The sequence below is a fragment of the Chryseobacterium panacisoli genome, assembly GCF_008274625.1.
Lineage (GTDB): Bacteria > Bacteroidota > Bacteroidia > Flavobacteriales > Weeksellaceae > Chryseobacterium > Chryseobacterium panacisoli.
In genome coordinates this window covers 921,364-1,036,706 of the sequence record NZ_VTRU01000001.1, presented here as the reverse complement: position 1 = coordinate 1,036,706, position 115,343 = coordinate 921,364, and the positions used below count along the sequence as shown (strand labels likewise).

Sequence of the window (115,343 nt, the reverse complement as noted above, 5' to 3'; positions counted from 1 at the left end):
TCTGGTTCTTAAGCGTGGGTTAATCGTAAGTTCCGGATTGATAAGCTGGTGTAGAAATGCGATGGAAAACTTCCAGTTTGAACCCAGAGACCTGATCATTACCCTTTCAGGCGGGATTCAATCTACAGCACCCCTTATGGTTTGGAATGTAGTTGGAGCATATCCCGTAAGATGGGAAGTATCCGAATTCAACGCAGAAGAAAGCAAACTTGCTATTGAAACCATAGAACTGAAATATAGATATTTCACAATACCCTCATCGTTAGCAAGCTTAGGCTTGTAATTTCTAAATCAAATCTAAGCACCTGAACGTGTGTTAGTTTAAAGATAAATTTTACCCAAATCTTTTTTCATCAAAAAACAACAGATTGGTCTATAACAGAGACTGAACACACCCTTCATGTGCTTGGATTTTTAAAAATAAACATGTTAAATCATTGGTTATTAGTGTTTTGAATATTAGTGATCAATTAAAAAACAAACGAAATGCCAATAGAAATAAAAGAGCTTCACATTAAAATAAATGTGGATGAAAAAGCAGCAGCAACTACCACTGCCGCATCGTTAGATGAAGCACAGCTCATGCGCGCGATCAGCGAAAGTGTAGAGCAGGCAGCAAAGATAGAAAACCGTAAAAAAGAAAGATAATGAGAGGAGCAATTCAAAAACTGACAATCGGAACATATAAAGATTCTGATTATGAAAAAAGAATTCAGAATGGTGCTTTTAAAGCTTTTATCAATCCTACAGGGTATTCTGTAACATATAAAACGGAACTTGAACCAGGTCAGGCACCAGGAACAGCTAAAACCGATTTAAAATATGTAGCATCACCTTCAACCGATTTACAATTAGAATTTCTATTTGATGGTACAGGAGTTACGGAAGCGAATTCCGGTATTAAACTTATCAATCAAATTAAAGGGAAAGCTTTTAAAAAGACATCTGTAAAAGATCAGGTTGATGCTTTTTATAAGGCTACAGGCCAGGTTTCAGGCCCTATACATAAACCTTATAACGTTATTCTTAATTGGGGAGATTTTGAATTTAAAGGAGTATTGGCCGAATTTACTGTAGAATATAAGTTGTTTGACAATGAGGGACAGCCTTTGAGAGCTATCGGAAAAGCAAAATTTAGTGAATCAATAAGTCCCAAGTTAGAAGCAGCAGAAAAAAAACGGAGTTCCCCGGATCTTACCCACAAAAGAACAGTACAAGCCGGAGATACACTGCCGTTAATGACCGAAAGAATTTACGGAGATTCCAAATACTATCTGGAAGTAGCTAAAGTAAATAATCTTGTCAATTTCAGACAGCTAAAACCAGGGCAGGAATTATTCTTTCCGCCATTAGAAAAAGTTTCATAATATGAATAATAGCGGATACATACAAACAGCAAAAAATCCGGATTTAGTCACCTATAAGGTCATGTCCGGAGGAACAGAACTGCCAGGGAAGTACGGTGTGAAAAGCATTGTCGTGGAAAAAGAATTCAACAGAATTCCTTATGCCCGCATTGTTATTGTAGACGGAAGTGTACCGGAGCAGGATTTCAAGCTCAGTAACGAAGATCTGTTAATTCCCGGAAAAGAAATTGAGATTACCGCTGGATACCATTCTGAAGAAGAAACCATTTTTAAAGGAGTTGTTGTAAAACACAATATAAAAATCAGAAATGGCTCTTCTTACCTGATTATAGAATGCAGGGATAAGGCTGTAAAAATGACCTTAGGAAGAAAAAGCAAGTACTTCTATGAAAGCACAGACAGTGATGTCATGGAAGAACTCATTAGTAATAACGGGCTTACTGCCGATGTTGAAGCTACTTCAAATTCTCATAAGGAATTGGTTCAGTACCAGGCTTCTGATTGGGATTTTATGCTTACCAGAGCGCAGGCAAACGGTAAACTTTGTTTCGTTGAAGATGGAACCATCAAAATTGCTAAACCTGATTTTAGCGCTGAAACTGTAGAAACAGTGGTTTACGGATCATCCATACATGAATTTGACGGAGAAATTGATGCCAGAGACCAATTCAGCAAAATTACAGCCAAAACATGGAGCTATACCGATCAGGAACTGACAGAAGTGGAAGCTCAGGATCCTGCCATTAATCTCAACGGAAATCTTTCGTCAGGTGATTTAGCCAATGTTTTCGGAATTGAAGACCTGCAGCTTAAGCATGGTGGAAATCTTACCCAAGGGGAACTGCAGGAATGGGGTGATGCCAAAGCCACTTTCCAGCAATTAGCCAAAACAAGAGGAAGAGTAAAACTTCAGGGAATCCCATTTGTGATACCAGGAGCTTCATTAACACTGCAAGGAGTAGGAAACCGATTCAACGGGAAAATATACATAACCGGTGTCCGTCATGAAATCGCCGAAGGAAACTGGCTGGTGGACGCTCAATTCGGACTTTCTCCAACCTGGTTTTCGGAAACTTATGATGTAAATGAAATGCCGGGTTCAGGAATTATGCCTGCCATAAGCGGATTACATGTAGGAGTAGTATCACAATTGGAATCAGATCCGGACGGAGAAGACAGAATTTTGGTACAGATACCCATCATCAATAATGAAGAAGAAGGGATTTGGGCACGTATTGCCACTCTTGATGCCGGAGAAAACAGAGGATCATTCTTCAGACCGGAAATCGGAGATGAGGTCATCATCGGATTTATTAATGATGATCCCAATGATGCCGTGGTGCTTGGAATGCTAAACAGCAGTGCAAAACCAGCTCCCATTGTAGCCTCTGATGATAACCATGAAAAAGGATTTGTTACCCGTAGCGAAATGAAAATGATCTTTAATGACGACAAAATTTCGTACACACTGGAAACCCCAAAAGGTAAAAAAGTGATTGTAGACGAAGATGCAGACGTCATTATAATAAAAGACGAGCATTCTAATACTCTTACGCTTAATAAAGACGGTATCAGTATGGAAAGCGGGAAAGATATCAAAATCAAAGCAAAAGGCGACATTAATATGGAAGGAACCAATATCAATGTAAAAGCAAGTGCTCAGTTCAAAGCAGAGGGAAGTTCCGGTTCAGAGCTTAAATCAGGAGCAGTAACAGTAGTAAAAGGATCTCAAGTTAAAATTAATTAATAATCATGAAACCGGCAGCAAGAATTACAGATATGCATACCTGCCCTATGGTAACGGGAACGGTTCCCCATGTAGGAGGTCCTATAATTCCGGAAGGAGAGCCCACCGTGCTTATTGGCGGAATGCCTGCAGCAAGACAAGGAGACAAAGCAGTATGTACGGGGCCACCGGACACCATCGCATCAGGATCTTCAAGCGTTTTAATAGGCGGGAAGCCTGCTGCAAGAATGGGAGACTCTACCGCTCATGGAGGGGTGATAACCGCGGGTGATGCTACTGTTTTAATAGGCGGATAATAAGGAAGGCAGCTTTTAATACAATCATAAGCTTCCTTATCAATAAGATCTGACTAAAAATAAAAATGTAAAACATCAATAACAAAACGGTTGGAATAACCAAAACTCTATGCTACAGATGCAGGATGTGAACATTAAATATAACAAATAACGTATGAAAATAAATACAGATTTTTTAGGAACAGGCTGGAGTTTTCCGCCTGAGTTTAACGAGACTGAAGGAAAACTGGCCATGACCACAGATGTTGAAGACATCAATAACAGCCTTAAGATTTTATTGTCAACACGCCCAGGTGAACGTGTAATGTTCCCCAACTACGGGTGTGACCTGCAGGAAATGCTCTTTAAACCGCTGGACTTAACGCTGATTACCCAGATGAAAGGAATCGTTGAGCGTGCTATTTTATATCATGAGCCCAGAATCAACATTCTGAGTATTGAAATTGACACTCAGGAAGAGCTTCAGGGAGAAGTTTTGATACAGGTTGACTACGAAGTAAGAAATACTAATACAAGAAGCAATATGGTTTTCCCTTTTTACAAAGGAGAAGCTACCGAAATATAATGAATTACGGGATGTCTGTAGCCATTTTGAATACTACCAAACACTACAATAAGTATTGCATCTGACCATAGAAAGATAAATATAAACAAATGAAAAAAACAGATACATTTTCACATTATCGTGAAGGAAAATCACAAATGCAGCGCTTTTTAGCAGAATTAGATCCTGGGAATCTTGAGTTACACGATTTCGATTTGTTTGACTGGCTATTATTCGCAAACAATTTTGCTCAACGTGTAAACTATTTTGACAAAGGTGATAATACAACACCAAAAGGAAACTGGGGAAACTTCTTCCTGGGTGATGATGCCAATGCGATCCCACGTAGAGAAAGCGTTGAGTATAAAAGTATGAAAAAACAGGTTACAGATTTGATGTCCCAGTTTGAACAGGATAGCAGCCTGACCCCTCACCTGACATTATTTGTCTGCTTTTTAAAATTATTAGATTTCTCAAAAAAAGCCTTCAATAATCTGACTAAAAGGCACCTGGATTTCTACTACAACGAAATTCTTCAGATTGAGAAAAATGACGCCAAATCAGACAAGGTCTATGTGATTTTTGAACTCGCCAAAAAAGCGATTCAGGAAAAAATTCCTGCCGGTACATTGCTGGATGGAGGTAAAGACGCTGACGGAAAAAAACGAATCTACACAACAGGTGATGAACTTATTGCCAATCAGGCCAAAGTAGTGGAAATCAAAAGTTTCTTAAATGATGCGGAAAAGAGAGAACTAAAAATGGCTTCGGTTGCCAACTCTGCCGATGGGATGGGAGACAAACTGCCGGAAGACGGTAACTACTGGTGGCCGTTCGGATATAATTCTGATGAAACTGTTTCAAATAAATCTATTTATAAAGAACTTCCAAAAGCTAAGCTAGGCTTTTCAATAGCCTCTTCATTATTTGATTTAAAAGAAGGAGAACGTACAGTCACTCTTAAGATCGATTTTAATAAAAATTCAACCCAGAAATTACAAAATCTTTCAAAAACAGAGATTGAGAATAATATCCAAGTGCTTTGCAGCGGAGAAAAAGAATGGTTATCGGGTATTGCTTTAAAATGTATTAAAAACGAAGAAACTAGATTAGAACTTTCTTTTACATTAGCTAAAGATTTTCCGGCCGTTGTAAAATATAACAAAGAAGTGCTGGCAGAAACATTTCAAACCAGCTTTCCGGTTGTAAGGCTAATGATTGAGGGAGAAAAATACTACGATATATATGAAGCTCTTTCAGAGAAATTAATAAAAAACATAGAAATAGCAGTTGATGTAAAAGGAGTAAAATCAATTCAGATAGAAAATGATAATGGGGCATTAAATTCAGAAAAGCCTTATTATCCTTTCACGGCACAACCTGTTAAAGGATCTAATTTTTATATTAAATGTCCTGAATTGTTTTCCAAAAAATGGCAGAACGCAGACATTACGATCAACTGGAAGAATGCACCGGATTCTATAAAAGATTTATATAGCGGATATGTCATTCAGCCTAATCAAAACATCAGTTTAAATGATTTTGAATCCTTAAAAAACTCCTCAATCGTAGGTTCTGATGGTTACTTTAAGGCCGATGTAGCCCTACTGGATAAGGAAATCTGGTATGAAAAAGCGAATGATATTAATGTATTCAGTAAAGTAAGAGATGCTTATAAAGTCCAATTCTCTGTAAATAATACAAGTAATGAGGCAGGGACAAGTGAGACCATCAGGTTGACCCTTAATCAGTCATTATTACAGGATGTATATCCTAAACTATATACATTGGCCTTATCAAGTAATCCCACTTTAAAAAAGCTTATTCCCAACGAACCTTATATTCCTTTTGCCGAAGATATAGAGCTGAATTATAGCGCAAAAGAAAATGCATATTCATACCTGGAAAGAAAATCAGCCGGAGAAGCTTCAAAAAATAAAGAAGTACAGCTGTACCATGAAGATGTATTCGGACAATATGAAAAAGAAGTTGAAACCAACAGCATTGTACCTGTACACCAAAATGGAGGTGAATTATACATCGGTTTGGAAGCAATGCCTCAGACAACAGTTTCACTATTGATTCAAATGCTGGAGGGAAGTGAAAATCCTTTGGTGGAGACCTTCCTGGAAAAAGAATTTATAGAATGGCATATCCTTTCAAACAATACATGGATGAGTTTGTCGGATTATATGCTGCAGAACGAGACCAGAAAGTTCCTTGAATCAGGCATTGTCAAGTTTAAAGTGCCTAAAGATGTTGACAAAAGCCACACAAGATTTACCGACGGATTAGTCTGGATCAGAGCCAAATCGCAAAGAAGTTATGATGCAGTATGTAAAATTCAGGGAATCTATACTCAGGCTGTTTTAGCGACATTCCAGAATCAGGACAATGACCTGTCTCACCTTAATAACGGACTGGAAGCAAAAACTATTGCTAAACTTATCACAAGAGTTCCCCAGGTAAAATCGGTGAGCCAGCCTTACAACTCGTTTGACGGTAAATACAAAGAAACTGACACGGAGTTTTACAGACGGGTGAGTGAACGATTGAGACACAAGCACAGAGCTATTACACAATGGGATTATGAACATTTGGTATTACAGGAGTTCCCGGAAGTCTTTAAAGTAAAATGTTTAAATCATACTTCCGAAACATCCTATATGGCCCCGGGCCATGTAACTCTGATGGTAGTTCCGAATATTAAAAATAAAAATGCTTTTGACGTGTATCAGCCGAGAGTAAGCAGAGCTTCTTTGAATAAGATTCAGAATTATGTAAATGAATTAAATACAATGCATGTGAAAGCTCAGGTAATTAATCCTAATTACAAAGAAGCGAAAGTGGAAACAAAAGTCAAGTTCTTTGAACAGTATGACGAAACATTTTACACCAAACAGCTGGACGAAGATATTAAAAAATACATATCGCCCTGGGCTTTTACAGACTCCGAAAATATTGATTTTAATGTAGAGCTGAATGTGAATCAGTTGGTTAACTATCTGGAGCAGCTGTATTATGTAGACTACATTGATGATATTAAAATATTGGTGAATAATGTCCCGCAAAGGCAGTCTTTAATCGAAGTGGATCCAAAATCAATTCTGGTATCTGCCAAACAGCACATTGTCACTATTACAGAGCAGGTATGTATTTAATAATAAATAAGAAGAAACATAATCATGTCAGAAAATAAACATATTAGTATATCAAAAAATATAGAAACCGGGGATCAGACAGATTTTCATTTTCTACGCAAAACAGGAATTGAATACATTGAAAAGTTAGGAGGAAAACTCTGGACCGATTATAACTCTCATGATCCTGGTATCACCACGTTGGAAGTTTTAAGCTATGCCATAACGGATCTTGGGATGAGAATGAATCTGAACATGGAAGATATCTTGGCATCTGATGATGTAAAAAATGACATTCATACCCAGTTTTTAAAGGCTGCAGAAATTTTGCCTTCAAGACCTTTAAACGAACTGGACTACAGAAAGTTGTTTATAGATATTAACATGGCAGGAAGTCTTAAAAGACCGATCCGTAACTGCTGGTTAATCCCTAAAAATGAAAAATTATACGTTGATTGCAAAACCGGGGATTTAGACTTTAAACCTATCGGAGAAAAAACACAAAGCTTTGACGTAAAAGGACTGTATGACCTGTATGTAGACTATGCTGAAGATATTGATACGGATGGTATCGGATGTGAAAAATCTAATGTCAATATCAAAATTTTAGACAGTTACCATGCCAATAGAGGACTTTGCGAAGATCTGGCGGAAATTAAAGAAGTTGAAATCCAGAAAGTTGCAGTATGTGCCCGTATCGGACTTGTGAGCAAAGCAGATGAAGAACTGGTGCATGCTAAAGTAATCAGAACGATCAATAATTATCTTTCTCCTGAGGTTCATTTTTATTCACTGAAGCAAATGCTGGACAAAGGCCTGACTACAGATCAGATCTTTGAAGGACCTCTTTTGGATAACGGTTTTATCGATACTGAAGAGCTTAGAAACAGCCAGTTAAGAACAGAAGTTCGTCTTTCCGATATCATCAGTGAAATCATGAAGATTGAAGGGGTAAAAGAAATTCACGACGTTTCTATTGCAGGTTGTGACAGTGTGATCAAGCAAAATAACGACTGGCTGATCTGCATTGAAAAAGGCAGAAAACCGGAACTGTGTGAGCTGAGTTCATTCAGTTACAGTAAAGGATCTCTTCCGTTAAATATCAATGACAAAAAAGTTCAGGATTACTTAGAAACTCTTAAAAGGGAAGAAGAAGTACTCAGAGAGGATGCAAGACAGAATAAAGAATTGGCTTTACCGCAAGGAACTTCATATGATATTGCGAACTATGCTACTATTCTGAATGAATTTCCGGATACTTATGGCGTAGGAGAATCAGGAATTATAGGAAATCAATCCCCGGAGAGAGAAGCTTTGGCTAAACAGATGAAAGGGTATTTGTTATTTTTTGATCAGATCCTTGCCGGCTATTTCAAACATCTTGAAAAAGTTAAAGAAGTATTAAGCATCAATGGTAAGTTAAAAAGAACCTTTTTTACCCAGGCTCTTAAGAATATTAAAGGGTTTGATAAACTGGTTTCTCGCTATGATACTGAGAATGACGATCAGCTTACAGATTCGTTGTATAAAGAGCTGGATAACAGCGTGGAACGTAGAAATGAAGTCTTGGACCACCTGATTTCCCGTTTTGCTGAAACATTCAGTGATTATACTTTCTTAATGAAATCCCTGTATGGTAAATCTACCGATGAAATTGTCTTATGGAACAAAGAAAATTTCTTAAAAGAATATTCATCATTAAGTAAAGACAGAGGATTAGGGTATAATTACACACTGATCGGAGATTCAGATTTGTGGAATACCAGTAATATTTCCGGTGTTCAGAAAAGAATTGCCCGTTTGTTGGGAATTAAAGATTATACCCAGAGAAACTTATCTCAGTCGCCGGTATCAATCATTGAAACGATAGACAATGCCGGTAAAAAAACGTATACCTGGAAGATAAAAGATACTGATAACAATATTATCTTATCGTCTGTAAACAGCTACACGACTGAGCACATTGCAATCAAAAATCTGAATGAAGCCATTTATCAGACCATTCAGATCGATCAGGAAGATCTTGAAAATGCATTAGCTACACTGGATGAGAATAATCCTGCAGAGACATTAGAAAAACTGAAAAACTGTGAAAAGGATTTCTGTTTAATTGGAAATATAAAAATCCGTGTTTCATTAGGAGGGAACTATTATTTTGAAATTCTGGATGATCAACAAAATGTCATTGCTGTTCACAAAAAGACCAATCCTTATTCAGAATTGAAAGACCTGAAAAAAGGAATTGAAGAGACGATTAATTATTTCAAATATGAATTTACAGAAGAGGGTATTTTCCTTGTTGAGCATTTATTATTAAAGCCAACCACTAAAGATTATAAACTCATGGGAGGTATTGGCTGCATGTCTGTCGGAGGTACTTTCAGAATCATGTATGATCTGGAAGAAGAAAGTCCTGCAACAGATCCGATAGAATATTCGGAAGCCTTTATGTCTTCGTGTGAAGAAGGCTGCGAAACAGATGTTTTTGACCCTTACTCTTACAGGGTGAGTGTTGTTCTTCCCGGCTTTGCGTACCGATTCCAGGATCCTGATTTCAGGCGTTATGCAGAAACAGTGATCAGACAGGAAATTCCGGCTCATGTTTTAGCAAAAATTTGCTGGGTAGGCGATCGTTTGAGTGAAAAACAAACCGCTCAGAATGATTTGGCTGAATTTGAAGCAGCCTTTAAAAAATACCTTTCAGATAAGTCAAGAAACAATATTGTGAATCTCGGAAACAGCATTACGGATTTATTGACGGCTCTTAGCCATTTGAACAATATTTACAGACCGGGAAGGCTTTTGGACTGCGATGCCAGCGATAGTGACATTCTGGATGGAAAAATCATATTAGGACAATCGAACTTATCAAAAAAAATTGAAAAATAATGAATACCAAATTAGACAATGTAACGACCCAATATAGAAAGTTCAACGATAACCAGGCGTTAACAGAAGGGCAATTAAACGAATTTATAGATTATTTTGAAGATCAGGACAGACTATCAAGAACCCGTCTGAGCGGTGTAGGGGTAGTATGTGGTTTTCAATCGGAATATGTAGAGCTTGAAATCTCACCTGCTTTAGCAGAAAAAACAGCCAGACCCGGAGATAAAGATCTTGAGATTTCTTTTGATACAATTGCTATTACACAAGGAGCAGGGGTGACTACTGATGGAGACTTAATAACACTGCGCCAGGCAGGAAGTAAAAACTCAGAGGTTACCATTGATTTCCAGGTTAAAAATTACAGATATTATAGAAATTATATTGATGTCGTAGGATATGAACATTTTCGTATCGGAGGGCAGCAAATTCCTCTTTTGGAATTGTTTACAACACAAGAGTATACAAAGTTAGTGAACGAAGGAGCTAATGCAGGAGATTTTAAACAGGTAATGGATATTCGTAGTTCATTAAATGATAAAATTGTAATTCTGTATTTAGAAAGTTATTCCAATGATGAGAATCCTTGCCAGGATGCAGATTGTGACAATAACGGAGCGGAGCAGGTTTCTAATCTTAAAGTACTTCTGGCAGATTCAGCATCTGTTTCAGAGCTTATTGCGAAAGGTGATGCAAAAGATGCTATTTATAAACAGCACAATACCTATGAAAAGCTTTTTGACAGTTTACCGAACATCCAGGCCAAAAGAGTTATTTTGGATACCGAAGTTAAAACAGCTTTACAATTAAAAACAAAATTCAAAGAATCAATCACTGCTGTTGCAGATTTAAGCCAGGGCTTTGACTCTATTGCAGATACTTTTAACGTGAGTGTCAACCTGGGAGGGCAAACGCTTATCGATAAATTGAATTCCTTATTGTCTATGACGACAACAGGTTTGGAGGATTATCAATACCGATATGATTTACTGAAGGATTTGATTGATACCTACAATGAAATAAAAGATCTGATCCTGCATCTGAACGCTGAATGTTGCCCGGATATTACTTCATTCCCGAAACACCTGATGTTAGGTCCTGTAGGAGCAAAACAGGAATTAGGGCAGTACATCCCTTTACGTCATGGATTTTACAATTCACCTGTAACAACCAATGATGATGAGAATTATGAAAGAGTTGTAATGCTTGCCAACCGTTTTGTTCAGAAAATCAATGGATTTCAAACCTATATCGGACGCATTAAAATTACACCTTCCAATCTCAATGTAAGGCTGGGTAATAAGGCAATACCTTATTACTATAATGTGGATCAGCCTTTATTGGCTCAGTGGAACTTTGAAAAAGCAAAAACCGATAGAGCCGCTTACAATCTAAGTTATCATACAACCAATCTGGCAGGAGAAGATTTTATTCAGAATCCGCTGAATTATAACATTGACAATAATGATTTCTATAGAATTGAAGGTCACCTAGGAATGCCTTATAAAACAGCATTGCAAAACATCAATGATCTTAAAACACAATACGGATTAGCTTTTGATGTCATTGCATTGGTCCTGGATAAAGGCGAAAAACCTGGCAGCGAGCCGCCAGTCAGAGAAAAAACAGTATCGATAGACGAGCTCAGAAAGCAGCTGGTGTCCATTTCCAGTGATGTTAGCAACAGGACATTCAATTCACAAAATACTTTACTGAACATCTCTAAACTGGATGAGCAGTTAAGACTGCTGAACCAGGCCGAATTCTCAAAAGAAGGATCACCTGAAGGAATTACCGTTGTAAAACAAGATCCTAAAAAAGATGATGTTGTAAGTGAACTTTTAAGTGAGTTTCTGGAGCGAAAATCAGGACTGGAGCACAGGGGCGGAGTAGAACCGGGCGGAACTATTGCTTTGGTTTATTATTCTGAAGCTGATAATCAGGTTCTTGCAGACTTTTCGTTACCTTACTTATGTTGTTCTAAAAAAGATCCTGCATTCCTGTCATTACCGAGCAGCAAGCTATGTCAGAAAGATGCTCCGATTGCTATGACAATTGTTCCGACAGACGGACAGGTAAAAGCATTTGTAAATGGTACTCAGATTCCAGCGGTTACACAATCCGGAGGTCAGAGCTTCTTCGATCCAGGGTTGGTGAATGCAACTTATTTTGGACAAACCATTACGTTTACCGTGGATGATGATCCGGTGGAAGCACAGATGGTTGTATATGCACAACCCAATGTATCTGTTACTACAGGTACTGTGAGCTATGATGCTCCTACTATGGATGAGAATGCAAACAATCCTGATGCTACGGTTGAATTTAATGTTGCCGGGGATTTTACAGGTCTTACATTTACCTGGAATTTTGATGATGGTACTCCAATACAGCATAACGAGGCGCCTGCTAACAAAAAAATCCATGTGTATAAGCTGGTTGCCGGACAAGAAAAAACTTTCAATCCAATACTTACAGTAACCAATGCTAATGGTTGTAGTACGGTGTACAAATTAGCTCCGCTTAAATTAAAAGGTCAATCCACTATTGCATGTTTAAGTGGTATGAGAGTAGTTATTCAGTACAGAGATGATGTAGACCAGGGCCACGTTTGTAATGATGCTACTTTCAACTTAAAAGGAAACGGGCTTGTGATAGGAGGAATCAATCCATACCCTGGTTTTGTTGGAAATATACATTTAAGTAATACAGGAGGTAATCAGGATAGAGGTAATCATAAACCTGGTACTCCTGCGTTGAGCAGATATAATGAAATTACGATCACTCAGGCTGAAGCTAAGCAAATGGCATCACAATCATTGGATGGCTTTGTAGAGTTTTCACTGGAATGTGCATTACCTCCTAGTAACAGACCACCAACAGGTTGTCATCAGGATGTTGCTTATACAGAAATCTTCTTAGCAAACGCTATAGTTCCTATTTATAAAGGCTATCCAAATGGGAATTTCCTAAAAATAAACCCTTGTACAGGAGTGACAAAATAATAGTCAGATAATAACTTCATAGACAATTCAGATTGTCTGTGAAGTTTATTAAAAGACCTTAATAAATCATTAAAAATGAACAATAATGAATAATCAATTAAGTAATATAACCGTTCAATATCGAAAGTTCAGTAAAGGACAGTATCTGGAAGATCCCGATCAGTTCAATGAGTTTCTGGACTCTTTCGAAGATCAGGACCGTTTGTCCAGAGTGCTGCTGCAGGGGGTAGGTGTTGTATGTGGTCTCAAACCCAAACTTATTTATAAAAACAGACTTTTAGACAAGATACAGCTCTCTCAGGGGGCGGCTGTAACAACTGATGGGGATTTGCTTACCTTAAGTAATACAAGTGAGGTAAGTAAGGATTTGTATGTGAGTGATTTAAAAACCATCAACTTAGACAATAAAGAATATACGCATTGTAAAGCATACGATAATTTTAAAGTAAAATATCCGGCATTCTATGAAGGAACCGAGCAGATTGAACTCTGGGAACTGGCAACAGCTCAGGAAGCAAGATCGGATTTTCAGCCCATTAATACCCTGTCAAATTTAGAAGACAAATACCTGCTGCTGTATCTGGAGGATTATGAAAAAGAGGTTAAACCCTGTAGAGGAGTTGACTGTGATAATCATGGTATACAGCAGATTAGAAACCTCAAAGTATTAGTTACTACAGCAAGTGGTATCACTCATATTCTTGGAGAGGATGGTTTTACTCTTCCTGATCCCATAACCGGTGAGGTTAAGCCCAAAAGAAAAGATAATCTTCAGCCTCATCCTTTGTTTATAGAAGGAATTATGGAGCCTGTAAAACAAAACAGGATTATTTTAGAGAAGTTTGTTGCAGACGAAATTGTAAGTGCTTCCGATTTAAAAAGACAGTATATTAAGGCTTTGGACAAGGATGATTACGGTAAAATCGTCTTTGAAAGAATTGCAGCAATTGGTAAAATATTAGGTATTTCAACAGCTGGTCATGAAATGTTTAAAACATCATTTACAAAGATTTTTAACCAGGATTTTGGTTTTCAGTATGCTTATGATGTAGTAAAGGATTTGATGGATACCTATGCTGAAATTATAGAATTACTTCCTAAAGCATTTACCAAATGTCTTCCGGATTTTGTTTCTTTTCCCAAACACATCATGCTTGGAAAATTAATCTCGGATACCCAATTGGATTCTTCAAGACATCAGTTTTATAATTCGCCTGTCTTAGACAGTGAAAAAGCAACCCAAAAAGTTAAAACCTTAATCAATCGTTTTAATCAGCAAGTGGGACGTTTTGATCCTGATAGTATTATTAAAGGTAAGGAACGCGTTAAAATTACTCCATCACAAATATTAAATCCTTTGGGCAATAAGGCGGTTCCTTTTTACTACCGGGCTACAGAAGAATTTTTAAAAACATGGAATTTTGATAAGACAAGCAACCGGTCATCTGGCAGTAATTTTACCTTTGATACCGAGTGGGTATTAATAGGGGAATCCGAACAGGTAAGTCCTTTACATCTCAATATAGATAACAATTCGTTTTATAATATAGAAGGTCATCAGGGGATGGATCACCGAATCGCTTTTGAACAGATAAAGGAAATCAAGGATAAGCAGCAACTGGGATTTGATATTATGCTTTTATCTTTAGAAGAATTAAAAGGAAATAAAGATCTGTCGAAAGCATATTTCAATGAATATATAGAAAAAAATTCCGGATTGGAACATAAGCGGGGAGTTAAAACGGGAGGAACTTTTATCATGGTATATGGTTCCATAAAAGACCCGAAAGTTATTGCAGACTTTTCACTTCCATACATATGCTGTACTCCGAAATCGATCATTAAATTAAGCTTGCCAACTTCTGTTATCTGTGCTGAGGCCAGTCCTATACCTTTTACAGTATCCCCTATGAGTGGAGTGGTAAAAGCAAGTGTTGGTGACGGTGTGAAATTTATCAAAGGACAATATTTCTTCGATCCGAAGTCTGTGGAAGATCAGTTCCATGGCCAGGTAATTACCTTTACTGTAAATGAGAAACCTACTGACTGCAGCATTAAGGTGATTTCAGAACCGGATATAAAAGTAGAAGTCGTTCAACCTATCATTTATCCTGGAGGAGATTCAAAGGCAACAATAGTAAACTTTAAAGTTTCCGGAGCAAACTTTGCCGACTATACTTACAGCTGGGATTTCCTGGGTACTGATGTTTGGCTTCCTATGAATCCTGATGAAAATGGATATCTGAGTTATAAATATTACAATCTGGATCCATCAATGATTCCGGTAGTAAAAGTAAAAGTGATCGGCAATGGCTGTACTGATATGGTGACTGTAAATTTACCTCTGGACAAAGAGTGTCCGGTGATTTCAAATGTTAAATATACAGTTGTTGATAATGGTGATGATACCCAGACATTCACATTTGACTGGGATTTGCCTTCAGATCTTTCCGGAATAACAGGCTTGAATATTTATGATTCAAATGACCCTGGAAATGGATGGCATTATGAAGCAGGATCATTCCGCCCGCGAAGAACAATCACCTTGCCTTTAGGTAAATACTCCATTAGATTCGGTTTAGTAGGTTCATGTAGAGAAGCAGAAAATACTCAGGGTCTTCCGGGATTTGATGATATTGGAATTATAAAAGATCAGAATAATCATCCACCTACAGCATTGATCAGATGGAAAGATAATTCAGGAACTGAGGACAGGTTATGCAGACAGGCGGTTTGTAATTTTACAATTGACGTTTATGCAACTGATCCGGATGGAGATATTGCAACTATTCAGATTTTTAAAAGTACGGATAATGGAGCTACATGGAGTCTGTTTATTGGCAATCTTGTTGGGACAACATTTACAGATGCTATAAATAGAGCTGGTACACAGTTGTATAGAGCGATTGTTACTGATCAGAAAAACAATAAAACAACTTCAAATACTCTGTCTTATAAAAAAGAAAATCATCCACCAGCAGTATCAATCAGATGGAATGATACTTCAGGAACTGAAGATAGGGTATGTACACAGCCTGCTTGTAGTTATGTGGTTGATGTTTTAGCAAGCGATACTGATGGTGATATTACCGACATTCAGATTCATAAAAGTACTGATAATGGGGCTGTATGGAATTTATTTATTGGCAATTTTACAGGGACGACATTTACAGACTCTATAAATGCGGTGGGTACAAACTTATATAAAGCGGTTGTAGTAGATGGAGAAAATAATACAGTAACTTCAAATATTCTTTCCTATAAAAATGAATATCGCCCAACGGTTGTGATAGACAGCATTAGCTTCCCTGATAAAAATTGCTGTCCTGTTGAGTTACAAAAGATTACAGCTGGTGCCGGTGGAGATCAAAACATTCGTTTATCTAATTTACCTATTAGGCAATTGGGATTAAAAGGATGGGGGAGCGGAGCGAATGAGCTTCTGTATTTTTGGAGCAAACTAGAAGGTCCGGATGTAATACTTGAGAATGTTAATGAAGCAACTTTGACAATCAAAGAGTTAGTCGTTGGGAGATATAAATTCCAGATTTTGGTTAAGGATGCTAATAGTGATGCCTTTGAAATTGATGTAGCAGAGATAATAGTGGAGTAAGGAAGATATTTCCTGATGCTATATCTAATATAAAGGGGTGTTTGTCTTTAGAATAATGATAACACCCCTTAATTACCAGAAAAAATAAATAATAACAATAAAAACATAATACAATGGCAGCAGCAAAATGTGATGCTTCATTCAGAATAGAATATGAATCTTCTTCACCAATAACGGAAGCGACTGTGACTTATCTAAATCCGCCAGGCCCCACCCATGATATAAAGCAATTGCTTGCAATTGATAATACAATAAAGCTTAATGATATTCAGAATGATATTCAAGCTCCAGGTACATACGATCTGGAAGTTAAACTGGCGGTAGATGGGGTTGTTACTAAGAGAGGGTTTTCTTTGAACGTTGGGAGATGTACTTCATCTTCTTGTTATGTACCGAAGATTTATGAAATAAAAGTGCAGGAGGATGGCCAGATTGTAATGAATTACTGGGTGGATACTACCACCAATCTTGCAGCATTGGAATATCAGATCGCAAAAGATCCTGGCTTTAAAGATGAAGATATTATTTATTCAAAGGTGGGTTTTAGTGATACTAATTATACCCAATTTGAAAATATTGACATGAAAAATGGAAATATTCCTGATAAAACTACTTTATACATAAGAATAAGGAAATATTGCAGACCGGAAGGAGTTTCGGAGTGGTCAGATTCTGTTGAATTTGACTCTGGAATATGGGGAGTAGAAGCTTACTGCTTGTCTGGTGTAGATGATCGGAACAAAGATGCTCTTTGTTATGGAACAGATCCTGCCTGGAAGATGAAAGTAACTTTACAGCCTTTTCGGCCAGATGTAGGGAGCTTGATTTGTCTTACTAATGGTAAGCCTGCAATACCGGACAATATAAGAGACTTTGAGCAAAATGCACCTGAAAACCTCAAAAAAAGTGGAATAAGATGGATAAGATTCCTAAGATCCAATTCGGACTTTAATCCAAGCTTAATCTATCGGGTAAAGCCAGAAACGGGTGAAATAGAGGTTCTTGAAGGCGACGTGAAGTGTTATTAGAATATCTCACACGATAATTATCCAAAATGCCCCGATAAAATCCTCAAGAAATTGAGGATTTTATTCACTCAGGCAATTATCTTCTGTTGTTTTTACGTCTTGTACTTATAATATTGAAAAGCTTTGCAACGTCTTTCAGGTGGATCTCGAAATCCTCATAATATTCATTCAGAGAATGAAGAGTAATAAGACCTTTCTCAACATCGTGGTTAACGATTCGCTTTACTAAAATTCCTTTCTCTTTATGTACGATTACAAAATCCCACTTGTCATAATGCAGCTTGCTCATCCAGTAATCCTGTCTGATATTTCTGCATAAGATAATGTCTCCTTCCAGGTAGCTTTCATACGATCCGTTATCCATGCTGTCTCCTTTCACTTCAAAGCACATATATTCACCCCGGTGCTCTACATCGTCCGTAAAAGGAATAGTGGGTAAGCTTTCTATATACTCCTCATCAGCAAAATTACTAAGATAGCCGGCTTGTGCGTATTGATTCGCCAGTGGAACGTGCATAATCTTTAAATCCGAAAAAACAACCGGAGAGGCGCTGTCATCATTGAGTTCCTGTTGCTTTAATAATAAGTTAGTGACAAAATAAGCCGTTGTTTCCGGTATTTTTCGTTCGCCTTTTTCCCAATATTGCACGGCTCTGGTGCCCACTCCTATAGATTTTGCGATATCAGCCTGCTTCATGTTTAGTTTCTTTCTGATTTCTTTGAATTCTAAATAGTTCATTTTGATATGTTTATAGTTATTTGTAAAAAAAAATGAACAAAATGTTCGTTTTTATTTTGAAAAACGAACAATGTTCGTATATTTGTTTCGTCATTAAAATGGAACAGTACAAATGTACAAAATTATATTTAAAATTTAATATTTTTTTAATATTTTAAAATGTTGCTTTTTGTTTGTAATTATCTGTAATTAAAAAAGTTAAAAATTATTTTTTCATGTGGTATGTTTAAAATACAGATGTTTTCCTTTTTTGGTTTATCCGGTGCTAATTGAAATAGAAAACATTATGAATAACTTTAAAAATGTAAAAAGTGCGCTTTAAATATGGGTTTATTTGATTTTTGTTCGTTTGATTTTTACTTGATTAATGATAAAAATGCGTTTATTTTTTTGATTGACATCTGAATAAAAGCAGTCATTCTGCTCTTTGTTTTTCCTGAAAATAAAAAACAAGTCCAAAATGTAGAATAAGATTACTGTTCGGCATATAAAATATCGATTAATTATAGTTGTCAGTAAAGCTGCTAATACATCCTGAAGGGCAAATGAAATTTAGAATAAAGAAGTCAGGGTAAGATTTTTATTGGGAAATACCTGGTACCGGCTTCTAAAAAAACAAAATTAAATAATTGAATTAGACATCTTTTAAAAGGCGGAATATTCGTCTTTAGGGTTTCTTATGACTTAATGAAACGGTCAATAGTAAGAAAAGGAAGACCTGTCTGACTCAAAAAAAAACTTTTTAACCAAAAAACTTTTAACCATAGAATATGAAACGTAGTAAAGAATTAGTCGAAAAAAGAAAAGATTTTGTCATTGATTATGTAAGACGTAATCAGGATAAACAGATGAAAGTCATTGTGAATGAGCTGATGGAAATGTTGTTCCTGTCCGAAAGAACAATATATAATATCATTCTTCAGCCATAATGATGGTTTGTGAAAGAAAGCTCAGTTATTAGCATTTAATATAGTGTAATTTGAATATCAGTAAGATAGTGTTTGTAGATAATGTGTACCTACGATTCATATCCTAAAAATTATTCATTCTAAAAAGATAAAAAAGATTCGCTGTACCCTCAGTAGACCTGTGCATCAGATTGAAGGGCTGTCCTGACATCTTTCTCAAATTTAAATTATAAGTATAAAATAGTAAGGTGAAAAACGGTTTTGCTTTTTAGTTCTATTGTTTTTACATGAAACACGAGTTTTAAAAAGAAACCGTTTGGTCTTACTGTATTGGAAGGGAAATTAACTTAAAAAACTAAAAAGAAATTATTCATTTAATAAATTCTGGAAACCATGAAAAAAAAAGAAAATAAAAAAAAGAAAAAAGGAAAAGAAAAACTAAAGAAACAAGGTAGAGATATCAGCGATCTTATTGATGAACTGGCGTATGCAGATGAGAGTGATAATATCCGGAAAATCCGAAAATTTTTAGATGATATGTACATCCTGTCTCAGGAATAAGTAAGCATCTGAAAGTTGTTGGAAAATCAAAAATTTTAATAAATAATATAATAGGAAACGAATGAATTTGGATAGTATAAAAGCCCTTTTGATCGGAACTGCAATAGCATTTTCAGGAGGATTATTAAGGGTACTGGTCTCCATACAAAATAAAGAGAAAAAACAGCCATGGGAACACTTTATCACATTGGTAATCGTGGTGATTGTGGGTTTTACAATGAGCTATTTAATGAACAGAGCTGAATTGCATGACAAATGGTATTCAACAGGAGTATTGTTTGTACTGGGATACGGTTATGATAAATTTCTGAAAATGATCACTAATAATCTGCCTAACTGGATTGATAAAGCAGTGAATCTTCTTATTGAAAACCGATATGGTTCCAATACAGATCGATCTTCTGATGAGAAGGAAGAAAAAAATGAGGGTATGAACTAATAACCAATAACGTAATGAAAACGAAAGTGACCATTTTTCTGGAAATCACATAAAGAAGCAGCTAAAGGAAACAGAGTGGATAAATGAATATAAAAATGTCAACTTATCCTGGTACTCTGATATTTACTGCAACATAAAGAATCAGTCACTAAACAGATAATTTACCTGAAAAAGAGTGAATTACCAAACTTAAAAAAAACTGAAAATTCAAAACAAGAGAACAAACTAGGAAATGGTTCAGTGTTGCCTGTTTCTCAAAGTCAAATACCATTTCTATTTACTTACATTCTTAAAGAATCTACCTCACCCGGTATGATTTTTCTAACCCGGCAGGCACCCTATAAGGCACAATATTTTGGTTGTGCCTATAGGTCTTTTAAACAATATGAAACTAAAAAACTAAGTCAATGAAAGCAGCAAAACCTGTAGAAAAAGACAACAAAGCCCACCAAAATCAAAGACAGAATAAGCCTGTGGTTGTTCATCAATCAGAGGCAAAGGTGAGTGGTGTACAAATACCAAAATCTGGCAATCTGAATATTATAAAGGGATCAGGAAATTCTAATAATAATACAGTTGGTGCCAATGGTACTACCCCGATGGTTCATGGTTCACAAACCATTTACGATCAGGGCTCGGAAATAATGTATAAAAAGCAGCAGGAAAGTTTAGCAAAAACTGGAGATCCCAACCATCCGGAAACCAGAGATGCGGAAAAAGGCTATCTATTTGCCTTGAATATCAATCAGGTACAAGATTATCATGATGTTAAACCTGAAACATATCAGCCGAAGGAACAAACAGCTGAAAGTCAAATTCTTGCACCTGAACTTGTATTTCAGGCAGGTGGTAAGGAAAGAGTAACGCACAAAGGTGATGTGTATACCTTGCATTTCGATACATACAAAACGGATGAATTTCGCCGTAGTATAGATACTAACTATAAGCTGGATCGATACGCAGAAAGAATGATTTTTGGAGAAGAAGTCAATCATTCCTGGACGCCTGAATTTGAAAATGCATATGTACAAAAGCTTGTAAGTTCAGGAGGAACTGCAGATTACCGGAAATCTGACTATAAAGGGGTCGTGGGAGGTAAAGGTACAGGAAATGGAGAAAAATCGGGTAAAGAATCTGGTGAAGAAAATACCACTAAACCCAACCAGGAAAAAACCCTTGAAGAATTGAAAAGCGAACTGGCTAAATTACCTAATGAAATAAAAAAGCTTATCAAGTTAGAAAAAGGTAATCTTAAACCATCAGATTATCAACGTTTATTGGTAATTGCTCAAAAATTGAAACAACTGTCACAAGAAGATATAGCATTATTCCAACTTCTTACACTGAAAGCTACAGACAATATAGAATTATTTGAAAAAGCCGTTGATTTATTTTTGGCAAAAAAAGAGGAACTGAAAGCATTAAGCGAGCAAGCACAAGCTGCCAATGTTCCCCAGTCTATGCAGGAAGCAATAGAGGGTTCATGGAATGGGTTTGATGAAAACCAAATAGGCAAAATATCTGAAAGCGACCAGTATGATTTAGCCAGAGAACAGACTACAAAAGCGACTGGAGCGCAATTGCAGTATATGAAAGACCATCCGGGCGAAGTTATCAAAGATTTTGCTAAAGCGGCTACGTTGATGAATACACCTGAAGCAGCAGAAGCCATAGAAAAAGATATTCAAGAAGCTGCTAATGGAGATGTCAATGCATGGCAACGATTAGCAGCAGGTTTGGGAGCAGGTGCTAAAATCTCGGGTTGGTTGCTGGCAGCAGTGTGTATAGTTGCTGTCATTGCTTTGCTTACCGGGGTAGGTGAGGTGGCAGCAGTTATAGCTACAATTGTAGAAGTATTGTTATATACTACCATCACTTTGTCGGCATTAGAATCTGAAGCACGTATTAAGGCTGCATCACAAGCTAAAGATGCCAATACCTTTAAGGAAAATGTAAATCAGGCAGCTTCTGCACGCGCTAATTTTATAGTAGCTTTGGCTATGCTGGGTCTGGCAAAAGCAGCAGGCTTTATTGCAAAAACCTATTTCCCAAAAACACTGGCTAAAATAGGAGAAAGTGTAAAAAACTTTAGAGCTAAACTAAGAGAGATGATAGGTCTCGATAATTTTGCTGCAGTGAAGAACGGATTTTTGACAGAGCTGGAAAATAATAAACAAAGTTTAATACAAAGCGGAGAGCAGGCTAAACAAAATGCAGTACAAACAGCCAATGAGTTGGCCCAAATGGATATTCAAACTTTTATAGAAAGATTGGATAAAGCAGGTGATGATTTTTACGTGCAAGCAACTACTCAAAACGGGCAAGCTACCACCTGGAAAGCTATAAGTCAGACACCTGAAGGGTTAAAAGGAATAGAAACCTATAAAGAAGGTCTACTACAAGAGTTGCGTACAGAAGTGCCACAACATATAGATGCTTTAATACAAGAACAGGTACAGGCAGTAAACAAAATGCAAGAAGGAGTGAAATTGGCGAAGGATACTGAGGCTTGTGATGCTGTGCTACAAGAATATGAAAAGTTTATCAGCAAAGAAGAAGTGGGTAAAAGAGCCAATGAGAAGCAAATAGAGATCACCAAAAATTTATCTGAAAAAGCTCTGCGGGAGATTGATGATAATTTAAAGAAAAGTGATATATTTGAAGAAAAGCCTAAACAGGTTGATGAAAGATTAAAATATTCTGAAGATATTGAGGGAGAGACTCCAAAATATATTATAGCAAACGAAAAAGCAAAACAATTAATTGCTAATGCAGAGTTAGAAAAAGAATTAGTACAGGCTGATTTACTAAATTTAGCGAAAGAGACCGGAGGCAAAATGGAAGGGTTGGATTTTGCAATAAAAGGAGAGGAATCTTTAACTAGAAAGATTTATGATAGAACTCAGGATCGACATATAGAAAAGATTGGGATTGAAAAAGCTATAAATAAAGTTGCTTCAAAAATGAATGATGTCCTTAGATTTACTATTACATTTGAGCCAAAAGTATATGTAGAAAATTATTTTAAAATAGTCAAAGAGCTTGAAGCAAAAGGATATAAAAAAACAAAGGCATTTAATGCCTGGTTTCAAGGAGATGGCTCATATAGAGGGTTAAATGTAACTTTTGAAACACCAAATGGGCAACAATTTGAGTTGCAATTTCATACAAATGAAACATTCCGGGTAAAATCTGAAACACACGATTTATACGAAGCTTCAAGAGCTGCTGATGCAACAGCAGAATTAAAAGCTACAAATAATGCCAAACAAGCAGAAGCATATAAAAATATAGAAACACCTAAAAATATAGATTTACTTAAAAATGAATAAAGAAAAAGAAATAATCAAAATAATTGATTTCATTTATGTTCATGATGATGAAGCTGGATTCAAAGAACTACACAGAAGAGTAGTATATGATAAAATAGGAGAAATAGGAGAAACATATTACGATAAACAATGGCATGAATTTCCTCAAATAAATAGCTATTACCCAGACCCAACTCCAGGTGAGTTTATAGATGAGGAAAAGGCAAAAGAGATCATGAAAATAATAGACAAAGAAGAAGTTTAAATTTTCATAAATGATTGAACCGCTTTAGAAATAAAGCGGTTTTTAATATCTAAAAATTAGTTTACAAAAAGCGAAATTTCTAGCTTATAGAAATTTCGCTTTTTCCTCCAATAAAACTCGATATTCCAAAAAAATAAGCTTGGATTTAATTGTATCACATCCAACATAAAAGAATAATCAATACTTTTGAATACATCAAATAAACCAAAGTTAATAACTCATTAAAATATTGATTATGAAAAAAATACTATTCCTTTGTTCCTTGCTCTTCGGTCTTTCCGTAGGTGCTCAAACTATAGAATCCGGAAGTCACAGCACCACAGGGTATATTAAAAGTGATGGAACCATAGAAAACAGCAGTCATTCCACCGTGGGATACATTAAAAATGATGGAACTATCGAAGATAAAAGCCACGGCACGATTGGTTATATCAAAAGTGACGGAACTATCGAAAACAAAAGCCATTCTACAGTAGGTTATGTAAAAAAAGACGGGACTGTAGAAAGCAGCAGTCATTCCACCATTGGTTACATTAAAGATGATGGAACGGTAGAAAACAGCAGCCACAGTACGATCGGGTATGCCAGGGGAGTCAAAAAAGAATGGGCAGCGGTAGTATATTTCTTCTTTAAATTAGATTAATTATTAACTCTGCGAAACAGAAACTAGCGTTAAATATATAAGTTAAAAAGGCTTGGATTTTATAATCCGAGCCTTTTTTATTATAGATATGGACCAGGTTTTATGATATAAAAGTGCTCATTCTGATGAAGCATGGCTATTTTAATTATTCTGAAAAAAAGAGGTACTGCAGCTACAGAATAGAGAGGCCAAAAAACTTTCCCGGGAATAAAAAAAAGCTGAATTTTGAACTTTGAAATCGAGTCACCCATCATCCAATTCTTATCACTAAAGGGTACTGCAACTACAGCGTAGGACGAAAATTTTTCACAGGAATTAAAAAAGGATGAGCTCCCAACTTTAAAACATAACATAAAATAATCATTGAGACTAAAAAATAATTGTGCTGACAAGCATACATTGTAAATAAGAGTAAAGTATTATGGAAGAAAATAAATTAACAACAAGAGACCAATTAAAAACCTATTTTGAAACGGGTAAAGCTCCCACACAAAACCAATTTTCTGATCTGATAGATTCTTTGAGACATAAAGAAGATGGTCTTACCAATAAGGAAATAATAACTCTTGCCAATAGGCTGGAAGCTATTGATAACGGATTCATTGGTTACGTAAATAATAGTACTGAAGATGAAGAATTTCCAATTGTCATAAGCTCACAGGATGAAGAAGACCAGATAATTGATGCGGGTAAAGGCAGTAATTTTGAAGGAGTAAAGCAATATTTCTTTGGTAGTGCACCTTACACCATTAAGGCAAAAAAATTCTCAGCAGAAAATTTAGGTGAAAACGAATATTATGCTTTGCGCTACGAAACAGATCCAGCTTATATGTTTTATAATATGATGTCTCGATTGTTTGGAAATACGCTGCCTTCAATTCCTGATGGGTTCGACTTCGGTCCTCTTAAAGGTAAAAGGTTTTATTTTGAAATAAGCAAGCGTAATTATGGACAAAAAATAAATATTGTTAACACAAATATTAAGTTTATCAATAAAACTGATGTATTTATTGAGTATATGACATATGGGGGAGGAAATCTCTGGGGACATGAATATACAAGTGGAGACATTGTTACTGACCATTATGATATAGGAGATTATTTGAATTTCTTTTATAGAGCAGACCTTCGGAAAATTGGCAGGTCTATAGAATGCAGGGTCTATGATGAAGATACTGATCTGCTTTTAGCGACAGGTTACCTGGCTTCAAACCAAAACAATATAAACATTCCATGTAATGGAGGAACTGATAAAACCAGAAATGTAAGAATAGAATGTGATTATCAGAATATTATCACAGAAGCAGAATAAAAGAATATCACATCTGTTTTTCTTTCAAAAGCAATAGATAAATTCTGTGAATTGAAAATAAAGATTGACAAAAAGAGATAGGTATCCATAGATGTTGATACACAGTAAAAAAGCGATCTGATTCTTAAAAAATAAGACTTACTGCAACTACAGAATAGAGAGCTCAAAAAACTTTCCCGGGAACACAAAAAGGCTGAATTTTGAGCTTTGAAAACAATTCACTACTCTCCTGTTATTGAAAAGCTGAAGGGAACCACAACTACAAAATAGAGGGCGGAAATCTTTCACAGGAATTAAAAAAGGATGAGTTCGAAACATTAAAACATAACATAAAATAATCATTGAAACCAAAGTGTAATTATGCTAAGAAGCATAAGTTATAAAAAAGTATTATGGAGGAAAATAAACTAACAACCAGAGACCAGTTAAAAATCTATTTTGAAACAGGGAAATATCCTACAGAAAGCCAGTTTGCAGATTTAATAGATTCTTTAAGGCTTAGAGAAGATGTCTTTACCAAAAAAGAATTGGCAGTCTTTGCCAATAGTTTAGCATCTATTGATAACCTATTTGTTAATTATTTAGCAAATGGTGTCGGAAATTTAAAATTTTCAATAGTGGTAAGTACAAATGATGCGCCGGATCAGGTGATTTCATCAAGTGATTTCAAAAGCCTTTTTGATAAACAGTATGTGATAGGCAGTGCACCTTATACTATAAAAGTAAAAGAAATCTTGGAAGGTGATTTAGGAGAAACGGAATATTACATTCTGGCTTACCAATTGAATCAGACCTATACTATTAATAGATTATTCGGAAATAATCTGAAGGCCGTTTCTGCTGGTTTTGACTTTGGAGAGGTGGACAGTATCGGCTTACCCATACAAATCACAAGAGGAGCTTATGGACAAAAAATAAACATTTTAAACACCAATATTAAATTCATTAATAAAACGGAAGTACCTATCTGGTATAGAACAGAAGCCGTTGGATGGAGTGATCGGTATAGAGCTGAAGATACCATTACGGATCATTATGATCTGGGAGATTATTTGACCTTCTTTTATAAGGCGGACCTTACAAACATCAATCAACACATAAAGTGTGACGTTTATAATGCCGAAAATGATACCCTTTTGACGACAAGTTATTTATCAGCAGGACAAAACCAGAATTCTGTGAATGGCGGTAGGATCAATGACGTCAGAAATGTAAGAATCGAATGCAGCTATTATGAGAATGTAAAATAAGAAAGCCTAAAAAATAAGGAACTGCAACTACAGACAAGCGGGGGCAAAAAACTTTTATAAGAACAAAAAAGTGACTAATTTTGAACTGTACACTGCGTAAATACAAAACAAGCCGTATCCTGTCAATATAAAAAATATTGAGACCTACAAGCCGGCTGAGAAGTAATCCGTTACATTCTCATTACTAAAAATACAACCTCAATCGGTAAGATATTCTGCAGCGGAAAGCTTTTTCCACTGGAATTTCATCCGGAAAGCGGAATGAAGGGTTGTCACATCTATTTTTTTGAAAGCAAATAATAAATTCTGTGAAAAACAGAAGATGGAAATGTATTGCCTAAGTAGAAAAAATGTGAGTCGTTGATTTTAGGGGTAATTATTTGTTTATGAGTAAGATGTGAGTTGCTGCAACTACAGGATAGGGAAGCCGAAAAACTTTTATGGCAACAAAAAAAGAATCAATTTTCAACTGTACATCACAACGGGTAATCAGCTCCTGAAAAAAGGTATACTAAGAACATAAGCAAATAAAGAAAACTAAAATATCATGGAAGCAAACAATACATTAATCCCAAGACAGGAGCTGAAAACCTACTTTGAAACCGGGAAATATCCTACAGAAAGCCAGTTTGGCCGATTCATAGATAATTATCTTCATTTGAATGAGCTTAATTTCGGCCTGGATGTAAAGGCATCTGCAGACTGGACCTCCAAATACTATCATTTTTATCGGGCCGCAAATATTGAAAAATCAGGACGTGGGCATATCAACCTTGAAGCGGAATATGGAAGCGAACCACAGCCAATAGATAATTATATACACGCTTTCAGCAGAAATGTAAGTTATAAATTTTTAAAGGTAAAATTGTCAAACGAATTAGATATTGATAAATACAAGCCTAAGATTATCATAAAACGTTACAAACAGAAAAAAAAGATCAAGGATGTAGTGAAAGATGGAGGCTTTTACAAAGAACAGTTATTAGATGCAATATTCTGGGGCAGAATGTCCGAATACCCGGTAACTTCTAAAGAAATGATTCTGGACATTAATCCTATTCATTATTTCAGACCTGGATCAGAGGTTAATGAATTTTATCCATCGGGGACACTTACCAGACCAGGTTCATTCAGACATACAGTTCATCATAGAAAACCATTTTCTCTTATTCAGATGTTTTTGGAAATTGAGATAAACGGAACAAAATATACTTCGTATCCTGTTAATATAAAAATTATTTTAGGACGGGACTTTAACGATTTGGTTAATTACATTATTGATTAATCACAAACCTACCTCAATCGGAGAGATTCTCATTAGCAGGACACCTCTTAGCGCCTGGAATCCCGGAATTTTCTGATGTGAAAACATTAGAATCTCCTCTTGGAAGCAGAGTGACGGGTCTTCGGACTTGCTGCTCTTTTTCAGGCGTAGATTGACTCTTTAAAAAAGTAGGACTCCAATGATGGAGCAACTTTCCAATGGCAGCTGTGGAGAGATACTCGAATGTGAGCTACTTTCCGGTTGAGGTTTTTTAAACAAACTACAGAATACAACGTAACCATCCTTGAGATGTGTTGCACGATATTTAAAATCATATACAATACAAAACCTACCTCAATCGGAGAGATTCTCATTAACAGGACACCTTTTAGCACCTGGAATCCCGGAATTTTCTGATGCAAAGCATTAGAATCTCTTCCCGGAAGCAGAGTAACAGACCTTCGGATCTGCTGTTCTCTTTCAGGCGTAGATTGATTCTTTAAAAAAGCAGGACTCCAATGACGGAGCGGCTTTCCAAAAGCAGCAGCTTCGGCAGTTGTGGAGAGACACTCGAATGTGAGCTACTTTCCGGTTGAGGTTTTTTGAAATCAATCACAGGACAGGTGAAAGCATCTTAAAGTAAAAAAGAGGCAATACATCAGATCTTTAAAAGCATAAAAAGCAATGGAGTCAGAACAATTACAAAAATTATTTACTCATTTAGAAAAGGTTATTACATGGCGTATAAACAATCCATCAGAGGATTTTAGTGTAGGAGCCCCTGAATTTAATACCAATAACCATGAAAACTTTCAATTAGGAGATTATATTTCAGGGAAAGGGCTTGCCCATCAGGAAGTTGTGATTCTTTTAATGGCTTTATTACCACGATTAGATCCCGCATTACTGAAACGTATTTATTTGGAGTTTCCAGGGAGTGCGATGTTTGACTTCTGTTCAACCAACGATAGCGGCAGGCTCTTTTATCCTACAATTCAGACCGTTCAATATATTTTAGGAGGCGATAGTATTTCAGAACGATTGAAAGCACTGGATTATTTCAGTCCGGATTCGGTCTTAAGTAAAGAAGAACTCATTGCTTTTTCAGGTTCAGCTCATGAGAACAGTCAGATAAGAGTTCATGAAGAAGCTTTTAATAAGATCCTTTTTGGCTTGGAATTATTGCCTAAAATGAGCAATGATTTTCCGGCAGAAGAAATACACACCCGCCGATCATGGACAGATTTAATACTTCCTCAAACGACGATGCAGGAGCTTAAAAGTATTGAATCCTGGTACCATAGCAGCCGGATTCTTATGGAAGATTGGAACATGCAGACAAAACTTAAACCAGGGTTCAGAGTATTGTTTCATGGAGAACCGGGAACAGGAAAAACTCTTGCCGCCAGTCTTCTGGGAAAATACACCCAACGCCCTGTCTTCAGAGTAGATGTTTCTATGCTGGTCTCAAAATATATCGGAGAAACAGAAAAACAATTAGCTAAACTGTTCGACAAAGCAGAAAATAAAAACTGGATTTTATTTTTTGATGAAGCAGATGCTATTTTCGGAAAAAGAACCTCTGTAAAAGATGCCCATGACAAATATGCCAATCAGGAAGTTTCTTATTTGCTGCAACGCATAGAAACATTTTCAGGGCTTATTATTCTGGCATCGAACTTTAAAAATAATATGGATAAAGCCTTTACGCGACGCTTTCATAGCTGCATACAATTCAATAACCCAAAGCATGAAGAGCGTCTGCGTATCTGGCAGCAAAATGTACCGGAACAATTACAGCTTGAAGATATTGATCTGGAACAAATTGCCAAACGATATGAATTAACCGGTTCTAATATTATGAATATCATACAAGATGTGAGTTTAAAAGCAATTGCCTTAAAAGAACCTGGTTACAAAGTAAGTGTAGACATGTTATTGGATAGCATCAAAAAAGAGTATGTAAAGGAAGATAAAATATTTATGTAAGAATTTGAATTTCAATTAGATTTTCTGGAATTGAAAAAATCAAAGTTATACATCTGTTCAATTTTTAAAACTAAAACTAATGAAAACAAAGATTCTGCTATTGATCCTATTGAGCAGCTTCATGTTGGGCTGCCGAAGTAAGCACAAAATTACAACCACTTATAAAGAAAATACACAAGAAACAGAAAAAGTAAAAGCTGATTCTTTAAGCGTACAAAACTCACAATCAACTCAAAGCATGTCACGTGATGTATTGCTGAAGGAAGAGAGACATGAAATATCCGGAGATCTGTTGATCAAAGGAAAATCTGATGCATCTAATCCCTTGGTTTTCCATAACGTCGTAGGGAGAGATACCATTCAACGTATTTCCATCGTGGGAAATGCAGAATATTCTATCATCAACCATTATGCAAAGGCCCGCCATGAAAAATCAGAGGTTAAAAAAGAAGAATCTACTCATGTTATTCAGGATTTAACCCAGAAAACCAGTTCAAAAGAAACCATCAGAGAAGTAGCTTCAAAAGTCTCTGAAGAAACCAAAAAAATTCAATCAAATGGATTTGAAATTGTAGCCTGGATCATCATTACGGTTCTTGGAATCACTTTAATACTCATCTTTTTCACCTACAAATATTTTAAGCAATGAAGACATCACAAAAAGGAATAAACCTGATTGTATCATTTGAAGGTTTCAGTTCAAAGCCTTATCTGGATTCTGCAGGAATTCCGACAATTGGGTATGGTAACACATACTATCCTGGAGGAAAGAAAGTAACCATGAAAGATACTGCAATCAGCAAAGAGAAAGGAATAGAGCTGTTTTCAGCTGTTTTACCAACCTATGAAAAAATAGTCAACAGTAAAATTAAAGTCATTCTTACTCAAAATCAATTTGATGCTCTCGTATCTCACACTTACAATACCGGAGGATCAGATGGACTATTTTCTTTGATTAATAAAAAAGCAGAAGAGCAGGCAATCAGAAATTGGTTTACCACAAAATATATTACCGCTGCCGGAAAAACGTTAAACGGGCTCATCCGCAGAAGAAAGGCTGAAGCTGATTTGTTCTTTTCTAAATAAACAATTCCCACCTAATAATGGGGACTTTAAACCCTATTATCATTGGAAATAAATCTCCAAAGTCAGGTAATTTCAGAAAGTGGTCTGCCTTGTTCCGGTTTCACTTCATCTGCAACGATATGGTTTTCTTCATTCCCTTGAAAATGCCACGTAATAGAAATAATCTTTAAGCCTTTCTCCAATTATCAATTTTATCAAAACTAATTATCAATTATCAAATGAGTACACCATTACATACAATTTTCAGTTGGTTTGAAACTGGAGATTTTCCAACAGAAACCCAGTTTAAAGACACATTTTTATCTTTTTATCACAAAGATGACCTAATCCCTATGGAAGGTATTGAAGGGTTTGAAGAAATTTTTCAATTATTTGCCAGTGCGGAAGCCTTTCAGGCACATTTAAAAGACCCAAATGCTCATTCTGAATATTTGGCTTTACTGAATGCGGGCAACCTGACTTCAGCTCATGTTAATAGCTGGAAAAGTAAACTTGGAATTAGCAATGTTGCTACCATTGACGGTTCTGATCAATTGGGTAATGCATATACTAAAATACAGGTAGATAGCTTTGTTGATGCATTGAAAGATGCTGATAAAGACTTAGCCCTGAAGATAGAAAATATTAGAAATATATTATTATCCAATGATTTGTCTTTGGATGAACTTCAGGAAATCGTAGACTTCATTAAAAAAAACCGTGACGATATTGAAGCTTTAAAAGCTATTCCAATAGGAGAATCAAGGGAAGATAAAGTAAAGCTGTTACTTGACTACAATGAGCTAGGCAGCCCGAAAAATCAGCAGGAATTTAACAAGCAAATCTATGATAGGGTTTTACTGATCTCGCAGACCCCTACAAGTGCAGTGGTACAAGTCACAGGAAATGCTGTATTTCCTAATACCCTTGAAACAGAAAATGTGATCATTCAGGCCAGAGATAGTGTCACGGGTAAAAAAATAAATGTCGACGATTATGCCACCAATCAAACCATAGAGGTTAAGATGATAGGCGATCTCGTTAATCCAATTAATATTCTCATTTTAAAAGTTAAACCATAAAAAATAAAAACATGAATAATAACGCAGTAATCAGTAATAATGCACATCAGGATAATTTTTTCGGGGAGCTGAAACGTACCCGTTTTCAACAATTTACTTCATTTCCAAGTACGGATGGTGTTCCTGCAGGTTGGGTAATTGATTATAACGGTCAGCTGCATCAATGGAACGGAACTGAATGGGTTAATTTGGCTCAGAATTATATACATCCTGATTATCCGCTGACTAATAATCCATTTCAAACAGATCAGACAAGCGGACTTCTGTTGCTAAGTCAGATACTGACCAATAGTTCAGGACATGTTATTAAAATAGCAGGCCGTAATCTTACCAACGCAGATATTGTTTCTATTTTTTTGAATGATGCTACTCAGTCAGGCACCTATACATGGTCATCCAATAAGATTAAAACTTATATTGAAAATTTAATAGGACAAAGCCTTACAGGAGCATTGATCTATCAGCCGGGAGGTTATATTCCTTCTACTACCGAAGGTTCAATGACGGCTCCGTCACCCGTTACATCAGCTACCATTAAAACAGGGATGGTGTGGGTTATTACAGCAAATGGCTGGGTGGGCAATGAGCCCGTTTCTGTTGGTGATCATCTTATTGCCAATACTGATGACGCTTCCAATGCTCCTAAAAATTATCAGATTATTGAAAAAGGTATTCCTGATATTGTAGATGCTACAGATGCGGTGAAAGGACTGATTCAAATTGCTACAGATGTTGAAGCGATTGAGGGAGTCAATCCTGTTAAAGCAATGACTCCAAAATCTACTAAAGCTGTTTTGGATGCAAAAATTAAATCCAAAACATGGCAGATCGGAGATGGCTCTTCTGTCACTTTTTCCATTACTCATGGCTGGAATACCCTGAATGTTGATTATATCTGTTATCGTAATGCTGATAACAGAAAAATAAATGTAAGCTGTGTGGCTACATCGGCAAATGATGTACAGATAGATGTTTTAGCACCTCTTACTCCGAATGAATATAGAATTACTTTAACTGCAAGATTAGACTAATGATTGCTCCTGAATATTTTAACAATCACATCGCTGTAGAAGGCGAAATAATTGTGAAAAGTGTTCCAAACGATGCAGGTACTGTAATGGTTTGGAATTCTGTAACGAAAAAAATCAGCACAAGAACCCACGCGGACATCGTGTCTGATTTAAATGTAGTGACGACTAATACCTATCAAGATATACCGGTAAGAAAAGCCTTTTCAGGAGCTACAGGCAATGCTTATAATTCAGTGGCTTTAGAATTAAGAGGTAATGGTGTATCTGATACAATTTACCCTGCAATTTCTTTTCACCAGCCGGGCCTTTATGCCGCTACATTGCAGTATAGGTCAAACGGTTACCACTTTATGAATATTAATGGTAATGCTTTTGATTATGTCCAGGCGGCCGGGTATTATAAAGACGGGTCAAATGATGAAAAGTTTCTTACAGGCGGCGGCGGAGACTATGATTCCCGAAAAAAAGAAGATTCCTGGTATCATTCCGGAAGAAACTTTCCACAGGGAACACTGATTGAAACTGATGTAGACTATTCTGTAGACTATGGAGATCAGTTTCTTTTAGAGATTAAAGGTAATATGTACGGAAGTGATCAGCCTTTAGATTGTAAGATCCAGGGTTATATCTATAACGGGACTATTATTTCTCACAGCGGCTATTCTACATTATATTACTGGAATGGAATTACAGCCTTAAATTTAAACGGTAAACTTTGTTTTTGGTTTACTCAATTGTCTTATTGGCAAGGGTTTGATGTAAAAGTAACCGTTGGATATGGAGGTTTAGACCAGGGTAGAAACCGGGTTACTTCAGTTTCGGATCATCCGGACCCGGGAGGTACAAAAAGAGTTGAGATCAAGCTTAAACATTTACTTACAAAAGAAGAGTTAGTTTCTGATGGTACATTTTGGGAGAAGAAAGATACAGGTGGCTATTGGGTATTAGATTCAGATAGGCCTATAGCGGGTTTAAATGGTAATAGTTCTCAGGTTATTTTATCGGGTGGTTTACTGGCTTCTTCTGCTTATACAGATTCCCAGTTTATTCCTCCTTACGGAATCCATTCAAGAGGCTTTGTGCAGACAGATGAAGGCTTTCAAAACAGGTTCTACAAAGCAGATGAAAGAAATAGGATCTGGTCATTTGCCAGCGCTGATGATTATGGACTTTCTTATTATCAGGGAAATGCCAATAGCCTGGGTGAAGGGATAGGTTTTCATTTTGGCGATGCCAATAATCCTACCCATTTTATGGGACGCTCAGGTCAGATTTATTCTAAAGTAGGTATTTATTCTGGTTCATTTACTACAGGAAATAACCAGGTTTTAAATTATAGTGGTCCGTCTACATTATATATAGGAAATCCTACTATTAATACTATTATAGAGTCTAATGGTAATGATATCATACACTATAAAAATGGAGTAAACGGAGTGGTTTGGGATGCTCATAATTTAGATCCGTCAACTTTTGTTAATGCATCGGCTTTAAATAATTATGTTCCCTATAATGGCGCGACACAGGATGTTAATCTTGGGGCAAATGACTTAGAATTTAATGGTGGTGGATCTATAAGCAAGCATCAGAATAAGGTAAGGATATTTAATAAAGTTTATCAGGGCTATTATGAGGATGGAGGACATACAGGGGTTTTAGCTATTAAAATGCCACAAGCCTCACCAGAACATGCTATGTTTAGTATTGATATTAATATTTATGGATATGAAAGCCAATACCTGGGAAAAGTCAATGTAGCTTTTTATAAATATGTATCAGGGACTATGGTTCCTAATGGTTCAAAAGCAATATGGGAAGTAACAGATAATTTTCCTACAACTACCGCAAGAATTGGGATAGGAACTGACGGATATGTCAGTATTTTATTAGGAGAGGCGAACACATTTTGGAATGGATATTTATCATTTGAAGTTGCTAAAGTGGAAGTTAAATATGGAAACTATAATAATGATTGGAATGTAGGATGGTCTCATGCGCTAGAACCTAACTTTGACTTATATCCTGCCAATATCATTACACTACCTTCTGATGTTGTAGCTACAAGAAGTTGGTTAACTAATTTTGCAGACAGCAGCTATATCCCTAAAGCAGTTCAGTTTAATGATAACTTCAACAGTCTTGGAGGCTATTCCAGTTCCGGAGTTTATAGAGCCAACAATAATGCAGGAGGAGTTCAGCATTTATACAGTCCTATGTTGCATATGGGGGCTCAGGATACCACAGCACAATTACAGGTAAAATATAATGATACGAGTGCAGATGCAGGAGAATTAGTTTATAGAAGCGGGCATAATGGCAACTGGACTCTATGGAGAAGAGCCTGGGACAATGTAAATTTCAAGCCAAGTGATTATCAGACAAGGAATACGGATGAAATTATCTCTGCAGCAAAATCCTATTACAACAGAATACCTTTCAAACTAAAAAATAGTTCCTATAAATCCTGGTCCATTCAGAAACCTACAAATAACAACTTAATATTGGCTCCTTCTGCTTCAAATAATGCGGAAGATTGGGATTTAAGTAATGGTATAGAATTCACTGATGCTGGCCAGGTTTCATCAAAAGGTTTTAATAAAATTGGCTATAATGATAACTATCTTTTAACTGCGGGCGGCGGTCATAGATTAGCAGCAGATTTTGTGTCATCTTCAGAGTTAGGAAACTATCTCAGAAAAGATGGCGGTACTATGACAGGTGCTTTAAATATAGAGTCTTCAGCTATGCTGGGGAAGTGGAAAAGTACTGCACAAACAGGGAATTATTTGACCTGGCAAAAGTATGATGGGGCAAAAGATATAGCGTATATTGGAGCTGATGGAGGTTCTGCCACATGGGGTGGAACTGGAGACAATTTTGTAGTCAGAGCGGTAAATGATGGTGATTTATTATTAAATTCAGACAATGGTGTTGTTAGAATTCAGGGTGGCGTTCCGTGGACGACTAACAATTTTAATCCCGCAGAATACTTAGCGAAAAGAGGTAATCATCAGGATGCAGCTGCGGTAAAAACAGATTATCCTTTAAGTGTTACAGATTGGGCTTCAGGTACTGGATTTCCAACTACTTATGGTAACTCTTTACACATTGCAGGAAATAATACATGGTACCATAGAATAGATTTTCCTTTATTCAGCAATCATTTAGAGTATTGGCAGGCGATCAATACAAATACCATGACGAAAAAAGGTAATATTCCTTTGTTGTCAGATGGAGAAGCGCTTTGGACCAATAATAATTTCAACCCTGATGCTAAAGTTAATTCTGCAGAAAATGCTCAAACTTTAGGGTTTTCAAGTGGTTTATCATCTGGTGCACCATATATATATCATAAAACAGATGGCTACGTATTTTTAGCAACACAAAATTGGGCTTCCGGTAAATTTGTTAATGTCGATGGTCAACAAGATATTACTGGGCTTAAAACTATTAAAGGAAGAGCAAAAAATACAGGCACAGGCTGGGGTAATACCAGTACATCAGCTGAGTATTCTTTCTTAGTAGAAACTGAAAGCGGTTCAAATACTGATAATCAATATACAGCATCCATCGGGTTTTCCTCTAATAGTGGAACGCAAGCCGGTATATATGTAAGAAGTAATGACGGAAATGGTACATCTATGGCTTTTGCAACAACTAATTCGTTTGCAGCAGGGCCTCAGATAGCGATGACTGTTGATAGTTATGGTGCTGTTAATCATGTAAGATCAAGACCAACATTTCAGGGAAATACAATTTGGGATGCTGGTAATCTTACCACTACAATGATAAGTAATTGGAATGATAAGTTTAAAGATTTAAAGTATGTTGCTAATTTAAACCTGGTTTCCGAATCTGGAATTTATAGACAGGAAGCCCCATCTTCCGGGTTTAATTATACTACTACTTTAAATCTAAACTCAGCTGATGGCAGACAACAGTTAACTATTGACAGGGCGGGTAATGGAATGAAATTCAGAGGAAGCAATTCCGGTTCAGGAGATACAGGATGGCAGCCTTGGAGAACTGTTTGGAGTGATTTGAATTTCTCCCAGGGTCATATTAATAACTGGAACTATATGTCTAGTAATGGTGTTATCGTAAACCAGCATTTTACTAACAATACAGGTAATGCATTAATGGTTGTTGATGATTATCATGGTGGAGAATCTGGTATCTATAATGAAAATGATGAATTCTACTTAGCTGTGTTAAAAGATGAGTATTATAAATATTCAAGCAGATATGATGGCTGGGAAGGTATTAACTTCAATAGAGGGAACAGAAATATTGGTATAGGAACAGATGCCAATGATGCCGATAAAGTACAGGTTTCAGGCTCGGTAAAGGCTATTAAAAACTTTAAATCCGAATCTGAAAAACCTAATACTTTATTTATCCCGGACGGAAGTTTAGCATTTCTTGATGATGAGATTACCAATGAAGATTCCAGAATGAGATTATCTCATCGTATGATTGAGCAGCAGCCGGGAGTTCAATATTATGATTCTGATAATAGAATGTTGGTGATCAGATGTGTATATGGAGAGCACTTTGTATTAGGAAAATGTTTTAGAGGTCAAAGAATATTGGTAATCAATGCTAGTGATAGTTATGGGCAGGGATTTGATATAGAAAGCGCAGGCTATTCTTATAAAATACCACCATATACCTCTATTCAGTTGTTTGTCTGGGATGAAAAGACAGTTTATAAATATGCAGAAAATCAAATGTTTTAAAAATGATGAGTCATAACTAATATAAAATGACGTCACCTATCTTAAAGTGGCGTCATTTGCCTGTTCGTGATTAGGCGGGGATTATCTTCAGACACTTTATAGGTTAAAAGACTATTACCGTCATTTATCAAATAAATGTGGCACTATTAGTGAACAAGCGCCCATATTAAAACACCGATTCCGGCATAAACAGTAACCGTAATGATATCAGCTATCGGTTGTGAAAAGCGTTTTTCTGCAATTTTTTCACTATTGATCTGGTTCTTATGAAATTTCAGAATTTTTTTAGGATTATGAACAGGATGTGCAACCAGACTGTCGCTTTCCCATCTGTCAACTATTATTTTATAGCTCTTTCCATCAACATCAATTTTAACATTTTTGTTAGGAGCAAGTTTCTCCTGAATATTAATCGGAGCAGCAGGCGGTTGAGCTGTTACATTTTGGAGCTGCGTTGAGGCATTATTAGCTAATTCGGGCGTCTTTTTTTGACCCTGCTTATTGTCGGTTGCTGGATCCGGCTGCTTTTTTACCTGGTAAGTATAGCAGCTGGTAAGAGATAATAATGTAATGATGAGGTAAAGATACTTTTGCATTAGCCAAATTTAAGAATTAAACGGAATATTTAGCATTTTCTTTTAAAAGTTCCTGTTTTTATAAAAATTAAGGCTGTTTGTGACCAAGGCAAGATTATTTCAAACATTTTATAAATCATTCGGTTCGTTTGAGTTTGTTGAAACCATAAGTTTACTGCAGCTACAGAATGGAGAGGCGCAAAAACTTTCACAGGAGTTTAAAAAAAGTGAATTTTGAACATGTGATTACAGAGCAATATTATTTCGTTCGGAAAAACAAAGTTTACTGCAACTACAGAATGGGAAGGCCAAAAAACTTTTATAAGAGCAAAAGAAAAATGAAATTTGAGCTCTGAAGAATGTAAATATAAACATCAACAGAATGCATAGTTTTCTTGCTGATGACATACAGGTAATCCACCAATTGACAGGGGTATAAAAGAAGAGTGAATCAAAAATCGCTCAAAAAATGTAGAATTCCATTCAAAGTAATCAGCCTAGAAATAATATAGGTTTCCTTAACTGTCAATTTTATCAAAAACTAATTTTCAATAATCAAGATGAGTACACCATTAAATATAATTTTCAGTTGGTTTGAAAAAGGTGATATTCCTACAGAGTATCAATTTAAGCAGACCTTTTCTTCATTCCGCCATTTAGATGAAAAAATCAAAATGGATGAAGTGATGGGCTTACATGAAGCTTTTCAACAAACGCTGTCTACCACAACTTTCACCAATCATCTGGAAGATGAGAACGCACATAGTTCAGTGCTGGCAAAACGTAATGCATCCAATCTTACGGATATTAATGTAGAGGAATGGAAAGAAAAATTAAAAATAAAATTTGTCGCTACTATAGATGGGAGTGAAGAGACCGGAAACGTCTTTACAAAAGAGCAGATTGGGGAAATTGTCAATGTATTTCAGGCAAAGGATAATGAACTGCTTGAACATATTGCGACAATTAACGAAATATTAGCCTCTAATGACGCCAATCTTGATGAGCTTCAGGAAGTCGTAGACTATATTAAAGAAAACAGGGAACAGATAGAATTGCTTAAAGAAGCTGTTATCCGAAATATTTCAGATGATAAAATCAACCTTATCGGCATTTATTCAAACTGGGGCGCAATTACTTACCAAAATCAGTTTAATGATTTGGTGTATGATAAAATTAAAAATATCGAAGATGCGGCCAATGCCGAAAAAATAAAGCATGAAGAGAGAGTTAGGGGAGACTCCAGGATAAAACATGATCTTGATACACTAAGTTTTGTGATTGATGCTTATGACACAGTTACAATGTTTACAATCCCCATTAAGGTGAGAAGAATAGACAATAATAATATTGAAGTGCTATTCGATTCAGTGCCACCCAATATAATTCAGTTAACAATTAAAAAAATATAATTATGGACATTAAATACGCTTATTACAGAAGTTCGGTAGGGTATAAAATAGAAGGGAAAACAGACAATGATATTTTAACTGCCGGCGGCGGAACAAGGGCAATCAATTCTTTTTGGCATGATGGAAATTTAAATCCGTTAGACTATGTGCCTAAAACACGTACTTTAACAATTAACGGTACAGCCTATGATCTGTCAGCAAACAGATCATTTACAACACCAGATACCATTACCCGTCTGAAAGGCGGTGCATCCGGATCTTTGGTTTCCGGAGATGTTACCCTTGCAGCAGGTGCTAATATGGCGGTTAACCAGACCGGAAATACAATTACGTTAGTTTCTACCGATACAACCTACAGCGCAGGTAGTGGTTTGACATTGACAGGCACTTCATTTTCTTTACCGGTCACTACTTCAGGTACAGGAAATGTCGTTACGGGAATTAGCCAGACGACCAACGGAATAACAGTGTCTCTGGGCTCTATGCCCACTACATCGGATTTAGCGAACTATATTCCGTTATCACAAAAAGGAGCTGCGAATGGGGTTGCTGCACTGGATGCATCAGGACTGGTGCCTGCATCTCAATTGCCATCATATGTGGATGATGTTTTGGAGGGATATTATAAAACTGCTGACGGAAAGTTTTATAAAGAAGCGTCTTATACTACGCTTATCACTGGTGAGACAGGTAAAATTTATGTATCCCTTGATACCAACAAAACTTACCGTTGGACGGGAACAACGTTCGTTTATATCACTTCCGGAGCTGTAGATTCTGTAAATGGATTAACCGGGGTTGTAGTCTTAAACAAATCTCATGTAGGCTTAGGGAATGCCGATAATACGGCAGATGCAGCGAAAAATGTTCTTTCCGCTACAAAATGGACTACAGTACGAACGATTACACTTTCCGGAGTTACTGCAACAGCACAAAATATTGACGGTTCTGGAAATGTAACAGTCCCTATTACTGCTGTTCCTGCGACATTATTAACTGGAACTGCAGCAGTCAATACAACCGGATCAGCTGCAAAACTGACAACACCGAGAACAATTTCTGCTTCAGGTGACGCTACTTGGAGTGCAACTTTTGACGGTTCTGCCAATGTTACGTCAGGGTTGACATTAGCTGCAACAGGAGTAACTGCCGGGACTTATGATGAGGTGACCGTTGATGCTAAAGGTAGAGTAATTGCCGGAAGTAATAATGTAAAGTCATACACGACCTCTATTTCCGGGACAGGAGGTGTGGTACACAATTTAGGGACCAGAAATATAGATGTAGCCATGTATGATACAGTAACGTTTTACAAAATCGATGGCAGAATAAAATTAACCGATCCAAATAAAATAGATGTTGAATTTGACTCTGCTTTACCTAATGCTGTATCTATAACAGTAACGCGTAAAGATATTTAACATGGATGTAAAATACGCATATTATAACACCTCAAAAGGCTATAAAGTAACGGGCGGCACTGCTGCCCAGTTTTTAAAAGCGGATGGTTCCCTGGATAACAATGCTTATGTTAATAAATCAGGAGACACGATGAGCGGTGCCCTTACATTGAATCATTCCAGTGGTAGTACAATAAGAAAAGATTTATCTGCGGTAACGGCAGCAACCGGATTTTCAAGAGATATTTTACAGTTAGCAGGTTCTAATGGCGTAGTGGATACTGTTGCGTGGTTTGGAGCTGTAGAGGCGGATGGGACAGTAAAAATGTCGTATGGTTATTTCGGTGCAACAACTTACAATGCTACTAAGGCACTGCTTTGGACATCAGATCAGAGGGTAGGAATTGGATTAAATGGATCATCATTACCACTGGATGGGTATAGGCTTCATGTTTCCGGAAATAGCTATACATCCGGAAATATAGGGGTAGCAGGAACTATAAACAGTACGGCGGGTGAACTTCAGGTTCAAAGACAGGGAGTAAACAGAATCAGAACAGGTTCCGCATTTACATTAATTTCAGGAGATGGAACTTCAGGAATCGTTTATTTGAGACCTCAGGGAGATTCAACAAGTGCAGGTCAGGTAGTGATCAATGCTAATAACACTCAGTTTGTAGATGCCTATAATCTGTTATTTGGCAGTCAAACGGCAGCGGGGTCAACTATTTTCCATACTAATCTGGCGAATACGACCCATGGTTATGGGGTGTGGTTAGGACAAAATTTACAATTTAATGGCACTGATTTTACTCAGCCAAGAGGATCATTAAGTTCATGGGGACTTACAGTGAATAACCATAAAAATTTTTCATTTAATTATGGGAGTGCTACGGGTACAAATGGGGAAATTCCGACATTAACTGAGGTTGTAAAAATTAATAATACAGGTAGAATTACAACACTAAATGACGGAACTTCTTCTGATTGGATATCAGCATACAATACAGGTTTTCTTTACAAGGGTATATTAGGTCCTACAGTAGATTTAAATAGCATTACTTCTACAGGATGGTGGGTTCAGACAGGAAATGCAAATGCAACTTCTGCAAATAATTATCCTATAGGTTTAGCAGGTCAATTAAGAGTTTATTATACATCAACACATATAGTTCAGGAATATACTACCTATGCTAATAACAATGATGTGTACAGGAGATACTATTTCAGTGGAACCTGGTATCCCTGGACAAAAGATTGGGATTCAAATGATTTTTCTGCAGCAAATATAAACAACTGGAATACCGCATTTAATTGGGGAAATCATGCCAATGCAGGATATCTTTCGAATGCTACCTTATCTAATTATTATACAAAAAATGAATCTTTAAATTTATTTGTTGGAAAAAATGGAGTTGAAACAATAAGTGATACAAAAACATTTACCAACAGTCCTGTGATTCCAAACGGAACGTTAGGAAACCATGCTGTAAACAAGAACCAGATTGCATTAAGTGCTACTCCTGAAAATGAAAACGGGCAACAATTAACCATTAGCGGTAACAATTCTGTCAGTCTTACAAATTATTTTGTAACATCAAGAGACGGATCAAGAAATGCAGATGATATTGCACCCAATTCTACGCCTAAAAGAGTAAGATTTGATTTTGCTAAATCTAACAGTGCCGGCTTGGGAGCGTCTGGAAATTATGCAGGGATCATGACCTATGCTCCCTGGGATGGTACTACTGCTTCTACAGGGGATTCGTCCTATCAGTTGGCATTTGCCAATCAGAATGGGATCAATGGTTCCGGCGTTCCCATGCTGAAAATAAGAAAAGGGATTGATGGAAGCTGGACGACACCATGGTATAAATTCTGGACAGAGGCAGATTTTACTGAAACAAATATTCAGCAATGGAATTATATGGCTCAGTACGGATTACAGCTAAATTCGGACTTTACAGTAAATACCGGATCAGGTTTAGTAATTTCAGATAACCACCTGAATAGTGCTGAGTCAGGTATTGTAGATATTCATCAGAAAAGATTGTTAGCTACGAAACGAAACGAATATTATTCTTATGGTTCTGAATATAATGGGTTTGGAGGTTTAAATTTTCATACGGAGTTGAGTCACTTCGGAATGGGAAGAGAGGCAAATGGGGGTGATAAGTTAACTGTAGAAGGGTCTGTAAAAGCCAGTGAAAATTTTAAATCTGAGGATGAAAACCCGGATACAATGTTTATTCCTAATGGCAGAACATCGAGTCTCAGAGATGAAATTGTTAATGATCAATCTGATCCTAAGAATTATGCCGTTAGATTAGATCCGCATGAATATGAATTCTCTTCCAGCAATCTTAGCATAGATGATAGAAACAGGCTTATCCATGTTATTGGAGAACAGATTAAAATGGTGGTCAATTTCAAAGAAATCTATCCGAAACAGCAGATCGTTATTTATAACTTTGACAATGGAGGTACCATGGGAGTTGATGTATACGGCAAAAGAATATATAATATCAGCCCAAATTGTTTCCTTAGGTTGTATGTGACAAAATCACGAAGAATAATTGCAGAACAGGAACAGAGCTGTAAGTTTATCTGGTAAGAAAATATAATAATTATTCTACGGAATATAGATTAAAAACTTCTTATTATGTAAGATAAAGCCAATCCCACAGTCAGAGGATGAAAGTCTTGTGATTGTGGGTTTGTGTTGTATTACCGTAAGAGCGGCAAATATCAGATCTGGTATAAATTGCTTGAATAACATTTTTTGTTTCCTAAATTGAAACATATAAAGAGCTATTAACGAATAAAAAATATCGCCACTTGTTTAAAGTGACGATATTTTTTTGTGGACTTGACAGGCAACTATTCAAATACTTTTATTGCTGATATTGAAAAGGTGTTGTTGTATGTGTCTGATTAATAGTTTTTTATGCTACTTATATCCTTTAACCGTATTGCGGATAGCCTAAAGTATGAACTTAACTTGTCCAGTTTTGTGATTTCTTCAGTTGTTCAGGTGATATTTTGGATTGATAACTGTAATTAAGTCAACAGCAAAATGGGGCAAGGATTTCCAGATCAACTCAATCTTTTCACTTTGTTTTAATTTGAGCTAAATCGCCAAACTATTGACCTTTTCAATGAGTTTTAATTTGCTTTTTTTTCTGGAAATTTGCCTTCAAAAGTATAGCACATGCAATTGAAAAGAACGCAAAATACAGTTCTACTTTATCTGATTTTTACATTACTATTTAGTTTAGTCGTTTGGATACTGAGTTTAAATGCTCCCAATGCCGGGCGAATTGCGGGCAGGATGTTCGGTTATGGTATTATGTGGTGTCCGGCATTGGCAACGCTTGTCACATTAAAGCTTACAGGCCGTAAAATAACTGATCTGGCCTGGGGTTTGGGTAAGCCAAAATATCTATTGGAAAGTTATTTAATCCCATTATTTTATTCTTTAGTGGCTTACCTTATCATTTGGTCAGCAGGTTGGGGAGATTTCTACAATAACACATTTGTTACCAGTACGGCACATGAATTTGGTTGGGATGCTCTTCCTCATTGGTTGTTTATTATTATATTTTTTGTGATGAATGCTGTTATAGGCATGTTTGCAAGTATCTCGACTGCACTTGGAGAAGAGATTGGCTGGAGAGGACTTTTAGTGCCTGAACTGGCTAAAAAAATGGGATATACAGGAGTATCACTGACATCGGGCCTCATCTGGGGTATTTGGCATTATCCTTTACTGATATTTGGGAATTATAACAATGGGACACCAGCCTGGTATGGCTTGATTTGTTTCACCGTTTCCATTACAGCTGCCAGTTTTATTTATACCTGGTATAGAATGAAATCAGGAAGTTTGTGGACAGGCGTACTATTGCACGCAAGTCATAATCTATTTATTCAGAGTTTTTTTACGCCTATTACTGAGGGAAATATCCGGTCTCCGTGGTATATTGATGAATTTGGAGCAGTTGTACCTATCATTACCATACTGTTTGCTATATATTTCTGGAGCAGACGAAAGGAACTTGAACAGGTCGCAGATTAGTAAAAACAACTTAAGAGCAAGATGATCCGTTCCGATAATTCCACGATCATCTATGATTAAAGGAATATAATTGAAATAAATATCGGTTAAAAATCTTTTTCCAAAAATGAATTATAAATTCCGGCACCCCTGCCGATTATTATTTCCTGAAACCCTTTTCCTGATAGATATTTTAAAGCTTCTTTTAGTTCTTTTACGATGTTGAAACCTTCCACATCTGCAATTGAAGCAGAAACTATTACGATTTCAATCTCGGGAAAATCAGCTTTTAAACCACCCGGAAATTATCGAAACGCTTCGACGGTTTTTCTTCAGATGATGAGGTTTCCTTTAAGAATGGCCTGTTGTACGAAATACCCAAAGCTTCCTGAGGTGTTTCGTGAACAGGATTTTCCACTAATAAAACCTGTCCATTCGCTGATAAATTGGCAATTAGTATTACTTTCATTATTTTAATATTACAATTAACTTGTTTTTCGGTAATTGAAAATGGCTAGTCCATTCAATAAAAATGCAAAACCAATCAGCCAGAGAAATTCTGTTTTTACTTGCTGAAATCCACTGCCTTTCAAGACGATTAATCTTACAACGCTTATAAAATGAGTGACTGGGGTAAAATTTGAAATTGTTCTTGCCCAATTCGGCATACTGTCGGTACTGGTAAAGAATCCGCTCATCAGCATAAAGATCATCATAAAGAAAAATGCAATGAACATTGCTTGAAGCTGCGTATCAGCAAAGGTTGAGATCAATAAGCCCAAGCCTAATAATGCAACAAGATAAACACCGGCAAACAGATATAAAACCAAAATACTTCCTTGTGGGAAAATCCCATAAATGACATACATTACAATCAATCCTACAGTGAAGACTATGATTCCGACAATCCAGAATGGAATCAATTTCCCCAGAATAAACTGCCATTTTTTAATAGGCGTTACATTGATCTGTTCAATGGTGCCAATTTCTTTTTCTTTAACAATATTTAATGCGGTAATAAAACCTCCGATCAGCGTAAGCAATAAAACTAATATACCCGGAACCATATAATATTTGTACTCAGCACGGGGATTGTACCAATTGGATGATTCAACAGAAATTGTGGCTTTAGAGCTCGTTGCCAGGCTTTTAACGGTTTTGAAATTAATATCCAGACTGCTGTTAAAATCTGCAATCACAGAAACCAGATAACCGCCTCCAAGTGAAGATTTTGTACCATTGATGGCATCAACAGAGAGATTAATTTTCTGACTGCCTTCCCGAGCAAGATTTTTTTCAAAACCGGAAGGAATTTCCAATACCAGATCAGCGTCTCCATCTTCAATCATTTTCACTCCGTTTTTGTAAGAATCGGGACTTCCTGCAATGATAAAATATCCTGAAGAAGCAATCTTGTTAATCAATTGCTGGGAATATAAACTGTGATCGTGATCTACATAGGCAATATTGATATTTTTAACCTCAAAATTGGCGGCAAATGGCATGATGATCAATTGAATAATTGGCATTATGAACATCATTGCAAGAATAATTTTATCCCGAAAAATCTGACGGAATTCCTTCTGTAAAATAAAGCTCAATGTTTTCACGATAATCTGATTTTAAATTTTTTCAAAGAAATAGTCAGCAAAACTGCAGACATTCCTATCAATATTAACGTTTCTTTCCAGATATAACTGAAACCTAATCCTTTCAGCATCACTGCCTTTACAATCGCATAATAATATCGCGACGGAATGATATGGGAAATTATCCGAAAAATCCACGGCATATTTTCCAATGGAAACATAAAACCTGTCAGAAGCATGGTAGGAAGCATCATACCCATCATTGATAACAGCATTGCAGTCTGTTGAGAATCAGTAATATTTGAAATCAGAAGCCCCAGTGAAAGACAGGTGATGATGAATAAAATACTTTCCGCAAAAAGCAAAAGTAAACTTCCTTTGATTTCCACATCCAGAAGAAAAACTGAAAGTAAAAGAATAATAATGAAATCTATAAGCGATAAAACCAAATAGGGAATTGCCTTCGCAATCAATACCATGATCGGTTTAAAAGGAGAGACCAAAAGAATTTCCATTGTTCCCAATTCCTTTTCACGGACAACTGCAACGGACGTTAAGGCAGTACTTACAATCATAAATATCAAGGCAATGACACCCGGAATAAAATTAAGCGAACCATTTTGTTCTTCATTATAAAGTTGTCGTAATTCAGGCACAATTTGGTAGGAAAGTTTCGTATTTGGATTAAGCTGCTGTTGATAATTATTGATGATCGATGTTAAATAATTGGTCACGATGGTTGCTGTATTCGGATCGGAACCATCTGCAATGATCTGAATTTTTGCACCATCTGTACGGTAAAGATTTTCTCCAAACTGCGCCGGAAAAATAACAACACATTTGATGGTCCCTTCCTTGAAACGGTTTTCAATATCTTTATAATTGAAAACCGGTTTTTCAACTTTAAAGTAAGTGCTTGATTGTATCTTGGCTATAATTTGCTCGGAATTAACATCACCGGAATTATCCTGAATCGCAATCCCGATATTTTTAACTTCACTGCTTAAGGCAAAACCAAAAAGCACGATCTGTACAATCGGAAGTCCAAACAAGATCAATAGCGTTCTTCTGTCCCGAAAAACGTGATAAAATTCTTTACGGATAAATGCGAGTAATTGTTTCATTTTAATCAGATTGACGTTTTGCTCCTCTTGCTAATTGATAAAACACTTCATCCATCGAATGGGTATTGAATTGTTTCTTTAAATTCGTAGGGGTATCCATTGCTTCTACACGACCATCGACCATGATGCTGATCCGGTTGCAATATTCCGCTTCATCCATATAATGCGTGGTTACAAAAACGGTAATTCCGCTTGCCGAGGCTTCATAAATCATATCCCAAAACTGACGTCTGGTAACCGGATCTACACCGCCTGTCGGCTCATCCAGAAAAACAATTTTTGGTCGATGAAAAATAGCAACTGAAAAAGCTAGCTTTTGTTTCCAGCCCAGAGGAAGCGAGCCTACCATTTTTTTAGCTTCATTTTCCAAACCTAAAGTGGTTATAAGTTCACTGCTTCTTTTTTTGATCTCAGAACGCGAAACACCATACACTCCGCCATAGAATTCGATATTTTCCAAGATAGAAAGATTATCGTACAAAGAAAATTTCTGACTCATATAACCAATATTTTTTTTGATCTGTTCCTGCTGTTTGTAAACATTGAAACCTGCAACAGTTGCTTCCCCGGAAGTAGGATAGGATAGCCCGCAAAGAATTCTCATCGCCGTTGTTTTTCCTGCTCCGTTTGCTCCTAAAAATCCAAATATTTCGCCTTGATTGACGTCAAAAGTAATTTTATCGACGGCTTTGAAATCGCCAAACTGCTTCGTCAGATCTTTACAAATGATTGCTTTACTTTCCATCGGCTGTTTCTGTTAATTGGTTTTGTTCTTGCATTAAACGAATAAAAACATCCTCAATATTTGGTGTGATTTTTTTTATTTCTAAATCTTCCGGATGATATTTTTCTGCAATCTTTTTGACCCTATCTTCTTCATTATCATTTGAACTAAGTGTTACATGCATAAATTCTCCGAATGCATAACAGCTTTCCACCTCAGAATCTGAGCGTAAATCCTTTAATAATTTATAAATGTCTTTGGCTTTCACAGCAAATAATTGTTTAGGGAAATTTTGTACAATCTCTGCCGGGTCATCAATTGACATAATTTTACCGTTTTGAATCAATGCAATTCTGTCACATAATTTAGCTTCATCCATATAAGGTGTAGAAACTACAATTGTGATGTTCTGCTGTTTCAGTTTATTGAGCATTTCCCAGAATTCCTTACGGGAAACGACATCTACACCAGTTGTTGGCTCGTCTAGAAACAATACATCAGGCTTGTGAATCAAAGCACAGCATAAAGCCAGTTTCTGCTTCATTCCACCAGACAGTTTTCCGGCACGGCGATCACTGAATGGTTTAATCTGATCGTAAATATCTTTTATCAGATCATAATTTTTCTGAATCGTTGTTCCGAAAATAGTTGCAAAAAAGTGTAAGTTTTCCTGAACAGTCAAATCCTGGTATAAAGAAAATTTTCCAGGCATGTAACCAACTCTGTTGCGGATCACCTGATAATCTTTAATGACGTCGTGTCCTTCAACAGTAGCCGTTCCGCCGTCAGCAAGAAGCAGAGTGGTGAGGATACGGAAAATTGAGGTTTTGCCGGACCCATCAGGCCCAATTAAACCAAATAATTCTCCTTTCTTTACTTCAAAAGAAACATCGTCGACCGCTTTTACTTTGCCATAAGTTTTAGTGATGTTTTTTACAACGACAGAATTCATATCATTCATTATTAATTAAATAAAACTTCGCCATACATTCCTATTTTTAAATAGCTGTCATTTTTTACTCTGACTTTTATGGCATACACCAGGTTCGCCCTTTCGTCTTTTGTCTGAATAGTTTTTGGCGAGAATTCGGATTTGCTGGAAATCCAGATGATTGTTCCTCTATATTCTTTATAATCTTTTTCGCCTTTATCAATTCGTATTTTCACCTGTTGATTCAATTTAATTTGTGATAATTGAGCTCCAGTGATATAAGCACGCAGGTCAAGAGTAGAAGTATTTGCAATTTTATAAAGTGGTTTTCCGATAACCTGCATCTCGCCCTGTAAAGCATAATTTACCAAAACAGTTCCCATGATCGGATTGATGATCTGTCCTTTGTTGATCTGCTCCTGGATCTGTTCCGCATTTTTTTCCAACGGACTTTTCTCGCTCAAAATATTTTTGTTCTGGGTATTGGTATTATAGGTATTGAGTGTAAGCTGTTGTTGGGTTACTGCGATTTGCTTTTTCAGCTGATCGATTGCGGCGTTGATGTCGTCCAGTTGCTTTCGTGTTGCAGCATCTGCTTTTACCAGATTTTCTGTTCTTGTTCGTTCTCGAAGCTGTTGGGTAAGTTGTGATTTTTGTACAGCCAGTTGACGACGAACCAACTCTGACTGATCACTTGGATTGACAGTTTTTTCTTTTAAAATTGCAATACTGGCTTCCACCTGCTCTTTCTGCAGTTCCACAGAACGCACATCCAGCTGACCTACCTTTACGCCGGCTTTCAATTGCTGGCCCTCCTGAATAGTGTAAGAGGTAAGTTCGCCATTCTGTTGTGCGGAAACAATGACTTCGTCGGCTTCAAAATTACCAGATGCATCAAATTCATCTTTTTTTTCGCAAGCTGTGAGTAATAAAATTAGGGTTAAAAGGCCTATTGTTTTTTTCATTTTGTTTCTTTTATCGTTGTTAATTACCTGAGATAAATTTCTGATTGTATTGTGCCTGTAACAATTGAATCTCATGAAGAATTTTTGTTTGTCTCGCAAGATGTTCTGCATTGACTTTCTGGATATATTCATGAATTGTTATGACTCCGTTTTGTAATTGAGCATTGGCAGATTGTGTAACGGAAGTCCTCAATATAATCGCTTCATTATCCTGCTGCATTAATTTTGTGTATTTTGTAACCTGTTCGTCCTGCTGTGCCAGATCAAGTTTTGAATTAAATAAAAATGTTTCTTTGTCAGCATCTGCAGTTTGTCGGTTCATATTCAGGATCTCTCTTTTATTGGAATTGGTATAAAGACTATTCAGTGACCAGGTAAATCTGACGCCGGTTATAAACCAAGGTCCGAATTTGTTTTCAATAATATTTAAAGTAGGTCTTCCGTATGCCCCTTGAAAAAAAGCACTGACTTGTGGCAGAAAATCAGATCTCAATTGTTTTTGCTGAACGTCGTAAATAGATTTCTGAAGGTCAAAAGCTTTCAGTTCCGGTCTGTTGATTTGTCGTCCAATTACTTCCGATGTTGGTGTTTGTAATTCTGTTGAATCATTTAATTCTCTACCAATAAATAAAGATAGCATTTTGAGATAAGCGGTGCGGTTGGCTTTGTATTCTGTACCCGCCATTTCAATACTCAAAACTTCTGCTTTCAGTTCATCCAGATTACTTCGGTAAGCGACTCCGTTAGCGAGCGCAGCTTCTGTTTTCTGTACTTGGGTTTGATAGTTTGCTTTATTGAGCTCGTTTTGTTTCAACTGAGCATCCATTAATAAAATAGAGAAAAAGATGGTGTTGATTCTACTGTTTAATGAGTATAAACTAGCTTCAAGATTTTGTTCCTGCAGTTCAGCATTGACTTTTATCAACTCTTTCTGATTTTTTGTATTGTCACCATCATATAAAAGCTGACTGACTTCACCCTGAATCTTATATTGATCCTTACTGATTGATGGCAGCGAAATTCCTGCCGGTAAAGAAGAAAGTGCATCAGAAAAACTTACTGTTTGCGACTGATAAGTTGCCTGTCCCGAAAAATTAATCTGCGGGAGAAATTTTTTATTGGCATTCTGAATATCAAATTTGCTTGTTTTGGATATGAGATCAAGCTTTTTGATGGCAGGATAATTTGCCTTTGCCAACTGATAACATTCTTCAATCGTTAAGACTTGTCCATTTGTATTCATAATGGCTGTCAGCACAAAAAGAAATAAAATTATTTTGTTAATCATTGTTTTGTTTTTATGATTTAATCATTTGATTAATTTATGGTCAAAAAAAATTATTCCGCCTGCATCATTGCTTTAATCCAAACCGGAATTAATTTTTTGCGTTCTTGCATCAGCTGATTAAAAGCCGCTAAATTTATATCACTTCCTCCCATCAATAAAGGTTTTGCAATAAAAGGAAAGATGATCATTCCCATTAAATTCATTAGAAAATGGAGCGGGTTTGGTTCTTTTATTTTTCCCTCCTTTACTGCTTTTTGGTGTTGCTTGAAAAAAACTGAATTCATCATTATTTCTCGGATAGGAAGTTTGTTTAATAATGCATTTGGATTGCTGCGTATCTCCGTAACAATAAAGGTCGGAATTTCCGGTTCTATTATTATCAGGTCAATATATCTTGATACGATTTCTGAAATTTTGTCTTCCAGATCTGTTTTTTTATCATTCAAAACTACTACCATATTTTTGACAAAACCGGACAATGTTTCGATCATAATGATTTCGAATAATTTCTGTTTGGACCTGAAATAATAGTTTAGTAGGGCCAGGTTGATTTCCGCTTCTTCGGCAATATCTCTTGTACGGGTAGCTGCAAAGCCTTTTTTATAAAAAACCTTTCTTGCTGCTTCTTTTATTTTTTCTTCTGTAGAAATATCTTTTTTTTCCGATTCTTTATTTTTAGCCATTTTTTCTGCTGCAATTTTAATTCAAATTTATAAACTTATTTTTAATTTAACAAATTGATTTAATCATTTGATTAATTTTTTTTATTATCCAATTTTATAATGGATTATGAAAATGTTATTTTAAGCTGTATTTCAAAACCCAGTGGAAATTGCTTTTTTGAACGTGAAAAGATTATTTTTTTGTGATGTTCAAATCAGGATGGGTAACCTAAGGCTGCTGCTTATTATTTCCATGCCTGGTTGATTATTGCGCTCATGGGCGCAATCATTGGTTCGGCACCGTATTTTTCTGAAAGTTTTTTTTCTAGCTCTATTTTTACCTCATCCATCCATTCTGGATAATGCTGTCTGATCTCTTTAAAAACAAACCCACCTTCAACGAGGCCTGCCGCAGTTTCCTTTGCGGTTGGGCAAATCGAAAACTGCTCTATAGTTTCATTAAGTATTTTTGAAAATCCTACATTTTCTAACTGGCCCCTTATGATAGCTTTATCACTCATAGACACAGCGAGGTTGTATGATTCAGGCAAAGGATTTTTCAGATATTTTTCAGCTACCAATCTTGAGACATAAGACACTTTGTTATATTCCAATTTATCCCACGTAGTAAAGATGAACGTCCCGCCTGGCTTTAAAACACGATAGACTTCACTAAATGCTTTATGCTTATCCGGAACAAACATATATCCGAAGCAACATACCACTAAGTCAATACTATTATCATCGAATGGAAGATCTTGTGCATCTATAATCTGCCATCCAATATCAAGGTGGGCCAATTTCTTTTTTGCTTCAGCTAACATGTCAGCGTTAATATCCGAAGCGATGAGCTTTGCCGAGGGCATGATTTTCTTCCTGATATGCCGTGTAACTCGGCCTGTTCCCGCAGCTATCTCTAATGCAACAGAAACTGTCGCTGGGTCAATGCGCCCTGCAACCTCTATGCCCCAGGGTTCAAAGTAAAGAGGGCCAAGAAAATGATCGTAATGATGCGCTTCGTCATCGGAACAATTAAAAGAAGAATTTGGTATATCACTCATAAAAAGTCGGTTTTAATTACAGGTCGAAAAACAGCGATGGTGAAAACCACCTATATAAGTAGGGCCTGCTGTATTTTTATTTATTTATAAATTCAAAAATTGAACTGACAAATTCTTCTGGCTGTTTCTGCCATTGCCAATAGGTGTAGGGCCAGTTTTCTTCTGCACCATTCATCTTACCTTGTGTGATCATGTCGTGCCCACAATCTTTTATGGTAATGATCTTGTGTTTCACGCCTGCCTTTGTCAAATACGTTTCCATTTTGTTTTTGTTCTCAGCGGGTGGAACCAATACATCTTTGTCCCCGAAAATACTTAATACAGGGCATTTTATTGTACTTAAAGCTTCTTTAGGATCATACTTGTTTTTTCTCCACCATAAGACATCGTCCCCGGTTTGCGATTGAGGGATGTCTAGTTGATCAACCCATTTTTCGTCTTTTATTTCAGAGGCATATTTCTTAAGGGCTTCCCAGTCTTTTACAGTATTGCTCTGAATATATTTAAAAAAAAGTCCAGAATAATGAAGAGCAGAATTAATGGATTCTTTTGAGTATCCTTCCTCAGTCAGGGTATACTGAACCCGGTTAATATCCTGTTCGTAGAGAGAAACTGCGGGACCTACAATTAAAACAGCAAAGCCGCAATCGGAGACTTTATTGGCAGCTAATGGTACAACCCATCCGCCCTGGCTTGCGCCTAAGAAACCTATTTTGGCATAATCCAGATCATTTCTCGCTTTAAGATAATTAAAGGCGGAAGCTGCATCTTCTGAAAAGTCATTAAAATCAGCCAATGAAAAATTACCTGTTGATTTACCGGTGCCACGTTTATCATAAAGCAAAACACCTATTCCCTTGCTCGCCAGAATATAAGCCAGGGAATGATACCAGGGAGTATCTCTGTCCTCCCACCCGGAGCGATGTACCAAAATAACATAAGGAGCAGGCTTATCAGATTTTTTTGGTTTATACAAAACGCCTGCAAGCGAGATATCTGCATTAGAAAATTTGATTTCTTCTTCTGTAAAGCTTTTTTCTTTTGCCACTGTTTTTTTCAGGTGGATTCTCATCTCAGGTTTTGTATTCCTGCTTACCCCGGTTAGATCTCCTGTTTTAGGATCTAAAAAACAATAGAAATCGCCATAGAATATCTTTATACTCAAAGTATCCTTATTCTGCGATATTTTTTCTGTTGCCACATCCATATAACCAATTTCCGGTATATCGTAAGTTGGTTTATTAGTATTAAAATCAAATGAAATTAACTGAACAGACCCGTTCCGTGTTAAAGAACCTTTATAATGACCTTGCGGTGTTTGGCTGTCCACAATTTGTACTGTTAAAAGCGAAAGGATTATATATAAAGGTTTCATATTTGTATAATTTTATATTTGTATGTTGCTCGTTTGTATATCTTTAGATAAAGCTTATATATGAAAGACAAAGATGATGATTAATTAGTTACATTATCTTTAAAAATATTGATAACCAACTTTTTCTACATATCCCTTACTCCCTCTTCTTTCTAAATTGAGGCTTGTGATATGCTAAGTACATCCTCCTATGATTAGCAAAAGTATTGTCGAAAATAAAAAAATACTGAAATTGAGCAGCAAAACTTATTTAGGTAAAAACGGAACAATTTACAGATCTGCACTTAGGATTATCCATGTAATTTCTTTCAGATGGCTGGTTGATTGCCGGACAGATTATCTTTGCGAACGGAGGTTGTATTGTGATAATTTAATTTTTCTTAGTGTGCTGTATTTTCGGAAGAATATTTTTATGAAATAGACTGAATATAAAATACCATTGCTTTCGGAATATCTTGGTTAGGTTATGATATTTGATTTGTTCTTAAGGAAAACACCTGTAAGTTGTTTCAGTCTGTGCTTTTTTTTCATGTTTTTATAAACCGAAAATCTGTCTCAGATTATTTTCTTACAAACAGTAATATTATTAACAAATCTATTAAATTTGGCTTAAATAATTATTGCAATCTCAACCATTCATGAAAAGAAGAGACTTTTTGAAACAGTGTTCAACAACAGTGCCCGGTTTAATATTAATGAATGCGTTGCCATCTTATATGCGTGGAATGCTTGCAGATGGAAACTTATCACAACAACAATCACTGTTTGAAATCTTCAGAGATCCGGCGAATCATTACCGCCCGTTTGTTCGGTGGTGGTGGAATGGTAATAAAATAGAAAAAGCAGAATTAGCACGCGAACTCAGGATCTTAAAAGATGCAGGGATAGGAGGTGTGGAGATAAACTCTATATCATTTCCTTTACGTACCGATGATATGAATAAGCCGGGTGTAGAATGGTTAAGTGATGAATGGATCGAATTGTTGAAGTTTACCCTTGAAGAAGCAAAATCACTGGATATGACCTGCGATCTGCTTGTTGGTACCGGATTCCCTATAGGTGGTGAGTTTCTGGAAGGGGAAGAACGTTCGCAGATTGTGGTTTCGGCTGTAAAAAAACTGAAAGGGCCACTTAAAACGGAATTTTCCCTTTTTGATCTTCTTAAAGAGGCTGACCCAGCCATTACCAATCCATATAGTGGAAGAACGATGGAAATACTGGAGGTAAAACTTGTGCCGGATCCGTTAAATCATATGGACGAAGTAATCAATCTGTCAGATCAGATTAAAAATGGAGTGATCAAAATTTCGGTACCTAAAGGTGATTATGCAGTTTACGGATTGGTGAAAGTGAAAGGCTTTATGAGTGTAATCCAGGGTGCTCCGGGTGGCATGGGCCCGGTGTTGAATCACTATGATACTGCTGCTGTAAAAAAATACCTCAACAGGATGAGTGATACCATTCAGCAAAAAATAGGACCGCTTGCACCGAAAATCAGATCTTTCTTCATTGATAGCCTGGAAACAGAGGGAACCAATTGGAGCAGTGATATGATGAGTGAGTTTAAAAAGCGGCGGGGGTATGATCTGTATCCCTATCTGCCCTTTGTCCTTTTTAAAATCGGCAGTATGGGAAACACTACCGGAGCCAACATCCTTTATCCTGTAAAAATGGGAGCAGACTTCAAAAAAATGACAGACCGTATGCGTTATGATTTTGAACTGACCAAGGCTGAAATATTTGAGGAAAGATTTGTACATACTTTTGCACAGTGGTGTAAAGATAATAAGATAAAATCAAGAGCACAGGCATATGGACGTGGTTATTTTCCTCTGGAGGGAAGCTTTGAGCTGGATATTCCCGAATGTGAGACCTGGCTGAAATATGGAATAGGGGAAGATATCAGCGAAGAAAAATTTATGCAGTATCCATGGCATTTGGGCAGAGGCAACACCATGATCAATAAACTGGTTTCCTCAGCCGCCCATTTAAAGAATAAAAAACTGATTAGTTCTGAAGAATTGACCAATACAGATATGGTCTTTAATGAAGCACTGGAGATTCTGAAAATAGCAGGAGACCAAAGTACCATATCTGGAGTTACCCACCCCGTGTTTCACGGATTTAATTATTCCCCTCCTGAGGCAGCTTTTCCCGGTTGGATTACCTATGGCGGATATTTTAATGAAAAAAATACAATGTGGCCGTATTTTAAGCATTATACGGATTATCGGGCAAGATTGTCTGCCCTGTTACAGCAAGCGACAATGTTTGCAGACATTGCCCTCTTAGCACCCTTTGCAGATCAATGGTCGGAATATGGTGCGCAGAATGAGCCTTTCCCAACTATCGTTTCGCCTGTTTACCAGGCTTTAATATGGGAATCTATTCATCAGAACGGAAATGCCTGTGATTATATTTCTGAACGTGTAATTAATGATTCGGATATAAAGAAAGGCTTTCTTACTTATGGAAAAAGAAAGTACCATACCTTGTTTTTGATTGAAGTGCATAGCTTGGATACAGTCACAGCTGCAAAATTGCATGAATTTGTAGAGAATGGCGGAAGAATCTTCTGCATTGAAGCTGTCCCGGATCGTTCTACAGGTTGGAATAATTATCAGAAAAGAGATCTGGAAGTACAGGACTGGATCAGAAAAATGCAAACTTATCCTGACCGGTTTATTCTCTTAAATAAGCCGGCAGCTGATTTTCTGGGTTGGTATAAGGCGGTTCAGGAAAAATATAGTATTCAGCCTTATGTGAAAATCCGGATACCCAAAACATTCATCACTCAGGTACGTTATCAGGCTGATGAAGCCGAACTTTTCCTATTTAATAATTCCAGCAGTAAGCACAGTGCCTCGCTTGATATTGCATTTGATAAAAATGTGATCAAACACAGACAGGCCTGGTTATGGGATGTAGTAATGGGTAAACGGTTTAAACTGGAACTTCCGGATGGGCATCTGCATATCAATTTAGGTCCGGCAGATTCTAAGTTGATTGTTTTTGACCGAAATAAAAAAGGAAATGTCTGGAAAGAAAATCCCGTGACCGGAAATAATTCAAAAGAGATCAATGGTAAATGGGATGTTGAATTCAGAAACTATGATGGAGCGGTTACAAAAGAGGAGCTGGATCAACTGACTGATCTTAAAGAACTATCTGCATATGCCCATTTTGCCGGAACGGTAATTTACCGCAATATATTTCAGGTGACTGATAAGAAAACGGTACATCATCTGAATCTGGGAAGTGTTTATGGAATCTGTGAAGTACGGATTAATGGAATTGATGTAGGAACAAAATGGTTCGGACGGAGAATTTATCCGATAGACGGTTTGCTTCGTGATGGAATAAATGAAATTGAAATTAAAGTAGTTACAGTGATGGTCAATTATATGAAAACCCTTAAGGATAATGTGGTAGCCCAATACTGGACGAATCTGAAAAGGAAAGATCAACCATTACAATCTATAGGATTGGTAGGCCCGGTAACGATTTATTAATAATATATTACTAATAAACAAAGCTTCAGATTTTTCTGAAGCTTTGTTTATATAGTTACCTTATATTTTAACTAACCAATCAGCTTTACCCCATACATTTAAGGTCATTTTGTAGTGAACCTTTATACTTTACATATTGTTTTTTTTATCGAAATTTTGTAATTGCCTGATATATAGTTCAACAGGACGGAGCAGGATGCTCAATATTGGTTTTGTGGATAGATTAGTTAATACAAAATTAATATTTATGAAAAATAAATCTTTACTGTTTAAGCCGGCTCTTAAATCTTTATTGTTTTGCGGATTAGCATTATCTGCTGTTGATTTGAGTGCTCAGACATTGGCATTTCCGGAAGCAACCGGTTTTGGAAGATATACTGCAGGAGCTAGAGGAGCCGCAAATCCTCAGATTTACCTGGTTACCAATTTAAATGACAGCGGCCCGGGTTCATTCCGTGATGCGGTAAGTCAGCCGGGTCGGTTTGTTATATTTAAAGTGGGAGGTATTGTTAACCTCCAATCGATTGTTGCTGTGGCGGCTAACACCACAATTGCCGGACAAACTGCTCCCGGAGAAGGGATTGTATTTTTGGGACCCAGAGTATCATTTACAGGGGCCAATAACACAATTGCCAGATATCTTCGTATCCGGTATGGCGGAACATCTCAAAATCAGGATGCATCAGGAATAGCCAACGGAGCAAATATCATTTTAGATCATATGACTTTTACCTGGGGTACAGATGAAGTATTCTCGGTTAACTGGGATAACAACGGTACAAGTCCCGATAATATAACGATTCAGAATTCTATTATCGGACAAGGAATGCATCGTCATAATCATTCTGCGGGAGGGTTAATGCAGCCTCCGCCGGGAGGAAAGATCAGCTTGATCGGAAATTTATATATCTGTAATAAAACCCGTAATAATAAAATAAAAGGAATCAATGAGTTTGTCAATAATGTAGTTTACAACTGGGGTAATTATGGAAATACTTACGGTCATACCCAATCCGGGGAAGCCTATATCATGGGAGGAGATTCGGCAGGAAGCTCTTTTGCCAATATCATCAACAATTATTTTATCGGAGGCCCCAATACAAGCAGTACAGTTACCACTCCTTTTAGCGTAGGAAATGCTAATTTCAATTTATATGGTTCCGGAAATTATTTTGACAATAATAAAAATGGAGTATTAGACGGGGCTGCAGTTCCTCAAAGCTTAGTGGGATACCCTGTAGGAGATCCGGCCGCCATAATGGCTGCTCCGTATGATTATCCGATGAAAAACCCGGTCTTAACCGCTCAGGAGGCATACAATAAAATTGTTACAAGTGTGGGAGCATCATATCCAAGACGCGATCAGGTAGATGGTTTAATGATTTCAGATTTAATGTCGAAAGGTACAACAGCTACGTATGTTTATGTACAAACTGATTTAACAGCTCAATTTGGCTTTACTAACGGTGGTGCAGGACATGTTTATGGTGCGCCGGCTCCTCTGGATACGGACAATGACGGAATGCCTGATACATGGGAAACAGCCAATGGACTGAATCCAAATGTCTTTGATGCTTTGGCAGTAAGCACAACATATGCTCCCTATCTGAATATTGAGGTTTATATCAATAGTTTACCCAATACAGCTCCTCCGGATTTCATTATTCCGCCAACAAATGTGAATTTTACCAATGCAGTCACAACTACAGGGACTTCACCTTCAAGTTCCTTCACCGTTAATTGGAATGATAATGCTGCGAATGAAACTCATTATATTGTAGAACGTTCTACCGATGGGACTAACTTTACGGTCATTGCAACATTGGGGGCGAATGCGACAAGTTTTAATGAAACCGGTTTAACGCCTGATACTCAATATTATTACAGAGTGAAAGCAACAAATGCGTCAGAATCTTCAGTTTACACATCAAATACATCAGTAACCACACCTCCCATCCCCTCAGCTCCTACAAAAGCAAATAACCCGGTTCCCGGAACTGGTAATAATAACGTTGAGCTGAACGGCGGAAATCTGCTTTTAAAATGGAATGGGAGTCCAAATACAACAACGTATACTGTTTATTTTGGAACAGATCTTTCAAATTTAAACCCTGTTGCAACTGTGCCTTATTCTGCAGCACCATCATATCAGCTTAATAATTTAAACCCGGCAATAAATTACTATTGGAGAATTGATGCGTCCAATGCTCTTGGTACTGCTGTGGGAGATGTATGGAGTTTCCGTGCATTGGCTCCCGGTATTGTCGGCAACTGGCCGTTTGCAGAAGCTCCTTTCGCTGGTGAGCAAATTGCAGACATAACGTCTTTTGCCAATCATGGAGTATTAAATACAGCTTATGACAATGCCAATGTAAGAGTACCGGGAAAAGAAAACAATGCCCTTGATCTGGCAACTTCATCTAATAACATGTACATTGCCAGTATTCCTCATCAGAATCATATTTTATTTGATAATCATTCGTTTACTGTTTCTTTTTGGATGAAAGCGCCAGCCAGCATGATACCATCGTCTTCGTCTACAAGTCTTTATGTATTATGTAAAGGTTCTTTCACTAAAAATACGGCAACAGGAGCTACAGGGAAACGATTTAATATAGAAATCAAAGGAGGTCAGCTGCGATATGCTATTGATGATGATGTTACGAAAAAAGAAATCACATCACCTATTGCCAATTATTTTACCGGTGACTGGGTACATGTTGTGATTCAGAGAGATATTGCAGCACATAAAATGAGAATTTATACCAATGGCGCTTTAATGACTGAAGGAGACGAAACTTCTGTTACAGGGATTGGTGAAGCAAGTGATCTGATCATTGGGAATATCGGTGAGCTTGAGTTTTTATCAACCGCCAATGCGCCTGCTCCTTATAAAGGTGCATTTGATGAACTTAAATTGTACAATTATGCTTTATCTCCAACAGAAATATATACTTTGTATAATCAGGCTGTGTTGAGTAATGATGAGTTCAGCATCAGCAAAAATGTGGGAACAGTATATCCGAATCCTGCAAAAGACCAGATTTTCATTAAGCTTCCCGAATATAAAAAATCCAGTTTAACAGCAACAATTATTGATCTGACAGGAAAAATCGTTGTCAAAGAAAAGATTAATGCTGATGGAAGCGGAGTCTTTACATTAAATATTGCAGACAAAAAAGTCTCAGGAAATTATATGCTCAATGTTTCAGGAGAAGATTTAAATAGTAATTTTAAAATCATCATTAAATAAAAGGGATTATCAAAGTTTAATTTCATTCATATTCAAAAAGAAGTCCTTTCAAATTATTTTGAAAGGATTTTTCTTGATTGTAAATGGTGTTTCAAGTATTTTTATAAATCAGTCTGTTAGATTTAAAATTTGATTATTTTTTGATGTTCATAAGAAACTTATCATTATTTTTGATTTTTACAACTCAATTGAATAATTATGTTCAGATCAAAATTTTTAATTTCCGGATGTATTTGCGCAATCGTTTGCACAAGTTCTTTTCTGAAAGCACAGAATTCTATCCAGGTAAAAAATACATTGAATTTTTCAAGAAATGAAGTCGTCTCAATACCCGTTTCTCAATTAACTTCTTTTCTAAGTAGAAACAGTGAATCTGACCTCAGGATAAAGGACAGTGATAAAAACCTTCTTCCGATCCAATGGATTGACTATGATGGAGACGGAAAAAATGACGAACTGCTTTTTCAGGTGAGTATTGAAGCCAAAAAAACAAATACTTACACCATTATTGCAGATGCTAAAACACCAATTCCTAAAAGTAAAACTTCAACATATTCAAGATTAGTTCCTGAAAGAGTAGACGATTATGCCTGGGAAAATGATAAAATAGCATTCCGTGTCTATGGCCCGAAAGGCCAGAAAGAAGCTCTGGAAGGTATAAAAGGAAGCACGCTTTCCAGCGGAGTTGATATCTGGCTGAAAAGAACAGACCAACCAGTGATCAACCAGTGGTATAAAGGCTATCTGACCGATCCGCTGTACTATCACAAGGACACGAGAGGCGAGGGATATGACCCTTATCAGGTGGGAGACAGCCGCGGGACAGGTGGAATCGGGATTTGGGTGAATGAAAAGCTCCAGGTGTCACAGAATTTTGTGAGTTCCAAAACTATTGCGGAAGGTCCTTTAAGAACGGTTTTTGACTTAACCTATAATCCGTGGAGTGAATTCGGGGTAAAAGAAACAAAACGGATTTCCCTTGATCTGGGTTCCAATTTTTCAAAATTTGAATCCAATTTCCAGGCTGAAAAGCAGGTTCCCAATTACACGATCGGAATTACCCTGCATAAAAACGAAGGTGAAACAAAACTGAACGACAAGAAAGGGTATTATTTACACTGGGAAAAAATTGATGATGCTTTTGTAGGGGAAGGAGTGGTTGTAGATCCTGAAATGGTTGAAAAATCTGTTGCTTTTAAATCAGAAACTCCGGATCAGAGCAACCTGTTGGTTATGACAAAACCTCAAAATAAACTGACTTATTACGCCGGATTTGCATGGCAGAAAAGCGGGCAGATTCAGACACAAAAAGACTGGGAAGCTTTATTGCAAAAACAATCTCAAATGATTGCAAACCCATTAATGATTAAAGTTAAATAATGATGACGTTAAAACTTTCAGTAGCTGTTTTTTCCTTGACAACAGCTGTTTTTTCTGCTCAGGTCAAAGATACTTTAGCTGAAAAAATACTTGTATACCAGCTTCCAATTGGCGGTTGGGGCAAGCAGCTTGAGGATAAATCTGTAGTGAATTATGATTTACCGCTCGATAAAGATCTTTTGAAAAAGATCAAGGCAACGGGTGACGATCACGCAACAATTGATAACAACGCAACGTCAAGGGAAATTAACGCCCTAATAAAAGCATATTCCACCACAAAAAATCCTGAATATCTGAAATCTGCAGAAAAAGGAATCAGCTATCTTCTTTTAATGCAGTATAAAAACGGAGGGTTTCCACAATATTACCCGAATTCCGGATTGTACAGAAAGCAGGTGACCTACAATGACAATGCGATGATTAACGCATTGACGGTTTTGTATAATGTGGCAGAAGGGAAAAATGATTTTGATGTTGTTGATTCTAAATTAAAGGAAAAATCAAAAAGAGCCGTACAAAAAGGAATTGAGTGCATCTTAAAAACCCAGGTTTTACAAAAAGGAATCCCGGCAATCTGGGGCGATCAGTACAACGAAATCACGCTTCAGCCTGATAAAGCCCGAGCATTTGAACCGGTTTCTCTGGCAACCGGAGAATCCGTAGGAATTGTAAGATTTTTGATGATGCAGCCATTAACCCCGGAAGTTGAAAAATCGATAAAATCTGCTGTCAGCTGGTTTAAGCAAAATAAAATTGAAGGCTACAGCTACAATGTTTCAAAAGTAAAGGGAAAAGCTGTCCGGACTTTGGCTGAGGACAAAAATTCTGTAATCTGGGCAAGATTTTATGATATTAATAATAACAAGCCTCTTTTCGGTGACCGTGACGGAAGCGTAAAATACAACTACTACGAGGTTTCTGAAGAAAGAAGAAACGGCTACAGCTGGTTTGGAGATTTTGCGGATAAACTGATCAATAAAGAATATCCAAAATGGCTTGAGAAAAATAAAATTTCTGAATAAGAATTTCAGATTTATAAAAAAAGACTGAGAATATCTCAGTCTTTCTTGTTTTAATTGGTTTACTAAATTATAGTGAATTGCAGATATTTCCTGTTAATGTTGCTCCCGCATTGGCCGTCACATCAGACTTTACAGAAGACAAAGACAGCATTGGGATCGTATAAGGTGGAGTAAATGCCGTACCGCTTCCTGCTGTGTTTCCGGTAACGTTGGTAAATGTATTGTTGGAAGTAACCGTAACCGCTGTGTAACCGCTCATCAGGTTAATAGGCTCTTTTACATTCTCAAAAACGTTTCCGTCGACACGGATATTCGCCTGAACTCCTGCTGCAATACATTTGTTGCTTACAGAACTGTTGAAATAGCTGTTAACAATATGAATTTTACCAAATCTCACTCTCGGCATACGCTCTCTGCATCCCGGAGCCCACCAGCAGCGCACAAATGTTACATTCAGTTTTCCTGCATCAGCTGTAGCACCGTCACTTGATCCGATAAGATTGGAGAATCTGTGGTCATCTGTTCCGCCTGAACCGCCAGGTTTCGGAGCTTTCAGGTAATGGAATTTCGTGTAAGAAACTGTAACGAAGTCGGATTTGTTTTTAATATCAAAATTCCCGTCCACACCGTCTCTGAATTCGCAATGGTCTATCCATACATTTCTGCAGTCATCCAAAATGGCATTATCCCAGCCGTCTGTATCATAAGCTCCAGGACCCTCAAAAATCAGGTTTCTGATCACAATATTGTTGCATCTTTTAATATTGATAATTCCTGAACCGCTTGCCGTCTGGTCTGTAGAAACCAATTTTGCCCCGCTTGCCCCGTAAAGTGTTTTACCCGTTTGATCCTGAAGTGACAGACGGGTCGTAATGGTGATGGTTCCTGTTACTTTAATTACTTTTACCGCTGTGTTTTCGATTGCAGCTTTTAACTGTGCATAGGTTGCCACAGTAGTTTCAGCAGCTGTTCCGCCACCGGTTGTTCCTCCGTTTTGAGAAGCCCATCCCGGGGCCGTACAGTTTGCTAAAGGAACTACGGCATTGGCTACGAGTTTGCTTCCAAGAGTCAGTTCGTTTGGATTTTCTGCTAAATCTGTTTTGATGTCTTCCTGCCCGCAACCAGTCAGGGCAAAGGCAGAGCTTAGAGCTACCGTAAGAAAGGCAGCTTTAAATGTTGTTTTCATAGTAATGATTTATGTTATTTGATTCTGTTGTAAAATTATATATTTTATATTTAAATCTTTTATATTTTGTAATATTAATATTTATATAATTATAATATTGTTGAATTTATTTATTCAATCGGTTGCATTTTGTTATTAATTTAAAAATTATTTATTTTTCTGGTTTTTACAAATAAAATTCCTGCAGATTTCAGGATTATGCAGCTTATTTACTGTGAATTCTGAAATCAACAGAAGATTTTCTGCTTGTTATTTATTACATATTATGTTGATTCAGAAATATATACCTGTCCTGTTCAGTATTAAAATCAAAATCTGTGTTTCAAGAATGGGTAACCTTTTAATTCAGCTTTCTATATTTTATTAACGTGATTTTATTTGTTGGAAAAAAGCAACGGTGCAAAGGCTTTTAACGGGAGTTTTTGTAGTAATCAATTTTATCGAACATAAAATCGTTGTGCCTTTGTGTTTTTCTAATAGGCTTTTAATTGTCCATTACTTATTGCCAATCATTGTAAGCCAGTCTGAACATAATTTTTTCCAGTTATCCGTCAGTTCAGATTTATTGGTAATTCCGATTTTATGTTCACCTTCAGGAAAAATAAACATGGCACCTTTTACTTTGTTTTTTATCATTTCCTGATAGTATAAAATACTGTTCATTACAGGAACGGTTTTATCATTTTGGGCATGAAATAAAATTGTGGGTGGCGTTTTTTCCGTTACCCGGTTTTGCATTGAGTATTCTTTGATTTTTTCAGGAGAAGCATTTTCACCAAGAAGGCTATTACGGCTTCCGATGTGGGCAAATTCTCCCAAATCAATAACCGGAGAAACCAGAATTGCAAAATTAGGAATCGTTGGAATTGAAGTCCAGTCTCCTTTTAATTCTGTGTAATCCTCAGTAATATTACTCACAGATGCAGCCAGATGCCCGCCAGCAGAAGTTCCGATAACACCGATCTGTTCCGGTGAAATGCCGTACTGCCCAGCGTTTTTTCTGAGATATTTTATAGCTGCCTGAATGTCCTGTAACGGGGCAATTTCTTTTTGTTTCAAGTCTGGAGAAGTTGGCAGCCGGTAATTTAAAACGAAGGCCGAAATTCCCTGGGTATTGAACCATTTTGCGATCTGGTAACCACCTAAATCATACGTAAGTTTGTAATATCCGCCACCGGGAATGACGATTACAGCCATCTGTTTTCTTTCTTCTTTTGGAGGCAAGAAAGCAAAAAGTTCAGTCTCTTTTATCTGTATGATTCTTCCGTCTTTTTCTTCTGTCTTCAATGGTAATCCTTTGGAATTCGGCATCTGACCTTTTGGCCAGACCATGATTTTTTCCTGTGCGGATAAATGAAGCGTGAAGAAAATTAATAGCAAGAATGAAATTTTTTTCATAGCAAATAATTTAACAAAATGCTTTTCTGAACCTCGTATGTTTCTAAAACTTACAAGGTTGGGATTTTAAAAATTAATCTTTAAGAAAATCTTCTCTAAACGGTGTAAAAGCATCAATGAGCTGTCCCGCTTCCAGACATTTTACGCCATGGAAAATATTCGGCTGTGCAAAAAATCCGTCACCCTGCTGCAAAATTTTTGTTTCGCCATCAACCGTCACTTCAAATTTTCCTGAAGCAACATAGGTGATCTGAGAATGAAAATGCTGGTGCAAAGCTCCGATAGCATCTTTTTCAAACTTTACAATCACCATCATCACCTGGGAATTGTAGCCCACAAACTGTCTGGAAACTCCGGCTCCCAGATCTTCCCATTCCGAATTGCCATCGAAGAAGGGTTCTTTTTTGAATTTCATTTCTTATTTTTTTTTATTATTTAAAATTTCACGTCTAATTTGTCATTTTGAAATCTAAATTATGTTTTTTAACTGTTGAGGTTCCACGCTCCACCTCGTTTCGACCTGAATGACAAACCGACTTTTTAATTATTATGATTGACGAATTATTTAATGTATTTTTCCAAACCGATTTTTAGACTTTTCAAATTCTTCAACGCTAATTTTGCAACTGATTCTGCGCCTAAGGTCGATAAATGCGTATCATCATCTTTTCCTTTCGGATAATAAGGATCTTCTCCTTCTTTATAATGCAAATGGAGTTTTTTTGAATTTTCAGGACCGTAAGAAACTTCCAGTTGTTCTGTCAGTAACTGCATATCTACAAACGGAACTTTCAGATCATTGGCCACCATTCTTACCACTAAAGGATATTCTTTATGGGTATCAATCAAAACTCCGTTTTCATTGAAATTTCTTCTTACAATAGAAGTTATCAGAATGGGGATTGCTCCTTTTGCCCGGGCTTCATTTACATACCTTTCCAGATTGGCTCTGTATTGGGTATATGGATTGGTAAATTTTGTGGAGTCTTTTAGTTTCTGGTCGTTATGTCCAAACTGGATAATAACAAAATCACCTTTTTTCAGCTGCTTTTCCACTTTATCCCATCTGCCTTCAGTCCTGAAGCTTTTTGAACTTCTGCCGTTCATCGCATGATTCTGAATTTCAATTCCTGTTGTTAAAAACTGTGGCAAAACCTGTCCCCAACCATGTTCTGGATTTTTATCCGGGTTTTCTTTGTTGGCCATCGTAGAATCGCCGATGAGGAATAGGGTAGGTTTTTGTGCGAATGTTATTACTGATAAAAATAATAACAGTAAGGTTAGCTTTTTATTCATTTTTTAATTCATTTAATAAAACTTAAAAATGCTTCGGTTTAGCTCAGTATAACAAGGGTAAACATTACGTCATTTAAGCGAATATTAAAACAGTTGGTATTAGCGATGTCATGCTGAGCGAAGTCGAAGCATCTCAATTATTTATTTGGATTCCATCCATCAAAAATTTTTTCAAGGGTATAATTTTTCAAATCCTTTTTCGTCAGCTGATGCGACCAGCTTACCCGTTTGGAGATATTTCCTCCTTCACCTTTGCTGCCGGATTCTGCATAGTAAGCAGTCTTTTCTTTATCAGGAAACATTTTGTCACCTTTCCATGGATTCCAGCCTTCAGGAAGGATGTGTTTTCCCATTTCGGTATTAATGAAAACAGTTTTGGCATAAGGTCTCCAGGGTCTTCCCAAATAAACTTTTGTGATGCCTTCTTTGGCAATTAATTTACAGTCGAAAAAGATAAAACCATAGGGTCTGCCGGCTTCTGTAGCGGCTGCGGTAATATAAGAATCGGCCAGACTTTTAATGATGCAGTTTTTAAAAACAACGGTTGCCTGTCCGAAAATAAAATCTGTTGTTCCTTCGATATGGCAGTTTTCGAAATATTGTCTGCTGTGATTGGTTGCGGAATAAATGGTGTCCTGACAGCCCAGAATATTTGAGTTTTTCATTACAAAGCGGTCACCTTCCACATGGAGAGAAACTGCCTGCCCTTCATTGCACGAAGAATTTTGAACCGTCAGGTTACTGATTTTAATATCGTCACCCATCACTAATAAAGTATAGGAATTGAAGGTGGTCATCTTTTCATTAAAAGCATCCGGCTTCCCTGAAAAATCATTATTGCTGATGATGGTATTGCCTTTATTTTCGCCTTCCAGGGTAATTTTATGTTTTGAAGAGGGAATGATCACTTTTTCATTATACGTTCCGGATTTAATGAAAATTAAAGCTTCTGCGGGACCTAAATCTCTGATAGAATTTATTGCTTTCTGAATGGAGGTGAAATCTCCGCTTCCGTCTTTGGCTACGATGATTTTTATGTAAGGGCCATTTCCTGCAAAGAGAAAATTTGCTACCGATATGAACAGAATTAAAAATAATTTTTTCATAAACTGGATTGTTGTTTTTTGACGTAAAGATTTTTATGAAACCTCATGATTTTTAGAAAGCAAGGGCAGAAAAAAATTGCTTCGCGAAACTGTGACGATAACTTCATTAAATCAAGTCGTTGATTGATCTTTACTCACCAAAATATTCATTTATATATGATTAAATCTCTGTGTTTAAATCATAACTAATATTATTTCAAAACTTTGTTTAAAAAATCCACCGTTAAGTTCAAAGTTTCTGTAAACCAGGGTTCTGCCGACCAGAAAGAGTGCGGAGTATCTTTGATTTCATGAAATTCTGTCGGAATGTTATAACTCTTTAATTTTTTCATCATATCGTCTCTTCCTGCATGAAAACGGGGTTGAGAGCTGTTGATAAAAAGGGTAGGAGGTGTATTTTTATCCACATACTCGAGAGGTGAAGCTTCTTTCCAGATTTTTGGATTGTCTTTTTGTTGATACCCCAGCCAATAAGCATCGTAGGTTCCCTCTTTTCCGGATTCTTCATGAACAAAAGAAACAACACCATCAACATTCACGATAGCCTGTAATTTAATATTTTTCCTGACGCCTACTAAAGTGGCGATCTGCGCTCCGGCAGACTCACCCATAACTGCCATTTTATTTTTGTTTAAGGAATATGTTGAATGATTTTTCTTTAACCATCGAATGCCCTTTTCAACGTCTTCAATTCCGGCAGGGTATTTCGCGGCATCCGCCAATCTATATCCGATAGCAATTACCACATAGCCTTTTGAAGCCAGCTCCATTGCCATGAATTTTTCATTTTCCTTGCTTCCTGAAACCCAGCCGCCGCCATGTACCATTGCAATTCCCGGATGTTTTTTTGACTGGTCGATAGGATAGTATACATCAGCTTTTAAAGAAACACCGTTGATATTGGCATATTCTGTATCCTTATCTATTTTGATATTTTGCGGCACAGGCCTGTCAATGGAGGTGATAAAAGGATATTTTTTCTTAAATTTTTCAAAGGTAGCTTCATTGGTGTAAGGAGTGGCATTCGGTCTGCTTACCTGCCCGAATGCCATTGTCCCCACAAAAAAAATAGAAATATAAGTATGTTTTCTTTTAAAAATCATGTTGTCAGATTTTAAAATTTTGAACCATTAAGAATATGGAAGGAGTTAAGTTTAAGTAAGAAAATCATTCTGATTTTAAAAGTATTATTCAAAGCAAAGCTCAACTTAATATTCTTAAAAACTTAATCAATCTTAATGGTTTAATCTTATCCTTGAAGCATTTTATTTAACTGCATTTTTTGCTACCTCTTTTCCGATGGAAAATGAATTTTTATCGGATGTCACTTCTTTAGGAACCAATACTGATCCCGTTTTGCTGCCTAAAACTTTCACAACAGGCTTATTGGCAGATTCAAACTTCACTGTTGATAGATTGATGTTTTTACTGTTGTAAATGGTTGCTCCCGTTCCTTCTGAATATTTCAGTTTTACATTTTTCAACTGAATTCCGTCTGCGTCTACGATGGTTAACGCTTTTCTTGTATCAAACTGTGAATCTTCAATGACAATATTTTTAAGATTCATTTCTGCTAAGCCGAATAATGTAATGGCTTCATCAGAATTAACTGCATTGATGTTTTTAAAGAAAATGTTTCTGAAAACAGGGGTTTCTTCTGTTACCGGATATACTTTTTCCGGCGCTTTGTTACCTTCCTGCTTCTGGCCGTCCTCTAGTACGGGAGAAGCTCCTTCGTAGAACATATTGAAACCAATTGTCTGTGTGGGAATATTGATCATGTCAATATTCTTAATATAAATATTTTCAACAATTCCGCCTCTTCCACGGGTTGTTTTGAAACGAAGACCGATATCTGTTCCGATGAAGGTACAGTCGGAAACGTGGATATTTCTCGCTCCGCCGGACATTTCACTTCCGATAACAAAACCTCCGTGACCGTGGTAAACAACATTGTTTTTAATAATTACATTTTCAGTTGGCATTCCTCTTTTTCTGCCATCCCCGTCTTTTCCTGATTTAATGCAGATGGCATCGTCACCCACATCAAAAGTATTATCGTAAATCAAAACATTTTTACATGATTCCAGATCTACACCGTCTCCATTTTGTGAAAACCATGGATTTCTGACCGTAAGATTTCTTAAAATAATGTTGGTACACATTAATGGGTGAAGATTCCATGCCGGAGAATTCTGGAAGGTAGGTCCATCTAACAGTACTTTATCACAGCCGACCAAACTTACCATAACCGGACGAAGAAAATCTTTAACAGTCGTCAGCTCTTCTTTAGAAATTTTATCCGGAACATTGAAGCTTGAGCTGCTTTCAAATCCTTTTTTATAGCTTTCTGAAGGGAACCATGTTTTTCCGTCTGCAGATAATAATCCGCCTGATTTTACAATGTTTTTCCATTCAGATTCTGAAACTTTACTTTTTTTAATGGCTCTCCATGCATCACCGCTTCCATCGATTACCCCTTTTCCTGTGATGGCAATATTGGTTGCATTTTTTGCGGAAATAGGAGACTGGCAACGAATGGTATTTAACCCTTCAAAACTTATGTCAATCAGAGGATAATCTGCTTTATCCTTACTGAAAATGATGAAAGCGCCTTCTTCCACGTGAAGATTGATGTTACTTTTCAGTTCAATGGGGCCTGTTAACCACATTCCGCGGGGAACAATCAGTTTTCCACCGCCTTTTTTACTAAGGTCTTCAATTGCTTTTTTGAAAGCTTCCGTATTTTTTACATTTCCGCCTGAAATGCCGCCATACTGTGTGATGGAAACGGTGTTGGCTGCAAATGAAGTTTCTGCCACCTGAGGCATTTTAAACTCAATGTTTTTATAAATATCCAGGTTCTGAGCATATGTTTGCCCTGAAAACATCATGGCTGCCACTAAACCGATAATTGTAAGAGACTTCTTCATTTTATTTTTTTTGAGTTTTAATTACTTTTTTAAATTCCTGGTAAACAATAGATGCTACTGCTTTTGCGCCTTCCGGCTGAAAATGGGTATTGTCTTTTTGTCCCTTCGGATAGGCTTCATATACCTTCTCCGGAAGATTCATGAAATAATGACTCGTTGTAAAATCCTGTCCTTTTTTGGTAAAATATTCCATAGACAATTTGTTTAAATCTATGTAAGGAACATTCATTTCTTTAGCAATATCAATTGGTGCCTGTGCATATTCTCCATGTACATTTTCCAGTTTGCCATCTTTCCATGGATAATTTCTGGCAACGGGTGTTAAGATTACAGGATTTGCTCCTTTTTGTTTTGTCTGTGCTACGAATAATCTTAAAAATTCTTTATATCCTTCAAGATTTACATATCGTTCTGTATGCTTTTCAGAACCGTCATTATGGCCAAACTGCATAATGACATAATCGTTCGGCTGCAAATGTTCATATACATATCTCCATCTTCCTTCCTGAAAAAATGTTCTGGTACTTCTTCCGCCATGCGCTCTGTCAATAACCGCAACAGAATCTGTTGTCATCGCGGGTTTCAGAGAAGCCAGACTGTCTTTTGTAAAATAGGGCTGAAAAACCTGTCCCCAACCTGTAATCGGGTAACGGACTTTCATATAATCTTTTCCAGGTTCGTAATCTCCGGTATAATCTGCCATTGTGGAATCTCCGATGAGGTAAATATGGGTGATTTTTTTATGGTGTTTTACCATTGCCTTTTGGACGTTGTTTTGTGATTGGCATGCAGACAACAGCAAAGCGACGAATAAAAATGAAACTATCTTATGTATTTTCTTTGTCATTGACTTATTTCAAAATCTAATGTTATTTTTTTCTCCTACAGATTATACAAATTCATACAGATGCTTATGTACTATTATATTTTATGCGTTTTAAAAAATCTATGCGTAATCATCTGTGCAGATTTGTGTAATCTGTGGTTTAGAAAATTAATTTTTAGTAATTCTGAACCAGTCAAAATCTGCATATCCTCCACGAGGGGCTTTTACTGTGCTTATACTATATAAACCGACTTTTGCACCAATCCATTTTCCGGGTTTTGCCTGAAAAACGTCACCGGCTTTTATGAAATTTTTTCCATTTTCACTGTAGCTGAACTGGCATAGGCCGTTCGGCTCACTCACATTTACTTTTAAATAGACTTCGTTTCCTTTTAATTTTGTTTCAAACAATACTTTTTCTTCACCTCCTTTATCTGCTTTTTCTGCTCTTCTTAACTGAAGATAAAATCCATCAGATTTATTGGTAATCACAATTGATTCATGATCTAATCCCATCACCAAAAGTCCTGCAGTTTTTCCTTCTTTAGCATCTTCGGGAGCTAGTTTTACTTTGGTAGAAGCTGCAAAATTCGGGGCAGGGAATTTTTGGGTTAACAGGTTCGGAACGTTCCATAGATTTTTTTCACCTTCAGGAACTTTTATAGAAAATAATCTTAAAAATTTTTGTCCCGGGAGTTTGGATGACCACACGATATTCTCGTTGGCACTCCATTGCCATTGAATTCCTAATTTTTCTCCATCAAATTCATCTGTTTCAGGAGGTGTGGCGACAGGGTAGGATTGCCCCACGTTTGGTTTTTTATAGATTAAAACCGGTTCTCCGATTCCGTTTTTATTATTATCGGTTCCGATAAATGGCCAGTCTTTTTCCCACTTCATCGGCTGTAAATGAACAATTCTTCCGCCCGCATCCACATCCTGAAAATGATAGAACCAGTCTTCTCCAGAAGGCGTATCTACCCAGGCACCCTGATGAGGTCCGTTGATTTTTGTTGATCCTTGTTCCAGCACTATTTTTTCTTCGTAAGGACCATAAATATTTTTTGATCTTAATACCAATTGCCAACCGGTTGCAACACCGCCTGCAGGAGCAAAAATGTAATAATATCCGTTTCTTTTATACATTTTCGGACCTTCCACGGTTGGATGTGCATCGTGGCCATCGAAAACGTGAATACCTTTATCCAGTACTTTTGTTCCTTCGGGATTCATTTTATTAAGGGTCAGAATACTTTTCACTCCGGCGCGGCTCCCAGCCCAGCCATGAACTAAATAAGCGTTTCCATCCTCGTCCCAAAACGGACAAGAGTCGATTAAACCTTTTCCTTCCATTACCAAAACAGGCTTCTCCCAAGTTCCCAGTGGATCTTTAGTTTTCACCATATAAATTCCGAAATCGGGATCGCCCCAATAAATGTAGAATTCACCTTTGTGGAACCTGATGCTCGGTGCCCAAACTCCGTCACCTCTTTTTGGTGTAGAAAAATGGTCGTTTGGAAGTACATCAGGAAGTGCATAATTCACCAGTTTCCAATTGACCATATCTTTTGAATGAAGAATGGGCAGCCCCGGAGCTTCATTGAAACTGGAAGCAGTCATATAATAATCTTCACCCACACGGATAGCGTCCGGATCAGAATAATCTGCGTATAAAACCGGATTTCTGTAATTTTTTCCCTGATCGGCAATCCAGACTTCGGAAACATAGCTTTTTTCCTGTGCGTTGAGGTATGTTGAGGCAACTGAAAATAATGTGATTGCTGCTATATTTAAAATTTTTGTCTTCATAAAATCAGATTCATTATCTAGGTAATAGGAATTAGGTTGCGGTTCTTGGTTTATTTTTCAAACTCTAAACTTGCCAAAATGAATGGTCCGGTTCCTTTTCCGTCATTTGAACGGATTTCTTCGTTTACATAATATTCGTAAGAGCCGTCTCTGTAAGGTTTTCCTCCCAATCCGGCAACAGCACAGCATTTATTTAAATTGACCACGCCGTTTTCATCAACAGTGATTAAATTTTTGATAATTCCGTCGTACCCTTTTTTTGCAGCGGCTTTGTATGATTTTGGAAGATAACCTTCGTTAACTGATTTAATGATGGTATAAACGAACATTGCTGATGCTGTTGCTTCTTCATAATTACCCTTTTCCAATGGTTTGTCTAAAACCTGGTACCAAAGACCGGATTTTTTATCCTGAACCTTAATGACTGCATCTGCGTAAGATTGTAGATAAGAAATTAATCTTGCTCTTCCCGGATGGTCTTTGGGTAAATAATCCAATACATCTACCATGGCCATTCCGTACCAGCCCATTGCTCTTCCCCAGAAATTTTGGGAAAGACCGGTTTCTTTATTGGCCCAGGCTTCTTTTTTACTTTCATCCCAGGCGTGATAAAGAAGTCCTGTTTTTTTGTCTAAAAGATTTTTCTGAACGGAATCAAATTGAAAAAGAATATCATCATACGCTTTCTGAGCATCTGCCCCTTTGATAAAATCTTTTGTATAATGTGTGTAGAAAGGCATTCCCATATAAAGCCCATCCAGCCAAACCTGGTAAGGATAGATTTTTTTATGCCAGAAAGATCCTTCATTGGTTCTGGGCTGTCCGTCGATTTGTAAACGTAAAGTCTGAAGTGCTTTCAGGTATTTCTCTTTTTTCTCTTTTTCATAAAGGTAAAGAAGGACATTTCCGCTGTTGAGCATGTCAATATTATACTTAGAAAGATCGTAGGTAAGGATTGTACCGTCTTCTTTAATCAGGTCTTCACCGAAACCGCTGATATAGTCGTAATATTCTTTTTTGCCTGTTTTTGCATATACTTTTTCTGCGCCGTCCAAAACAATTGCTGACGGATAGGTCCATTTCGGGCTTTTACTGAAATCAAGCATCCAGGCTTGTGGGAATCTATGCATTTCTGAAAGCAGCATTCTTTCTGACCATTTCAAATTGGCAGGAACTACTTTTCCTGATTTTGAAATTTCTGTTGAAGGTTTTGCTGCGGTTATATTTTGGGTTTGAGCACAAGCGAGAAACATTCCTGAACCTAAAATGGCCACCGCGTATGCTTTTATTGTATTGTTAATGAAATTCATGATCCTAAACTTTAAAGTTGATTATTTTTATCTAAAATTTCCAGTTTTTTATCCAAGTCCTGATAAAATGCTTCTTCAGTTACCAAACCGCTTGGTTCCAATGACCAGGCTCCCAAAAAGTAATAAGAGACATTCTTTGTTTTCTTGAAAACCACGGTATGAGTTGATTTTGTTTTTACATATTTATCAAAACTTTCGAGAGAATAGAAGATAGCCATTCCCAGATTGTCATCCTTTTTCGTTTCGGTTTGATTGCCGTAAGTAGCAATGTAGCCCCATTTTTTATTTTTACTGATTCCCTGTTTTAACGGAATGTTTTTAAAAGCAACAATTCCGGTGCATAATCCTGAAATGGTAGTGCTTAGGTTTACATCTACTTTTACAAACCGGTCTCTGTTGAAAATAGTCAGTTTTGACTGTAAATCAATGGGATTGCCCCAGGTTTTCCAGCCTTTATAATCGATGGCCGCGTAAGACTGGTCTTTTTCATTAACAACTTGTACGGCTGTATTTTTTACAATTTTAAAAGTTTCAACAAAATCATTTTGGTCATCATATCTTCCGTAAGATCCGATTCCGATTGTACGGCCGGATTTCAAAATATCCTGTCCCCAGGGTGCATCATGATGATAGGATTCAAAACCATCCTGCCCGACTTCAGGCAAGACCAAAGTGTTTACTTTTTTGCCGAAAATATCTGTTGCATTTCTCCAGTCCAGATACAGTCTATAGCCGATCTGGTTGTTTTCCAGTCCGATGCCTTCATACCGGATATAGTAAGAATGGTCTGTATGTTCACCAGGAAGGACAAGCTGGTTAATATTTTTAAATGTTCCTCCAACGTACTGATTACCTTCCCATTTTCCGCCTTCTTTTACAGAAAGTTCTGCATAGGAAAAGGGAGTTTTTGGATTTTTCTTAATTTTTTCAATTACAGAAGTCTGAGCCGGAGAAAATGCTGAGCTCAAAAATGCTCCTGCCATTATTATTCTAAACAAACTGAATTTCATAATATTCTTTATTAGATAACTGGTTTTTTAAAACTAAAAGTTTTCATGGTTATTAGTTATTGTCTTTCGGTTATTTTTTTAACCAGATCGTTAAAATATACTTCAATATTATCGTAGTTTTTATCCAAATCCCGTTCGCTGGAATTGGCAACTTTTGGATTTAATTTATTCTTAATTTCCCATTCATCAGGCATTCCGTCGTTGTCTGAATCGGGTAGGGGTTTTCCTGTTTTTAAATCCGGAAATCCGCCGACATCTTTTTGAGAATCTATGATTCCGCTGGAACTTCCTTTTGAGCCTTTGTAAGTGAAGCTTCCGTTTTTTACATCTTTTAAAACATGTAAATCCACTGCATCCCTTGTTAAACTTGCGCCGCCAATCTGTAAAACTTTATCATAAGCTTCTTTCGCAGCATGTGTTTTTACATTATTCTTAATATCGTGAGGCTGATTGATTTTTATCTCATTTTTATCTTTCTCCGTCAGATTATAAGAAGGTTTCATCTGGGCAAAAACTCCTTGTGTCCAATTGTCTTTTGTTACTTCTGAGTTTCCTTCCATCACATTTCCGCTGATATAATATTTGCCCCAGATATTGTAAACTTCTGTCTCTGGTTTTTCATTTTTATCAATGGCAACAATTCTCTGTCTGGTCATCGTTGCAGGTCCCGGTTTGTAGTAATTATTAACCATATTTACATTCATTCCTTCACCACCGTAGACATTGTTGTGTCCCCAGTTGTAGATCACATTATTTCTGAAATCAGTAAGATCGGTCAGGGCAAATTTACTTCCTGCATATTCTCCCAATCTTGGGTTTCTGCTGTCGTGATGAGCGTAAAGGTTATGGTGAAAACTTGCAAATTTTCCTCCCGCAATTCCGCCATATCCGTGAGCACCTTTCCGGTGAGCAGAATTTCTTAAACTCTCTGCGATCACGCACCATTGAAGTGTTGTATTTTCATTCACATAAATAGATACTGTTTCATCTGTTGACCAACTCATAGAGCAATGATCAACGATTAGATTTTTAATAAATCTTGCGCCTAACGCATCGCCTTCAAAATTTTTCTGATCACCCATTCTGAATCGCATGTAACGTATAATCACATTGTCTGCGCCTACGAAAGTTTCATAATTGGCAACTGTAATTCCGTCTCCTGGAGCCGTTTGTCCCGCAATAGTAACATTGCCTTCTTTGATCTTTAAAGGGGATTCCAGATAAATGGTTCCACTGCTTTTAAACACAATATATCTCGGACCTTTTTGGTCTAATGCATATCTTAAAGTACCTTCTGAGCCATCATCTGTAAGTTTTGTCACGAAGCAAACCTTCCCGCCACGGCCACCTGTGGTGTATCTTCCGAAACCTTCTGCTCCCGGAAAACTCGATATCTCCTGAGCATTGGCCCACAAGGAGATACCGCATAAAATTCCTATTGTGAAGAGTTTGGTGAAGTTTTTTTTCATGATTGAAAATTCTTTGGTATTTTGAGATTTAGATTAGGCTTATTTTCAATTTTTTTTAATATTCCAGCGGTCTTTTCCTTTTAAAATAGACTCTGCTGTGTATTTTTTACTTTCTTCTTTTGTTAATTGATGTGACCACGACACTCTTTTGGAAATATTGGCTCCGCTTCCTGTTGAATTAAATTCTGCGTAGAAAGTGGTCTTTTCTGCATCAGGTTTGCTCCAGTTGTGCCATCCTTCAGGTTTTATGGTTGAATTGATTTCACAATTGATGTAAACGGTTTTTGCAAAAGGTCTCCAAGGCCTTCCCAGGTAAACTGAGTTTTCTTTAGCATTTCCGATGATTTTTGAATTGATAAAAATAAATCCGAACTCGTTTTCCTGTGGAGTAGAGGCAGCTGTCACGTAGCTTGCCGTTTCTTTAGAATAAATCGTACAGTTTTCAAAAACGGCGGTTCCGGCCCCGAAAATATAATCGGTTGTACCTTCGATATAGCAATTTTTAAAGTAGTTTCTTGATGGTTTTGTCTTATCAGTCCAATCCTGGGCTCCTTTTAAGTACAATGTATCCTGATTTCCTAAGAATCTGCAGTTTTCAAAAGCGATTCTGTCACCGGAAGTCAGTACGGCAACAGCCTGTCCGACTCTTCCCGAGCTGTTTTCAAATGAAATATTTCTCGCTGTAAAATCATTTGAATAAATAAAAATAGTGGAAGAACCTGTGGTTCCGATATCTTTTCCTTCTGTATTCTTTTTTGAAGCAAAATCATCGTATGTAATGATAGTATTCTGAGGGTTTTCTCCTTCTAGGACAATTGCTCCTTTTGTTTCAGGAATGGTGATTTTTTCTTTATAAACTCCGGGTTTAATTAAAATTTTTGTTCTTGTGGAAGAATCATTTTCAACAGCATCGATGGCTTGTTGTACTGTGGTAAAGTTGCCTTTTCCGTCCTTTGAAACCACGATTGTTTTATCAGCAGTTTTAAAGGAAAGAAGACTTAACAATAGTATCGGAAATATTGAAATGAAGTTAAAATTTTTATTTATCAGAGGAGCTTTCATAACGTTTTAATTTGATTTAAAATACAGACTTAACCTGGGCCAAGCCTGTATTCTCAACTTGATATGAATGTATTTTTAATTTCTAGTAACCGTAATCTTGTGTCAGATTGTAATTTGACATAATGATATCACTATAAATAGGCAGTAATTCCCTTTTGTTGGGTTGGAAATATTGCGCAAAACCTTTTACAGGATCGCTGATATAGGTTGGCAACACTGCGGCTCTCCATGCTATTTTGGTATATCCGGCAGGGGTTGCATCCTGAGAAGGAAGATAAAATACCTGGGATTTGTCTCCTCCTGTAAAGAAAATATCGATATCATTAATATTTTGCTGAGCCGTTTTTGTCGGATCATAAACTGATTTCTTAAAATAAAGATTCAAAGGTACGTTAGCATACTGACCTGTTCCGTTGGCAAAAGCAGTTAATTTTTGTCTTGTCTCCGTAATTTTAGCATCTAATAAATTCCAGCGGATTAAGTCATATTTTCTGATCCCTTCAGCGCCCAATTCCAATAGTCTTTCCTGAACAATATAGTTGAAAAATCCAGTTTTATCGGTAGGAATTGTTCCAACCTGTCCCAGATTTCCGGCGTAAGCTCTGTTTCTTACCGCTTTTACTGCATTGATTGCATCTGAAGAAGGTGCTCCGTGAAGCTCATTATCTGCTTCTGCAAACATTAATAGTACATCTGAAAAACGCAGTAATGGCCAGTCTACAGCAAGGTTTTGAGAAGGCCCTGTTACATTCGTCCATGATTTTCTGTATTTAGAATCAGTGAAAGAAATGGCATTTACGATCTCAGCCTGGTTAGAATTATTCACTTTGAAAATTCCAACATTCATATCTCTTCTCAAGTCGTACTTACTGAATTCATAGAAATAAGTAGGAAGAGCATTGATTCCGCCTCCACCTTTCCAGTTGGAGTTGTCATCATGTTTTAAGCCATTATAGTATCCTATTTTACTGTCTGTTCTTGCGTTTCCTCCGAATGCTCCTACACAAAAGATGATTTCGTTGGTCGTATCTTGGGAATTGGAATGTAAGGCTTTGAAAACTTGCTCGTAGCTAGGGTTTAGGCTATGCTCGCCAGTATGATTCATGATATCTTTGCACTCATCAAGAGCAATTTGATAATAGGTTTGAGGATTTGTTCCCTGCACCATCTGCTGTGGGTTTCTTCTTAATGAATATCCTGCTCTTGCCAATGCAATTCTTGCTCTTAACCCTTTTACAAAGCCTTTAGAAATTCTGGCATTGGTCGTGCTTCCCTCAGATCTCCACGGAACCAAATTTGCAGCCTGGGCAAGGTCAGCAATCATTCTTTCATAAATAACGTCTCTGTCTGTTTTCGCTAAATAAAGATTGTCGTAATCTGCAGATGGTTTGTCCTGAAAAGGTACATCACCCCAGTTTCTGATCAGCTCATAATAGAACTGGGCTCTCAATGTTAAAGCTTCTCCAAGATATCTGTCCATTAATTTTTTATCAGCGTCAGAACCTGTCTTGTAAACAGGAGACAGCGGAATATTTTTTATGCAAAGATTGGCTCTTTCGATTCCTGAATATAATTTTAAGAAAGGCTTATTTAATTCTGTATTGGTAGGGCAGGCACCAAATGTTGCGAGACCTCTTCTGTCATTACAGTTGTAATCTCCCGAAGTTCTGAAGTCATCACTTGAATGCGGATATATTAATGCCAGTCGCTGTCCGTACCCGTCATCACCCGCAAGCTGGCTGTAAACTCCCACTAAAGCGGTAAATGTGTCAGATACACTATCGAATTGCTGGGCTTCTGCCACACTTGAATAGTTTTCAGGTTCAAGATAATCGCTACATGAATGTATGGTGGTAAGAGATAGGATGCAACTTAATATAATTATTGTTTTTTTCATGTTAATTTTCAATTAAAAGGTTAAATCAATACCTGTTAAAATAAATCTGCTTCTAGGATATGCAGCATAATCAACTCCCGGAGTTAAAGGATTTTTTCTTGTACTGGCTTCAGGATCATATCCTTTGTAACCTGTGATGGTAAATAAATTATTCACTGTTGCGTACAACCTGAAATTTTTGATACCAAGCATCTCCAGAGAGCCTTTTGGCAGGCTATATCCTATGGTAACATTATTCAGCCTTAAGAAAGATCCATCTTCGATGGCGTAAGAATGGAGGATGTAATTTCCTTGCGGAGGAGTCCACATGGTAGTATTTGCGTTTAATGCAGCCAGAGCTGTAGGATCAGTAACTTTTACCCCCTGATCGTTGAACCATCTCCATCTGTCTGCAACTTCTGCCGACATGTTGTTGTCTCTGTATAGATACTGAGTGGTAAACTCTATTTTATTGGCATTATATACTTTGTTTCCGATAGAGAAGTTAAAGAATAAGCTCATATCCCAGTTTCTGTATCTGAAAGTCTGGCTGAAACCTCCGAAGAATTTTGGCTGTGCGCTTCCCAGCTCGGTCTGGTCGGCTGCTGTGATTTGTCCGTCACCATTCAGATCTTTCAATTTAAGATCTCCCGGCTGAATTGGTTTAGAACCGTTAGCCACAGCACTGCTGCTTGGAACTCCGGTTTTCAAAGTATAGGCCTGAGAGGTCGCATTGTAATCAAAATCACTGATCTCATATCGTCCCTCAGTTACATATCCATAATACGTACCTACCGGATTTCCAACTTTGGCAATGAAATCGTACAAACTGTTTACCCATCCTGAAGCCACCAGATAATAATCATTTCCTCCTGAAACATTTGCCCCCAGGCTTTTAATAATATTTTTATTGGCAGAAATATTGAAGTCTGTTTTCCATGTGAAATTTTCTTTATTGACAATAAGTCCTCCCATGGTAAATTCCAGACCTTTGTTCTGCGTTTTTCCTGAATTTTGATATTGATACTCATATCCTGAGGTCTGAGGAATTTTTGCTAAGACCAACAAATCTTTTGTATCAGTAATATATCCGTCGATACTACCATATAATCTTCCGTTAAAAAAACCGAAGTCGATCCCTAAGTTTTTAGATACGGTAGCTTCCCATGTTACGTTCTTGTTTGCCAAAGTATTTCCTGTAGTAGCTCCTGGAGTTACACCGCTTCCGAAGGTATATCCGTAGTCAGTGGAAGTCGTGAAAAAAGTATCATACAGGTAGGCCGGAATTCTGTTGTTTCCTGCAAGACCGTATCCGAAACGTAATTTAAGCTCCTCCAGCCATTCTTTATTTTTAAGAAAATTTTCTTCTTTAAGTTTCCATGCTACAGAAACTGCAGGGAAAGTTCCCCATCTGTTTCCTGCTCCGAATACATTGGATGCATCGGCTCTTATGGAGGCTGTTACGATATATTTATTATTAAAAATATAGTTTGCTCTACCAAAAAAGGAAAGAAGTCTGTCCGGAGGCAATGCACCGGTTTTAGGAGCATCCTGAATCATCCCTGAAGGTGGAGTTGCAGATTGGATGTTAGCAAAAGCCTCATTAGGTGAGATAGAAACTGGTAGCCATTTGGTATATGTACTTGAAGTTTCTCCGTCAGTTTGTACGGTTTCTTCTCCCAATAACAAATCTACTTTATGATTTCCGAATTTTTGGGTATAATTTAAAGTGTTGGTATTGGTAATCCTTCTGGTCTGGTTTCTCGTTAACTGTACAATCGGCTGATTGTTATTGGATCTCGCATCATTGGTAACAGTACCCCAGAACTGATTGATGAAATTATCTTTCTGAACATACCCTACAACACTTCTGAAAGTTAAATTTTTCGTAATGTTATAATTCAAGTACGCATTTAGTAATAAATCATTTGTTTTTGCATCCTTTACTTCGTTATCATTTAAAATCAGAGGATTTACAAGATTGGTTAATGTGGCGTAGTTAGGATCAAAATCATCAATAGGAACATTGCTTCCTCCTTCAAAAGGCTGGTATCTTACAGCGTTTCTTAATCTGTTGGTGCCCTGAGATCCGCTTGCCGAAGTTCCGGCCCCGGAAATCAGCTGTCGGCTGTATCGTGCATTAAATCCAACCTTCAGCTTTTTTGAAATATCATAATCATACTTGAAATTGGCCATGCTTCTCCTGAAGCCGGAGTTGAGCATAATCCCATCTTCTTCCACATGATTTAACGTCAAGGAAAAAGTAGATTTATCGGAACCGCCTGTTAAGCTTAAATTGTGAGTGAAGTTGAAAGCTTCTTTTCCGAAAAGCTCATTCTGCCAGTCTCTCTTCTTTATATTTCCGTATTTATCAGCAAGTTCATTGAAATTACCATATCGGGTTGTAAAGGTAGTCATGTCGTCAGCTATACCGTTTTTATTGTAAAGTTCGTACTGATACATTACAAATTCATAAGGATCAAGAACAGGGATGGTGTTTATAATTTTTCTTACCCCAGTATAACCGCTGTAATTGACTTGAGCAGCAGCTTTTTTGCGTCCGCCTTTTGTGGTGATCAAAACAACACCGTTGGCGCCTCGCGATCCATAGATAGAGGTAGAAGCAGCATCTTTTAATACTTCAATAGATTCAATTTCTTTAGGAGAAATAATCGACAGAGCGTTATCCATCTGGATTCCGTCCACAATATATAGAGGAGCATTACTTTGTGTAATAGAAGTACCGCCTCTTACTTTAATTTCAACTTCAGCGCCGGGTGACCCTTCGCTGGCCGTGATCTGAACACCGGCAACTCTGCCCTGAATTGCTTCTGCCGCACTGTTTACAGGCATATCTTTTACTTCGTCGGCCTTTACGGAACCAACTGCATTGGTAACATCTTTTTTTGAAACTTTAGAATACCCTACCAAAACCACTTCATCAATGTTTTTTTCGGTTTCCTTCTTAGTTTCTTTTTCTTGAGCCATAGCAAGGACAGGAAGTAGAAAGACAGTTAAATATAACCACTTTATTGAATGTACTCTTTTATCCATTTTGTATCCTTATAGTTTTAATTTTTGGTTGAAAGTTTTTTTCAATCGTTTTGTCTTGTGTGGATTTGTAAAGTATTCTACTGATTTTTAGCGGTAAATATTTTCTGAAAAGTTTTACACATTTTAGAAGTGCAATCGATTGCGTAAATTTTCATAATAAATATCCTGGCTCCTAAACTAATATTATTTTTCAATACGCAAAGAAAAAAATATTATTTTTTCATTAATTTGATTGTTGAAAGATGAAGTATTTTGTAAAATAATGAATAGCTGTGTTGTTGTAAGTATCTGTATATTAACAATTTATTAAATTTTGTTTGGTGTGGATATTTATGTGAAAGAAAGCAGATTTCTTTATTCTTTATTAATTTAAAAACTTAAATTTTGCTTAAAATTCACCTGCTTTTGCTCTTGGAAATTTCCCCAAAATGACAGTCAAGATTATTTTTTTGACAATATTTCTGACTTTTGTCATCTTTTTGGATTAATATTTTTAGTTAAATTCTGTACATTGTATTGATTGGTCTTATTATGTATAAGATGTACAGTGTTTTTTATTTATTTTTATTAAATTAATATCTCGATTTCGTTGTTTTCTTTTGGTATGATTTTATATTTAAACCCCGATTACGCATTAATTTTGGTTAATATAATTCTTTTAATTTCTTTGAAATTTTCTTAATTTTCATATTAATATAAAAATTAATCAGCTGTTAATTAACTATTTATACATTTAAATTAATTTTTTGTTAACTAATTAAAGAATAATTATATATTTATCCCACAAGTATTTCTATCAGATTTTAGTGTAATTTTATGCAATCGATTACACAATGTTTAACAGGTTTTGATAAAACCGCAAAAAGAAAAGTATAGCAGTATGTCACAATCAGAATTTCGTTACGCCCATCATCCTGAAGATGTAAAGAAGTATACCACTGAAGATCTTAGGAGGGAGTTTCTAATCAATGATTTATTTAATGAAGGTAAGATAAAATTAGTCTATTCTATGTATGACAGGCTGATTGTAGGAGGTGTCATGCCTTCAGCAAACGCTTTGAAGCTGGAACCTACAGATGATTTGAAAGCTCAGTATTTTCTTGACAGGAGAGAATTGGGAATCATCAACGTTGGCGGTGCCGGAAAAGTAACAGTAGACGGTGAAGTATATGAGCTTGGAAACAAAGAAGCTTTATATATAGGAAAAGGGACTAAAGAAGTAGTTTTTGAAAAGTCTGGTGATGCACAACCTTATTTTTACATCAACTCAGCTCCCGCACATCATACTTATCCAACTAAAAAAATTACGAAAAATGAAGCCGAAATTGTAGAATTGGGTGAAGAGAAATATGCCAACAGACGTACAATCAATAAACTGATTGTAAATTCTGTTCTTGAAACCTGCCAATTACAAATGGGAATGACGGAACTTCATCCGGGAAGCGTTTGGAATACAATGCCTGCGCATACTCATACCCGAAGAATGGAAGCTTATTTCTATTTTGATCTGGAAGAAGGCCAGACGGTAAGTCACTTTATGGGCCAGCCAAACGAAACCCGTCATATTTTTATGACTAACAGACAGGCTGTATTGTCTCCGGAATGGTCTATCCACTCAGGAGTTGGAACTTCCAATTATACTTTTATCTGGGGTATGGCCGGAGAAAATATGGACTATGGTGATATGGACGGTATCAAAACTAACGAACTAAAGTAATTTTCTAATGAATTTATTTGATTTATCCGGTAAAGTAGCAGTCGTTACAGGCGGTACTCACGGATTAGGAATGGCAATGGCAGAAGGTCTTGCCGCTGCGGGTGCTGAACTGGCAATCACAAGTACAACACCGTCAAAATTAGAAGAAGCTTTAAACTATTATCATTCTAAAGGATATAAAGCAACCGGTTATCTTTTTGATGTAACGGATGAGCTGGAAGCCGCTCAGAAAGTAGCTTTAATGGAAGCTGCCCATGGAAAAATAGACATCCTTGTCAACAATGCAGGAATCATCAAACGTATTCCGGCAATCGACATGGAAGTGGAAGACTTTAGAAAAGTAATCGATGTAGACCTTACAGGACCTTTTATCATGTCGAAATTAGTCGGCAAATATATGATCAAAAGAAAATCCGGAAAGATCATCAACATCTGCTCGATGATGAGTGAGCTGGGACGCGACAATGTAGTAGCTTATGCTTCTGCAAAAGGCGGTCTGAAAATGCTTACTAAAAATCTGGCGACAGAATGGGCAAAACACAATATTCAGGTGAACGGAATCGGACCCGGATATTTTGCTACTTCCCAGACAGAACCAATCCGGGTAGATGGACATCCTTTTAACGACTTTATCATCAGCAGAACCCCGGAAGGAAGATGGGGAAATCCGGAAGATCTGGCAGGAACGGCTATTTTCTTAGCTTCTGACGCAAGCAGATTCATCAACGGACAGATCATTTACGTGGATGGAGGTATTTTGGCAACCATCGGGAAACCTGCTAATGAGTAACAACAGAATCAGACTAGAATGAAACCTTTTATTACAGATAACTTTTTATTACAAAATAAATACGCTGAAGAATTATACTTCAGATATGCAGAAAAACAACCCATCATTGATTATCATAATCATTTGATTCCTAAAGATATTGCAGAAGACACCGTTTTCGATAATATCTCAAAGGTTTGGATTGCGGGTGATCATTACAAATGGAGAGCCATGCGTACCATGGGAGTGAACGAAAAATTCATCACGGGAGACGCTTCAGATAAAGAAAAATTTGAGGCCTGGGCAAAAACAGTTCCGTATACATTGAGAAATCCTTTGTACCATTGGACCCATCTGGAATTAAAAAGATATTTCGGAATTGATGAATTGTTAAATGCAGACAACGCATCAGAAATCTACGAAAATATCACCGCTCAGCTTCATACTCCTGAAAAATCAACAAGAGGCTTATTAAAAATGATGAATGTAGAATCTCTGTGTACAACGGAAGATCCTACAGATCTGTTGAATTATCATCAGGATCTGGCAAAAAGCGATTTCAGCATTAAAGTAAGTACAGCTTTCCGTCCTGATAAAGCAATTTTAATCGAAAATCACAACTTTGCAGATTATATTTCAAAATTGGGCGAATCTGCCGGAATTGAAATTAATTCTTACCAGAATTTATGTGATGCTTTAATCAAAAGAATTGAATATTTCCATGAAAATGGCTGCAGATTGTGTGACCACGGATTGAATAATATTTCTTTTGAAGAAGCTTCAGAAGCGGAAGTAAGTGCGATTTTTAATGATAAAATTTCAGGAAAAGTAATTGCTGAAAAACAAGTGAATCAATTCAAAACTGCCATTTTATTATTTTTAGGAGAAGCGTACCACAAATACGGCTGGGTACAGCAGTTCCATCTTGGAGCGCTGAGAAATAATAATGAAAGAATGCACAGAATTCTAGGTCCTGATACAGGCTGGGATTCTATCGGTGATTTCGTTCAGGCAGAAACCCTGTCTAAATTACTGAACACATTAGACGGAAAAGATAAGTTAACAAAAACCATTTTATATAATTTAAATCCCGCAGACAACGAGATTTTTGCGACAATGATCGGAAATTTCAATGATGGAAGCATCAAAGGAAAAGTACAGTTTGGATCAGGATGGTGGTTCCTGGACCAGAAAGACGGAATGATCAAGCAGATGAATGCCCTTTCAAATATGGGATTGATCAGCTGTTTCGTTGGAATGCTTACGGATTCCAGAAGTTTTCTTTCTTTCCCGAGACACGAATATTTCAGAAGAGTACTGTGTAACCTTTTCGGAGAAGAAATGAAAAACGGCGAATTACCTGATGATATCGAACTGATTGGTAAGACCATTTCAGATATTTGTTATCATAATGCTAAAAATTATTTTGATTTTTAAATTTCAAATTAAATAAAACCTCTTGCAGATTGAGCTGATTAATCAGATTTTTTTTAACACAATCATCTGCCAGATTTGCTAAATCTGCGAGAGATAAAAAATAAAATTTTAAACCATTAAAGAAATTTAAGAGGTTAAGTTGAAGTAAGAAAAAGCATACAGATTTTAAATAATCTTAAGGAATAGCCAAACTTAACTTTTCTAACTCCTTCAATAAATCTTAATGGCTTAAAAATAAAAGGTTGATTAAAAAATGAGCAGCAAAATAGTCACATTTGGAGAAGTCATCATGAGACTTTCTCCACCCGGAAACAGAACCATGAAACAAAGCCATGAAATGGAATTCTTTTTCGGCGGAACGGAGCTTAATGTAGCCTCTTCATTGGCAACGATGGGTTGTGATGTAAGGCATATCAGCAGTGTTTCTGATGATTTTGTAGGTGAATCGGCGGTTTCCTTTATTAAGAGTTTTGGAATTGACACAGCTTTTATCAGCAAAAATGACCATCCTCTGGGGTTGTATTTTTTAGAAGTTGGTTCATCAGTTCGTGCCAGCAGAATTGCTTACAACAGACTGAACGGTTCTTTTGCAAATAGTAAGCCTGAACAAATTGACTGGAAAAAAGCCCTTGAAGGGTGCCAGTATTTCCATTGGACAGGCATTAGCCCGGGAATTTCCGAAGCAGCTTATGAAAGTCTGAAAGAAGGTTTACAAACAGCCCGTGAATTGGGAATTGAGGTTACAACTGATCCTGCATACCGTTCAAATCTTTGGAAATATGGCAAAAAAGGACATGAAGTTTTGAAAGAGCTGGTTTCTTATTCAACGATTTTTATCGGTGGAGTGAATGAAATTAATGAAATTCTCGGAACTCATTTTTCGTCAGATAAGGAAGGATTCACCGCAGCCTGCAGAGAATTAAAACAGCAATGCCCTTCTATTCATAAAATTTTCGACAAAATAAGAATTGGCGTTACAGCAAGTTCTCAGCAGACACAGGGAAGAGCTTTAGCGGGTGATAACTATTTTGAAACTGAATTGCTGGAAGTTAATCCTGTGGTTGACAGAATCGGGACAGGTGATGCTTTTGCGGCAGGTTTGATCTATGGATTAATGAATTTCGATGACGAAAAAGCATTACAATTCGCTAATGCAGCGTGTGCAATAAAGCACACCATATTAGGAGACATCAATTATAGCAGTGCAGAAGATATTCTGGAAGTCATGAACGGAGGTTCAGGCGGAAGAATAAAAAGGTAGTTGACTTTTGGTAATTGGCTTATCGATAAAACTAAAAAATTGTCGACTTCGCTGAGTGAAACGCCTTTGCGAACTTAAAATACACATCAAGCACTAAAAAGAAAATCTTTGCACCCTTTGCGGTAAAAGAAAAGATTAAGATAAAGTCTTGAAGGGACAGCATACTAAAGGATGGATAAAACCCCATCAATGATTATTTTCAACAAAGTAATTCAACAAAATGACAAAAATTCAATCGGTTACAAATACCATCATCAATCAGGGAGTTTTACCTCTGTATTATAATGCTGATGAAGAAGTAACTTTAGAAATACTGAGATCACTTTACAAAGCCGGAATTCGTGCAGTGGAATATACAAGCCGCGGTGAAGCTGCGTTAAGTAATTTTACAAAAATGGTGGAAATCCGTAATGCAGAAATGCCGGAAATGCTGTTGGGAATCGGAACAATAAAAAATGTACAGCAAGCTGAAGAATACTCTAAAGCAGGCGCAGACTTCTTTATCAGTCCGGGTTTTGTAGCTGAGGTTGCAGAATTTTTGATTCCGAAAGATCGGTTGTATAGCCCGGGTTGTATGACCCCGACAGAAATTATCGAAGCTGAAAACGCAGGCGTTACTTTCATTAAACTATTCCCTGGGAATGCCTTAGGAATCGGATTTATGAGTGCGATCAAAGATGTTTTCCCCAATCTGAAATTTATGCCGACGGGCGGCGTTGATACTACAAAACAAAGTATCGAAAGCTGGTTTAAAGCTGGTGTTTCAGCGGTAGGAATGGGAAGTAAGTTGGTAAGCAAAGAATTAATGCTTGCTAAAGACTATACAACTATTGAAAACGAGACTGTAAAAGTGCTGGAAATTATTCAGGCTTTAAAAAATAATAATGACTAAGAAAGCAGGAAACACTTTGTGAGCCCAGCTGAGTGAAACGCCTTAAAAACATTCAAACAAAATAACTAATTCTAAAATTATATGAGTTCAGTTAAGTCTCTTAAACCGAGCACCTTCAGATGGACGATATGCTTTTTGCTGTTCATTGCAACCACGATCAATTATCTTGATCGTCAGGTTTTATCTTTGACGTGGAAAGATTTTATCGCACCGGAATTTCACTGGAACAATAATGATTACGGAAATATCACGGCGTTATTCTCTATTTTCTATGCAGTAGGAATGCTTTTCGCCGGAAAATTTGTCGATTGGATGGATACCAAAAAAGGTTTCCTCTGGGCAATCGGAATCTGGTCTGTCGGCGCGGTTTTACACGCATTTTGCGGTATTGCAACCTCCGGAATTCTTACCGGAAACTGGCTGGCAGGTTTTCACGGATCTAAAGAATTGATTTCTACAGTTTCCAATACCTCTGCCATTATCAGTACGAGTGTAACGCTGTTCATTTTTGCGCGTTTCGTATTGGCTATTGGTGAAGCAGGAAATTTTCCGGCAGCAATTAAAACTACAGCGGAATATTTCCCTAAAAAAGACAGAGCTTTAGCAACAAGTATTTTCAATGCAGGAGCAACGGTTGGGGCTTTGGCAGCACCGGTTACCATTCCTTTTATTGCAAAAGCCATGGGGTGGGAATGGGCATTTATCATCATTGGAGCGTTGGGATTTGTATGGATGGGATTGTGGGTTTTCTACTACAAAAAGCCTCACGAACATCATAAAGTTAACGAGCATGAATTAACCTATATTCAGCAGGATCAGGAAGACTTTGCTGTTGAAGAAAATACTGTGCAGGCAGAAGAAAGAAAATTCACTTTCAAAGAATGCTTCAGCTACAGACAGACCTGGGCTTTTGCCTTTGGAAAATTTATGACAGACGGCGTTTGGTGGTTCTTTTTATTCTGGACTCCGGCTTATTTAAGTTCTGTTTACAAAATGGATTCTACGCAGAGTGCATTGCCATTATTCGTTCTTTATATAATTACTTTATTGTCAATTATCGGAGGGTGGCTTCCAAAATATTTTGTAGAAAAGAAAGGAATGAATGCTTACTCAGGAAGAATGAAAGCAATGCTGATTTTCGCATTTTTTCCTTTGTTGGCACTTTTAGCACAGCCTTTAGGTTCAGTAACGTATTGGATTCCGGTTTTAATTATCGGAATTGCAGGAGCAGCACATCAGGCCTGGTCAGCAAATATTTTCTCAACAGTGGGCGATATGTTCCCCAAAAAAGCCATCGCAACCATCACCGGAATTGGCGGAATGGCAGGCGGAATCGGTTCATTCATTATTAATAAATCTTCAGGCGTATTGTTCGATCATGCTCATAAAGCGTGGTCAACAGTTGACGGAATTCCTTTATTGGAAAAATATCCTCAATATATCAACGAAAGATTACCGGACGGATTTTTTGAGCAGCTGGAAAAATCAGGATCAGTAGTTGCGGACGGAATCGACAAAGGCTACATGATTATATTTTCAGCGTGTGCCGTAGCATATCTTATCGCCTGGACAGTAATGAAAATATTGGTTCCAAAATATAAGGTGATAAAATAAAACTTTGTGAGTTTTGTTAAACGAAACGCCTTTGCGAAATTACAAACAGATAGTAGTCAAAAAAACTTGGACTCTGCGTTAAAAAAATAAAATCATCGAGTTAAAAAGATGGAAAATCAGATAAAACAAAAATTAAATCGCGAATTAATCGGTTCTCAGGAAAAACTTCCCATCAAAATTATACAGTTTGGAGGTGGAAATTTTATGAGAGGATTTACAGATTATGTCATTGATAAATTAAATAAAGAAGCGGGATTCAATGCCGGAATTGTAAACGTTCAGCCAACAGCGGGCGGTTCGGTTCATAAATTGGAAGAACAGGATAATCTGTACACGCTTTTCTCAAGGGGAATTAAAAAAGGGGAGATCGTTGATACAAAACAAGTGATTTCTGCGATTCAGAAGTCGATTAATCCTTATACAAATTACGATGAATTCTTAGCGTTGGCGAAAGAAGAAGAATTAGAATTTATCTTCTCAAACACAACAGAAACGGGAATTGCTTATGACGAATCAGAAAATGATTACATTGGTCCGCACAAGAATTTCCCTGCAAAACTAACAGTTTTATTACACGAGAGATTCAAACATTTCAACGGAGCTGCAGATAAAGGAGTAAGAATTATTCCTTGCGAATTAATTGAAGACAATGCATTTGTATTGAGAGATATGATCCTGAAATATGCCCGGCTTTGGAATTTAGATGTTGATTTTGAGCAATGGATTAATCAAAATAATTATTTCCATAATACTTTGGTGGACAGAATTGTTCCGGGTTATCCGAAAGATGATGCAGAATCATACCAAGATCAACTGGATTATGAAGATCAGATGATGGTTGTTTCTGAAATATTCCTGCTTTGGGTGATTCAGGATGCCGGAAATTTAAAAGAAAGAATTCCTTTTGCGCAAATTAACGAACAGATTCTGGTGGTCGACGATATTCAGCCGTATCGTTTGAGAAAAGTGAGAATCCTGAATGGCGGCCATACCTTAATGCTGGCTCCTGCAGTTTTATCAGGTAAGGAAACGGTAAAGGAATCTATTGACGATGCGTTTATCGGAAAGTTTTTAAGCGAAACCATTTTTAATGAAGTAAATCCCACTTTAGGTCTGGATGAAACGGAACTGAAAGATTTCGCGGAGGAAGTTTTCGACAGATTCAGAAATCCTTTTATTAAACATTATCAGGCGAGTATTGCGTTATATTTTGTTTCTAAATTTAAAGTAAGAATCCTTCCGAGTTTGTTGGGTTACGTTGAAATTAATCAAAAATTACCATTGAATCTGGTATTCTCTTTGGCAAGTTTAATCAGGTTTTACCAGGGGAATTTTGGTGAGAACTCTTTGCCAATTAATGATGAAGAATCCATTGTTGCTCAATTCAAAGAGATCTGGACAAACGGAGATTATGGGAAAATAGCAGAATTATCATTAAGCGAAACCGCTTTCTGGGATACAGACCTTACTCAGGTTGACGGACTGAAAGATGCAGTAGCAAAAGCTTTGTGGGAAATAGACCACAACGGCGTAGAAACTGCGTATTACAACTTTATACAATTTTATTCTTAGAAAAAATGCAAAAGAAAGTACTAAAAGTAAATCCCAGGGATAATGTAGCAGTCGCATTGGTAGATCTGGCGCAGGGGGAAACGGTTACTTTGGGAGAGCTTACTTATGAAATTATAAAAGACACGAAAGCGAAACACAAATTCGTGACTGAAGATCTTGCCGTAGGTGATGCTATTATCATGTACGGAGTTTTGGTGGGAAAAGCCAGTCTGCCGATCCGGAAAGGAGAGGTGATTACCACCGAAAATGTAAAACATCAAAGCGCAAAAGTAGAACGAAAAACAGAAACCACTTCCTGGACTGCTCCCAATGTTGATCAATGGAAAGATAAAACATTTATGGGTTATCACCGCGAAGACGGGCAGGTAGGAACGGAAAATGTATGGTTATTTTTCCCGCTGGTTTTTTGTGAAAACAGAAATGTTGAAATTTTAAAGGATGTTTTTGAAAAGGAACTGTTATTTGAAAAAGTCACAAAACACCAGTTATTATTAAGGTCATTAATCAATAATTCCGAAACGGAAACTGCTGTTGAAGAAGAGCAGGATTCAAGAGTATTTAAAAATATTGAAGTTAAATTCATTACGCATCAGGGCGGTTGTGGCGGAATTCGTCAGGATGCCGAGGCATTGGGAAGATTGCTCGCAGGATATGTTAACAATCCGAACGTAGCCGGAGCAACAGTTTTAAGCTTGGGCTGCCAGAATTTACAGGTTCAGATTTTTAAAGATGCCCTGGAAAAAATCAGTCCGGATAATAAAAAGCCTATCATCGTTTACGAACAGCAAAAGTCCGGAACTGTAGATGAAATGTTAAGCGGAATTATTAAAGACTCTTACGAAGCCATCAAAAAGGCTAACGAAACAGAAAGAAAACCTGCACCCATTTCTAAGCTTGTTTTAGGGTTGGAATGTGGTGGTTCAGATGGTTTCTCAGGGATTTCGGCAAACCCGGTTTTAGGACAGCTGTCAGATTTAATGGCAGGAATCGGAGGCTCAACTATTCTTTCAGAATTCCCGGAACTATGCGGAGTAGAGCAGGAGCTGGTCAACCGCTGTGTGAAAGAAGAAGACGCAGAAAGGTTTTTACAATTAATGAAAGATTTTGAAAAATCAGTTGTTGCTGCAGGATCTGGCTTTGATATGAATCCGTCACCGGGGAATATTAAAGACGGACTAATAACGGATGCCATGAAATCTGCAGGAGCAGCTAAAAAAGGCGGCTCATCACCGATAAATGATGTACTCGATTTTACAGAATACATCAAAGAACCGGGCTTAAATTTATTGTGTACTCCGGGAAATGACGTGGAATGTACTACGGCTTTAGTAGGTTCAGGTTCCAATATTGTTTTATTTACAACAGGTTTGGGAACTCCGACAGGAAATCCTGTGGTTCCGGTAGTGAAAATTTCATCAAATACAGCATTGTCAGAAAGGATGCCCGATATCATTGATTTTAATACAGGAGATGTGATTACAGGGGAAAAGTCAATAGACGAAAAAGCAGAAGAATTGTTAGAATTTATCATAGAAGTTGCCAGCGGAGAGGTAAAAACCAAAGCGGCAATTCTCAATCAGAACGATTTTATTCCCTGGAGACGGGGCGTAAGTTTATAATTATCGTTTTTTATATATAAATAATTAGATTTGAAAATGCTTTCTACATAATGTGGGAAGCTTTTCTTTTGGAATAAATTGAATTTAATACAAATGAAACAAATATTTTTCACGAATAAACACAATGTTCTTGATCAATAGGAGCGGACTTTAGTCCGCTTAAGAATATACAATCAGATTAGGCTTTAGCCAAAATGTAAGAAAATGCTGAAATTACTTTAGAATGACAAACTGAGATATTATTAACGCCATCAGGAAAATGGAGCGTTAAGGAAAATAGTTTTGTGAACGTTAAGAAAATCCCACTGCCTGAGTGCAAGACAAAATAAAATCACTTCCTTTTTGAAGACTTCCTGATATAAAGCTGCGGTGCCAAAACCACCTTTTTCTCAATAGAAACTCCGGAACCATTTTCCTTTACGCTTTCAATAAAAACCTGTCCTGCCATTTTCCCCATCGTCAGGGGAGTCTGATCTACAGAACTTATCGGAAGCTCCATAAATTGGGTAAAAGGTTCATTAGAAAAGCCAATAACAGCAACTTCCTGCGGAATTTTGATTTTACGTTTTTTAAGTTCCTGACAAGCACCTAACGCAGCAAAATCACTGGATGAAAAGATAGCATCCGGAACAGACTTTTTATCCCAAAGTTTTTTAACCGCATCAATCCCTTCATCGATCGAACTTCCGGTTGTGATAATATTTTCTTCCTTTATGCTTAAATTATGGTCCATTAAAGCCTGTTTGTAACCTTTCAGACGGTTCTCATAAATTTCCAGATTTAAGTCTCCGGAGAAATGGCAAATATTTCTGTATCCTTCATTAATCAGGTGTTCAGTAGCCATATAACCACCGCGATAATCATCAATAGTTACTGTACTGATTCCTGAAATGTCTTTTTTACGGTCAAAAAATATAATAGGAGTATTGGTGGTGCTCAGAATATTCTGAATATGTTCGGTATCAATGGTGGTCTTGGAAACAGACATGAAAATACCGTCAACCTGAGCATTAAGCAAAGTGTTTAAGTGCCTTTTTTCAATATTCACATCTTCATGGCTCTGGCAGATAATCACATGATAGCCATGCGGAGAAAGCTCTTCTTCAATTCCGCGGATTACGGATGAAAAGAAATTGGTATTAATGTAAGGCACGATAATTCCTACGTTTTTTGTTTCCCCGCTTTTCAGAGCTTTGGCAAGGTTGTTTTGCTTGTAGTTCATTTCTTTGGCCGTTTTCTTTACCAGATCTTTCGTGGCCTGGCTTATTCTCGGATGGTCGTTCAATGCTCTGGAAACAGTTGCCACACTTACGTTAAGCTTTTTCGAGATGTCATATATTGTGGCATTTTTCTTATTCATACATGCTTTTTCTGAAGTTTTGGGTATGTCTGGGATAACATACATTATAGTCGTAAATTTAATCAAATTATGTCTATCAAAAAGGAAATATTAAGATTTTATACAAGATTAGGAGTGATTAAAATCAGATTAAACCTAAAAAATATTGAATTGCTTAATTTTTATTGAGATAGGGTTACATTATCAATTAAAATAAAAACCGGATTCACTGGAAATCAAGCTTATTAACAACAAAAAATTGATTTAATAATAAAAAAGATCGGTTAGTTTAACCAAAAAGGACACCGAAAACTGATGTCCCCATGGTTAAATATTATCTAAAAAAATAATTATCTTTTCCAAAGTTTTTCAATTTCTTCCAAAGATTTCCCCTTGGTTTCCGGAACCATTTTCCATACAAAAAACAGTGATAAAACGCTCATTACTCCGTAAAAACCATAAGTAAAAGCTCCGCTAAATTCCATCATAAAAGGATAGGTGGAGGAGATGAGGTAATTGGCCGCCCATTGAGCAGCAACTGCAACCGCAATCGCTGCACCCCTGATTTTATTAGGGAAAAGTTCTGAGATCAAAACCCAGCAAATTGGTCCCCAGGACATCATAAAAGATGCGGTATAGATGATGATGAAAATCAAAGTTGCAATCCCGATAATATGCAAATAAGAGAAAATGGCAATGGCAAACATTCCAATGGCCATTCCAATGGAACCTACAATAAGTAAAGGTTTTCTTCCCCATTTATCAACCGTGAAAATAGCAACCACCGTAAAGATCACGTTCACCAATCCCATAACAACAGTCTGCAGCATAGAAGCATCTTTATGAACACCCATGCTCTCAAAAATCCTCGGAGCATAGTATAAAGCTACATTAATTCCCACAAATTGCTGAAAAACAGAAAGTAAAATTCCAATAATAATAACTGTTTTTCCGAATGCGAAAAGCTCACCTTTATGCCGGGCAACCGTTCCTTTAATTTCCTGAAAAATTTCATGTCCTCGGAGCTGCCCATTAATTTTGGTTAAAATTTTAAGCGCTTCATCATCTTTTTTAGTTAAGGTCAAATATCGGGGCGTTTCCGGAACAAAAAACAGCAAAATCCCGAATAAGGCAGCCGGAATTGTCAGGGATAAAAACATATAACGCCAGCCGATATCGTTGATCCATTCTACTGATTTTCCGTCGGCAATACCCCAATTGACAAAATATACCACCAGCATCCCAAAAATTATGGCAAACTGATTTAAAGAAACCAATCTTCCGCGAACTTCGGCGGGTGCTATTTCTCCAATATACATCGGGCAAACCGCGGAAGCAAGGCCAACACCAATTCCTCCAATAATTCTATAAAAGTTAAAAGCCAGCAAAACTCCCATTGATTGTTCACCCTGCTTAAAAAATAAAAATTCAGGATAGGCAGCTCCCAAAGCACTGATGAAAAATAAAAATGCAGCTGCCATCAGCGATTTTTTCCTTCCTAACCTGGTTGAAAAATATCCGGAAACAGCCCCTCCGATAACACATCCTACCAATGCACTGGAAATAGTGGCTCCATGGGCCAGTGAACTCAATCCTAATGGGATAATTAAATATTCCTGAATGGATTTTTCTGCACCCGAAATAACGGCTGTATCATATCCAAACAAAAGCCCGCCCAAAGTGGCAACCAGTGTAAGCAGGGTAACATATACCATGTTGATTTCAGACTTTGTTCCCGAGGAATATTTCGGCCCCGAATCTATTATTTGCATAGTCTCATATAGTTTTAGTTGTTAAAAATTAGGTGCTTTGTTAGCGACATTTGTATTATAAATACTGATTAATCAGGCTTTCCAGATATTCCTGCTTACCGCTTTCCCTGCCTACTTCTCCAAGCCCTTCCGCATGGGCGGCCAGGTCAGTAAGAGATAATTTCCCCTCTTCAAAATCTTTACCTTTTCCGTTATTGAAAGAAGCATATCTATTAGTTCTGATTTCAGAATATTTTGATTTTTCTAAAATAGCATCTGCAGCAAGGAAAGCTCTTGCAAAATTGTCCATTCCGCTGATATGAGCAATGAAAATATCTTCCGGATCCGTTGAGTTTCTTCTGATTTTAGCATCAAAATTTACACCTCCGCCCTGGAAGCCCCCTGCCTGAATAATCACCAGCATCGCCTGAGTCATTTCATATAAATCAACGGGGAACTGGTCTGTATCCCAACCATTTTGATAATCTCCCCGGTTGGCGTCAATACTTCCTAAAACGTTGTTGTCAGCGGCTACTTGTAATTCATGTTCAAAAGTATGCTGGGCTAAAGTTGCGTGGTTCACTTCGAGGTTAAGCTTGAAATCATCCAGTAAATCATATTGACGAAGAAAGTTTAAGCAGGTTGCCGCATCAAAATCATACTGGTGTTTGGTAGGCTCCATTGGTTTGGGCTCAATAAAAAAAGTCCCTTTGAAGCCTTGTGAACGTGCATAATCTTTTGCCATGTGTAAAAACTTTGCCATATGTTCCAGTTCACGTTTCATGTTGGTGTTCAATAGAGACATGTACCCTTCACGGCCGCCCCAGAAAACATAATTTTCTCCGCTTAACTTAATCGTTGCATCTAGGGCGTTTTTAACCTGTCCTCCGGCATAAGCCAGCACATCAAAGGATGGATTTGTAGCTGCACCATTCATAAACCGTGGATTGGAGAAACAGTTTGAAGTTCCCCAAAGTAATTTTACTCCGGAGGCAGCTTGTTTTTCTTTAGCATAATCGGTTATAAATTCTATTCTTTTGGTTGATTCTCTAAAATTATCCGCTTCATCAATTAAATCATAATCATGAAAACAGTAGTAAGGCATACCCAGTTTTGTGAAAAATTCGAAAGCCGCATCCATTTTTTCTGTTGCTCTTTGCTTAACATCTGTTGCGTTTAGCCATTCAAAATGCTGGGTTCCCACTCCGAAAGGATCTCCTCCTGTTGCACAGAATGTATGCCAGTAAGCCGTTGCAAATTTGAAATAGTCTTTCATTGTTTTCCCCCGAACGACTTTGTTTTCGTTATAAAATTTGAAAGCCAGAGGATTATCAGATTCCTTTCCCTCAAATTGGATCTTTTCAATTCCTTTGAAATACTCCTTGTTACCCAATGTAATTGCCATATGTTTTAATTTTATTTAAATGAATTAATTAATGCAATCGATTGCATTAATGTGTTGAAAAATTCCTTAATTATTTAGATTTTGCAATAATTTTAATTTCCATTTCTCGTAACTATCCTTGTACTGGTCATAGTTCTTAGTATCAGGATAATAGCTTTTTAAAATGTCTTTGTCAGTCAGGATCTCGTTTTGCGATTCAAATGCCCCGGCTCCTATGGCTGCAGCTCTTGCGGCACCTGTAGAACCTGTGGAATCTATAATCCTTATTTCAGTATCCAAAATAGTAGTGATGGTCTGCGTGAATAAAGAAGAACGGAATAAATTGTCACCACCTGCTTTTATAATACCTTTCTGAAGCCCGTCAGACATTAAAATATCAGTTCCATAAACAAAAGAATAGGCAATACCTTCCAATCCCGCCCGGAAAAGATGCTCGCTTTTATGACGGTTAAAGTTCAGGTTAAAAACAGACGAGCCGATATCTTTATTATGCAGCACTCTCTCTGCTCCGTTTCCGAAGGGCAGGACAATAACTCCATCGGAACCGATCGGTATTTTTGACGCTAAATCATTAATTTCGTGATAGCTGTGTCTTTTCTGGTCAACCTGATGCCGAAGCCAGCTGTATTGAATTCCCGCCCCGTTCAGGCAAAGCATTTTCCCGATTCTCGGTTCTTCCTTGGTGTGGTTAATGTGGGCAAAATTGTTAATTCTTACAGATTCCTTTGACTTAATATGATTTGTCACCCCATAAACAACTCCGGAAGTTCCGCCTGTTGCTGCAATCTCTCCGAGATTCATTACATTGAGGGAAAATGCATTATTGGGTTGATCTCCAGCCCGGTAATAAACAGGAATTCCCTCGGGAAGGCCACTTTCCTCTGCTCCCTGCTTTGAAACACAGCATTGTTCAGTGAAGTTTTCCACAATATCAGAAACAAAGGATTCTTCAATTCCCAGGTGCTGCAGCATTGTTTTTGAAACTTCATGCTTTTCAAAATCCCAAAGTATACCTTCTGAAAGTCCTGTAACAGAAGTTGTTGCCTCACCACTGAGCTTAAATGCAATGAAATCTCCCGGAAGCATAAATTTCCAGATCTTGTCGTAAATCTCGGGAGTATTTTCCTGTACCCATTTCAGTTTGGAAGCGGTGAAATTTCCCGGAGAATTAAGCAGCTCTTTCATGCATTTTTCTTCTCCGATCTCATTAAAAATCCGGTCGCCAATTTTAACAGAACGGCTGTCACACCATATCATTGACGGACATAGGACCTGTTTGTCTTTTCCAATCAATACTAATCCATGCATTTGATAGGAGATACCGATTCCTTTAATCTCATTTTTGTGGATTTTGCTCTCTGCAATTATTTTTTGTGTGAGAATTCGGAGATTTTGCCACCATTCATCAGGGTTTTGTTCTGCCCAGCCTGCTTTTGGGGAATCTATCAACATCTCATGTTCCGGGTATTTGGCATGAGCAATTAATTTGCCCTGATCATCTACGATGGAAGCCTTTATCGATGAGCTTCCTACATCATAACCTATAAACTTCATTAATTATTAATAATTGTAATGCTTTAAATGTAATAATTTTATGTATTATACCGAGGGTTTTTGTAAATCTGTTAATTTTTAATATTGTTAAATGTTAAACTGCTGTTATTCAATATTTTAATTTTAATTAATTATTTTTTAGATGCCTTATTTCCAATTAAATTAAGCAAATTGAGAAATTAATTTTAACTAAAAAGGGCTTTAATTATCCAATATTGAGCAATCGATTGCGCAAATTGATGATGAATTTATATTTTGACAGCTGTTAACTGAGGATAAATCATCGCAAAATAATCAACATGAAAGAGCAGGATACCGCCAAATCCTAAAATGTATACTTTTATGAAAATGAAATGAAAGAATAATTTTCGTTATACAGTTGGAAATTATTTGCTGATTTTTTGTAAAAATAAACTGAATAATTTTTATTTAAATGATATTCCTTTATTTTGCTATTCTTTTTAGTGCTGAATTTTATTATTGAAAAATCAGATTCTACAATAAAAAATAAATTATGAAATCTCAAAATATATCAAGCTTTTTATTATCTCTATTGATATTCTTATTGTTTTCATCAGGCATAAAAAGCCAGGAAAAGTTTCCTGACGGTACCCTAATTCCAAAATGGTTTAAAGAAAATAAACCTACAGACATCAATAAATTAGGTAAAAAATATATTCTTACTGATAACGGGGTGGAAAATGACAGTACCGTTCTTCAGACCAAACAGTTTCAGGCGGTTATTGATCTTGCAGCTAAAAATGGAGGTGGTGTAATTATTGTGCCCAAGGGAACATTCCTGATCAGTTCCGTATTCTTCAAACAGGGAACACATTTATATTTGGAGAACGGTGCGAAATTAAAAGGAAGCGATGATATCAGTGATTTTCCGGTTGTGGAAACAAGAATGGAAGGGCAGTCTGTAAAATATTTTCCTGCAATAATCAATGCAGATGGCTTGAATGGCTTTACCATTTCGGGAAAAGGAACACTTGACGGAAACGGATTACGCTTTTGGAAAGCATTCTGGAAGAGACGCCAATGGAATCCTAAGTGTACAAATATGGACGAAATGAGACCAAGAATCATCTATGTTTCAAATTCTAAAAACGTTCAGATTGAAGGAATTACTATAAAAAATTCCCCTTTCTGGAGCACTCATTATTATAAAAGTGAATTTGTAAAATTGTTAAACCTGACAATTCTTGCACCGAAAGAACCTGTAAAAGCCCCAAGTACAGATGCTGTTGATATTGATGCCTGCACGAATTTCCTGATTAAAAACTGTTACATGTCAGTGAATGATGATGCCATTGCATTAAAAGGCGGAAAAGGCCCGAAAGCAGATAAAGCTCCTGAAAATGGTGAAAACAGAAATATCATCATAGAAGATAACAGCTTTGGATTTTGTCACAGTGTTCTCACTTGCGGCAGCGAATCTATCCACAATTATAATGTAATTCTGCGCAACTCAAAGGTGAAAGATGCTTCAAGACTGCTGCACCTTAAAATGAGACCGGATACTCCTCAACATTACGAATATATTACAGTGGAAAATATTACAGGGAATGTTAAAACGTTCTTGTATGTAAAAGGCTGGAACCAGTTTTTCGATTTGAAGGGAGAGGAAAAGCCTAAAAAATCTTTAGCGAATCATATTCTGATCAAAAATATTAACATCAGTTGTGAAACGGCATTCGATGTTGAAAAATCTGACTTGTATGATCTGACAGACTTTACGTTGGATAATCTGAAAATAAAGGCGTTAAAACCTAAAGAGGAAAATTTGGAGGCTATTAAAAATTTGAAAAAAATTAAAGTGAATGTTACTCAGGTTGCCTCTTTAGACCAATCTTACGACAAAAAAGACGATTCTGACATTGCTGCAAAATGAGTTGCTATTCCCAAATATTTGTTCCGGTATGGCTATGCTCCCAAGTATTGCATTCTCAATCTAAATTGGGATGGGTTCTTAGCATACAAGCGAATAGAATTTTTGGATTAATGACGGAAGTCAATATTTTAATGGATTGATTATGAAAAATTGGATAGGAATTATAGCCATTTTTATTTGTTCATCAATGTTTTCCCAACAAACCAGTTTCAAATTTGATTTTGGTGGAAGCAGGACTCAGGATGATTTTATTCCCATCACAGAACACTCTGAATTCGACTGGAAAGTAGGCTACGGATTCATGGATATTTCAGGCTTAAAATCAATCGACAGAGGAGGCAATGCTTTGACAGGAGATTATATTACCAGCGATAAACCTTTCTATTTTTCGGTGATAATTCCGGAAGGAAATTATGATATTAAGTTAAATTTAGGCGACTCCAAAGGAACCTCCCAAACAACGGTCCGTGTAGAAAACCGCCGCCTGATGTTGGATGATGTAAAAACAAAAGAAGGTGAAATAGTTGAAAAACTGATCACCGTTCATGTTAAAGATAGCATTCTCCGCAATCAGGATGGAATTGAAATCGGAATTGTAAAATTAAAACCAAGAGAAAGAAAATATTTACATTGGGACAATCTATTGACGATTGAATTTAATGATAAAGCGCCCAAAATTTGCGCAATAATCATTCAGCCTAACAAAACGGCGAGAACAATTTTCCTGACAGGAGATTCCACGGTTGTAGATGCACAGTATGAACCCTGGGCCTCCTGGGGACAAATGCTGCCCTGTTTTTTTGTTCCGGAAAAAGTTGTTATTGCCAATTATGCTGAAAGCGGGGAAACTTTGAAAGCTTTTGAAGACCGCCACCGGATTGATAAAATCTGGAACAAAATAAAGCATGGAGATTATCTGTTCATTCAGTTTGGACACAACGATCAGAAATATGGGAACAGCACAAAATCTGGTTATAGAAAAAGATTACAGGAATGGATTAATAAAGCCAAACAATTGGGCGCAATTCCGGTTTTAGTTACCTCCATGAACAGAAGAGTTTTTGATCAAAATAAGAAGATTGTCAATACCCTGGATGATTTTCCGGATGCCATGCGGGAAATTGCCAAAGAAGAGAATGTATATTTAATCGACCTGAATGCAATGAGTAAAACGCTGTTTGAAGCGTTGGGACCTGAAAATTCTAAGAAAGCATTTGTCTATTATCCTGCAAATTCTTATCCCAATCAGCAGGGTGCTTTGGCGGATGATACTCACTTTAATACATATGGCGCTTATGAACTGGCAAAATGTGTAGTCAAAAGTATTGTCGTTCAGAAGCTGCCTCTGAGTAAGTTTATTTCTAAAAAATATAAAGGTTTTGATTTAAATAGACCTGATCCTTTCGAAAAATTCCACTGGCCGGAAAGTATCTTCATGGAATCTTTAAAACCGGATGGAAACTAAAAAAGTAAGAAAATGAATATTCAATCTATCATAAAGGCAGGCATATTGTGTTTTGCGTTCGGGAATCTTTCCGCACAAAATCCGTGGCCAAAAACCACTGAAACGGCAAAACCATGGACACGCTGGTGGTGGATGGGAAATGCGGTTAATGAAAAAGGATTGGATAAAGACCTTGCAGCCCTTCATAAAGCAGGTTTCGGAGGCGTAGAAATTGTTCCTATTTATGGTGCAAAAGGCTTTGAAAATCAATACATCAGTTATCTTTCTCCGGAGTGGATGAAAATGCTTCAATTCACTACAGACAAAGCAAAAAGTTTGAATATGGGAGTTGATATGGCTGTAGGAACAGGCTGGCCAATCGGTGGTCCGCAGGTTGGCGAAGAAGATGCAGCCACAAAAATGATTGTTCAGACCTACACAATTTCATCAGGCGAAAAATTTTCAGAGAAAATCATTCTGAAAGATGAAAAGCAGAAGAATTTAAAAACAATAAAATTAGATGTTGTAACGGCTTACAACGAAAAAAACGAAGCAGTTGTCTTAACCGATAAAATAACAGACGACGGCTCTCTCAATTGGAAGCCGGATTCCGGGAAGTGGACAGTTTATGCTGTTTTTACAGGTAAGACTTTACAAAAAGTAAAACGTGCAGCTCCAGGCGGTGAAGGGTATACACTAGACCATTTTTCACCTGATGCAACGAAAGATTATCTTAAAACTTTTGATAAAGCTTTTGGAAGCTCAAACTATGGAATCCGTTCTTTTTTTAATGACAGTTATGAGGTTTATAATGCCGACTGGACTCCTGATTTTAAAAATGAATTTAAAAAAAGGAGAGGATATGATTTGAGTCCATACATCAAATATCTCGTCAGTAATGAAGAAAATGAGATTACGGGGAGAATTAAGTCAGATTACAGGGAAACTTTGAGTGAATTGATTTTAAATAATTTCACTAAGGATTTTACAAACTGGGCACATTCCAGAAACTCAAAGAATACCAATCAGGCCCACGGATCGCCAGGAAATTTATTGGATTTATATGCTGCAGTCGATATTCCCGAATCTGAAACTTTCGGAAGTACGGTTTTTGATATTCCGGGGCTGAGGAGAGAAAGTGCAGATGTGCAAAAATCTGATAAACCAGATATTAATATGCTTAAATTTGCTTCATCGGCAGCCAATGTTACGGGTAAACAATTCATTTCAAATGAAACTTTTACCTGGCTTACAGAACATTTTAAAACCTCCTGGTCGCAGGCAAAACCCGAAGTTGAGCAGGTTTTTCTATCTGGAATCAATCACGTTTTTTATCACGGTACAACGTATACACCGGTTGACGTTCCTTTTCCGGGATGGCTATTTTATGCATCGGTTAATTTCGTTCCGGAAAATAGTTTATGGCCACATTTAACGGGGTTAAATTCTTATGTGACACGTACTCAGAGTATTTTACAGAGCGGGAAATCTGATAATGAACTGTTGATGTACTGGCCAATTTATGACCAATGGGCCAATCCAAAAGGGAAAGATATAGCGTTTAAAGTTCATAACGTGGAAAAATGGCTGCAGCCAACTCCAATGTATGAGAATCTAACGAAGCTGAGTAAAATGGGCTATGCTCTTGATATGATTTCTGACAGGATGATTGGCGAATCTAAATCAGAAAACCAGGGAATTCAGACCGCAAAAGAGGGATCTTCCTATCAGGTTTTAATCATTCCTGAATTAACTTATTTGCCGGAAACTACGTTGCATAATATTCTCAAATTAGCTCAAAATGGCGCTTCGGTTATTTTTCAAAACAAGCCAAAAGATATTCCCGGAAATTTGGAAGTTGAAAAAAGAAGAGCGGAACTAAAATCATTGTGGACTCAGATCCCGTTTCAGAAGCAGGGTGGAAATATAATGATTGCGAACTTCGGAAAAGGAAAAATTATTCTAAGTTCTGATATTGAAAAAGGCCTGGAATATTTAAAAATACAAAGAGAACAATTAACGGAAACCGGATTGAAGTTTGTGAGGAGACAGTTTGACGGTGGGAAATACTATTTCATTGTTAACCATACTGCAAAGGACATCGATCAGTTGATTCCTTTAAACTATACAGGAAAGCAAGCCGTGATCATGAATCCTGAAAACGGAGATTTCGGAGTTGCGGAAACCCATAATAATTCCGTGAGAATTCAACTGAAATCAGGACAGTCTTTAATTTTAAAAAACAGTGAAACTGTTGATCATTCCATTGCAAAATGGAAGTATATTGAAAAAACAGATTCTCCCATCAGTTTAAGCCAAGCATGGCAGCTGACTTTCAAAGAAGGTGGCCCCGAACTTCCGAAGTCAAGGATTCTAAAAAATCCGGAACCTTGGACAAACTTTTCAGAAGATTCTGCAACACAGAGTTTTTCAGGATGTGGTGTTTATACAACCACATTAAATCTGAAGAATAAAAAAGCAGATGATTACCTTTTAAAATTTGATAAACTATATGAAAGTGCAAAAGTAATTGTTAACGGTCAGGAAGCTGGGATTGTCTGGAGTATTCCTTTTGAAATCAACGTTGGGAAATATCTGAAAAAAGGGAAAAATACCATTCAGATTGAAGTCTGCAATTTGATGGCGAATAGAATCCGTTACATGGATCAGAATAAAATTCCATGGCGTAATTATCATGAAATCAACTTTGTAAATATTGATTATAAAGCTTTTGATGCCTCCGGTTGGAAAGTTCAGCCTTCCGGATTGGATGGACAAATTCAGTTATTTCCATTATATTTTTCAAAATAGAATTCATATAAATAAAAGTATATCAAAATAAATTGCGCAATCGATTGAATTATATTAATTTAATAGTTCAGAATTATGAATATAAAATATAACTTTATTGTACTGATCCTTCTTTTTTCACATTTCCTTTCAGCACAAAGGCAGATGGAGTATTTAAAAAGAGGAATTATTGCGGTACCTTCAGAAACAGGAATTTTTGTGAGCTGGCGTTTACTGGGTACAGAACCTCAGAATATTCAGTTTGATCTGTACCGTATTGAAAATAATAAAAGCAAAAAGCTGAACGAAAAACCATTGCTTAATGAAACCAGTTTTTTAGATACCACGGCGGATAAAACAAAGAGTTACACCTATTTCGTAAGATCCAATACCCATGATCAGGAGATTGATCAGGATTCTGTGAAATATGCTGCTAATCAAAAACCCTATTTTTCAATTCCTTTAAAAACGCCGGCCGGATATACGCCCAACGATGCTTCTGTTGCCGATCTTGACGGAGATGGTGAGTATGAAATCATCCTTCATCAGACGGGGCAGTCCAGAGACAACAGTCAGAAAGGTTTTACAGATGAGCCCATTATTCAGGCTTATAAATTGAACGGAAAATTCTTGTGGGAAATTAACCTGGGAAAAAATATCAGGGAAGGGGCGCATTACACACAGTTTTTAGTGTATGATTTGGATCAGGACGGCAAAGCAGAAGTCGTTATGAAGACGGCAGACGGCAGCAGAGATGGTAAAGGGAAATTCATCGGGGATCCTTCCAAAGATTACCGCAATGAGAATGGATTTATCCTTTCAGGTCCTGAATATTTGACTGTTTTTAATGGTGAAACAGGTGAGGAAATTAATACAGTTCATTATGAAGTTCCCAGATTTGCAGGCAGTTTAAATCCAACTCCTGAACAAATGACTGAGACCTGGGGCGATGCAAAAGGAAACCGTATCGACCGGTTTTTGGGTGCAGTTGCTTATCTGGACGGCAAAACTCCAAGCATCATTATGTCGAGAGGTTATTATACCCGAACGGCGATCGCAGCTTGGGATTATAAAGATAAAAAGCTCAGCTTGAGATGGCTGTTCGATACGGAAAGTTCGGAAGAAAATAAAAAATACCGGGGTCAGGGAAACCATAATCTGAGCATTGCCGACGTTGATAACGATGGAAAAGATGAAATTATTTTCGGTGCAATGACGGTTGATGATAACGGAAAAGTTCTGAACAGCACGGGCTTTGGCCATGGTGATGCGTTGCACGTTGGTGATCTGGATCCTTCTTCTCCCGGATTGGAAATTTTTGATATTCAGGAAAGATTTGATGATGCGGGCGCCCATTTCAGAACCGGCGCAACCGGTAAAGTTTTATGGAAATTACCTTCTTTGATTTATAGTAAACAGGGTAAATTTCAGGGACCGGGAAGAGGACTGTCTTTAAATATCGATCCCCGTTATCAAGGTTCAGAATCTTGGGCGGCGGGAGCTGGTGTAAAAGGCATTTACGATACTAAAGGAAGAAAAATAAGCGATAAAAATCCTGCCTGTAATATGGGGATTTATTGGGACGGGGATTTTTTAAGCGAAATTTTAGACGGAACTTCTGTGTCAAAATGGGACTGGAAGAAAGAAAAATCCAATCTAATTTTTGATGCTAAAGATTTTCAGTGCGAATCCAACAACGGGACCAAGAAAAATCCTTCTCTGGTTGCTGATTTATTTGGAGACTGGCGGGAAGAATTGATTTACAGAACCTCAGATAATCAGGAGCTCCGGATTTTCAGCTCTACCATTCCTACGAAGCACCGTTTGTATACGATGATGCATAATCCGCAATACCGGTTGAGCATTGTTTGGCAAAATGTAGGCTACAACCAGCCTCCCCATACTGATTATTATTTGGATGAATCTGTTTCAAGAGTTCCTTCGCCAAATATTTATACGGTTAAACCTTAAATTTTCTAAAATAAAAAATAATATAATTATGAAGAAAGTATTAATGAGAGGCGCTTTTTTTGCGTTGATGTTTGGAGTTTTATATTCCTGCTCAGTTCAGAAACAAACGGCGGAAAAGAACGTTAATCTTCCGGATAAAAAAGAAGTTTTGGAAGTTTCGCGCAGGGCAAATCAATATTTCATGAACAAATGGCCGGATGCGGGAAAGGAAATTGTTGGCAAAAAAGTCTGGCCAAGCAATCTGTGGACGCGGGCCGTTTACTATGAAGGACTGGTGGCCTTTTATAAAATAGATCCTAAAAAAGAGTATTACGATTATGCTGTCGACTGGTCTCAAAAACACAACTGGGATATGATGCGTGATACCTATACCCGTAATGCGGATAATCAGGCTTGCGGACAAACGTATCTGGATCTTTATGAAATGGATGGCAAAAAAAATCCGGAGAGAATAAAATTTGTGAAAGCCTCTGTCGACAGTATGATTGCCTCCAAAAAATCAGATGACTGGTGGTGGATTGATGCGCTTCAAATGGGAATGCCGATTTTTACAAAGCTGGGCAGAATTACAGGCGAACAAAAATATTTCGATAAAAATTACGAGATGTATGCCTTTACGAAATATAAGCATGGAGGAAATGGTTTATACAATCCTAAAGACAAACTTTGGTGGAGGGATAAAAGCTTTGTTCCCCCTTATAAAGAACCCAACGGCGAAGATTGCTACTGGAGCCGCGGAAACGGCTGGGTAGTGGCAGCTCTGACCCGGACGCTGGAAGATACTCCGGAATCTGATCCGCATTATAAGGAATATTTACAGGATTATAAAGACCTCTTATCCGCTTTACTGCCTGTGCAGAGGGAAGATGGATTTTGGAATGTAAGTCTGCATGATCCTGGTAATTTCGGAGGTAAAGAAATGACGGGCACAGCTCTGTTTGTGTATGGAATGGCGTATGGAATTAATAAAGGACTGATTGATAAAAAAACATATTTACCCGTTGTTGTGAAAGCCTGGAACGCAATTGCAAAGGATTCTGTTCAGCCTGATGGATTTTTGGGCTGGGTTCAGGGAACAGGAAAAGAACCTAAAGACGGTCAGCCGCTTGCCATTGATAAGCAGCCTGATTTTGAAGATTATGGTTTAGGCTGTCTGTTGTTAGCAGCAAGTGAAGTGTATCAATTAAAATAAGCGAATATTGACAAGTGTGATATTCATTGAGTTAACATTCTTGACTTAGGAAGCAGGAGCGTTAAGAAACTAATATGACAACATGACACTACAAGATGCGCAATCGATTTCATAGTATTAATTTTCAAATTCAATCCATAAGATAAATTATGAATGCATTATTAGGAGTTTTTTTCCACTTCTTAGGAGGTTTCTCTTCAGGGAGCTTTTATTTGCCCTACAAAAAAGTAAAAGGCTGGTCCTGGGAAACCTATTGGTTAATAGGAGGCATTTTTTCCTGGATCATCGTTCCGCCGCTGGCAGCATTTCTTACCATTCCTGGTTTTTGGGAAATCATTCAGAATGAAAGCACTTCCATATTGGGACTGACGTTTTTGTTTGGTGCTTTGTGGGGAATTGGTGGTTTTACTTATGGTTTGGGCGTTAGATATCTGGGCGTAGCGCTCGGAAGCAGCATTATTTTGGGGCTTTGTATGGTGTTTGGATCACTCGTTCCTTCTATTTATTATGAATTTTCTCCGCAAACAGGAAAAGACAATATAGGTTTGCTATTTTCCAGCCGATGGGGACAGTTTGTTTTACTAGGGCTTCTGGTCTGTGTTATCGGAATCATCATCAGCGGAAAAGCAGGAATGATGAAAGAAAAAGAATTACAAACCGATTCAATAGATCCTCATGGGGTAGAAGTAAAAACGGAATATAAATTCGGACTGGGATTAATTGTTTCCATCATATCCGGGGTTTTAAGCGCATGCTTCAACTTCGGTCTGGAAGCTGGAAAGCCAATGGCAATTGCAGCCAATGAAGCCTGGAAAATAGCAAATCCGGACCAGGGAGAATTCCTTTTTCAGAATAATGTAACCTATGTTGTTGTTCTTTGGGGCGGTATGGCAGTCAATCTGATTGGGTGTTTGTATTTAGCTGTTAAGAATAAATCCTATACCGATTATACTAAAAGAAACGTACCGGTTGTACGCAATCTGATTTTCTGTGCGCTTGCCGGAACCATGTGGTTTTTACAGTTCTTCTTTTACGGTATGGGCGAAAGTAAAATGGGAAATGGTGCCAGCTCATGGATTTTACACATGGCCTTTATTATTTTCATTGCTAATTTATGGGGTATTATTATCAAAGAATGGAAGGGAGTTTCCAAAAAAACAATTATAACTATTTCTGTCGGAATGGTCGTGATGTTTATCTCTATTTTGATTGTAGGTTATGGAAATTCTTTACGATAAACTTCATTTACAATTTCACATTCATCCATTCATATAGTTTCAGAGTTAGAATTTCAGCTCTCTTAAAGGCACTGAAAAAATCAGTGTCTTTTTATTAAAAGCAATTTAACTGTAAAAGGAAGTGTTCATTAAAAAAGGAGTTTTTTAATTCACGGTTTAGTTAAGTATTTCGTTAAATAGTTGATGATTTACAATTGTTTTATTGTTTATTTTAAAATATAACTTAAATATTACAGTTAATTATAGTGAATTATTGAATATTTCAATACAGGATATTGCAGGATGCCCGGGTTTTTGTAACGGTGTATTTTGGTAACATAAAAATTAAGATATGTCTTTAATAGTTAAACATAAAAATATAAAGCGAATCGTCTTTCCGGCATTTATGCTTTCAACAAGTTTTGTCTGGGGGCAAAAGGCGGTAAATGATTCTGTGAAAAACACAAAAGATATTGAGGAAGTGGTCGTTATCGGTTATGGTAAAGTTAAGAAGTCAGACTTAACAGGATCTGTTTCTTCAGTTTCTGCAAAAGATTTGGCAGCTACACCGGCAATGAATGCTTTACAGGCGCTGCAGGGAAGAGCATCAGGACTTAATATCGTGACAGCCGGCGGTGCTCCGGGAGCCAATGCCAACGTTACAATCAGAGGGGGCTCTTCCATTACGCAAAGTTCCGATCCGCTGTATATTGTAGACGGTTTCCAACTGGATAATGCTTTGAATGTGATTAATCCTAATGATATTGAAAGTATCGATGTACTGAAAGGAGCTTCTGCCATTGCCATTTACGGAGCCCGCGGTTCCAACGGTATTATTGTTATTAAAACTAAAAGCGGAAAAAAAGGAAAAACAATTATCACCTACAATACTTTCATGTCATTTGATATGCTTTCAAAGAAACTGGATATGCTCTCCAATGTGGAACAATATGTAAAGTATCAGTACGAATTGGGAGTTCTTCAGTCTAAGCCATCAGCATGGAGTAATGTTTTTGATAATAATCTGGGGACTGATTCACCGGGATTTTATTCTGAAGCCTATCAGAGAATTGCCAATCGCTATGGATCGGCTTCCGCATTAGACTGGCAGGAAAAAATGCTGGGAGGAACAGGGTTAACTCAAAACCACAATGTAAATGTTTCTGTAGGAAATGATAAAACACAGGCATTCATCAGTTATAATTACAATAAACAGGATGGATTGCTTCAAAACTACAGCGAGACAAGAAATTCGTTACGTGCCAATATCAATTCAGAATTGTATAAAGGAGTAAGAGTAGATTTCAATACCATGTTTACAAACAATTCTGTAAACGGTGGAGGTGCTTATTCAGGAATGAAAAAAATTCTTCTCCAGCCTATTACCGGAGGTACATTATTTACTCAGGACCGTTTGTTCAATACTCAGACCTTCCCGGATTTTTCAGCTTTGGATTCTGGTTTTGATACAGAAAATCCATACATAGAAACCCAGGCTTCAACTTCAAACAAGCGTACCAGAACATTTCTAGCCAACGCAGGTGTAGAATTTGACTTCCTGAAAAACTTCACATGGAGAACTGCCGGACAATATAGCTGGACCAACAGCAAATCAACATCATTTTCAGACAGGAATTCCCGTGCGTTTCTTACAGATCCTATCAATACAGGAATCAACGGAAGTATTGCCAATGCAGAAACACTCCGTTATCAGATCACCAATACTTTAAATTATAATAAAACTTTTGGTGAAAAACACAAAGTAAATGCTTTAATCGGGAACGAAATCTGGTATGAAGAATCCGAAGGAAGCAGCATGAAGCTTACCAAATTTCCATATCCTAATTTCGGACTGGATGATATTGCCAATGCAACGGTGGCAGATAAAAATACCGACAGATCGAGCATGAGCTTACTTTCCTATTTTGCCCGTGTGAATTATAATTATGATAATCGTTATTTAATTACAGGAACAATACGTGCGGATGGTTCTTCAAAATTTGCAGAAGGTTCCCGCTGGGGATATTTTCCATCTGTAGCGGGTGCATGGCGTGTTTCCCAGGAAAATTTCTGGCAGGATCATAAGATCGATAAAATTGTTAATGATTTTAAATTAAGAATTGAATATGGGGTAACCGGTAATAATGGGGTCGCTAATAACCTGTGGAGAACCAATGTCTTACTTACAGATTATCCAATAAATAATACTCAGGGATATCCGGCATACGTTACAAGTACAAACTGGGGAAACAGAGACCTTCAGTGGGAAGAACTGAGAACGACCAATATTGGGGTAGATCTCGCTTTTTTTAATAACAGAATTAAACTGACTTCCGAATGGTACAATAATAACGTAAGCAAAATGCTGCTTGAAAGTGTACTTCCCGTTTCTTCAGGATATTCAAGACAATATCAGAATATCGGCTCTATGAGAAACAGAGGGATGGAATTCACATTAAATACAGTGAATTTAAAATCAGAAAACTTCAGATGGACTACAGATTTTAATATTTCTTTCAATAAATCTAAAGTTCTTTCCCTTGAAGACGGAAGACAGGACAGACAGTTTAGTGTTGGAGGCAGCAGAACAGGAATGGTGACCTACTATGCAACGGTAGGAGAAGAGCTGGGCGATATGTACGGGTATGTTTATCAGGGAGTCTATACTACGGACGATTTTACCCAAAATCCGGACGGATCTTTAACCTTAAAGCCGGGTGTTGTAAAACCTGCAACCGGAACTCCTAAACCGGGTGATATGAAATTTGCTGCTGATAATGAAGCAGGAGATCAGTTTACAAGAAAAATGCAGAAGATCGGTAACGGTACTCCGGACTTTATCGGGGGAATCAGTAATAATTTCTCTTACAAAGGTTTTGACCTGGCTGTATTTATGAAATTTAGCGTCGGGAATGATATTTATAATGCGACTAAACAAAGTTTAAGTCCATATGCAATGTTCCAGAATGTTCCTTCAGAATTCGGAAACAATTATTACCATTTGATTGATCCTAAT

80 protein-coding genes (2 of these 80 only partly in view) are annotated in these 115,343 nt (G+C 37.1%); 49 read left to right on the top strand and 31 right to left on the bottom strand.

Annotation, left to right across the window (positions count from 1 at the left end; translation table 11 throughout):
- The 11 genes from FW781_RS04710 to FW781_RS04665 form a co-directional block, all read left to right on the top strand.
- Positions 1–283: the 3' portion of a phage tail protein gene (locus FW781_RS04710; RefSeq protein WP_047388278.1), read on the top strand. It extends 185 nt beyond the left edge of the window; only the last 283 of its 468 coding nucleotides appear in the window; its start codon lies beyond the left edge, outside the window; it ends in the stop codon at positions 281–283.
- Positions 284–486: 203 nt separating this feature from the next.
- Positions 487–648 (top strand): DUF5908 family protein, encoded by a 162-nt coding sequence (locus FW781_RS22330; RefSeq protein WP_172625664.1) that lies wholly within the window; start codon positions 487–489, stop codon positions 646–648.
- Positions 648–1,367 carry a CIS tube protein gene (locus FW781_RS04705; RefSeq protein ID WP_149386355.1) on the top strand — a complete coding sequence of 240 codons (720 nt, stop codon included), beginning with the start codon at positions 648–650 and terminating at the stop codon, positions 1,365–1,367. The genes FW781_RS22330 and FW781_RS04705 overlap by 1 nt, the downstream gene beginning before the upstream one ends.
- A 1-nt stretch (position 1,368) precedes the next feature.
- Positions 1,369–3,114, top strand: coding sequence for a type VI secretion system tip protein VgrG (gene vgrG, locus FW781_RS04700; protein ID WP_149386354.1), 1,746 nt, complete (start codon positions 1,369–1,371; stop codon positions 3,112–3,114).
- A 2-nt stretch (positions 3,115–3,116) separates the two neighbouring features.
- Complete coding sequence (locus FW781_RS04695) at positions 3,117–3,410, top strand: PAAR domain-containing protein (protein ID WP_149386353.1); 294 nt, start codon at positions 3,117–3,119, stop codon at positions 3,408–3,410.
- A 154-nt stretch (positions 3,411–3,564) separates the two neighbouring features.
- Positions 3,565–3,975 carry a GPW/gp25 family protein gene (locus tag FW781_RS04690; protein WP_047378134.1) on the top strand — a complete coding sequence of 137 codons (411 nt, stop codon included), beginning with the start codon at positions 3,565–3,567 and terminating at the stop codon, positions 3,973–3,975.
- Positions 3,976–4,064: 89 nt separating this feature from the next.
- Positions 4,065–7,115: a baseplate J/gp47 family protein gene (locus tag FW781_RS04685; protein ID WP_149386352.1), complete on the top strand. Its 3,051-nt coding sequence runs from the start codon at positions 4,065–4,067 to the stop codon at positions 7,113–7,115.
- A 24-nt stretch (positions 7,116–7,139) separates the two neighbouring features.
- Positions 7,140–9,983: a hypothetical protein gene (locus FW781_RS04680; protein ID WP_149386351.1), complete on the top strand. Its 2,844-nt coding sequence runs from the start codon at positions 7,140–7,142 to the stop codon at positions 9,981–9,983.
- The gene (locus FW781_RS04675; protein WP_149386350.1) at positions 9,983–12,985 is read left to right on the top strand and encodes a PKD domain-containing protein; all 3,003 of its coding nucleotides are present in this window, start codon (positions 9,983–9,985) and stop codon (positions 12,983–12,985) included. The genes FW781_RS04680 and FW781_RS04675 overlap by 1 nt, the downstream gene beginning before the upstream one ends.
- An 85-nt stretch (positions 12,986–13,070) precedes the next feature.
- A complete protein-coding gene (locus tag FW781_RS04670; protein WP_149386349.1) occupies positions 13,071–16,598 on the top strand; it encodes a PKD domain-containing protein in 3,528 nt (1,175 codons plus the stop codon).
- Positions 16,599–16,711: 113 nt separating this feature from the next.
- The gene (locus FW781_RS04665) at positions 16,712–17,626 is read left to right on the top strand and encodes a hypothetical protein (RefSeq protein WP_149386348.1); all 915 of its coding nucleotides are present in this window, start codon (positions 16,712–16,714) and stop codon (positions 17,624–17,626) included.
- 76 nt (positions 17,627–17,702) lie between these two features.
- Here the strand turns inward: FW781_RS04665 and FW781_RS04660 are convergent, their stop codons facing one another.
- Positions 17,703–18,365 carry a S24 family peptidase gene (locus FW781_RS04660; protein ID WP_047421519.1) on the bottom strand — a complete coding sequence of 221 codons (663 nt, stop codon included), beginning with the start codon at positions 18,363–18,365 and terminating at the stop codon, positions 17,703–17,705.
- 770 nt (positions 18,366–19,135) lie between these two features.
- On the opposite strand from FW781_RS04660, the gene FW781_RS22325 reads away from it, so the two are divergent.
- The 15 genes from FW781_RS22325 (at position 19,136) to FW781_RS04595 (ending at position 38,224) form a co-directional block, all read left to right on the top strand.
- Entirely contained in the window at positions 19,136–19,294 is a 159-nt protein-coding gene (locus FW781_RS22325) for a hypothetical protein (RefSeq protein ID WP_156118456.1), read from the top strand.
- A gap of 372 nt (positions 19,295–19,666) precedes the next feature.
- The gene (locus FW781_RS22320) at positions 19,667–19,834 is read left to right on the top strand and encodes a hypothetical protein (protein WP_172625663.1); all 168 of its coding nucleotides are present in this window, start codon (positions 19,667–19,669) and stop codon (positions 19,832–19,834) included.
- A gap of 61 nt (positions 19,835–19,895) precedes the next feature.
- Positions 19,896–20,273: a hypothetical protein gene (locus FW781_RS04655; RefSeq protein ID WP_149386347.1), complete on the top strand. Its 378-nt coding sequence runs from the start codon at positions 19,896–19,898 to the stop codon at positions 20,271–20,273.
- 407 nt (positions 20,274–20,680) lie between these two features.
- Positions 20,681–23,605 carry a hypothetical protein gene (locus FW781_RS04650; RefSeq protein ID WP_149386346.1) on the top strand — a complete coding sequence of 975 codons (2,925 nt, stop codon included), beginning with the start codon at positions 20,681–20,683 and terminating at the stop codon, positions 23,603–23,605.
- A complete protein-coding gene (locus FW781_RS04645) occupies positions 23,598–23,849 on the top strand; it encodes a hypothetical protein (RefSeq protein ID WP_149386345.1) in 252 nt (83 codons plus the stop codon). Before FW781_RS04650 ends, FW781_RS04645 begins: the two co-directional genes overlap by 8 nt.
- 235 nt (positions 23,850–24,084) lie before the next feature.
- The gene (locus tag FW781_RS04640) at positions 24,085–24,492 is read left to right on the top strand and encodes a 5-fold beta-flower protein (protein WP_149386344.1); all 408 of its coding nucleotides are present in this window, start codon (positions 24,085–24,087) and stop codon (positions 24,490–24,492) included.
- 421 nt (positions 24,493–24,913) lie between these two features.
- Positions 24,914–25,804: a hypothetical protein gene (locus tag FW781_RS04635; RefSeq protein WP_149386343.1), complete on the top strand. Its 891-nt coding sequence runs from the start codon at positions 24,914–24,916 to the stop codon at positions 25,802–25,804.
- 392 nt (positions 25,805–26,196) lie between these two features.
- Entirely contained in the window at positions 26,197–27,054 is an 858-nt protein-coding gene (locus FW781_RS04630; RefSeq protein WP_149386342.1) for a hypothetical protein, read from the top strand.
- A gap of 547 nt (positions 27,055–27,601) precedes the next feature.
- Entirely contained in the window at positions 27,602–28,339 is a 738-nt protein-coding gene (locus FW781_RS04625; RefSeq protein WP_149386341.1) for a hypothetical protein, read from the top strand.
- A 663-nt stretch (positions 28,340–29,002) separates the two neighbouring features.
- Positions 29,003–30,307 (top strand): ATP-binding protein, encoded by a 1,305-nt coding sequence (locus tag FW781_RS04620; protein ID WP_149386340.1) that lies wholly within the window; start codon positions 29,003–29,005, stop codon positions 30,305–30,307.
- 79 nt (positions 30,308–30,386) lie between these two features.
- Entirely contained in the window at positions 30,387–30,956 is a 570-nt protein-coding gene (locus tag FW781_RS04615; protein WP_149386339.1) for a hypothetical protein, read from the top strand.
- Entirely contained in the window at positions 30,953–31,393 is a 441-nt protein-coding gene (locus tag FW781_RS04610; protein WP_149386338.1) for a lysozyme, read from the top strand. The genes FW781_RS04615 and FW781_RS04610 overlap by 4 nt, the downstream gene beginning before the upstream one ends.
- A gap of 218 nt (positions 31,394–31,611) precedes the next feature.
- Positions 31,612–32,454, top strand: a complete 843-nt coding sequence (locus FW781_RS04605; protein ID WP_149386337.1) for a hypothetical protein — start codon at positions 31,612–31,614, stop codon at positions 32,452–32,454.
- An 11-nt stretch (positions 32,455–32,465) separates the two neighbouring features.
- Positions 32,466–33,485: a hypothetical protein gene (locus FW781_RS04600; protein ID WP_149386336.1), complete on the top strand. Its 1,020-nt coding sequence runs from the start codon at positions 32,466–32,468 to the stop codon at positions 33,483–33,485.
- A complete protein-coding gene (locus tag FW781_RS04595; RefSeq protein ID WP_149386335.1) occupies positions 33,485–38,224 on the top strand; it encodes a hypothetical protein in 4,740 nt (1,579 codons plus the stop codon). Before FW781_RS04600 ends, FW781_RS04595 begins: the two co-directional genes overlap by 1 nt.
- Positions 38,225–38,370: 146 nt before the next feature.
- On the opposite strand, the gene FW781_RS04590 is transcribed toward FW781_RS04595, so the two are convergent.
- The gene (locus tag FW781_RS04590; protein WP_149386334.1) at positions 38,371–38,820 is read right to left on the bottom strand and encodes a hypothetical protein; all 450 of its coding nucleotides are present in this window, start codon (positions 38,818–38,820) and stop codon (positions 38,371–38,373) included.
- Between the two features lie 539 nt (positions 38,821–39,359).
- Here FW781_RS04590 and FW781_RS04585 point away from each other — a divergent pair.
- From FW781_RS04585 to FW781_RS04570, 4 genes are all read left to right on the top strand, one after another.
- Positions 39,360–40,211 carry a hypothetical protein gene (locus FW781_RS04585; protein WP_149386333.1) on the top strand — a complete coding sequence of 284 codons (852 nt, stop codon included), beginning with the start codon at positions 39,360–39,362 and terminating at the stop codon, positions 40,209–40,211.
- A 2-nt stretch (positions 40,212–40,213) separates the two neighbouring features.
- Positions 40,214–41,632: a phage tail protein gene (locus FW781_RS22800; RefSeq protein ID WP_149386332.1), complete on the top strand. Its 1,419-nt coding sequence runs from the start codon at positions 40,214–40,216 to the stop codon at positions 41,630–41,632.
- A 1-nt stretch (position 41,633) separates the two neighbouring features.
- Positions 41,634–44,225, top strand: coding sequence for a pyocin knob domain-containing protein (locus tag FW781_RS04575; RefSeq protein WP_149386331.1), 2,592 nt, complete (start codon positions 41,634–41,636; stop codon positions 44,223–44,225).
- Positions 44,226–44,822: 597 nt separating this feature from the next.
- The gene (locus FW781_RS04570; RefSeq protein ID WP_149386330.1) at positions 44,823–45,689 is read left to right on the top strand and encodes a CPBP family intramembrane glutamic endopeptidase; all 867 of its coding nucleotides are present in this window, start codon (positions 44,823–44,825) and stop codon (positions 45,687–45,689) included.
- A gap of 268 nt (positions 45,690–45,957) precedes the next feature.
- On the opposite strand, the gene FW781_RS04565 is transcribed toward FW781_RS04570, so the two are convergent.
- The 10 genes from FW781_RS04565 to FW781_RS04520 form a co-directional block, all read right to left on the bottom strand.
- Positions 45,958–46,137 carry a hypothetical protein gene (locus FW781_RS04565; protein WP_149386329.1) on the bottom strand — a complete coding sequence of 60 codons (180 nt, stop codon included), beginning with the start codon at positions 46,135–46,137 and terminating at the stop codon, positions 45,958–45,960.
- Between the two features lie 16 nt (positions 46,138–46,153).
- Entirely contained in the window at positions 46,154–47,278 is a 1,125-nt protein-coding gene (locus FW781_RS04560; RefSeq protein WP_149386328.1) for an ABC transporter permease, read from the bottom strand.
- On the bottom strand, positions 47,275–48,381 hold the full coding sequence (locus FW781_RS04555) for an ABC transporter permease (RefSeq protein ID WP_149386327.1): 1,107 nt from the start codon (positions 48,379–48,381) through the stop codon (positions 47,275–47,277). Before FW781_RS04555 ends, FW781_RS04560 begins: the two co-directional genes overlap by 4 nt.
- Before the next feature lies 1 nt (position 48,382).
- The gene (locus FW781_RS04550; RefSeq protein ID WP_149386326.1) at positions 48,383–49,126 is read right to left on the bottom strand and encodes an ABC transporter ATP-binding protein; all 744 of its coding nucleotides are present in this window, start codon (positions 49,124–49,126) and stop codon (positions 48,383–48,385) included.
- Positions 49,116–50,057, bottom strand: coding sequence for an ABC transporter ATP-binding protein (locus tag FW781_RS04545; RefSeq protein ID WP_149386325.1), 942 nt, complete (start codon positions 50,055–50,057; stop codon positions 49,116–49,118). Before FW781_RS04545 ends, FW781_RS04550 begins: the two co-directional genes overlap by 11 nt.
- 11 nt (positions 50,058–50,068) lie before the next feature.
- Positions 50,069–51,001 carry an HlyD family secretion protein gene (locus tag FW781_RS04540; protein WP_149386324.1) on the bottom strand — a complete coding sequence of 311 codons (933 nt, stop codon included), beginning with the start codon at positions 50,999–51,001 and terminating at the stop codon, positions 50,069–50,071.
- Positions 51,002–51,020: 19 nt separating this feature from the next.
- Positions 51,021–52,289, bottom strand: a complete 1,269-nt coding sequence (locus FW781_RS04535; protein WP_149386323.1) for a TolC family protein — start codon at positions 52,287–52,289, stop codon at positions 51,021–51,023.
- A 50-nt stretch (positions 52,290–52,339) separates the two neighbouring features.
- A complete protein-coding gene (locus FW781_RS04530; protein WP_149386322.1) occupies positions 52,340–52,972 on the bottom strand; it encodes a TetR/AcrR family transcriptional regulator in 633 nt (210 codons plus the stop codon).
- A gap of 224 nt (positions 52,973–53,196) precedes the next feature.
- Entirely contained in the window at positions 53,197–54,012 is an 816-nt protein-coding gene (locus FW781_RS04525) for a class I SAM-dependent methyltransferase (protein ID WP_149386321.1), read from the bottom strand.
- Positions 54,013–54,088: 76 nt separating this feature from the next.
- Entirely contained in the window at positions 54,089–55,387 is a 1,299-nt protein-coding gene (locus FW781_RS04520; protein WP_149386320.1) for an alpha/beta hydrolase family protein, read from the bottom strand.
- A 638-nt stretch (positions 55,388–56,025) separates the two neighbouring features.
- Here FW781_RS04520 and FW781_RS04515 point away from each other — a divergent pair.
- The 4 genes from FW781_RS04515 (at position 56,026) to pelA (ending at position 64,554) form a co-directional block, all read left to right on the top strand.
- The gene (locus tag FW781_RS04515) at positions 56,026–58,899 is read left to right on the top strand and encodes a glycosyl hydrolase (protein ID WP_149386319.1); all 2,874 of its coding nucleotides are present in this window, start codon (positions 56,026–56,028) and stop codon (positions 58,897–58,899) included.
- 247 nt (positions 58,900–59,146) lie between these two features.
- The gene (locus tag FW781_RS04510) at positions 59,147–62,152 is read left to right on the top strand and encodes a LamG-like jellyroll fold domain-containing protein (RefSeq protein ID WP_149386318.1); all 3,006 of its coding nucleotides are present in this window, start codon (positions 59,147–59,149) and stop codon (positions 62,150–62,152) included.
- 198 nt (positions 62,153–62,350) lie between these two features.
- Entirely contained in the window at positions 62,351–63,532 is a 1,182-nt protein-coding gene (locus FW781_RS04505; RefSeq protein ID WP_149386317.1) for a DUF4861 domain-containing protein, read from the top strand.
- Positions 63,532–64,554 carry a pectate lyase gene (gene pelA / locus FW781_RS04500; RefSeq protein ID WP_228720139.1) on the top strand — a complete coding sequence of 341 codons (1,023 nt, stop codon included), beginning with the start codon at positions 63,532–63,534 and terminating at the stop codon, positions 64,552–64,554. Before FW781_RS04505 ends, pelA begins: the two co-directional genes overlap by 1 nt.
- Positions 64,555–64,621: 67 nt before the next feature.
- On the opposite strand, the gene FW781_RS04495 is transcribed toward pelA, so the two are convergent.
- The 15 genes from FW781_RS04495 to FW781_RS04425 all read right to left on the bottom strand — a co-directional run bounded on the left by FW781_RS04495 (position 64,622) and on the right by FW781_RS04425 (position 84,889).
- Positions 64,622–65,740: a pectate lyase family protein gene (locus FW781_RS04495; RefSeq protein ID WP_149386316.1), complete on the bottom strand. Its 1,119-nt coding sequence runs from the start codon at positions 65,738–65,740 to the stop codon at positions 64,622–64,624.
- A gap of 495 nt (positions 65,741–66,235) precedes the next feature.
- Positions 66,236–67,138 carry an alpha/beta hydrolase gene (locus FW781_RS04490; protein ID WP_149386315.1) on the bottom strand — a complete coding sequence of 301 codons (903 nt, stop codon included), beginning with the start codon at positions 67,136–67,138 and terminating at the stop codon, positions 66,236–66,238.
- Between the two features lie 73 nt (positions 67,139–67,211).
- Positions 67,212–67,553 carry a cupin domain-containing protein gene (locus FW781_RS04485; protein WP_149386314.1) on the bottom strand — a complete coding sequence of 114 codons (342 nt, stop codon included), beginning with the start codon at positions 67,551–67,553 and terminating at the stop codon, positions 67,212–67,214.
- Positions 67,554–67,699: 146 nt separating this feature from the next.
- The gene (locus FW781_RS04480; RefSeq protein ID WP_149386313.1) at positions 67,700–68,434 is read right to left on the bottom strand and encodes a rhamnogalacturonan acetylesterase; all 735 of its coding nucleotides are present in this window, start codon (positions 68,432–68,434) and stop codon (positions 67,700–67,702) included.
- Positions 68,435–68,571: 137 nt separating this feature from the next.
- Positions 68,572–69,540: a pectinesterase family protein gene (locus FW781_RS04475; protein ID WP_149386312.1), complete on the bottom strand. Its 969-nt coding sequence runs from the start codon at positions 69,538–69,540 to the stop codon at positions 68,572–68,574.
- A gap of 191 nt (positions 69,541–69,731) precedes the next feature.
- A complete protein-coding gene (locus FW781_RS04470; RefSeq protein ID WP_149386311.1) occupies positions 69,732–70,643 on the bottom strand; it encodes an alpha/beta hydrolase in 912 nt (303 codons plus the stop codon).
- A gap of 162 nt (positions 70,644–70,805) precedes the next feature.
- Positions 70,806–72,473: a glycoside hydrolase family 28 protein gene (locus FW781_RS04465; protein ID WP_149386310.1), complete on the bottom strand. Its 1,668-nt coding sequence runs from the start codon at positions 72,471–72,473 to the stop codon at positions 70,806–70,808.
- 1 nt (position 72,474) lies between these two features.
- The gene (locus tag FW781_RS04460) at positions 72,475–73,320 is read right to left on the bottom strand and encodes a rhamnogalacturonan acetylesterase (RefSeq protein ID WP_149386309.1); all 846 of its coding nucleotides are present in this window, start codon (positions 73,318–73,320) and stop codon (positions 72,475–72,477) included.
- Positions 73,321–73,467: 147 nt separating this feature from the next.
- Positions 73,468–75,108 (bottom strand): glycoside hydrolase family 43 protein, encoded by a 1,641-nt coding sequence (locus tag FW781_RS04455; RefSeq protein ID WP_172625662.1) that lies wholly within the window; start codon positions 75,106–75,108, stop codon positions 73,468–73,470.
- A 50-nt stretch (positions 75,109–75,158) separates the two neighbouring features.
- Positions 75,159–76,418, bottom strand: coding sequence for a glycoside hydrolase family 88/105 protein (locus FW781_RS04450; RefSeq protein ID WP_149386308.1), 1,260 nt, complete (start codon positions 76,416–76,418; stop codon positions 75,159–75,161).
- A gap of 11 nt (positions 76,419–76,429) precedes the next feature.
- A complete protein-coding gene (locus FW781_RS04445; RefSeq protein ID WP_228720138.1) occupies positions 76,430–77,401 on the bottom strand; it encodes a DUF4861 family protein in 972 nt (323 codons plus the stop codon).
- Between the two features lie 83 nt (positions 77,402–77,484).
- A complete protein-coding gene (locus FW781_RS04440; protein WP_149386306.1) occupies positions 77,485–78,897 on the bottom strand; it encodes a pectate lyase family protein in 1,413 nt (470 codons plus the stop codon).
- Between the two features lie 45 nt (positions 78,898–78,942).
- Entirely contained in the window at positions 78,943–79,959 is a 1,017-nt protein-coding gene (locus tag FW781_RS04435) for a pectinesterase family protein (RefSeq protein WP_149386305.1), read from the bottom strand.
- An 82-nt stretch (positions 79,960–80,041) separates the two neighbouring features.
- Positions 80,042–81,856, bottom strand: a complete 1,815-nt coding sequence (locus tag FW781_RS04430) for a RagB/SusD family nutrient uptake outer membrane protein (RefSeq protein WP_149386304.1) — start codon at positions 81,854–81,856, stop codon at positions 80,042–80,044.
- A gap of 12 nt (positions 81,857–81,868) precedes the next feature.
- On the bottom strand, positions 81,869–84,889 hold the full coding sequence (locus tag FW781_RS04425) for a SusC/RagA family TonB-linked outer membrane protein (RefSeq protein ID WP_149386303.1): 3,021 nt from the start codon (positions 84,887–84,889) through the stop codon (positions 81,869–81,871).
- 880 nt (positions 84,890–85,769) lie between these two features.
- On the opposite strand from FW781_RS04425, the gene kduI reads away from it, so the two are divergent.
- The 8 genes from kduI to FW781_RS04385 all read left to right on the top strand — a co-directional run bounded on the left by kduI (position 85,770) and on the right by FW781_RS04385 (position 95,770).
- Entirely contained in the window at positions 85,770–86,606 is an 837-nt protein-coding gene (kduI, locus tag FW781_RS04420) for a 5-dehydro-4-deoxy-D-glucuronate isomerase (protein WP_149386302.1), read from the top strand.
- 7 nt (positions 86,607–86,613) lie between these two features.
- Complete coding sequence (locus FW781_RS04415) at positions 86,614–87,396, top strand: gluconate 5-dehydrogenase (protein WP_149386301.1); 783 nt, start codon at positions 86,614–86,616, stop codon at positions 87,394–87,396.
- 18 nt (positions 87,397–87,414) lie between these two features.
- Positions 87,415–88,812, top strand: coding sequence for a glucuronate isomerase (gene uxaC, locus FW781_RS04410; protein ID WP_149386300.1), 1,398 nt, complete (start codon positions 87,415–87,417; stop codon positions 88,810–88,812).
- A gap of 253 nt (positions 88,813–89,065) precedes the next feature.
- Entirely contained in the window at positions 89,066–90,073 is a 1,008-nt protein-coding gene (locus FW781_RS04405; RefSeq protein WP_149386299.1) for a sugar kinase, read from the top strand.
- Between the two features lie 220 nt (positions 90,074–90,293).
- Entirely contained in the window at positions 90,294–90,965 is a 672-nt protein-coding gene (locus tag FW781_RS04400; protein ID WP_149386298.1) for a beta/alpha barrel domain-containing protein, read from the top strand.
- 81 nt (positions 90,966–91,046) lie between these two features.
- Complete coding sequence (locus FW781_RS04395) at positions 91,047–92,579, top strand: MFS transporter (RefSeq protein ID WP_149386297.1); 1,533 nt, start codon at positions 91,047–91,049, stop codon at positions 92,577–92,579.
- Positions 92,580–92,687: 108 nt separating this feature from the next.
- Complete coding sequence (locus tag FW781_RS04390) at positions 92,688–94,151, top strand: tagaturonate reductase (RefSeq protein ID WP_149386296.1); 1,464 nt, start codon at positions 92,688–92,690, stop codon at positions 94,149–94,151.
- 5 nt (positions 94,152–94,156) lie between these two features.
- Complete coding sequence (locus FW781_RS04385; protein ID WP_149386295.1) at positions 94,157–95,770, top strand: UxaA family hydrolase; 1,614 nt, start codon at positions 94,157–94,159, stop codon at positions 95,768–95,770.
- A 331-nt stretch (positions 95,771–96,101) separates the two neighbouring features.
- Here the strand turns inward: FW781_RS04385 and FW781_RS04380 are convergent, their stop codons facing one another.
- The 4 genes from FW781_RS04380 to FW781_RS04365 form a co-directional block, all read right to left on the bottom strand.
- Positions 96,102–97,130: a LacI family DNA-binding transcriptional regulator gene (locus FW781_RS04380; protein ID WP_149386294.1), complete on the bottom strand. Its 1,029-nt coding sequence runs from the start codon at positions 97,128–97,130 to the stop codon at positions 96,102–96,104.
- Positions 97,131–97,459: 329 nt separating this feature from the next.
- Positions 97,460–98,824, bottom strand: coding sequence for a D-xylose transporter XylE (xylE, locus tag FW781_RS04375; RefSeq protein ID WP_394349722.1), 1,365 nt, complete (start codon positions 98,822–98,824; stop codon positions 97,460–97,462).
- A 112-nt stretch (positions 98,825–98,936) separates the two neighbouring features.
- Positions 98,937–100,265 carry a xylose isomerase gene (gene xylA / locus FW781_RS04370; RefSeq protein WP_149386292.1) on the bottom strand — a complete coding sequence of 443 codons (1,329 nt, stop codon included), beginning with the start codon at positions 100,263–100,265 and terminating at the stop codon, positions 98,937–98,939.
- Between the two features lie 66 nt (positions 100,266–100,331).
- Positions 100,332–101,819, bottom strand: a complete 1,488-nt coding sequence (locus tag FW781_RS04365) for a xylulokinase (protein WP_149386291.1) — start codon at positions 101,817–101,819, stop codon at positions 100,332–100,334.
- A 514-nt stretch (positions 101,820–102,333) separates the two neighbouring features.
- On the opposite strand from FW781_RS04365, the gene FW781_RS04360 reads away from it, so the two are divergent.
- The 7 genes from FW781_RS04360 to FW781_RS04330 form a co-directional block, all read left to right on the top strand.
- A complete protein-coding gene (locus FW781_RS04360; RefSeq protein ID WP_228720137.1) occupies positions 102,334–103,713 on the top strand; it encodes a rhamnogalacturonidase in 1,380 nt (459 codons plus the stop codon).
- Between the two features lie 142 nt (positions 103,714–103,855).
- Complete coding sequence (locus tag FW781_RS04355; protein ID WP_149386290.1) at positions 103,856–105,178, top strand: rhamnogalacturonan acetylesterase; 1,323 nt, start codon at positions 103,856–103,858, stop codon at positions 105,176–105,178.
- A 12-nt stretch (positions 105,179–105,190) separates the two neighbouring features.
- On the top strand, positions 105,191–107,968 hold the full coding sequence (locus FW781_RS04350; protein WP_149386289.1) for a glycosyl hydrolase: 2,778 nt from the start codon (positions 105,191–105,193) through the stop codon (positions 107,966–107,968).
- 75 nt (positions 107,969–108,043) lie between these two features.
- Entirely contained in the window at positions 108,044–109,918 is a 1,875-nt protein-coding gene (locus tag FW781_RS04345; protein ID WP_149386288.1) for a rhamnogalacturonan lyase, read from the top strand.
- A 28-nt stretch (positions 109,919–109,946) separates the two neighbouring features.
- Positions 109,947–111,110, top strand: a complete 1,164-nt coding sequence (locus FW781_RS04340) for a glycoside hydrolase family 88/105 protein (RefSeq protein WP_149386287.1) — start codon at positions 109,947–109,949, stop codon at positions 111,108–111,110.
- A 149-nt stretch (positions 111,111–111,259) separates the two neighbouring features.
- Positions 111,260–112,348 carry an L-rhamnose/proton symporter RhaT gene (gene rhaT / locus FW781_RS04335; protein ID WP_149386286.1) on the top strand — a complete coding sequence of 363 codons (1,089 nt, stop codon included), beginning with the start codon at positions 111,260–111,262 and terminating at the stop codon, positions 112,346–112,348.
- 331 nt (positions 112,349–112,679) lie between these two features.
- Positions 112,680–115,343: the 5' portion of a SusC/RagA family TonB-linked outer membrane protein gene (locus FW781_RS04330; RefSeq protein WP_149386285.1), read on the top strand. The gene runs 375 nt beyond the window's last position; only the first 2,664 of its 3,039 coding nucleotides appear in the window; its start codon is at positions 112,680–112,682; its stop codon lies off the right edge, out of view.

What these genes read in the sequence shown, in the direction of transcription:
- FW781_RS22330 (WP_172625664.1), top strand. Translation starts at nt 487, where the DNA reads ATGCCAATAGAAATAAAAGAGCTTCACATTAAAATAAATGTGGATGAA.
- FW781_RS04705 (WP_149386355.1), top strand. Translation starts at nt 648, where the DNA reads ATGAGAGGAGCAATTCAAAAACTGACAATCGGAACATATAAAGATTCT.
- vgrG (WP_149386354.1), top strand. Translation starts at nt 1,369, where the DNA reads ATGAATAATAGCGGATACATACAAACAGCAAAAAATCCGGATTTAGTC.
- FW781_RS04690 (WP_047378134.1), top strand. Translation starts at nt 3,565, where the DNA reads ATGAAAATAAATACAGATTTTTTAGGAACAGGCTGGAGTTTTCCGCCT.
- FW781_RS04685 (WP_149386352.1), top strand. Translation starts at nt 4,065, where the DNA reads ATGAAAAAAACAGATACATTTTCACATTATCGTGAAGGAAAATCACAA.
- FW781_RS04680 (WP_149386351.1), top strand. Translation starts at nt 7,140, where the DNA reads ATGTCAGAAAATAAACATATTAGTATATCAAAAAATATAGAAACCGGG.
- FW781_RS04675 (WP_149386350.1), top strand. Translation starts at nt 9,983, where the DNA reads ATGAATACCAAATTAGACAATGTAACGACCCAATATAGAAAGTTCAAC.
- FW781_RS04670 (WP_149386349.1), top strand. Translation starts at nt 13,071, where the DNA reads ATGAATAATCAATTAAGTAATATAACCGTTCAATATCGAAAGTTCAGT.
- FW781_RS04665 (WP_149386348.1), top strand. Translation starts at nt 16,712, where the DNA reads ATGGCAGCAGCAAAATGTGATGCTTCATTCAGAATAGAATATGAATCT.
- FW781_RS04660 (WP_047421519.1), bottom strand. Translation starts at nt 18,365, where the DNA reads ATGAACTATTTAGAATTCAAAGAAATCAGAAAGAAACTAAACATGAAG.
- FW781_RS22325 (WP_156118456.1), top strand. Translation starts at nt 19,136, where the DNA reads ATGAAACGTAGTAAAGAATTAGTCGAAAAAAGAAAAGATTTTGTCATT.
- FW781_RS22320 (WP_172625663.1), top strand. Translation starts at nt 19,667, where the DNA reads ATGAAAAAAAAAGAAAATAAAAAAAAGAAAAAAGGAAAAGAAAAACTA.
- FW781_RS04655 (WP_149386347.1), top strand. Translation starts at nt 19,896, where the DNA reads ATGAATTTGGATAGTATAAAAGCCCTTTTGATCGGAACTGCAATAGCA.
- FW781_RS04650 (WP_149386346.1), top strand. Translation starts at nt 20,681, where the DNA reads ATGAAAGCAGCAAAACCTGTAGAAAAAGACAACAAAGCCCACCAAAAT.
- FW781_RS04645 (WP_149386345.1), top strand. Translation starts at nt 23,598, where the DNA reads ATGAATAAAGAAAAAGAAATAATCAAAATAATTGATTTCATTTATGTT.
- FW781_RS04640 (WP_149386344.1), top strand. Translation starts at nt 24,085, where the DNA reads ATGAAAAAAATACTATTCCTTTGTTCCTTGCTCTTCGGTCTTTCCGTA.
- FW781_RS04635 (WP_149386343.1), top strand. Translation starts at nt 24,914, where the DNA reads ATGGAAGAAAATAAATTAACAACAAGAGACCAATTAAAAACCTATTTT.
- FW781_RS04630 (WP_149386342.1), top strand. Translation starts at nt 26,197, where the DNA reads ATGGAGGAAAATAAACTAACAACCAGAGACCAGTTAAAAATCTATTTT.
- FW781_RS04625 (WP_149386341.1), top strand. Translation starts at nt 27,602, where the DNA reads ATGGAAGCAAACAATACATTAATCCCAAGACAGGAGCTGAAAACCTAC.
- FW781_RS04620 (WP_149386340.1), top strand. Translation starts at nt 29,003, where the DNA reads ATGGAGTCAGAACAATTACAAAAATTATTTACTCATTTAGAAAAGGTT.
- FW781_RS04615 (WP_149386339.1), top strand. Translation starts at nt 30,387, where the DNA reads ATGAAAACAAAGATTCTGCTATTGATCCTATTGAGCAGCTTCATGTTG.
- FW781_RS04610 (WP_149386338.1), top strand. Translation starts at nt 30,953, where the DNA reads ATGAAGACATCACAAAAAGGAATAAACCTGATTGTATCATTTGAAGGT.
- FW781_RS04605 (WP_149386337.1), top strand. Translation starts at nt 31,612, where the DNA reads ATGAGTACACCATTACATACAATTTTCAGTTGGTTTGAAACTGGAGAT.
- FW781_RS04600 (WP_149386336.1), top strand. Translation starts at nt 32,466, where the DNA reads ATGAATAATAACGCAGTAATCAGTAATAATGCACATCAGGATAATTTT.
- FW781_RS04595 (WP_149386335.1), top strand. Translation starts at nt 33,485, where the DNA reads ATGATTGCTCCTGAATATTTTAACAATCACATCGCTGTAGAAGGCGAA.
- FW781_RS04590 (WP_149386334.1), bottom strand. Translation starts at nt 38,820, where the DNA reads ATGCAAAAGTATCTTTACCTCATCATTACATTATTATCTCTTACCAGC.
- FW781_RS04585 (WP_149386333.1), top strand. Translation starts at nt 39,360, where the DNA reads ATGAGTACACCATTAAATATAATTTTCAGTTGGTTTGAAAAAGGTGAT.
- FW781_RS22800 (WP_149386332.1), top strand. Translation starts at nt 40,214, where the DNA reads ATGGACATTAAATACGCTTATTACAGAAGTTCGGTAGGGTATAAAATA.
- FW781_RS04575 (WP_149386331.1), top strand. Translation starts at nt 41,634, where the DNA reads ATGGATGTAAAATACGCATATTATAACACCTCAAAAGGCTATAAAGTA.
- FW781_RS04570 (WP_149386330.1), top strand. Translation starts at nt 44,823, where the DNA reads ATGCAATTGAAAAGAACGCAAAATACAGTTCTACTTTATCTGATTTTT.
- FW781_RS04565 (WP_149386329.1), bottom strand. Translation starts at nt 46,137, where the DNA reads ATGAAAGTAATACTAATTGCCAATTTATCAGCGAATGGACAGGTTTTA.
- FW781_RS04555 (WP_149386327.1), bottom strand. Translation starts at nt 48,381, where the DNA reads ATGAAACAATTACTCGCATTTATCCGTAAAGAATTTTATCACGTTTTT.
- FW781_RS04550 (WP_149386326.1), bottom strand. Translation starts at nt 49,126, where the DNA reads ATGGAAAGTAAAGCAATCATTTGTAAAGATCTGACGAAGCAGTTTGGC.
- FW781_RS04545 (WP_149386325.1), bottom strand. Translation starts at nt 50,057, where the DNA reads ATGAATTCTGTCGTTGTAAAAAACATCACTAAAACTTATGGCAAAGTA.
- FW781_RS04540 (WP_149386324.1), bottom strand. Translation starts at nt 51,001, where the DNA reads ATGAAAAAAACAATAGGCCTTTTAACCCTAATTTTATTACTCACAGCT.
- FW781_RS04535 (WP_149386323.1), bottom strand. Translation starts at nt 52,289, where the DNA reads ATGATTAACAAAATAATTTTATTTCTTTTTGTGCTGACAGCCATTATG.
- FW781_RS04530 (WP_149386322.1), bottom strand. Translation starts at nt 52,972, where the DNA reads ATGGCTAAAAATAAAGAATCGGAAAAAAAAGATATTTCTACAGAAGAA.
- FW781_RS04525 (WP_149386321.1), bottom strand. Translation starts at nt 54,012, where the DNA reads ATGAGTGATATACCAAATTCTTCTTTTAATTGTTCCGATGACGAAGCG.
- FW781_RS04520 (WP_149386320.1), bottom strand. Translation starts at nt 55,387, where the DNA reads ATGAAACCTTTATATATAATCCTTTCGCTTTTAACAGTACAAATTGTG.
- FW781_RS04515 (WP_149386319.1), top strand. Translation starts at nt 56,026, where the DNA reads ATGAAAAGAAGAGACTTTTTGAAACAGTGTTCAACAACAGTGCCCGGT.
- FW781_RS04510 (WP_149386318.1), top strand. Translation starts at nt 59,147, where the DNA reads ATGAAAAATAAATCTTTACTGTTTAAGCCGGCTCTTAAATCTTTATTG.
- FW781_RS04505 (WP_149386317.1), top strand. Translation starts at nt 62,351, where the DNA reads ATGTTCAGATCAAAATTTTTAATTTCCGGATGTATTTGCGCAATCGTT.
- pelA (WP_228720139.1), top strand. Translation starts at nt 63,532, where the DNA reads ATGATGACGTTAAAACTTTCAGTAGCTGTTTTTTCCTTGACAACAGCT.
- FW781_RS04495 (WP_149386316.1), bottom strand. Translation starts at nt 65,740, where the DNA reads ATGAAAACAACATTTAAAGCTGCCTTTCTTACGGTAGCTCTAAGCTCT.
- FW781_RS04490 (WP_149386315.1), bottom strand. Translation starts at nt 67,138, where the DNA reads ATGAAAAAAATTTCATTCTTGCTATTAATTTTCTTCACGCTTCATTTA.
- FW781_RS04485 (WP_149386314.1), bottom strand. Translation starts at nt 67,553, where the DNA reads ATGAAATTCAAAAAAGAACCCTTCTTCGATGGCAATTCGGAATGGGAA.
- FW781_RS04480 (WP_149386313.1), bottom strand. Translation starts at nt 68,434, where the DNA reads ATGAATAAAAAGCTAACCTTACTGTTATTATTTTTATCAGTAATAACA.
- FW781_RS04475 (WP_149386312.1), bottom strand. Translation starts at nt 69,540, where the DNA reads ATGAAAAAATTATTTTTAATTCTGTTCATATCGGTAGCAAATTTTCTC.
- FW781_RS04470 (WP_149386311.1), bottom strand. Translation starts at nt 70,643, where the DNA reads ATGATTTTTAAAAGAAAACATACTTATATTTCTATTTTTTTTGTGGGG.
- FW781_RS04465 (WP_149386310.1), bottom strand. Translation starts at nt 72,473, where the DNA reads ATGAAGAAGTCTCTTACAATTATCGGTTTAGTGGCAGCCATGATGTTT.
- FW781_RS04460 (WP_149386309.1), bottom strand. Translation starts at nt 73,320, where the DNA reads ATGACAAAGAAAATACATAAGATAGTTTCATTTTTATTCGTCGCTTTG.
- FW781_RS04455 (WP_172625662.1), bottom strand. Translation starts at nt 75,108, where the DNA reads ATGAAGACAAAAATTTTAAATATAGCAGCAATCACATTATTTTCAGTT.
- FW781_RS04450 (WP_149386308.1), bottom strand. Translation starts at nt 76,418, where the DNA reads ATGAATTTCATTAACAATACAATAAAAGCATACGCGGTGGCCATTTTA.
- FW781_RS04445 (WP_228720138.1), bottom strand. Translation starts at nt 77,401, where the DNA reads ATGGCAGGAGCATTTTTGAGCTCAGCATTTTCTCCGGCTCAGACTTCT.
- FW781_RS04440 (WP_149386306.1), bottom strand. Translation starts at nt 78,897, where the DNA reads ATGAAAAAAAACTTCACCAAACTCTTCACAATAGGAATTTTATGCGGT.
- FW781_RS04435 (WP_149386305.1), bottom strand. Translation starts at nt 79,959, where the DNA reads ATGAAAGCTCCTCTGATAAATAAAAATTTTAACTTCATTTCAATATTT.
- FW781_RS04430 (WP_149386304.1), bottom strand. Translation starts at nt 81,856, where the DNA reads ATGAAAAAAACAATAATTATATTAAGTTGCATCCTATCTCTTACCACC.
- FW781_RS04425 (WP_149386303.1), bottom strand. Translation starts at nt 84,889, where the DNA reads ATGGATAAAAGAGTACATTCAATAAAGTGGTTATATTTAACTGTCTTT.
- kduI (WP_149386302.1), top strand. Translation starts at nt 85,770, where the DNA reads ATGTCACAATCAGAATTTCGTTACGCCCATCATCCTGAAGATGTAAAG.
- FW781_RS04415 (WP_149386301.1), top strand. Translation starts at nt 86,614, where the DNA reads ATGAATTTATTTGATTTATCCGGTAAAGTAGCAGTCGTTACAGGCGGT.
- uxaC (WP_149386300.1), top strand. Translation starts at nt 87,415, where the DNA reads ATGAAACCTTTTATTACAGATAACTTTTTATTACAAAATAAATACGCT.
- FW781_RS04405 (WP_149386299.1), top strand. Translation starts at nt 89,066, where the DNA reads ATGAGCAGCAAAATAGTCACATTTGGAGAAGTCATCATGAGACTTTCT.
- FW781_RS04400 (WP_149386298.1), top strand. Translation starts at nt 90,294, where the DNA reads ATGACAAAAATTCAATCGGTTACAAATACCATCATCAATCAGGGAGTT.
- FW781_RS04395 (WP_149386297.1), top strand. Translation starts at nt 91,047, where the DNA reads ATGAGTTCAGTTAAGTCTCTTAAACCGAGCACCTTCAGATGGACGATA.
- FW781_RS04390 (WP_149386296.1), top strand. Translation starts at nt 92,688, where the DNA reads ATGGAAAATCAGATAAAACAAAAATTAAATCGCGAATTAATCGGTTCT.
- FW781_RS04385 (WP_149386295.1), top strand. Translation starts at nt 94,157, where the DNA reads ATGCAAAAGAAAGTACTAAAAGTAAATCCCAGGGATAATGTAGCAGTC.
- FW781_RS04380 (WP_149386294.1), bottom strand. Translation starts at nt 97,130, where the DNA reads ATGAATAAGAAAAATGCCACAATATATGACATCTCGAAAAAGCTTAAC.
- xylE (WP_394349722.1), bottom strand. Translation starts at nt 98,824, where the DNA reads ATGGTATATGTTACCCTGCTTACACTGGTTGCCACTTTGGGCGGGCTT.
- xylA (WP_149386292.1), bottom strand. Translation starts at nt 100,265, where the DNA reads ATGGCAATTACATTGGGTAACAAGGAGTATTTCAAAGGAATTGAAAAG.
- FW781_RS04365 (WP_149386291.1), bottom strand. Translation starts at nt 101,819, where the DNA reads ATGAAGTTTATAGGTTATGATGTAGGAAGCTCATCGATAAAGGCTTCC.
- FW781_RS04360 (WP_228720137.1), top strand. Translation starts at nt 102,334, where the DNA reads ATGAAATCTCAAAATATATCAAGCTTTTTATTATCTCTATTGATATTC.
- FW781_RS04355 (WP_149386290.1), top strand. Translation starts at nt 103,856, where the DNA reads ATGAAAAATTGGATAGGAATTATAGCCATTTTTATTTGTTCATCAATG.
- FW781_RS04350 (WP_149386289.1), top strand. Translation starts at nt 105,191, where the DNA reads ATGAATATTCAATCTATCATAAAGGCAGGCATATTGTGTTTTGCGTTC.
- FW781_RS04345 (WP_149386288.1), top strand. Translation starts at nt 108,044, where the DNA reads ATGAATATAAAATATAACTTTATTGTACTGATCCTTCTTTTTTCACAT.
- FW781_RS04340 (WP_149386287.1), top strand. Translation starts at nt 109,947, where the DNA reads ATGAAGAAAGTATTAATGAGAGGCGCTTTTTTTGCGTTGATGTTTGGA.
- rhaT (WP_149386286.1), top strand. Translation starts at nt 111,260, where the DNA reads ATGAATGCATTATTAGGAGTTTTTTTCCACTTCTTAGGAGGTTTCTCT.